Source organism: Flavobacterium sp. NLM (assembly GCF_002210235.1).
Lineage (GTDB): Bacteria > Bacteroidota > Bacteroidia > Flavobacteriales > Flavobacteriaceae > Flavobacterium > Flavobacterium panici.
The window spans coordinates 1-91,925 of record NZ_LIAC01000016.1 but is presented as its reverse complement, the minus strand read 5'-3'; the positions used below and the strand labels follow the sequence as shown (position 1 = coordinate 91,925).

Below are 91,925 nucleotides of genomic sequence, written 5' to 3'. Positions count from 1 at the left end.
CTGGATCGATGCCACAACAATTAAAGAAGTAAAATAAGGTTTCAAAAATTTCAAATAAAAAATCCCAAATTCCAATGTTATGTTGGAATTTGGGATTTTTACTTTTTTGGAATTTGATTTATCTATGTCGATAAACTTTGGGTAGACGCACTGCTGTGCGTCTCTACGATTTTGATTGTCAAAATATTCTTGGGCAAAAATTTATTTACAAACCTTTTCTCTACAATCTATATCCACCCCAGCATATTGTAGAGACGCACAGCAGTGCGTCTACGTCCAGCATATCGACAAACGTTACGCCAGACAAATTGTTTATTTTTGGAATCTAAAATAAAAATCTTTGTCGACAAACTTTGCGTAGACGCACTGCTGTGCGCCTCTACGGAATAAATTATGCAAAAAAATCAAATAAAAAAATCCCAAATTCCAAGACAATAATTGGAATTTGGGATTTTTACTTTTCTTGGAATTTAAAATTAATTCACTGCATCCACTAATCGTACAAATTCTGCTCTGTATCCTTCGTCATCATTTGCTAAACCAGATTTTGCTAGTTTTCTAATGTCTGAAGTTGACGAATTACTAATAAATTTAGAATCTCGCAATTTCAAACCAAACCAGGCAACAGCGGTTGTAAATTTAAAATCAGAAGAACTATTATCTAATGAAATTTTTCGATTCGGAATTGTGTTTACGATTTCGATACTTTTATCACCATCAGGCTTTTTATAACGGAATTTAATTGTAGCCAGTTCATCACTGTAATTTGACTCATCTGTTTTTACTTTAGTATATTTTAAGTCAGATGGAACATAATCACTTTCAACTCCCGTTGGAATAATTTCATAAAGAGCCGTTACCGTGTGTCCGCTTCCTAATTCTCCGGCATCGACAGCATCATTTTTAAAATCTTCGTCTTTTAATCTTCGGTTTTCATAGCCAATTAATCGGTATGCCTGAACATGTTTTGGATTAAACTCAATCTGTATTTTTACATCTTTTGCAATCGCAAACATCGAACCTTTAAATTCTTTTCCTAAAAAACGGTTTGCTTCCTGAATATTATCGATATAAGCATAATTTCCGTTTCCTTTATCGGCTAGAATTTCCATTTTACTGTCTTTATAATTCCCCATTCCGAAACCTAAAACCGTTAGAAAAACACCTGATTTTCTTTTCTCTTCAATCAGTTTTTCCATATCATCATCTGTCGATGCGCCAACATTAAAATCACCATCGGTTGCAATTACAACTCTGTTGTTTCCTTCTTTAATGAAATTTTCCTGAGCTAATTTGTAGGCTAATTCGATTCCTTCGCCGCCGGCTGTACTTCCGCCTGCGCTTAGTTTATCAAAAGCATCCATAATTTCATCTTTTTCATCACCAGAAGTCGGTGATAAAACAACTCCGGCAGAACCTGCATAAACCACAATCGAAACTTTATCCTGCGGGCGCAGTTCTTTTACCAAAATTTTCATTGATTCTTTTAAAAGAGGCAATTTATTGGCTTCATCCATAGAACCCGAAACATCAATTAAAAAAACAAGGTTTGAAGCAGGCAGATTTGTCATTGGAATATTTTTTCCCTGCAAACCTATTTTCAGTAACAGCGAATTTTTATTCCACGGACTTTCACTTACTTCGGTATTGATAGAAAACGGATTTTGTCCTTCTGGCTGCGGATATTTGTATTTAAAAAAGTTCATCATTTCTTCGATACGAACGGCATCTTTAGGAACAGGCTGGCCTTCGTTTATAAAACGGCGAATATTGGTGTAAGATGCATTATCAACATCTATGGAAAAAGTAGAAAGAGGAGCTTTTTGTGGAGACTCAAAAGGATTTTCTTCGAGTCCGGCGTAACTTTCAGTATTAGAATCTGAAATATTTTCTTCGGGAATTTCATCAGTCGTTGCGACAACAGTCGTGTCCATGTTCATTGTCTCTTCAGCTGCAGCGTCGTATTTTTTACAACTTAGTACAGTAAGTAAAAGGAATGCTAACAAATAAAATGGTTTATTTTTCATTTAAAATAAATTTTAGGAATTAATAATTTGATTTTTTCTTTCAAATAATAACTAGCATTCCGGATGTACTAAGAAAATTATCTGCAATTTCCCGCAATCCAAATTTGATGCCAAGATTCCTAAAAATTAAACATGAAGATATTTCACCATATAAGTGATATAAGGAAATTTAAGTTTGTTTGTAGTTAATTCGTATTTTTATTTATAACAAATATTATAGACACCGTATATCGTAGAGACGCACAGCAGTGCGTCTACGTCCAGTATATCGGCAAACGTTGCGCAAACTTATAAAAATTCTGTGTAGACAAACTTTGCGTAGACGCACTGCTGTGCGCCTCTACAATTTTGATTGTGAAAATATATGTTGGAAAGTTTATTGGAAATTGTAAACCTTCTCAGGCGTAACGCAATAATCTAATTTTATATCAGATTCAAAAACGTCATCGATTTGATTTACGGATTCGAAGAAAGAAAGACCAATTTTTATGGTTTCCGGTTTACAATTGGCTAAAAATTTATCGTAAAAACCTTTTCCGTATCCAATTCTATTTCCAAAAACATCAAAAGCCAAAAGCGGTACAAAAACAACCTCAATATTTTGAGTCGGAACAGGAAGTCCGTTTACGGGTTCGGGAATATTATATTCATTTTTTTTGATTTTGGTATTATCTGTCAATAAAAAATGAATCATTTCCCTGGTTTCAAAATCGCTTTTTGAGATCACGATTTCTTTGTCTTTTCCGGAAAGTAAATGCAGAATAAACTCGGTATCAATTTCTTTTTGCTCTGTAATGGGCAAAAAAACATGATAATACGTTTTATCCCAAATAGGCAATTGAATTAAATTATTGGCAATAGCCAGACTTTTTTCTTCGATATCACTTTCAGAAAGTTGTTTTCGGAGATTTTTATATTCAAGTCGTAATTCTTTTTTACTCGTCGTCATTTACAGGAGAATTTTTAGAAATGTGATAAATCGCATCGCCTTCATAAACAATTGGCGAGTGGTTTGCATTAATAACATATCCGTCGTGCGGAGCTTTTACTTTTTGCTCAAACTTTCCAAACGGATCTGTAATAATAGCCAGGATAGTTCCTTTGGTTACAAATTTACCAACCATATTATAATCATGAAGCAAACCGGAACATTTTGCCCGAAGCCAGACTGAATATTTTATATAAATAGAAGATTCTAAAGCAGGCTCAACAATGTGTTTTGGATCGAGCATACCTAAATAATTTAGTAAACGCATTACTCCTTTTATTCCTTCATTGGCAACAGCATCATTTATATCAAGCGATTTTCCGCCTTCAAAAAGAAGCATTTTAATATTGGCTTTTTCACAGGTATTTCTAAAAGAACCTCCAATATTTTTGGAATACAAAGTAAAAGGTGCATTAAAAATATCAGCCAGTAATTTCAATTCCATATTATTTTCAGTAATTCGAATCTGTGGAACATTAAAACGACTTGCTCCTCCGGCATGAAAATCGACTGCATAATCGATAATAGGCAAAATCTGCTCTACAATATGATACGCAAATCGGCTGGCCAGAGAACCTTTTTTACTTCCCGGAAAAACCCTGTTTAAATCTCTTCCGTCAGGAAACTCGCGGGATTTATTCACAAAACCATACATATTGATAATGGGAATACAAATTATTGTTCCTCTTTGCGGGCGGTTTATTTTTTTACTGATAATCTGCCGAACGACTTCTACTCCATTAATTTCGTCGCCGTGAATTCCTGCCGAAAATAAAACAACCGGGCCTTCAAGCTTGGAACGACGGACAATTACAGGAATATTGAGTTTTGTTGTAGTATGTAATCGCGCTATTTCGACATTTATGGTTTTATGTTCTCCCGGCAAAATCGATTCGCCAAAAATAACAAGGGGCTTACTATTTTTCATGTAGAATTATAAAATCTAAATATAGAAATTATTCTTTTGATTTCGTAAATTTGAAACTAAATCACTGTTAAGCTTTTTTCAGGAACCAGAATGGTTTTTGAAAACGCTTTTCAACTATCTTCAGAAATAAAACAGAATGTCAAAACCGTCCTTAGATCTACAAATTCTCACCTTGCCGGATAATCCCGGTGTGTATCAATATTACGATAAAGACGGGAAAATTTTATATGTAGGCAAAGCCAAAAATTTAAAAAAAAGGGTTTCCTCCTATTTTAATAAAATTCACGATACGGCTAAAACAAATGTTTTAGTTCGAAAAATCGTAACCATAAAACACATTGTGGTTCCCACAGAAACCGACGCGCTTTTATTAGAAAACAATTTAATCAAAACATTACAGCCAAGATATAATGTTTTGCTGCGCGATGATAAAAGTTATCCTTGGATTTGTATAAAAAAAGAACCTTTTTCGAGAATATTTTTAACGAGAAGAATGGTTAAAGACGGATCTGAATATTTTGGTCCGTACACTAATTTCAAAATGGTTTATACGATTCTGGATTTGATAAAAGAATTGTATCCGTTAAGAACCTGCAATTACGATTTAAGCAAATCCAATATTGAATCAGCCAAATTCAAAGTTTGTCTGGAATATCATATTGGCAATTGCAAAGGTCCGTGCGAAGGCATAGAATCTCTGGAAGATTATCAAAGACAAGTCGATGCGATTCGCGAAATCCTGAAAGGAAACTTTAAGGAAAGTATGAAAGATTTCAAACGTTTAATGGCACAATATGCACAGGATTTGCGTTTTGAAGAGGCTCAGAAAATCAAAGAAAAAATAGAAATCCTCGAAAATTATCAATCAAGATCAACAATTGTAAACCCAAAGATTACCAATATTGATGTTTTCTCGATTGTTTCTGATGAAAGTGCGGCTTATGTCAACTTTTTACAAATTTCTCACGGTTCGATTATTCGTTCGCATACTTTAGAAATCAAGAAAAAACTGGACGAAAGCGACGAAGAATTATTAGAACTGGCGATTATTGAACTTAGAGAGCGTTTTCAATTATTATCAAAAGAAATTATTGTTCCGTTTGAAATTGATTTGGGCGAAAAAATAAAAGTAACCGTTCCGCAGCTTGGCGATAAAAAACAGATTTTGGATTTATCAATTCGAAATGCCAAATTCTACCGAATTGAACAATTGAAACAATTGCAGATTGTTGATCCTGATCGTCACGTTAATAGAATTATGGCGCAGATGCAGAAAGATTTACGTCTTCCTGTTGAGCCTCGACATATAGAATGTTTTGATAACTCGAATATTCAGGGAACAAATCCTGTTGCGGCTTGTGTGGTTTTTAAAGATGGAAAAGCCAGCAAAAAAGATTACCGCCATTTTAATGTAAAAACGGTTGAAGGTCCTGACGATTTTGCTTCGATGACTGAAATTGTGTATCGTCGTTACAAAAGATTATTAGATGAAAATGAACCTTTACCGCAATTAATAATTATAGACGGTGGAAAAGGACAATTGTCTGCCGCTTTAAAAAGTATTGATGAATTAGGTTTGCGAGGAAAAATTGCGATTATAGGAATTGCGAAACGTCTCGAAGAACTTTTTTATCCCGGCGATTCGATTCCGTTATATCTCGATAAAAAATCAGAAACGCTGAAAGTAATTCAGCAGTTACGAAATGAAGCGCACCGATTTGGAATCACTTTTCACCGTGATAAACGAAGCAAAGCAGCACTTAATTCTTCGGTAGAAAGTATTCCGGGAATTGGAGAAAAAACAATGCTCACGTTAATACAACATTTTAAAAGTGTTAAGAGATTGAAATTAGCTTCTGAAAAAGACATATCAGCAGTTGTCGGTGTATCAAAAGCGAAAAAAATTGTCGAATTTTATCATCCAAAAGAAAATTAACTCATTTTGAAAAAGCTCTTTTTACCTATTTGTTTTCTGTTCATTTTTTCTATTTCCTATAGTCAAAATGAAGTTTCGGTTGTACAAAAAGACAAAAGTGAATTTAAAGTAAGTTTTGAAGATGATTTTGAAACATTGAAAATAAAAATTCTAAAACGGGGCAAATTCAAGTCATAAACAATGTTGAAGCTTCGATAACAGGGAAACAATCCAGGTTAGAAGTTAACGATTATAATTTTGACGGGTTTACAGATTTTGCTTCTTTTCATACGGATGATGGTATGGGAGTTTATACCATTTATGAGATTTTTATTTTTAACCCGAAGACAAAACAATTTGACAGTTTAAATTTTCCGTCAAACTTTAGCCCTAAATGCGATATGTTTTGTGATGTGAAAATTGATAAAATTAAAAAGACACTTACATCAAGCTGCAGAGGCGGTGCAAGAAATCATACCGATGTTTGGAAATACGATAAAAACAAAAAATTAATACTTTCAAAAACACAATCATATTAAGATAAATCTAGTATAAAGCCGAAAAAATTACCGACTTTTACAAAACCAATTACTTATTTTTTATGCGCCTCAACAAGCTGTTAATTTTAAAAACTCAGTCAACAGGATTTTCTCCCGTTCCGAAAAATATCGGAGCCATTTGGGGTGCGGCATTGTTGTTTTTTGTGTTTTTATTGCTGCCCGAAAATTCATTTTCGCAGGAAATAAAACAAGACAGTGTAAAAAAAAGACCTAAAATTGGTTTGGTTTTAAGCGGCGGCGGTGCCAAAGGTTTTGCGCATATTGGTGTTTTAAAAGTTTTGGAAGAAGCCGGAATCAAAATCGATTATATTGGAGGAACCAGTATGGGCTCTGTAATTGGCGGATTGTATGCTTCTGGTTATAACGCTTCACAGATTGATTCGATTTTTAAAAGAACCAATTTCGATGAATTAATAAACGATTACATTCCGCGTTCCTCAAAAAACTTTTACGGTAAAAAAAATGACGAATTATATGCGATTGTTTTACCGTTTAGTAATTTCAGAGTGGGTATTCCCGAAGCACTTTCAAAAGGAATGTATAATTACAATTTATTGAGCAGTTTAACGAGAAACGTTCGTCATGTTCGTGATTTCAATAAATTGCCAACTCCGTTTTTATGTATTGGAACCAATATTGAAACGGGTGAAGAAGTACTTTTAAACAAAGGAAATCTGGTTCAGGCCATGATGGCGAGTGCTGCTTTTCCTTCCCTGTTTACTCCGGTTGAAATCGACGGGAATTTATTGGTCGACGGCGGCGTTGTAAACAATTACCCAATTAAAGAAGTTCGTAATCTTGGTGCCGATATTATTATTGGTGTTGACGTTCAGGACGATTTAATGAAGCGAAAAAACTTAAAAAACGCTACCAGAATTTTGGTTCAGATTACTAATTTGCAATCTATAGATAAAATGAAAAGCAAAATAAAGGATACCGATGTTTACATAAAACCGGACATTCGTGACTTTGGTGTAATTTCATTTGACAGAGGCGAAGAAATTATCAGGAAAGGTGAAGAAGCTGCTTTTGCCGTTTACGAAAAAATTAAATCTTTAGTAAACGAAGACAACTTTTATAAAAAACCGAAACTAAAAATTGCTTCAGACACGCTTGAAATCCAAAAAATAAATACGGAACAATTAGATAATTATACGAAAGAATACATTCGCGGAAAACTTCGTTTTAAACCGGGAAGCACAATTACATATGATGATCTGAAAAGGGGAATAAATAATTTGAATGCCACTCAAAACTTTAGTACGATTTCGTATTGTTTACAGCCAGACGGTAATCAGGATGATTTAGATTTGGTATTGAAAGAAAATCCAACACAGACTTTTTTAAAACTTGGACTTCATTATGACGGACTTTACAAGAGTGCTGTTTTATTGAATCTTACTCATAAAAAGACATTTTTAAAAAATGATGTTACTTCGATGGACATTATTTTGGGAGATAATTTTAGATATGATTTCAACTATTATGTTGAAAATGGTTTTAATATCAGCTTTGGTTTCCGTTCCAGATTGAATCAGTTTAACCGAAATGTAACCACAAGTTTAAGCGGACTGGTTTCAGAAAATCCAAATTTAAAACTGATTAATGTTGACTTTTTAGATTTGACTAATCAGGCTTATTTTCAAACCATTTTTGTACAAAAGTTTTTAATGGGCGGCGGTTTAGAATATAAATACCTAAAAATAAACTCGCCTACACTTAGTAATGAAGAAAACATAATAGACAAAAGCAGTTATATCAGCGCGTTTGCTTATTTAAAATACGATTCGTTTGACGATAAACATTTTCCAAATTCGGGATTGTATTTTTCTACAGATTTACAGACTTATTTGGCTTCTTCTGATTATACCAATAAATTTAAACCATTCTCGATTGCAAAAGCAGAAGTTTCTTTCGTTAAAACTGTATTTAGAAAAGCAACCATTAAAATTGGAGCCGATGCCGGATTTAACATTGGCAGCGACAGCGTTCCTTTTTTCGATTTTATACTTGGAGGTTTTGGATACAACAAGATCAACAACTTCAATTATTTCTACGGATATGATTTTTTAAGTATTGCCGGAAATAGTTTTATAAAATCAGATATTACTTTAGATTATGAGATTCTAAAAAAGAATCACATCAATATTTCGGCAAATTTCGCCAACATTGGAGATGATATTTTTACGACAGTCGATTGGATTTCAATGCCTAAATATTCCGGTTATGCTTTAGGTTACGGATTAGAAACTATTATTGGTCCAATCGAAGTTAAACAATCCTGGTCGCCTGAAACTTCAAAAAGCTTTACATGGTTTAGTATCGGATTTGCCTTTTAAGCTGATTTTTTATAAATATTTTATGTTATAAATAATATAATATGTAATTTTGATCAATAAAAATTACGACATTTGTCATAATGAAAACAAATTGGACAGGTTTATTAGAGTATCTTCAATTTCTTATCAAGAGAAATCCAGAGTAATGTCTCTATCGAATTGAGATAATTAGTCAATTGAAAAAATTGGACTGGTTATCTATTCTTCAATTCAAATTTTCGAATTATCTAATTTACAAATTATCTAATTGAAAAAGCCATGCCACTATACCATAAACTTGGGGATTTCCCTCAAAAAAGACACACCCAATTCGAAAAACCAAACGGCGGATTTTATTACGAACAGTTATTTGGAACAGAAGGTTTTCACGGACATTCTTCCCTTTCTTACCATGTTCACAGACCAACGCAGGTTAAAGAAATTTTAAACTCTTATTCGGTTGAACCAAAAATTGCAATCGGAAAAAACATAAAGTCGCTTCTTTTTAAAGGTTTTGAATTAAAACCAGAAAATGATTTTTTGGATAGCCGTAAAGCCATGTTAGTCAACAAAGACTGTATTATTGGTTTGGCTGCGCCGAAAGAATCGCTTCGAAATTATTTCTATAAAAATGCCGATGCTGATGAAATGCTTTTCATCCATAAAGGAAAAGGAAAATTAAGAACCATGTTAGGAAATATTCCGTTTGAATATGGTGATTATTTAATTATTCCACGCGGGATTATTTACCAAATCGAATTCGAAACAACAGAAAACCGACTATTTTATGTAGAATCGTATTCTCCATTTTATACTCCAAAACGATATAAAAACCAATCAGGTCAGCATTTAGAACATTCTCCGTTTTGTGAGCGTGATTTTATTTTGCCTAACGAATTGGAAACACACGACGAAAAAGGTGATTTTTTAATTAAAATTAAAAAAGAAGGCATGATTCACGAAGTGGTTTATGCAACGCATCCTTTTGATGTTGTGGGTTGGGACGGTTATAATTTCCCGTACGGATTCTCGATTCACAATTTTGAACCTATAACGGGACGTGTTCACCAACCGCCTCCGGTACATCAAACTTTTGAAACGGCAGCTTTTGTCGTTTGTTCTTTCTGCCCTAGACTTTACGATTATCATCCGAAAGCAATTCCGGCGCCGTACAACCACAGCAATATAGATTCTGACGAAGTTCTGTATTATGTTGATGGTGATTTTATGAGTCGTAATAATATTGAGCAGGGACATATCACTTTACATCCAAAAGGAATTCCGCACGGACCAGCGCCAGGAGCAATGGAACGCAGTATTGGTCATAAAGAAACTCAGGAATTAGCCGTTATGGTTGATACGTTCAGACCACTTATGGTTACGGAAGAAGCTATGGGTCTTGATGATGGACAGTATTATAAATCTTGGACTGAATAGTTATTGTAATTAATCTAACGCAAAGTTCGCAAAGGATTTTTCGCAAAGTTTGCAAAGATTTTTAATGACGTTTTACTTAAATGAGTTCGCAAAGCTTTGCGTTCTTTGCAATTTTTAAAATCTTAATAATAAAAATCTTTGCGCTCTTTGCGGTAAAAAAAAACAATCTAAAAACAACATTTCGGAAAAATCAAATAAACGATTAACCGATTAAACAAATAAACATTATGTCAAAAGAAGTAAAATCAGTAGAATACGGATTAGAAAAAATCTTTGAAGGAGCACAAGATTTCCTTCCGCTATTAGGAACAGATTATGTAGAGTTTTATGTAGGGAATGCAAAACAATCTGCACATTATTATAAAACTGCTTTCGGATATCAGTCATTGGCTTACGCCGGATTAGAAACCGGAGTAAAAGACAGAGCATCGTATGTTTTGAAACAAGACAAAATCAGAATTGTTTTGACTACGCCTTTAACAGCAGATTCTCCAATCAATGAACATTTGAAAAAACACGGTGACGGAGTAAAAGTAGCGGCACTTTGGGTTGAAGATGCTACAAAATCTTACGAAGAAACAATGAAACGCGGTGCACGTTCTTTCATGGAACCAACTGTTGAAGAAGATGAATTTGGTCAAGTTATCCGTTCAGGAATTTACACTTACGGAGAAACAGTTCACATTTTTGTAGAAAGAAAAAACTACAACGGAGTTTTCTTGCCAGGTTATAAAGAATGGAAATCGGATTACAATCCAGAACCAACGGGATTAAAATATATTGATCACATGGTTGGAAATGTGGGTTGGAATGAAATGAATACCTGGGTAAAATTTTATGAAGACGTAATGGGATTTGTAAACTTTTTATCTTTTGACGATAAACAAATCACTACAGAATATTCTGCATTGATGAGTAAAGTAATGTCAAACGGAAACGGAAGAATTAAATTCCCAATCAACGAACCAGCTAAAGGAAAGAAAAAATCTCAAATTGAAGAATATTTAGATTTCTATGGCGGACCGGGAATTCAGCATATCGCTATTGCTACAGATGATATTATCAAAACAGTATCACAATTAAGAGCACGCGGTGTTGAATTTTTATCAGCTCCTCCTCATACCTATTATCAGGCAATTCCTGAAAGATTAGGCGTTCATATGGATATGATGAAAGAAGATATTAATGAAATTGAAAAGCTTGCGATCATGGTCGATGCCGATGAAGATGGCTACCTTTTACAAATATTTACTAAGCCGGTTCAGGACCGTCCTACCCTTTTCTTCGAAATTATTCAAAGAATGGGTGCAAAAGGATTTGGCGCAGGTAATTTTAAAGCTCTTTTTGAGTCAATTGAGAGAGAACAGGAATTGAGAGGAACTCTATAAAAATGCATTATTTTTGCATTATGCAGAAAAATTCTCTGTAAAACGTTGATTTTTATGCAAATGTTATGTTAAACTTGACTTTTGCTATTTATTTTTTGAACTTTCTATCTATCTTTGCACTCGCAAATCAAGAAGGGGTGGTTTCCTTCTGAATTGATATAAATTTCATAATTTATAGTTTTTTGGTTAGTTAATAGCATAAAAACTCAGTCATCCTTGACTGAGTTTTTTTGTTTTGGTACATTTGGAATAGAATTTGCATTTATTTACCTTTATAATGAAATGTAAAAATTGTACTATGAAAAAGTTCATTCTCGCTATATTAATTCTCTCTACTCTGGCATTCGACACTCAAAAAGAAAATGCTTTTGATACCGGGGAATATTTCAAATTTAGAATTCATTACGGAATCGTAAATGCCGGCTATGCAACTCTTGAAATTAAAGATGCCACAATAAACAATAAAAAAGTCCATCACGCTGTTGGTAAAGGATATACTACCGGAATGTCAAAATTTTTCTTCAAAGTTGAAGATTTATACGAAAGTTATTTTGACAAGGAAAATGGAGACCCTTACCGCTTTGTGAGAAAAATTGACGAAGGCGGCTACACTAAAAATCAGGAAGGTTTTTTTGACCAAAGCGGCAATAAAGTTTTAGTAAAAGATTACAAGCGAAAGACTGAAAAAACGATTGTAATTACTAATAATGTGCAAGATATTGTATCTGCTTTTTACTACTTAAGAAACCATCCGAATATTGATAAATTAAAATCGGGCGAATCGATTACGATTGATATGTTTTTTGATGATGAAATCACAAAATTTAAGTTAAAATATGTAGGCCGTCAAGATATTACAACTAAATTTGGGACGGTTTCTACGATGGTTTTTAAACCACTTGTACAAACAGGAAGAGTTTTTAAAGAAAAAGAAAGTTTAACGCTCTGGATTACAGATGATGACAACAAAGTTCCGATTAGAATTAAAGCGGATTTGGCTGTTGGATCTCTAAAAGCAGATCTCGATGAATATAAAGGATTGAAAAATCCGTTTAAAGTTAAAAAATAATGAACCCTACTGATCATTCAGAATCAATTTTAAAAGAAATTGACCTTAAATTTCAAGCAATAAACCAAAAAACTGATGTTCAGTTAGAAGGATTACTTTGGTCAAAACCAATTACATATTGGGATTACATTCAAACAGACGCTCTTTTAAATTTACAAATACAACGCACAACACTTCCTGATGAAATGGTATTTATCATGTACCATCAGGTTAATGAACTGATTTTTAAAATGATTTTGTGGGAAATCGATCAAATTGCAGACACGCAAAATATTCAGGTTGATTTTTTCAGCGAAAGACTTTCCAGAATTACACGTTATTTTGATATGCTGACAAATTCGTTCAGCATTATGGAAAACGGAATGGAAGTCGATCAATATATGAAATTTAGAAATACACTTACTCCTGCAAGTGGATTTCAAAGTGCTCAATACAGACTAATTGAATTTGCTTCGACAGATGTTATCAATTTGACAGACAGAAGATACAAAGCAAACTTTGACGAAAATACAGATTTAGAAACTACTTTTGAACACCTTTACTGGCAGGCAGCCGGAAAAGATTATCATACGGGCGAAAAATCATATTTACTTCAGGAATTCGAAAACAAATATAAAGTTCAGTTTTTGAGACAAATGTCTACGTTTAAGACTAAAAATATTTGGCAGAAATTCACGCAATTGCCTATCGAAGATCAGCAAAACCAAGAATTAATTCACGCAATGCGTCATTATGACAAAACGGTGAACATTACCTGGGTTATGCAGCATCTTAATACTGCAAGAAAATACATCTTAGAAAGTGGAAAAGGTAACGGCGAAGCAACCGGCGGAAGTGACTGGCAAAAATATATGCATCCAAAATACCAAAGACGCATCTTTTTTCCTAAATTGTGGACCGAAGAAGAATTGTCCAATTGGGGAAATGAAGACCTACTTTAATTTCCTGCAAAAAAAATTAAGAGTTTGAAAAAAGCATTCGTAATTATAATAGTATTATTTTCAATATTTTCGTGTACTAAAACAGAGGAAAAAGTTGAAATTAAAATTACAAAACCAAAAACCAAAAAAGTAGAGTTTGGTTTTAATTACGCTGATTTTAATGTTGTTAATGATACAATTTCCAAAGGAGATTCTTTTGGATCTATTTTACAGAGTCAAAATATTGGCGACAAAAAAGTATACGACATTGTTGAACAGGTTAAAGATACTTTTGATGTAAGAACTATTCGTTACAACAAACCTTTTACATTACTTCGTTCCAAAAACAAAACAAATAATCTTCAGGTTTTTATTTATCAGCCAGATGCTTTAACTTATTATGTAATCGATTTACGAGACAGCATTGCAAAAGCCTATAAAAAAATAAAACCGGTTACTTTAAAAAGAAAAATTATTGGCGGTGTTTTAAAAACATCATTATCTGAAACTTTAGGAGATGAAGATGTAGAAACTGCACTTGCCAGCAGAATTACAAAAGTGTTCTCCTGGTCAATTGACTTCTTCAAACTTAAAAAAGGGGATCGTTACGGTTTAATTTTTACAGAACGTTTCATTAATGGAAAAACTTACGACGGTGTTGAAGATCTTGAAGCTGCTTTTTTTGAGTATAAAGGAAAAATCGTTTATGCTTTCCCATTTGAAAAAGATACTCTTTCAGGAAAAATTGAATATTATGATGATGAAGGAAAAACGTTGAAAAACTTTTTCTTAAAAACTCCAATTAAATTCAGCCGAATCACTTCCAGATTTACTATGAACAGGTTTCATCCGGTTCAGCATACCTGGAAAGCACACAAAGGAACTGATTATGCAGCTCCAACCGGAACGCCAATTTCAACAACAGCATCTGGAGTGGTTGAAGCAACCGGATATACGGCAGGAAACGGAAACTTTGTAAAAGTAAAACACAACGGAACTTATTCTACTCAATATTTACATATGTCCAGAATTTTAGTGCGCCGCGGACAACGCGTTACGCAAGGACAAACAATTGGTTTAGTTGGAAGTACAGGTTTAGCTTCTGGCCCTCACGTTTGTTACCGTTTCTGGAAAAATGGTGTTCAGGTAGATGCGCTTCGATTGAATTTACCTACCGGAGAATCTTTAACCGGAAATGATAAAACCCGTTTCTTTAAACAAATCGAACCTTTGAAAAGAGAGTTGGATAGTATTGGGAATTTGTAAATATCTGAAATCAAAAGCCGAATGAAAAATTCACGTCTAAAATCAATTTACAATGATACTTTTTCAGGCTTAAAACTATATTACAGAGATACTGATTTACCTGAGAATTTAATTTCAAATTATAAAATTGGACAAATAATTCAGGAAAAAGGTTTTACCGATATGACTTCTATCGGCGGCGGACTTTCTGGCAATTTCAGGTACTTAATTGCAAGTGCTAATGCCAAAGATTTATCGAAATTCAATCCCGACTCAGCAAAAATTGGACATTTTCTTTTAGACACGATTGCTTATTTTAAAGTGTTGGATATTCAGAAAATTGGCAATAAAACGCAAGTTTTTCTTTTAAACATTCCAGACAATTCCATTTTGCTTTTAAAAAATTCATCTTCAAATTTGGAAGATGAGATTATAGAAAAAGCAAGAAGAAAATTTGAATCTAAAATTAATTTAGCTTTAATTCCTGAATTACAAACGGAAAGCTGGAAAGAAAGAACAAAATCTCCTCTCGGAATGAGTGATAACGGAGAATTGTTTTTTGACGATTCGAAGATTAAAGTTGAATCTCCAAAAAGAATTGAAATCAATATTGAGAAAAAAACTATTGAAATTAATAAAAAGCCTTGGTGGAAGATTTGGTAAAATAGCATATTTCTTAAAAGTCTACAGAAATATAAGAATTGAAATTAATATATTTTTTTGTATATTTGTAGCATAATTATTACTTTTTATTAAAACTTATAAAATGGCAACTACAATTAAAATTACTCCGGTAGTAAAAGGCAAGGAATCTGAAAGATTCAATGCTGCCATATCTACAAGTAAAACAAACAAGATTTCTGAAGAAAAAAAAGCTGAAATATTTTCTTTAGTCAGCAAGGTAATGGCAAAAAAGGCTTAATGAATGAATTTATTTGATTTTGCTTTTTCATCATTACACAATGACGACGTTTTAGATAATTTTGATTGTGAAGACAACCAAATAAATGAATTCTTACTTGAAGATTCTAAGAATTTTCAAAGCGAAAAAATCACAAACACTTATTTATTTAAAGAAAACAACGAGGTAGCTGCTTTCTTTTCTATTTCAAATGATTGCCTAAATGATTTAGGTTATGAAAACTCTATTTGGAATAAATTACACAGAAAAATCAAATTACCAAACGAAAAAAGAATCAGACAATATCCTGCTGTAAAAATAGCACGATTAGGAATTGATAAAAAATACAAAGGCAACGGGCTATCTCACCAACTTCTTGATTTTATTAAAGGCTGGACTTTTATCGAACACAAACCAGCTTGTAGATTATTAATATTAGATGCTTATAACAAACCTGTTCAGCTTTCTACTTATCAAAAAAACGACTTTACTTTTCTACTCGATTCTGATAAAGAAGAAAAACATAGATTTATGTATTTTGATTTAATGAGATTAGAATAATAATCTATAAAGATTAAAAGAAGATCATTTACAAAACTTCTTCCTGAACTCAGACGGATTCATTCCTTTATGTTTTCTAAAAACTTTATTTAAATGACTTTCGTCGGAAAAATTTAATTCGTCTGCAATTTCATTAATCCGCATATCGCTGTTTAAAAGTCTGGCTTCAATCAATCTTAATTTATAGTTTGCAATGTATTCCTGCAGCGTTTCGCCAGTTTGTTTTTTAAAATATTTCCCTAAATAATTAAGCGAAATATTAAAATGCTCACTTACTCTTTCTGCTTTTAATTGTTTTGGATTGTAAATGTTTTCCTGAATATAATGCAGTATTTCCAAAACCATTTCTCCCGTAGTTTCTTTAATATTCTTCGGAAGTTTTAAGGCAATATTTCTCGCAACAATTGTAATTATAGTATTTACAATTTGCTCAATAATTTTTTGATGATAAATCTGCTGATTATTTAGTTCCTGAATTATACTTTCAATCAGCGAAGCAATTAAAGGTTTATCAATTGTATTTTTTAGAATACAGCCGGGACGATGACTTGCATTTTGAAGAATATATTCCATTCGCAAAACCGTTTCCGATTGTCCGTTTTGAGAATTTGCTTTGATATAATATTCATTAAACCGAAGAAAAAAGAATTTTGTTGGCGTTGAAATTTCAAACGAATGAACATCTTGCGGTGTTACAAGAAACAGATTTCCTTTTCGATATTGAAATTTATTATCATTAATAACCTGAATTCCCGTTCCGTCAACCACATAAATCAATTCAAAGAAATTGTTTTTCCGAATTGTTTTCGGAAACTGTTCTAATTCTTTAAAATCAACTTCAAAAGGAAGATATAAATTCTTGTTTGTCATTAGGCTAAAATACAATTTTAGTACCAATTAGTACAATTTTCGGCGAAAGCTAACCTCTTAATTTTGTTTCAGATAATAAATTAAAATCTATAAAAAATGAGAATACTTTTAATTGGAGCAAATGGAGAAATTGGCAAAATATTAAATCCAGCTCTGGCAAAAAATCATGAAATTATTTCGGCAGGAAGAAACAGCGGTGATTTTAAAATCGATTTATCAAATTCAAAATCGATAGAAAAATTATTCGAAGAAGTCAAAAATATTGATTCCTGTATTTGTGTTGCGGGCGATTGTTATACAGGAGATTTACATTCGCTTGACGAAGAAAAATTAAATATTGGTATCAAAAACAAATTATTGGGTCAGGTAAATCTGGTTTTAATTGGACAAAAATATTTAAACGATAACGGATCATTTATATTGACTTCGGGAAAAATGGGCGATAAACCTGTGAAGAATAATATTAGTAAAGCAATTGTAAATGCTGGCATTAACAGTTTTGTGCTTTCGGCTTCACTAGAATTAGAAAGAGGAATTAGAATAAATGCAATTAGTCCAGCTAAAGTTTCAGACATTCCGGCGGAAGATTTAATAAATGCTTATACAAAAAGTATTGAAGAATCTGTAAATGGAAAAATTATTAAAGTAAACTATTAAAATTTTAAAGATGAAAAACACAACTTTGCTATTATTACTATTCGCTCTAAATTCGGCTATTGCGCAAAAAACGAAATCTGACTTTTTAGGTTCGTGGACTTTGGTTTCGGTTGAAAACAAAAATTCTGACGGAACAAAAACCCTTCCGTACGATATAAGTCCAAAGGGAACTTTATTTTTTGATGAAAAAGGAAATTATGCCATTCAGATATATAAAAACGAAAGACCAAAAATAATTTCAGGCGATAAAAACAAATGCACTCCCGAAGAAAATGCGGCAATTGTGCAAGGAAGTAATTCGCATTTTGGCGAATTTGAAATTGACGAAGCAGATAAGATTATTACTTTTAAAATAAAAACGGCTTCATTTCCAAACTGGGAAGGAACGATCCAAAAGCGATCTTATACTTTAATAAATAACGAACTTAAATATGTTGTTACCAATACAACGCAGGGAGGAAAATCTGTCACGGCAGAAGTTGTCTGGAAAAAATTGTGATGCAGATTCAAAAAACGTTTTCGCAACTAATTGTTATATAATCATGAAGCGTTACCCTTTTAAAAGTTATTTCAGTATTTTTGTGATTCTAAAAAAAACAATCTCAATAATAAAATAAAAATGGCTTTAAACACAACAAACCCAACCGGGACTGAAGCGTGGAAAAATCTGCAAAACCACTATAACGCAATTCACGGAACTACGATACAAGAATTATTTCAACAAGACAATGTGCGTGCTGAAAAATTCAACTTGCAATGGAATGATTTTTTAGTTGATTATTCTAAAAACAATATTACGCCAGAAACACTTTCCCTTTTATTAGAATTAGCAAATTCAATTGGATTAAAAGATGCAATTGCCCAATATTTTGGAGGAGAATTAATTAATCAAACTGAAAACAGAGCCGTTTTACATACCGCTTTGCGTGCACCGGAATCGGCAGTTATTAATGTTGATGGAGAAAACGTAATTCCTGAAGTTTATGAAGTAAAAAATAAAATCAAAAACTTTACTCACCAAGTTATTTCCGGAGAAAGAAAAGGTTTTACAGGAAAAGCTTTTACAGATATTGTAAATATTGGAATTGGAGGTTCTGACCTTGGTCCGGTTATGGCAGTTGAAGCTTTACAATTTTACAAAAATCACCTGAACACACATTTCGTTTCGAATGTTGATGGTGATCACGTAAACGAGATTATTAAAAAACTGAATCCTGAAACGACATTATTTTTAATTGTTTCTAAAACTTTTACAACTCAGGAAACTTTATCAAATTCTGAAACTATCAGAGAATGGTTTTTGAAATCGGCTTCTCAGGAAGATGTTGCAAAACATTTCGTGGCGGTTTCTACTAATATTCAAAAAGTAACAGAATTCGGAATTAATCCAGACAACGTTTTCCCAATGTGGGACTGGGTTGGCGGAAGATTCTCTTTATGGAGCGCCGTTGGTTTAAGCATAGCTTTGGCAATTGGTTTTGATAATTACAACCAATTATTAGTTGGAGCAAATGACACTGACGAACATTTTAAATCGGCTGAATTTGATCAAAACATTCCGGTAATTTTAGCTTTGTTAAGCGTTTGGTATAATAATTTTTTTGGTGCCGAAAGTGAAGCTTTGATTCCGTACACACAATATTTATCAAAATTAGCTCCGTATTTGCAGCAGGCAACTATGGAAAGTAACGGAAAAAGTGTTGGCCGCGACGGAAAACCTGTTAATTACCAAACAGGAACTATTATTTGGGGAGAACCTGGGACAAATTCACAGCACGCTTTTTTCCAATTAATTCATCAGGGAACAAAAATAATCCCAACAGATTTTATTGGATTTGTAAAACCACTTTACGGAAACGAAGATCATCATAACAAATTGATGTCAAACTTTTTTGCTCAGACTGAAGCTTTATTAAATGGAAAAACTGAAGCACAAGTTCAGGCAGAATTTGACAAACAAGGTTTATCTGCAGACAAAGCTTCTTATTTACGACCATTTAAAGTTTTCACCGGAAACAAACCAACCAATACAATCTTGATTCAAAAATTAACTCCTAAATCTTTAGGTTCATTAATTGCTTTATACGAACACAAGATTTTTGTTCAGGGCGTTATTTGGAACATTTTTAGTTTTGACCAATGGGGAGTTGAATTAGGAAAACAATTGGCAAATTCGATTTTAGATGAGATTAATTCTAAAACAGTAAAAAGTCACGATAGCTCAACTTCATTTTTGTTAAACCACTTTTTGAAGAATAAATAAGAATAATAAAGAACATTTTTCTTAACAATCTGAAACGCCTTGATTTATAAAAATTAAGGCGTTTTTTCGTATAAATTAGCTCTATATAATCTGTTTTTTACGAATAATTGCAAGTATAGCGCTACAGCACCACTTGAAATATTATTATTTTAACAAAATACAAGTATCTAAATTCAACAAAACGTTGTTTTATTTAAAGAAAAAAGAAAATTTCATTTTAATGTGCAGCACAAACCGCAAAACTTATTTTTCTTAACATTTTGATAACATTATCTGATTTAATTGTTATAATTTTGCCAAAAACAATAAACTCAAGAACAAATGAAGAAAATGAAAAATTGGTTACTTACTGGACTATTTTTTATGATAGTTTCAACCGTATTTTCTCAAGGAAAAGTTACTGGTACTATTACAGATGGTACTGGTTCATTACCAGGCGCTAACGTTGCGATCAAAGGATCTAGCGCAGCGACTTCAACAGATTTTGATGGTAAATTTACCCTCAATGCAACAACAAGCACAGGAGAAATTGTTATTTCTTACTTAGGTTACCAAAACCTAACTGTAAAATTTTCAGTTTCAAACGGTGCAACAACAAATTTAGGAACAATTGCTTTAGAAGCTAACTCAAATGAGTTAAGCGAGATCGTTGTTAAAAGTACAGTAGTGGATATTGCTAAAGACAGAAAAACTCCGGTTGCTGTTTCTACAATTAAAGCTGCTGAAATTCAACAAAAACTTGGTACTCAAGAATTTCCTGAAATTTTAAGAAACACTCCATCAGTTTACGTTACTAAATCAGGTGGTGGATTTGGAGATTCAAGAATTAACATTCGTGGTTTCAACCAAAACAACATTGCTGTTATGATTAACGGTATGCCGGTTAACGACATGGAAAATGGTTCTGTTTACTGGAGTAACTGGGCAGGTTTATCAGATGTAACATCTGCTATGCAGGTTCAAAGAGGTTTAGGATCTTCTAAATTGGCTACGCCATCTGTTGGGGGAACAATTAATATTGTTACTAAATCTTCTGACATGAAAGAAGGTGGATCTTTTTCTTCTGGATTCGGTAATGCAAGAAACTTCAAAATTCAAGGTTCATACAATACAGGAAAATTAGAAAACGGTCTTTCTGCTTCTGTATTATTATCTCAAACAATGGGAGATGGATATGTTAATGGTACTCCATTCGAAGGTTCTAACTATTTCATTGCTTTAGGATATTCTACTAAAAATGATAAACACGATTTTCAATTAACAGTAACAGGAGCGCCACAATGGCACAACCAAAGATCTACTGTTTCTACAATCGCTACATACCAAAAATATGGTTCTCTTGATGAGCCAAATATTAGATATAATGCTGATGCAGGATATTTAAACGGACAAGAATATAACATCAGAAAAAACTATTACCACAAGCCAATCGCTTCTGTTAACTGGGATTATAAAATTAACGAAACTACAAAACTTTCTACTGTTCTTTACGCATCTATGGGTCGTGGAGCTGGTGCTAGTGCTACTGGTGGTATTGGAGGAAATGTTTACAACGCTTCTGTTTTCTTATTACCAAACGGAATGGTTGATTATGATAAAATCCAAGCATGGAATAATGGTACTGGACAAGTTTTCTTCAATGGACAAAACAGAACTAGAACAATGATTGGTGGTGTTTACCAAAACAGTTCTTCAACTGGTAGAACTGGAGCTGGAACTGCAGCATCTCCATATGTTTACAATACAACATCTGGTATTACGCAAACATCTTCTATCAACTCTCATGACTGGTATGGTGCAGTAATTAATTTAAACAAAAAATTAACTAACACTTTAACTTTAGACTTTGGTCTTGATGCCAGAACTTATACAGGATACCACTTTACAGTAGTAAATGATTTATTAGGTGCTAGTGAATTTTATGACAATACAGTTGCTAGTTTAAAACCAGCAGGAAGACATATTACAGAAACTTACCAAACTGATGTTCAATGGAATGTTTTCGATAAGAAAAACTACGAAAAAATCTCATTTAACAGTACTGGAAAAGTTAGATGGTACGGTGCATTTACTCAATTAGAGTACTCTAAAGATAATTTAACTGCTTTTGTTCAGGGAGCAATTTCTCAACAAGGATTTAAAAGAGAAGATGACTTCGTATACTTACCAACAGATCCATTGGCTTCTACAGATTACGAAAACATCTTAGGAGGAAACGTAAAAGGAGGTGCTAACTACAACCTTAACGAAAAAAACAATGTTTACGTTAATGCAGGTTACTACTCAAGACAACCATTCTTTAACTCAGTTTATCCAAACAACAGATCTACAGTAAACCCTAACCTTACTAACGAGAAAATTATTGGATTTGAAGCTGGATATGGTTTCCGTTCTAGATTCTTTAATGCTACAGTAAACGTTTACAATACAACTTGGAATGACAGATACCTAAAAGGTAATGCGTTACCAAGTGACGCAACTACTTATACTGAATACTTAGGTCTTAACGAGGTTCACTCTGGATTTGAATTAGAAGCTAATTCTAACATTACAGAGAAATTAAAACTTAACGCTATGTTCTCTTACGGTATTTGGGAATATAAAGGAAACGCAACAGTTAACGCTTACTACCAAGCAGATAACACTCCAGTTGTAGGATATACTGCAACTCCTGTATACATGGACAAAGTAAAAGTTGGTGATGCTGCTCAAATGACAGCTTCTTTAGGTGCTTCTTACGAAGTTTTAACTAGAGTAATTGTTGATGCTAACTACAACTATAATGATAAATTATATGCTGGATTAAGCCCAATTAACTTCTCAGATCCTAACAACAAAGGAGCTTTAGAATTACCTTCTTACGGTTTAGTTGATGCAGGTTTCTCATACAAAATGTTAGTAGGTAAAGACAAAGACAAATCAGTTAACTTCAGATTGAACGTAAACAACTTATTTGACAAGATCTATATTGCTGAATCTAGAACAAACATTTTTGCTGATGACAACGTAAGCTCTTCAAATGCTGCTGCAGGAACTTACGCTTCAAACAACAGATTATATAAAGGTATAGCTGATGCTAACCAAGTGTTCTTCGGTTTCGGTAGAACTTGGAACTTTAGCTTACGTTACGATTTCTAATATTTAGAATCTAAATAAATACTATAAACGGCATTGACTTTTAAGTTTAATGCCGTTTTTTTTTGACCAATTTTGCTATATTTGTTTTTAACAAAAAAACACAGTTTATGTATCATTTTATTCAAAAGCTTCATTCGGGCTGGGCATATCTAGCTTTACTGCTTTTATTGTTTGCAGTAATTAACGCTGTTATCGGCTTGACTTCTAAAAAAGAATTTACAGCAAAAGACCGCAAAATTTCTTTATTTGCCTTAATTGGAACGCATACACAATTATTGATTGGATTAATCCTTTATTTTGTGTCTCCGTTAGGAAAAGATTCTTTTGGTCAAATGTCTAATGCCGCATTACGATTAACTTCATTAGAACATCCCCTTATTAACCTAATTGCTATAGTTTTAATTACTATTGGATGGTCAAAACATAAAAAACTAATTAATAGTGAGGCGAAACATAAAACCTTTGCTATTTATTACGGATTAGGATTAATACTTATTTTAAGTAGAATTCCGTGGAACCTTTGGTTCTAGAAAATACCAATTAAAGCCCTCCAAAAAAGGGCTTTTTTTATCTCGGCATATTATTTGTACAAACTCCCCAAGTCTGAAAAAAAATAAACCATGAGTAAAAAAAACTTTATACTTACCACATTTGCAATAACTTTTTTGAGTTGTTTTACCTACGTAATAAGTCAAACAAAGCCAGTAATTGATCCCAAAGTACCTCAAGACACTGTAAAAAATGCCAGACCAAACATTATTGCAATCCCAACTGATTCTGTATTTACAGACAACGGTTTAAAATTAAAACTATACAAAAAAACGGCACATGCTTCCTACTATGCAGATCGTTTTAATGGTAGAAAAACAGCTGACGGCAGCAGATTTAACAACAACAAATATACCGCCGCACACAAAAAACTTCCCTTTGGAACAAGAGTTAAAGTAACGAATGAAGCAAACGGAAAATTTGTAATTGTAAAAATAACTGATCGCGGCCCATTTGTAAAAACCCGTGAAATAGATCTTTCAAAAAGAGCTTTTATGGAAATCACAAAGCACAAAGGTGCAGGTGCTATGAAAGTAACGATCGAAAGAATAATTGAATAAAAAAATCCCGTTCTGAAATTTCAGAACGGGATTTTCATTTTTAGATAAATTTCTTAATACCCATTATGATTCCGGTATGAATTCCTTCGTGATAACTCACAAAATCTAATGCGTCCTGAACATTTTTAAGATCAAAACCCATACTGGTCGTGTATTGATTATAATTTTTAAAAACATTATCATTATAATCCTTTTCTGTTTGAAGTAGTGTTTGAGTAAGCAAATCTCTAATTTCATTCACTTCTTCCTGCGAAACATCTGCTTCCGGTTTTGTTCCTTTTGAATATTTGGCAATAAGTTCATCTGAAACCTGCAAAGGCAGACCTGATAATTTATAGACTAAAATTTGCTGCGAAGCGATACAATGTCCGATGTTCCAAATCAAATTATTTTTAAATCCGTCCGGGATTTTATTTAATTGTTCCAATGAATGATGGTCTAAAATTTTTACAAGGATTTCCCTGATAGTCTTTTGTGTTTCAAAAACTGAACTCATAATTTTATTTTTTTTCTAAAATTAGACAATTTTAAGTTTCAAATGAATTTTCTTTGTACTCTAACAAATTCGAAAAAACATGAACAAAATATATTATTTAGCATCTTGCGACACTTGCCGTAAAATCATCAAAAGTCTTCCGAAAAACAATTTGGTTTTTCACGATATCAAACAAGATCCAATTACTGAAGCTGAATTAGAAGAAATGTATAAACTTTCAGGAAGTTACGAAGCTTTGTTCAGCAGAAAAGCACAATTATACAAATCAATGGATTTAAAAAACAAATCGTTAACCGAAGCTGATTTTAAAAAATACATCTTAGAACATTATACTTTTCTAAGCCGTCCGGTTTTTATTATTGATGGTAAAATTTACATTGGCAACAGCCAGAAAAATGTAGCCGAAGTTATTCAGGCTTTGAGTTAGTTTTTTTTCTGCCGCTAATTTCACGAATTTCCACGAATTTTATTTAAGCTTAATAACTTCACAAACTGTGAAATTAATTAGTGTAAATTCGTGAAATTCGCGGCAAAAAAGCTTTAAATACCTCTATACCTTACAGAATAGTATTTTACATCATAACACTGCAAACTTTTATTTATCTTTGCGCCTTTATACTCAATTATATGATACAATCTATGACAGGGTTTGGCAAAGCTTCTTTGCAATTGCCTACAAAAAAAATCACGGTCGAAGTAAAATCCTTAAACAGTAAAGGTTTAGATTTAAACGTAAGAATGCCATCGGTTTACCGTGAAATGGAATTAGTTTTAAGAACTCAAATCTCAACCAGACTGGAAAGAGGGAAAATTGATTTTGCAATCTATGTAGAAAGTACTGCAGAACAAACTTCGACGAAAGTAAATGTGCCTGTTGTGAAAAATTATATAGCACAATTGAGAGAGGTTTATGCTGATGCTGATGAAACTGAATTAATGAAAATGGCGGTTCGTATGCCTGATACATTAAAAACAGAACGCGAAGAAATCGATGAAAACGATTGGGAGCAAATTCAGGTTATTATAGACGAAGCTTTACAAAACATTTTAAGTTTTAGAAAAGACGAAGGAGAATCTCTTGAAAAAGAATTTAATCTTCGAATTGGAAACATCCGTCAATATATGAATGATGCTTTAGCTCTTGATCCGGAACGCGTTCAGGCAATAAAAGATCGTTTACAGACAGCAATTTCAGAATTACAGGTTAATGTTGATGAAAACCGTTTTGAGCAGGAATTGATCTATTATCTTGAAAAATTAGACATTACAGAAGAAAAAGTTCGTTTAACGAATCATTTAGATTATTTCATCGAAACCTTAGGCGGAAGCGAAGCAAATGGCCGAAAATTAGGTTTTATCACTCAGGAAATGGGTCGTGAAATTAATACCATGGGTTCAAAATCAAATCATGCTCAAATGCAGAAGCTGGTTGTGATGATGAAAGATGAATTGGAGAAGATTAAGGAACAGGTTTTAAATGTGTTATAACTTTTAGAAGTTATTTTAAAATCAACTCATTTGTAGTATTCATTCCTTAAAGCTTATGAAAAAATTAATTCTATTCTTAATCATAATAATTTCCACTACTAGTTGCAAATTTCAAAAAAAAGAATTCACCTTAATAGGAAAATGGAAAGCAATAGAATCAAGTGGCAGTGATGGGGCCAAAATGTATCGTACAGATATTGAGGATGGAAATGAACTTGTTTTTGAAAAAGGGAATATCATAAGTGATAATCTTAAAAATAAAGGGAAATATGAAATTTCAGAAAATAGATTACATATCATTTTCCCTAACGAAGAAATCTACTATATCTATCATCAAGACGAAAGCGATTCTGAGAAAATGTATTTACAACCCGTATCAGCTGATTATACAATTCTATGTGACGAAGGATGCTCGACAACTTATGAAAAAATAGAATAAATAACTACGGGCTAAAAAGCTAAACAACATACAAATTAAAGCTTAAAGCATATTGCCTAAAGCCTAAAGCATACATAATGAACAAAGGAAAATTAATTGTTTTTTCGGCACCTTCTGGATCGGGGAAAACAACTATAGTAAAACACTTATTAGGGCAAGAAGATTTAAATCTTGAATTTTCGATCTCTGCAGCTTCACGTGACCCACGCGGAGAAGAAGTCCACGGAAAAGATTATTATTTTATTTCGCTGGAAGAATTCAAAAAACATATTAAAGCTGAAGATTTTCTGGAATGGGAAGAAGTTTACCGCGATAACTTTTACGGTACTTTAAAATCTGAAATTGAAAGAATCTGGGCTTTAGGGAAAAATGTAATTTTTGACATTGATGTTGCAGGTGGTTTACGTATTAAACATAAATTTCCGGAACAAACTTTAGCTGTTTTTGTAAAACCGCCAAGTGTGGACGAACTTAAACGCCGCTTAAAAGAGCGTTCTACAGAAAGCGACGATAAAATCAATATGCGTATTGCAAAAGCGTCTGTAGAATTAGCTACTGCGCCACAATTTGACGTGATTATCAAAAACTACGATTTACCAGTTGCTTTAGAAGAAGCACATCAATTGGTTAAGGATTTTGTAAATAAGTAATTTTATTCTGCAGAAATTCACAAAGAAAAAATCACAAAGATTCGCAGAGTTCTAATTAAACTTTGCGAATCTTTGTCTTATCTTAGCGAATCTCTGAGAAACTCTAAAAAATGAAAATAGGTCTTTATTTCGGAACATACAATCCTATTCATGTTGGTCATTTGATCATTGCTAATCATATGGCCGAGTTTGCAGATTTAGATCAGATTTGGATGGTAGTTACGCCTCATAATCCGTTAAAAAAGAAAGCTACTCTGCTTGATGATCATCATCGTTTGCAAATGGTTTATCTGGCAACTGAGGATTATCCGAAAATCAAACCTTCGGATATTGAGTTTAAGTTACCTCAGCCAAATTATACCGTAATTACTTTAGCACATTTACAAGAGAAATATCCCAACCATCAATTTTCTTTGATTATGGGTGAAGACAATCTGAAAACGCTTCATAAATGGAGAAACTATGAGGTGATTCTTGAAAATCATGATATTTATGTTTATCCGAGAATTTCTGATGAACCTGAAAATACAGAGCTAAAATCGCATCCAAAAATTCATGTAATTGATGCGCCAATTGTAGAGATTTCTTCCACTTTTATTCGAAACAGCATTAAAGAAGGCAAAAATATTCAGCCTTTGTTACCGCCGAAGGTTTGGGAATATATTGATCACAATAATTTTTATAAGAAGTAAAAAATTGAATTTAAAAAATAATAAATAGCCTCCAGCTTTAGCTGGAGGTTTTTTAATTTAACAACTTAGGGCTTTAGCCAAAATTGAATATTTGGCTAAAGCCCTATTCCAAATCTATTCTCTAACCTCCAGTTAAAACTGGAGGCAATTGATTTCTTTGGAAAAGAAAAAACCTTTGTCAAAGTTTAAAACTTTGACAAAGGTCTCGGATCATTAATAAGCCCAATAAGAAAGCCTGAATTTACATTCAGGCTTTCTTATTTATGCTTCAACGTTAACTTCGCTTTTTACTCGGGTTCTGATTTCACTTAGCGATTGATCTACTAAAAGTTTTCCATCTCTGAAAACTTCTTTCAATTCACCTTGTTTTTCTTCTTCCCAAGAAACATTATCAGTTAAATGATACTTCCCGTCGATTAAATCGATTTTCATCAATCCTTTAGCCGATTTTTTAGTTCCGTCATCTGTAATCGGATCTTTGAAGATGGCTCTTCCCTCACCTTTTACTTCTCCGTAAGTTGCTTTCATCGCAAATCCAAAAGTATCTCTGGTGTTATATTGATACGTAAAAGAACCAATTCCTAAAACTACATTTGTAGATGCAAATCCTTTTTCTTTTAATCTTTCGCAAATTTGAGTCGCTCTTGCTACGGTAATACTGTCGCCATAAATTGCTCCAATTTGCGGAACTAATTCTTTAAATCCTTTGTTATTTACAGAACCGCCAAAAACATCCCAAAGCAATTCAATTACACCTTTCTTTTCCTGTTCCGTTTTTCCGTTTGGATTTCCGCAGATAATATCAACCGGATCACCGCTGTCAGGACGAATTACTACTTTGCCTTCTCTAGCAACAATATCTTCTCTTAAGCGAGGTAAATAATCGGTTAAAACCTTCCATAAATCCCAGGTATCAGAAACAATAGAAACAATTCCTTTTGGATACACTTCTGTAATTAATCTTTTGAAGGTTTCATATTCACCTTCTGTTGTTCCCATACACATTACAGAATGCTCTGTAGCGGCAACTGAACCTGCAACTAATTCTGAATCTGAATTGGCTTTGTAATATTCTTCTAAAAAATCTATTGCCGGAATTGTATCAGAACCTGTAAAACTCAATAAATGTCCGGCTGCAGAAGTTACTGCCGCTTCGATTCCACCCATACCACGCATAGAAAAATCGTGCGCCTGCCAATCTACAAATTCAGGAACAGAAGAAGTTTCATCGGCATATTTATCTAATACTTTTCTATATTCTTTTGCAATTGTTGCAGAGTTACAAGGAAGCCAGATTACTGCTGAAAGCAATGTTTCAAAATAATTCGTCAACCAGAAAAACTCAGGAATTGTATTATACATCGTAAACATTGGAACTCGCAATGGAACGCTTGCTCCTTCTGGCAAAGCTTTAAAAACCATCGGAATATATCCTAAATCATGTAAATCTTCGATATGTTTTGTTCCAACTTGGTTTTCGCCTAAATAGTTATTAATTCTTCTAGAATATTTCTTAACTACTTCTTCTTTTGGCTGTTTGAAGAAATATTGTTCAAAATCTTGAATGATATATTTTTTAATAAAATACTGCAATCCAAAAAACACAACTTCATCAAGATCTTCAATTCTTGATTTACGAGGCGTCCAGTTAGAATAAACTAAAGTGGTATTATCTGGGTATTGTCTTCTGTGGTCAACTTTGTAACCGTCGGTTAATAGTAATGGGTTCATATATTTTTATTTAATAAATTTTGAATTAACTCTTCTAATGTTTTAAATTGTTCTACCGAATATCTTTCGCATACGATATCAATATTTCCTTTACGCCAAAAATTTTCTTCGACAACTACTTTCATTTTATGTGATTGTGCATAAAGTCCAAACTCCAGTAACGATATTGGTGACATTGTATCTCCTGCAAAATACATGATAATAATATCTGCTCTTTCAAGCGCCTGAAGTTCCCAGCTTACCTGTTCTTTAAAATGAATATTTTCTATAGTTTGCGACCAGCTGCTGTCCCACTCGTTTCTTCTTGGATTAAAAATAACGAATTGATCTTGCAGCAATTCTTCACATCTTTTCTGCCAGTTTATGGCTTTATCCATCTCTATAGAACCTGCTAAGAAAACGGTTTTTAAATCAATTTGCAAAGGAATTTCTTCTGGTGCTTTATAAATTTTCTTCATGGCTATTTATTTCTTCCTTTTTCAGCTGGATAAAACGTTTGTACTGCATCACTCTGCCAAAATTTCTTTGTTTCTACATCAATACAAGTTAATTTTCCGTAAAAACCAGCTCCGGTATCAATATTCCACACATTACAACCTTGCATTGGCACTTCAACATTATAATGAAGTGTTGGTGTATGGCCAATATAAATTTCATTATAAAGTAATAATCTTTTTGGGTACGAAAGGGAATCTTTTTTGATTCTCTTGTCCATTGTCAAAGCCATTTCCCAAAGTGTTCTGTCCCAAGAATAGTTTGTTTTGTAATGTTCTTTTTCTGGTCCATGCATGGATGAAAAACCAGCGTGAATAAACAAATTATTATTTTCATCTACAAAGTAATCTTTCATAGCGTTGAAAAAATGAAGATGTTTTTCTTTTTCCGAAGACTCAATATCGGTATAACTTTCTATCGTCGATTTTCCTCCATGCAGAAACCAAATATCATTTATGATATCTTTTTCTAACCATTCCTGACACCAGGCATCATGATTTCCTTTTATAAAAATACATTCTTGTTTTTGGGATAAATCTATAAGAAAATCAATTAATTGTTTTGATTCGCTCCAGCCATCGACATAATCCCCCAGAAAAATAAATCTGTCATTTTGGGAATAATCAATTCTTTCTAATAACTGAATTAATGCTTTTAATCCGCCGTGAATATCTCCAAAAACTAAAGTTCTTTTCATGATTTAAATTCGATATACTTTGCCGGAACTTCATCCGTAAGCCAAACGTTATTTTCAGACAAATAAAATTTGAATCCGTCTCTGTGCATTGCTCCGCTTCTAACTGTTAAAATTTGAGGAACTCCACGTCTGCTTCCTACTTTTATTGCCGTTTCTTTGTCTTTGGAAAGATGTACGTGCTGACGGCTCATTTTTTTCAAACCTTCTTTCTGGATGTTTTCCATAAACTTTCCAACGGTTCCGTGATATAAATATTCCGAAGGTTCTGTTTCCGATAAATTCAATTCAACCGAAATGGAATGTCCCTGACTTGCACGGATTTTGGTTTCATCTTCGTTATATGCAAAGCGTTTTTTATCATTGTTTTCTACCACATAATCTAAAAGAACTTTATCTAATTTGTTTCCTTTTTGAGAACATTTCAAAATTAATTCTTCTACATCTGCCCAGCCATTTTCGTCTAGTTTTAATCCGATTTTTTCCGGTGAATGTCTAAGTACTAAACTTAGAAATTTACTTACTGTTTTTGCTATATTTTCATTCATTATTAATATATTTTTTTCTAGAAGTCATAAACTACAACTTCTACATCATTATTCGAAAGCATTTTGAGAATAATTGGTTCAATCATTTCCCACTTTCCTCCAGCCAAACCACAACCAATTCTAGGCATGTGAGCAGAAGCATTATTTTTTTCTGCAAAATCAGAAACTGCTTCTAATCCTTCTTCGATGGCGTTGTATCGTATTGGAGCGCCTCCGTTTTCATCTTTATTTATTTTGTGCTGTCCAATTAAATTTGCTATCAATAAATCTTCTTCAACCTGAACAAACTGCACTTTTCCTAATTCAAAATTATCTTTTGATCTGAACCATTCTCTATATTGGTTTTCTGGTTCTTTCCATCTTTTTGAGATAGCCATTACAAATCCTTTTCCCCATCCTCAAACATCATTACAAACATGTACAATTATTTTGTTTCCTAATGTTTGTGGCGATGTTGCATCTCCTTTTATATATTGAATGTCTTTCATTTTTTATATATTTTAATCAAACGTTCCTACGGAACGTAAATACAATTGGGGATACTTTATTCTACCGATGAAATGTTCCCATGGAACATCTTTGATATTCCATAATCTCCCATTATTTTAATTCATCCCTAACTTCCATCAAAGCAAAACCTAAAAGATTCAATCCCTGCCATTTTTCAGGATTTGAAGCATTTGTATGATCACTTGCCATTCCAATTCCCCAAATGGGATCAACCGGACTTGCTTCAACTAAAACTCTATCTTTTGTGTTTAATAAAAATGTTTTTAAATCTCGATTCTGACTGAACTTATGATAATTGCCCTGTTTTACAATTTCGTATCGGTTTTCTAACCAAAGTTTGTCGTCATAATTTCTAACTTCTCGACCTAACTTTTTGGCTTCGGCTGGAGAATTTGCTGCTAGAATTTTTTCTATGATTTCTTCATCCTGAAACAATTCCGCTTTCTTTGCCATCATCCAGTGTTCAGCCGTTTTATAGGTTACTTTTTCAACTTTAAAAGAACTTAACCACCATTGACTGAAACAGGTTTTGGTAATTTTTCCGTCTTTGTTTGGTTGATGTCCCCAGAAAAATAAAAATTTACTTTCCGGAGCTATATTATCTATATTGTATTTCATTTTTTTAATTTTTAATTTGATATTCTCCGGAAAAGTTTTTTAACAATTTGAGATGTTTACATCTTATTTAATTATTTTCCAATTATTTCTAAGTTATATCTGAAACCTAGTTAATCCAAACTTAAATGGAATTTTTTCTGTCTGAAATATTTTAATATTTTTATTTTTAGCAAAATCAACAATCTCATTTTTATCTTTTTCCGAGATACTAATCCCAAGATTTATTTCCTCAATAAAATCTAATGGAATAACAATCGTTCTATCTTTTTCGGTTGGAACATTTGGATAGAAAAGTTTAGTTAATCGATATTCTTGTTCATATTCCCATTCTTTAGATTTAAAATGCGTTTGCATAAAAGATGTTATCATATTGTGTTCACTAAATGGATCTATTGCGGGAAAATTATCTGAATATGCAACTGGCCCACCTTTACCGAAAAAACCAGATTGTCGCATTTTTTCTTCATTATATCCAACATTAAATCCTTTATGAAAATAACCATAGTGTGACCACATTAAAATAGAATCCCATCTACTGGAAAGAGAAAGTATTCCATAATGTTTATCAGTAGCTTCTGATTCTATCCTTTCATGTTCTTGTTGATAAAGTTCAAGATTTTCAAGTCTTTTTAATTGAAACACTCTCTCATCCTTAATGTTTCTTCCGTCCTTTATTAGCCATTCTTTATGTTTCTCAAGACCTTCATCAACGTAACGTTCTATTTTTTCTTGGCTATCTAGTAGCATAAAATTTTTCGGTATTCTGAAGTCAAAGGGGTCATTGAAATTTTTTGGTGCTGACAAATATACTTCACCCTTAAGCAAAATGTTCTTATGATATTCCTCAGCCCAATTTCTGTATTTGTATATTATATCTGGATAATTTTCTGGTTTCATAATATTATATAATTAAGAATTCAAAACACAAGTCTATGCCTTAAATATTTAAAATTTACAATAATCGATCTAACCTTACTACTTCTACATTTTCATCCTCAAAATCTTTAAAAGAATTCGTTGTAAATATCTTATCGAAGCAGTTTAAAACTTCAAAACCTTTATTGAAAATTCCGTGGCTTACCGCTAAGTATAATTTTCCGGCATTTTTCTTTTTTAATTCTTCGGCAAGTCCAACGAAAGTTCCGCCGCCGTCGCAAATGTCATCTACAATTAAACAGTCAATTCCGTTTAGATCCTCTTCATAAACTTTAAAACCAGATAATTTTCCTGTTTTTACGTCTCGGCTTTTACTGCATTCTACCACATCAATTCCGCCTAAAAATTCAGAAACTTTATAGATTTTCTTTAAAGCTCCGCCATCCGGAGAAATTAATTTTACGTTTTCACCAATAACTTTTAAAATTTGCTGAATAAAAGTATGGTTCGGAATTACGGTACAATTGTTTACCAAAGCCGGAGTAACTTCAGAATGCGCATCAAAAACAAAAACTTTATTTAACTGAAGTCCGTTTATAATGTCAGCATACACTTTTACAGATAATGGTTCGCCGGGAATCATAACACGATCTTGTCTTGCAGCAGGGAAATACGGAATAAACAAATCGATGATTTTAACGTCCATTCTGCGTAAAGCATCAACCGTAATACACAACAAACCTAAATCGTTGAAAGAGTTTAATCTGTGTGTGATTGTTATTTTTTGATTGCTATCAAAATCGGGATTAATTTTTATGTGTGGTTCTCCTCCAGAGAATGTAAAACTTTGAAATTTTATTTCTTCCTGATTTTGGAAAGGAGCGAATTTTGGGTCGAGATTTAGTATCATGTCTTTTTAGTTTGCGTTAATTATACGCAAATGTAAAATTAAATTTTAAATAAACAATTTATTTTGTGTAAAAATTACGCAAACTTTATTTCGAAGTGAAAGCCTTTTTGAGTTAACTCGTTATATTTCTGCTTATTAAACTTAAAAAGTTTAGCTGGACGACCTGTTTTTATTGGTGAAAATTTTTCTGTTTCCTCTAAAATATCAAAGCTTAAGATTTTTTTTCTGAAGTTTCGTCGGTCAATTTCTTTTTCTAAAATAGTGCAGTAAAGATTTTCAAGATCTGAAAATAAGAATTCTTCTGGAAGTAAATCAAAACCAATTGGTTCGTAAGTAAGTTTAGATTTTAATCTCGAAATTGCTTTTTCAAGTATTAAATTATGATCAAAAGCCAAAGCCGGAATTTCATCTATTTTACACCATTGTACTCTTTCGGCATCGGTACTTGCTTTGATATCTAAGTTTGAAGCATCCACCAAAGCATAATAAGCAACTGAAATTACACGATTTCTGGAATCTCTGTAAATATCATCTCCAAAGGTGTATAATTGTTCCATAAAAGTCAGCTGAACGTTTGTTTCTTCGTGCAGTTCACGAATAACGGCATCGCTCAAAGATTCAGAATTTTGAACCAAACCGCCTGGTAAAGCCCAGTATTTTTCTGAAGTCCCAAATTGCTGTTCAATCAATAACACATATAAATCATTGTTTTTATATCCAAAAACAATCGCATCGACAGCAATTCTAATATTTTGTAAATTTTCCATAATCCTAAATCATATCAAACAAATATAACGAATGAGAGCCAATTTTATAATCTAATGCACAAGCATAACTTATAAAATTGACTCTCAATATTTTTTATCTTACTACTTTTCTTTAACCTTTTTTAATTCACGGTAATACTTTTCTTTGGACTGCTTGTACACGCAGAACTTCCTTCTTTTGTAGTAACATCTGCCTTTACCTCAAATATGCCGGCAGCCGCATAAGTATGTGAAACATTCATTCCTTCACCAGAAGTTCCATCTCCAAAAGTCCATTTTACAGAACTTACTGTTCTCGTTCCAGCATATTCTATCGAATAATTAATTTTCTTCGAATTAGCTCCATCAACAGAATGTTTTAATTGAATTAAAATTGATTCTCCAAAACAATCTACTATTTCCTCGTCATCATGCTTACTGCAGGAAAAACTCAAAAAAGCTATAATAACAACTGCAAAAATTCTTTTCATCTTTTTCATAAGTTATTGATTTTAGTTTCGTTAAATCAAATTTATGATTTTATAAAGAGAAGCTTAAATAAAAAAAAGAATTTTCATATATTTTATACCCGTTTCGGTTTTTAAAGAAAGCTTTTTGAACATTTATATTAATTCACCTGTACATTTTTCTTTTCGATTACATTACAATTCTCTTGATCTTTTCTAACTGTAATATCCGCTTGAACTTCATAAGTTCCTGCTGTTTCATAAGTGTGCGTTACTCTTAAACCTTCTACAGTTGGTTTTCCATCACCAAATGTCCATTTTATAGAACTTAAGGATCCTGATCCTTCATATTTAACCGAATACGTAATTTTCTTAGCATTAAGCGGATCTAAAGAATATTGTATCTCAACCTTAGAGGATTGTCCCCAACAATTTGTTATAGAATCTATTTGTTCTTCGGTGCAGGAATCACTAATAAAAATTACCATTAGTAGTAATAAAATTTTCGCCGCTATTTTCATTTAAGGTTTAAAGGGATTTGGTTAGTTAAAAATGTTCTTAGAATTAATTACAATCTGTTACCGTAAAACAATTTTAGCTCTTTTGAAATAATTTCAAAAAACGAATTCAAATTATTGTTTTTAGGAGTTAACAAATACACAAATTCTTCCGGAACATGAAAACTGTTCCAAACTAACTGCAGTTTATTTTGTTTGATGTAATCTCTTGCATTACAATTCCAGGTAACGGCTACCCCTTCATTTTTAGATAAAAGCCTAAGCATTTCAGATTCTGAAGGAATAATATAATTAGGAACCATGGACGGTCTCTTTTTATTAAAAGCATGCAGCCAGAACATTTTTATATGCGGAATTCTCGCATCATGACTGTACCATTTTTGTGCATTGAGCCATTGTTCTATTTCTGTGAAATTATCGGCTTTTAATCTTTGGCGAAATTCGGTTATGTCTAAACTTGTTGGCGCAACCATTATCAGTTTAATTTTTCCAACAATTTCATAAGTCGTATCAAACGTATCAAACCTTTTTGTAGTAATAGCAAAATCGAGTTTTTTTGAATTAACCAATTCAAAAAGTTCATCGTTTTCTGCAAAAGTAAAATCGATTAAATCAAACTTAGCAATTAAAAGATTACCAATACAATCGAAAAGATTTTTTGAAACCCCAACAGAAATTAATCGGTTGGCATCTTCTGCTTTTGCTCTGAAACCTGTTTCAACACTTTCGAGTCTGTCGAGTGCGTCTATAATTAAATTATTCAGTAACTTAGCGTATTCGGTTGGCTCAACTCCTTTTGATTTCCGATTAAACAATTTATTCCCCACATGAGCCTCGAGCATAGAAATCTGCTGACTTACTGCAGGCTGGCTCATAAATAATTCTTTTGCGGCAACTGAAAAATTGCCGTTTTTGTAAACTGCTTTAAAAGTTCTGTACCATTCTAAATTTACCATGATATAAATTTGTTTATAGCAAACATAGTTTATTTTATTTTTACTAATATCACTTTCCGCGTAAATTTGTTAAAAATTTTAATCACATGAAAAAAATAGCATTACTCGCAATAATTGCATTTGCCGCTGCAGGTGTTTCTGCTGTCGCACAAAAATCAAATAAAAAAGGGATGAAAAAAGTATTATTTGTTGTTACCAGCAACGATAAGCTGGGCAATACAGGAGAAAAGACAGGATTTTGGTCTGAAGAATTTGCTGCTCCTTATTATGAATTATTAGATCAGGGAATTGAAATTACAATTGCTTCTCCGCTTGGAGGACAGCCTCCAATTGATCCAAAAAGTGCAGATCCTTCATCGGCAACTGAAGACACAAAACGTTTTGACGCTGATAAAGCTTTACAGGAAAAATTAAAAAACACGCTGAAACTATCAACTGTTAACCAAAAAGATTACGACGCAGTTTTTTATCCTGGTGGACACGGCCCGCTTTGGGATTTAGTTGAAGATAAAAGTTCAATTGCTTTAATTGAAGATTTTTATACCCATAAAAAACCTGTAGTTTTTGTATGTCACGCTCCGGCAGTTTTAAAAAATGTAAAAGTAAAAGGTGAATATTTAGTAAAAGGCAAAAAAGTTACCGGATTTACAAATGACGAAGAAGAAGCGGTTGGATTAACTAAAGTTGTTCCGTTTTTATTAGAAGACGCTTTGGCATCAAACGGAGCATTTTTTTCTAAAGGCGCAAACTGGCAGCCATATGCTGTTGAAGATGGTCTTTTAATTACAGGCCAAAATCCGGCATCATCTAAATTGGTAGCTGGAAAATTATTAGATCAATTAAATAAATAAAGGTGCTAAGGTTCTGAGGCTCTAAGATGCTAAGATTAAATTCTTTTAAAAAAACTTAGAATCTTAGCATCTTAGAACCTTAGCAACTTAAAAATAAAAATCATGCTAAACTTTGAATTATACAATCCGACGAATTTAATTTTCGGAAAAGGACAAATTGAAAAACTTTCGACTTTAGTTCCAAAAGGTGCTAAAATCCTTTTGGCTTATGGCGGTGGAAGTATTTTTAAAAATGGTGTTTACGATCAGGTAATCGCAAACTTAAAAGGTTTTGAAATCGTAGAATTTGGAGGAATTGAGCCAAATCCGCATTTTGAAACTTTAATGAAAGCTGTTGAAGTTATCAAAGCAGAAAAAATCAATTTTATTCTTGCCGTAGGCGGAGGATCTGTAATTGACGGTGTGAAATTTATTTCGGCAGCCGTTAATTTCCAAGGAAACCCGATTGATATTTTACAAAAACGAATTCTGATTAAAGAAAATGCTGTACCATTCGGAACTGTTTTAACGCTTCCTGCAACAGGAAGTGAAATGAATTCAGGTTCTGTAGTTACAATCGAAGCTACTCAGGAAAAACTGGCTTTTGGCGGAAGCGCATTATTCCCAAAATTTTCTATCTGTGATCCAACTGTAATTGAATCTTTACCAAAAAGACAAATTCAAAATGGTGTTGTAGATGCTTTCACACACGTAATGGAACAATACTTAACGTATCCGCACGAAGGTTTTCTGCAAGACAGAATCGCCGAAGGAATTTTACAGACTTTAATTGAAGTTGGTCCAAAAGTGGTTGAAAATCCAAATGATTATGCTTTGGCTTCCAACTTTATGTGGAGCTGTACAATGGCTTTAAACGGATTAATTCAAAAAGGTGTTCCAAGTGATTGGGCAACGCATATGATTGGTCACGAATTAACAGCTCTTTACGGAATTGATCATGCGAGAACTTTGGCGATTATCGGCCCAAGTTTATACAACGTAATGTTCGAAACTAAAAAAGGAAAATTAGCACAATACGGAAGACGTATTTTCAACCTTTCTGATTCTGATGATGAAGTAGCAAAAGAAGCGATCAATAAAACAGTTGAATTTTTCCATACAATGGGAATGGACACGAAACTTTCTCAATATACAGATGATTATACCAAAACTGCAGATTTTATCGTAAATCGTTTCGACGAAAGAGGCTGGAAAGGTTTAGGCGAAAATCAACTGGTAACTTTAGATAAAGTAAAATCTATTGTTGAGCTTAGTTATTAAGTAAATTCCAAAATTTTTAAATTCCAAATTCCAATAGCACACTTAATTATTGGGATTTGGAATTTTTTATTTAAAATATAAATCTCATTATAATATCAACAACTTGGAATTTGGAATTTCTAAAATTGGAATTTGTATTTAACTAAAAAAGGCGTTCTTAATAAGTTTAGGAACGCCTTTTCAAAATACTAAAACAAAACTAACTAACTCAATTCTTGATAAATTCATTAAATTCTAATTTACAATTAGTTACAACGCACGTTTTTATTCTTTATTGCATACTTGTTAAAAATATTATTTATTTTATCCAAACATGCTGAAAACCATTGAAATTAAAGACGTTCATCAAATTTCTTAAATCAGATTTTGTATTATTACTACATTATTAAGTACTTTTGTTTTAAATTATTAAAATAATGAGCGGAAAATTAAAATTTGCAGTAATTGGAGGAGGAAGCTGGGCAACGGCAATTACAAAGATGTTATGTGTGAATCTTTCAGAAATTGCCTGGTATATGCGTAATGAATCTGCAATCGAACATATCCAAAAATACAAACACAATCCAAATTATTTAAGTTCTGTTGAGTTTGATACCAGCAAGCTTAGATTAACAAGCAATATAAACGAAGCAATCGAATTTGCAGATTATATCATTTTTGCGATTCCATCTGCTTTCTTGGATGCCGAATTAAAAAACATGACGGTTTCATTAGCTGATAAAATCATTTTTTCAGCCATTAAAGGAATTGTTCCAGAAACAAGTTTAATCGTTGGTGAACACTTTCACATTCAATACGATATTCCATATTATAATATTGGTGTTATTACTGGTCCTTGCCACGCTGAGGAAGTTGCTCTTGAAAGACTTTCGTACTTAACAATTGCATGCGGAGATCCTGAAAAAGCACGCACCGTTGCAAAATCTCTTTCAGGAAATTACATTAAAGCTAAAATTTCTGATGATATTATTGGTACCGAATATGCTGCAATGCTTAAAAACATTTATGCAATCGCTGCCGGAATCGCTCACGGTTTAGGTTATGGAGATAATTTCCAATCGGTTATGATGAGTAACGGAATTCGTGAAATGAAAAAATTCATTCGAAAAGTACATAAAATGAAACGTAACATTAATGATTCTGCTTATTTAGGAGATTTATTAGTTACAGGATATTCAGTTTTCTCAAGAAACAGAATGTTCGGAAACATGATTGGAAAAGGATATACAGTAAAAAGCGCCATGATGGAAATGAGCATGGTTGCCGAAGGTTATTACGCAACAAAAAGTGCTTATAAACTAAATCAGGGTTACGGAGCAAAAACACCTATTATAGACGCTGTTTATGCTGTTTTATATGAAGGAAAAGATGCGAAGTCTGTGTTTAAGAAATTAACGGAGTCTTTAGATTAGTTTTTTTTAAAGAATATAGAATAAAGAGTATAGAAAATAGACTTATACTTTTAGAATAAAAAAGAGTCAAGACTTATTTAATTTCGTCTTGACTCTTTTTCTTTTCCTACAAGGTTTTAAAAACCTTGCAGGAGAAATGCTACTTCACCATTATCCCTTCAACAAACAAAATAGGCACTTCTTCCGTATTATTTTCGTTAATTAAATTCGATTTGAATATGAACTTCTTATCGTACAAAGTATTGCCGATAAAGAATGTTACCATAAATTCATTATTCAAAACCAAAAGGCTTTTCTCTATCATTTCAATCTTAACCACAGAAACAGCCGGAACTTCAACAAAAGCGTGACGTAAAACCGATGTTTTTTTCATTTCGCCATCAATAGTTCCAAATGCTTTTGAAACCACCATAACGCTGTCTAAATTAAAGTCGCTGTCGTTTACAAGATAAGCGTACCACACTTTTTCCATAAAATCATCGCTCCATTCCTGCACTGCAGCAAGAAACACATTTTCAACTTCTGGAATTGTTATATCTTTTTTCATTTTTATTAAAAGCTTTAAAACCTTTGTCAAAGCCTAAACTTCAACAAAGGTTTATTATATTATTATAATAAATTAGACATTCGAATTAATCTAAAATCTACAGTCTAAAATCTAAATTGCAACTTATATATTTGCTTTAAATTGCTCTAAGAAACGAACATCATTTTCATAGAACATACGAATATCGCCAATTTGGTATAAAAGCATGGCAATACGCTCTACTCCCATTCCAAAAGCAAAACCGTTGTATTCGTCTGGGTTAATATCACAGTTTTTCAAAACGTTTGGATCAACCATTCCGCATCCTCCAATTTCTAACCAGCCTGTACCTTTAGTAATACGGTAATCTGTTTCGGTTTTTAATCCCCAATAAATATCAATTTCAGCACTTGGCTCTGTAAATGGGAAATAAGACGGACGAAGACGGATTTTAGATTTTCCGAACATTTCTTTTGTGAAATAAAGTAACGTTTGCTTTAAATCTGCAAAAGAAACATCTTTGTCAATATACAATCCTTCTACCTGATGAAAAATACAGTGCGAACGCGATGAAATGGCTTCATTACGGAAAACACGTCCCGGTGAAATAGTACGAATTGGTGGTTTATGATTTTCCATATAACGCACCTGAACAGATGATGTATGCGTACGCAGCAACACGTCAGGATTTGTCTGAATGAAAAAGGTATCCTGCATATCTCTTGCCGGATGATATTCCGGAAGGTTTAATGCAGTAAAGTTATGCCAGTCGTCTTCGATTTCCGGACCTTCAGAAACATTAAATCCAATATTGGCAAAAATATCTATAATTTGATTTTTTACGATAGAAATAGGATGACGAGAACCAATAATTACCGGTTCTGCAGCACGCGTTAAATCACCAAAAATTCCTTTTGTTTCTTCTTTGCTTTCAAGCTCTTCCTGAATAACTCTTACTTTTTCTTCAGCAACAGCTTTTAACGTATTTATTACTTGTCCAAAGTCTTTTTTCTGATCGTTTGGAATATTTTTAAATTCAGTAAAAAGTTCTTTCAATAAACCTTTACTTCCTAAATATTTAATACGGAATTGTTCTAACGATTCTTTATTTTTCTCATTAAAGGCTTTAGCTTCCTCTATATGTTGTTTGATCTTATCTATCATTTTCCTTCGATAATTGAGAGTACAAATTTAGTGTTTTTAGTTTAAAGTACGCAGTCGCAGTCGCAGTTTTCAGTTTTCAGTTCAATCGACTGTAAACTGAGACTGCGACTGTAAACTAAAAACTACTCAATAACGTTTCTTTCTAAAAAATAATTTACAATTGCTTCTTTCATTAAAACAGATTGTTCTCCGGCTTTTAGCGCAGGCAATTGCTCTTTTACTTTGTAATGCGGCCAGCCTTCAGCATCAAAAAAATCAAATTCATAAAACCCATAAGGCTCAAGCAATCTGCAGATTGCAATATGCATTAAATTTAGTTTTTCATCTTTTTTGAATTCACGGTGCACTTTTCCGAGTTCCTGAACTCCAATTAGGTAAATTATGGCATCTAAATCTAAGTCTTCGCCTTGCGAAAATTGATTTGAAAGTATATCGACGAGCTTTTCCCAGCGCTCTTTTAGTTGTGTATCTCTAGACATTTTTATTTATGATTTTTGATTGTAGAGTTTAGACTGCTGATTTAAAAAATCAATTCTGAAGGGGGCAGAATTGCAATCTGAACTCTAAATTTTGATTTGCAAAGATACACAGTTCAAATTCAAACACGTTAAAAAAATTAAACACATAGAAACATAGATTTTAAATATTAGATATATCAAGATTAAAAACGTCTGAACCTTTGCAGCTCTGAGCCTTTAAACCTTAAAAAAAACATATATTTGCGCCTTTATTAAACATACCAAAACATGAGTTTTTTTGATATTATCGTTGCCGCACTTTTAGTTTACAGTTTATACAAAGGAATTAAAAACGGGCTTTTTGTAGAAGTTGCTTCTTTTATTTCACTTTTATTGGGAATTTATCTTGCGATTAAATTTTCTTCTTTAGTAGCAGGCATGATTTCAAAACATGTTTCGTGGAATCCCACTAATATTCAAATTACGGCTTTTATCCTAACTTTTATTCTGGTCGTAATTGGCGTTTATTTCCTTGCTAAAATATTAACCGGAATTGCTGATTTTGCTATGCTTGGCTGGATGAATAAGTTAGGCGGAGGTTTTTTCAGAATCTTAAAAACAATTCTGATCTTAAGTATTTTTATTGCCTTGTTTGAGAAAATCAACTTCAATAATACTTTCGCTAAAAAAGAAACTTTAGATAAATCTATTTTCTATAATCCGGTGAAAAAAGTTGCGGCTTTTGTTTATCCTTCTATTGAAAAATGGTATGAGACTTTTAAAGAAAAACAGGCTGAAAAATCTGAAGAAGAAAAAGATACTTCTAAAAAAGAATAATATTCTTTGCGCAAAGTAAACCCGACAGGTTTTTAAAACCTGTCGGGTTTATTTGTTTAAATGGGCTTCGACTTAGCTCAGCCTGACATTCGTTTTCACAATAATATCTAGAATTTCACCTCTATACTTTCTCCTTTTTTCAGGATAATATCTTGTTTTTTATCTCCAAAAATTAAAGTTGTTTTTCCTCCTTTTTTCGAAGAAACAATTACTTTTTCAGGTTTCTTATTATTCCAGATTATTTCTAATTCAAATCCGCCTCTTGCGCAAATTCCTTTTACAGAACCTTGCTCCCAGGCATCTGGTAAAGCCGGAAGTAATCTAATTTCGTTTTCATTAGATTGTACTAACATTTCGGCAACCGCAGCGGCTCCTCCAAAATTGCCATCAATTTGAAATGGCGGATGCGCGTCGAATAAATTCGGATAAGTTCCTCCGCCTCTTCTTGGTTTTTCCGTTTTCTTTCCGTCCGGATCAACATAACGCAGTAATTCGCGGAACATTTTATAAGCGCGATTTCCGTCCCAAAGTCTTGCCCAAAGATTAATTCTCCATCCTTTTGACCAGCCCGTAGTTTCATCGCCTTTTATTTCGAGTGTTTTTCTTGAAGCCTCGGCTAAATCTGGAGTTTTTAAAGGCGTAATATGATCGCCCGGAAAAAGTCCGAATAACTGCGATTGATGACGATGTTTCGGATCATTATCTTCCCAGTCAAAATACCATTCCTGCAGATTTCCTTTTTTACCAATTTGATACGGATAAAGTTTTGCCAATGCTGTTTCTAATTTTTTTCTGAAATCAGCATCAATATTAAGAACCTTTGAAGCCTTAATTGTTTTATCAAAACATTCGCGAATCATAGCTAAATCGGCAGTTCCACCATATAATGTAGCGCCGACAAAACCGTCCGATAGCTTATATTGATTTTCCGGTGATGTTGATGGCGATGTAATTAAATTTCCATTTTTATCTGTTACCAGCCAGCCCAAACAAAATTCGGCTGCACCTTTCATCAAAGGATACCCTTCTTTCCTTAAATAAGCTTCATCCTGCGTAAAAATATAATGTTCCCAAATATGTGTACTCAGCCATGCGCCCGCTATTGGCCAGCACGCCCACATTGGTTCTTCTTTTCCAAATTGTCCAACGGGATTTGTCATTGCCCAAATATCAGAATTGTGCGCTGCCGCCCAGCCTTCGTTAACACCATAAAAAGTCTTTGCCGTCACTTTTCCGGTTACCGAAAGATTTTTTATAAAACTCAAAAGCGGCAAATGCATTTCTGAAAGATTGGTGTTTTCTGCCAGCCAGTAATTTTCTTCGAGATTAATATTCATCGTATAATTACTGCTCCAGGGCGGATTCAAATACGGATTCCAAATTCCCTGCAAATTCGCAGGAACGCCCAATGTTCTTGAAGAACTTATCAATAAATACCGCCCGTAATTAAAATAGAGAATTTCGAGGTTTTTATCTTCTTTCCCGTCAGCGTAGCGCAGTAAACGTTCGTCTGTTTGTAAATCTGGTGCTGTGGTTTTGCCTAAATCTAACGTTACACGATTGTAGAATTTTTGATAATCGGCAATATGATTTTCTTTTAATTTGTCGAAAGGTTTTGCAAACGCCTTGTTCAAATTTTGCAATGCAATGTTTACATCATCAGGACCCTCTGTTGCTGGATTTTTGTCAAAACCATTAAAACTTGTGGCTACAGAAACATAAATAATCGCTTCCGTCGCATCTTTTAAAGTTAGTGTTTCTCTCGAACTTGTAATTTGTCCATCCGTTTTTTTGATTTGGACTAAAGTGGTAAATTTTGTTCCTCTGTCTTTTATCTCCAGATATTTTGGTAAAACAGCATATCCGGCATTTTCATGAATGGGTGCAGAACCTGTCATTACCAAAATATTATTTCTTACTTCAACATTTGACTGTAAAAGGCTTTTTAAATTGATATCAAAGTTTAAAGCTCCTTTTTGATCGGCTGTTAATTTGATTGCCATAATTTGATCTGGAGCTGAAACAAAATATTCACGTGTATATTTTATTCCGGCCATTTCGTAACTTACTTTTGAAATTGCATTCGAAATATCCAGTTCCCGATGATAATTTACCGCTTTTCCTTTTTCAGCATTGTTGATTTCTAATGTTCCTAAAGGTGCATACGATTCGGAGTTTTTCCCTTGAATTTTCTTGTTTAATTCTTCGGCTAGTTTATAATTTTCGTTTTTTAATGCTTCGCGAATTTCGGGAATGTTTTTATACGCTTCCGGATTCATTTTTGTATTCACAGGTTCTCCCGACCAAAGTGTGGCATCATTCAAATAAATTTTATCTGAATTTGCACCTCCAAAAACCGTTGCACCCATTTTTCCGTTCCCTAAAACCAAACTTTCTTCAAAGAAATCAGCAGGCTTATCGTACCATAAAACATTTTTCGATTGTGCAGAAATGTTTGTGTAGTAAGAGGCGAAAAGTAAAATGAGAAATGTTTTTATGAGGCTTGGATTCATTTTGCTGCGTTTTAAATATTACCGATCAGATGTTCCTACGGAACATTATTGCAATGTTGTTTTTTTGATCAACGGATTTCATCCGTTGCTACCGACGAGTTGTTCCTAACGGAACATTTTTATTTATTTTCATTCAAACAAGTTTCAAAAAACCGTTCAAAAGACTTTTTACTTCTCACTAATTACTATTTACTAATCACTAAGAACTAAAAACTATTTACTCACTTTGTAAACTTCATTCGCCGTAATCATTTCCCAATTATCAGTTCTAAATGGCGATGCCGGGAATTTTTCTTTGTTGAAAAGATTGATTTCGGTATCGTCATCTGCCCAGCCATAATGAACTGCAACGGGATTTTGAACCTGATCGCTTGATACAATTACTTTGTTGTCTTTTATTATCGCTTTCGCGGAATGAAAAACTTTGTCTGCACCTGCAATTTCGAATCCTTTTAGGTTTTCTGAATTATCTGAAGCCGTTAATCCCGAACCAATATTATCGAAAGTCAAAATAATTTGATTTCCTTTTATTTCCTGCGATTTATAAGTTGGTCCGCTGTGAACTTGTTTTTTGCCATAAATATTATTTAAAGCAACTGCCGCCAAACGCAATCCAATATCTTGTTTGTTTGTTGGATGAATGTCTTTTGCATTTCCAATATCCGTCGTAACCGCCATTCCTGTATTTGGCAGTTTTAAAGTTTCAGACTGTGCTTCGCGAAGTTCTGCCCAACGGCTTCCTGTTTTACTGTTTCCGTTGAACTCATTGAAAGTTGATAATTGAACGAAATAAAAAGGAAAATCACCTTGTTTAAACTTTGTTCGCCAGTCTGTAATCATTAACGGAAATGCTTTTTTGTACTGCTTCGCTCTCCAAACATTGGCTTCGCCCTGATACCATAAAACGCCTTCAATAGCGTACGGAACCAGCGGATTTACCATGGCATTGTATAACAACGACGGATAACTGTTTGGTGATAATGCTGTTTTTACAGTAATAACTTTAAATTTCCATTTTCCGTCAAGCGGAATATTTTTACTGCCGAGACTTAGTTTTAAATCGGCTGCATCGCCGTAGATTCCACCGCCGCCGCCATTATCTACAATTCTAACCGAAATTACATTTTTTCCTTCTTTCAAAACATTTGATGGGATTTCGTAAACACGTTTTAAATCGTATTGTGAGTTTTTACCAACTTCAATTCCGTTTACGTATGTAATGTCTTCATCATCAATTTTTGAAAGATAAAGTGTTGCTTTGTTTTTTATATCTTCTGCAGAAAGTGTAATCGTTTTTCGCATCCAAACAATTCCGTCTAAATCACCTAAAGGTTGGTTTTCCCATAAACTCGGCGTATTTAATTCGCCCCAAGATGAATCGTTGAAATCAAATTCTTTAAAAGTATTTTCATTATCTGTACTTACCGGAGTTCCCTGAATTTTCTCGACTCTTTCTTTCATTTTTTTGGCGTACAATTTCGAAATAGAATCGACATTTAGCGAAGGAACTTCAGCAATCATAGATTTGAAATCATCACTTTTTTGAAATGCTTCGCGGCTTGTCCAGGTTTCTACATTCGTTCCGCCCCAAGAAGTATTAATGATTCCAATTGGGATTTTTAATTCGGCATATAATTTTCTGGCGAAGTAATATCCAACTGCTGTAAAATTACCAACAGTTTCTTTATTTGCTATTTCCCATTTTCCGGCTTTTAAATCGTCTTTTGGTTTTCCGCTTAAATCTTGTGCAACTCCAAAATGACGAATCATTGGATAATCAGAATTGGCAATTTCTTTTTCGGCATTTATCGTTTTTGAAACCTGAAATTCCATATTCGATTGTCCGCTGCAAATCCAGACTTCACCAACCAAAACATTTTTGATTGTGATTTTATTTTTTCCAATAATTATTAATTCAAAAGGTCCGCCGGCTTTTTCAGAATTCAGATTTAAAGTCCATTTTCCGTTTTTATCGGCAGTTGTTTTTTGTATTTGTTTGTTAAAATGAACTACAATTTTTTCATTAGCATCGGCAAAACCCCAAATCGGGATTTTTTTATCTCTTTGCAACACCATTCCGTCAGAAAACAGCAAAGGCATTTTGACATTAGCATTAGCTAAAACATTCATTATCAGAAAAATAAATACAATACATTTTTTCATTTCTTCTAAATTTAAATTGTTTAAACCATATAAGTGATATAAGATAATTTAAGCTCAATGCTGACAAAAAACTTAATTTTACTTATATCACTTATATGGTTTATAAAAACTTTTTTACTGTAATCCTTCTTTCAAAGCGGTTAAGGCCTGAGTATCGAAAACGGAATTATCGCTTCTTTTAAAAATTCCAAAACCATTATTTCCGATGCTTCCTTCGTCCCAATAAAAAGGTAATAATCCATTTGCTTTTGCTGTTTTTACCACCGTTTTTAAATAATACGCTCTCGAAGCTAAATGTAAAGTTAAGGCATCTCCGGTTAAAGTCGTTCTGCGAATTGCTCCAAATTCTCCTAACAAAACCGGAATTCCTTTATCTACAAACTGGGTTTTCATTAATTTGAAATTTTTCTCTAAATCTGCTTCTTCTCCATAAGTTGCATTTCGTTCTGTATCTGTTGCGGAATGATAATTTGCCCCCCAATAATAGAACATTTTTCCCCAGGTTTCATCTTTAGTTAAACCGGCAAAATTCCACGGAGCATAATAATGAACCTCAACCATCATTCTGTTTGCCGCAGAATCTGTTGGCAAAGTAGTCATTAATTTGTTTGTTTTTTCAATATCTGTCGTTGGCCCCTGAACAACTAAAGTACGATAAGCATTTTTTCCTCCGGTAGAACGAACTGCATTAATGAAAGTTTGATGATACGAAGTTAAAACTGCCATTTGTGCGGCATCTTCAACCGCTGGTTCATTGGCACTTGCAAAAAGCAAATGTTCGTCAAATCCGCGTAAATGTGTTGCGATTTGTTCCCAAAAAGCTTTTTGTTTCGCATTGTTTTCTACTTTTTTGGCTTCGGTAATATTATTTTCCAGCCAGCCGCCGTCCCAGTGAATATTTACGAGAACATACATATCATTATCCACACAATATTGAACAACTTCTTTTACTCTATCCAGCCATTCGGTTTTGATTTTTGCAGTTGCAGCATTTTCCAAATATTGGTTCCAAGAACACGGAATTCTTATCGCATTAAATCCGTTTGCTTTTACGGCATCAATCAAAGCTTTGGTAACTTTTGGATTTCCCCAAGCAGTTTCTCCTCCGGTTGCTTCTAATGTATTGCCAATATTCCAGCCTAATTTTATTTTTGCTGCTAATTGTACAGCAGTACTTGACATTCCGGATTGATCTGCCGTAATTGGGTTTGTATTGTAACTCGGATATAAACTCGTAACAACAGCTGCGCCTGCCTGAGTAACTGCAATTTGTACCGATGACGTTTCACCTGAATTAATTGTAATTGTTGCCGTTCTAGCTTCGGTACTTGTATTTTCCAGAGCTGTTATTTTAACGGTAATAGTTCCCGAAGTTCCTCCCGCCTGACTTAACTGAAGCCAGTTTGAATTTGGATTACTAATTGTCCATGCCGTAACATTTGTATTTATTTTTACGCTGGCTTCGCTTCCTTTGCTTACAAAATCAATTTTATTAGTGTCGACTGTAAGTGTTTTTGCCGCTGCTTTTTCTCCTTCTTTATCAGAACTGCAAGCCCAAAGACTCAAAAATGAAAAGCATAAAAGCGTACTTAAAAAATAAGTTTTAATTGTATTTTTCATCTTATTTGATTGTTACAGGAATTTCTTTTTTAATATCTCTTGAAGAATTCCCCACTTTTAAAGTGTATTTTCCTGGCTCAACTGTCCATTTTTTGGCAGTAACATCATAATAAGCTAATTCTTTTACCGGAACTTTAATTGTAACTGTTTGCGAAGATCCTGCTTTTACTAAAACTTTTGAGAATCCTTTTAATTCCTGAGCTGCACGGGTAATTTTAGAACCTGATTTTGAAGCGTATAATTGAACGACTTCTTTTCCATCCACTTTTCCTGTGTTTTTTACTTCAACAGAAACTGAGATTGTTTCATTTTGAGCATAATCCGTTTTATCTGCTTTAGCATTTTCAAAACCAAATGTTGTATATGATAATCCGTAACCAAAAGGATATAAAGGCGCAATATTTTTGGTATCAAACCAACGGTATCCTATTAAAATTCCTTCGGCATAATTTACTGTTTTTCCTCCGGGGAAACTGTTTGTGGCGTGTGCCGGAGAATCCATAATCGCTTTAGGCATTGTCCAAGGTAATTTTCCAGACGGATTTACTTTTCCTAATAATACATCTGCTAAAGCATTTCCTCCTTCAGAACCATTAAACCAAGACCAAACTACAGCTTGAGATTTTTTGCTGATATTTTCAATTTCAAAAGGCGCTCCGGCAACAAAAACTACAATTGTTTTTGGGTTTACAGCCAATACTTTCTGAATTAATTCTTCTTGTCCAAAAGGCAAATGCAAATCTCTACGATCAGAAGCTTCTGTTTCATAATCACGGTTTGAACCTGCAAAGATGATGGCAACATCCGATTTTTTAGCTGCTTCAACTGCTTCCTGAACTTTTGCCGGATCTAACTGATCGATTGTTACAGGACCATTTGAAGTAATATTTCCTAAATTTCCTTTATTTTTTTCGTCGTAACGTTCCAAATATCCTTCGGCATAATTGATTTTTATTGAAGATGGAAGTCTGTTTTTTAAACCTTCAAGAGGTGTAATTTCTCTTTTTGTTTTAACTCCCGCACCAAATCCGCCAAGAGCATTTTTCTTTATTGCGTTGTTTCCAATAACTGCGATAGATTTAATTCCATCTAATTTTAATGGTAATGCATTGTTTTCATTTTTCAATAAAACAACTGCTTCTGCAGCAATTTTGTAGGCATCCTGATAATGTGCTTCGGTTGCGATGCTTCCTTTTGCACGTTCGCCGCCGCCCATTGCTTTAACTTGGAATAAAACTCGTAAAATACGTTTTACATGAAGATCAATTTCTTTTTCTGAAACTTCTCCGGATTTAACTGCAGCGATTAATTTATCCGCAAGGAAAAATTCATTGAATGGTTTTGGTGTTCCCATTTCAATATCTAAACCATTTTTCAATGATTTTGCTGTAGAATGGACCGCAGCCCAATCTGAAACCACAATTCCTTTAAATCCCCATTCATCACGAAGGATTTTGTTTAGCATATAATCGTTCTCACATAAATATTCTCCTCTAAATTTATTGTAAGCGCCCATTATGCTGTATGCTTTTGCTTCTTTTACCGAAGCTTCAAACGCCGGAAGGTAAATTTCACGAAGTGTACGCTCGTCAATTTGTACATCAACATAATCACGATTGGTTTCCTGATTGTTTGCTGCAAAATGTTTTACACACGCCATTACATCTTTTTCCTGTAAACCTACAATTAAAGGCACGGCGATTTTTTTATTCAAAAACGGATCTTCACTCATGTATTCATAAGTTCTTCCTCCAAGCGGCGTTCTTACCATGTTGATGGCCGGCGAAAGCAGCATGTCTTTGTCTCTTGCACGTAATTCTTCTCCTAAACTAGTTCCGAAAGTATGCGCCATTTCTGCATTCCATGTTGCTGCCAGAGCGCCGCCTGCCGGATAATAAGTTGCAAAATCATTTGTCCACCCTGCCGGAGCCCAATTATCGCGTGAAATTTCTTCACGAACTCCAAGCGGTCCGTCGGCCATTTTTAATTCCGGAATTCCTAAACGTTTTACGCCTGCATTGGCGAACATACTGTTACCGTGCAGCATTCCAATTTTTTCCTCAAGTGTCATTTGAGAAATTAATTTATCTATTTCGGCATCATGTTCTGTACCGATTTCTTTTCCTATATATTCTTTTTGAGCTGATTCAGCATCTGAATTTTGTACTTCATTTTTGCACGAAACAAACAACATCACCGCCAGTGCCGCTGAGAAGTATATAAATTTGTTTTTCATTGATTGTGGTTTTTTAGTTTTTAGATTTTATAGTTAGTTTACTGTTTCACAAATCTAAACATATAAACGTCATTTTCGTTAATTGCAATTTCTCTATTGAATGTTCCTTTTGAATCGATTTTTATTTTTTCTGATGAAATCAAACAATCGTTATTTTTTTCTTTAAGCAATTTTACTTGTTCTTTACTCAATTGTTTTGGACTTTTCATTGCCAAGTAATCGGCATAAACATCGTGTGTTTTATAACCGACTTTGTAAATTTCTAAATCGTATTTTCCTTTTGCTAAATTGTCTAATTCGATTTTTAGAATTCCTTTTGATTTCGACGGTAAATCCTGAAGATAATAGGTTTGATTTAAAACTTTATCGCCCGGATGTGTATTGGTAAAATCCCAAAACAAAAGCTGTACATCGCCTTTTTCATTTTTAGTTATCCACGAATTTTTATCTGTATTTTGAAGTTCTGTTTCTCCTAATTTATTCATTAAATAATACGAGAAATAAGCAGGCTTTTTAATTCCCTGCGTGTTTAACAATCCGAAACCACCGTGAAAGGGAGTAAATCTTGGTCCTGCTTCTTCAAAAATATCGGTGAAAACCCAATACGACATGGAGTTTGCCGCATTGCCAACTTGTTTTATTTTCTGCAGAATATACGCTGCGGAATGGTAACTGTCGTGAATTGGATCTGCCGGAGTATATGAAGTGCTCCATTCTGTATAATGCAATTCCAGATTTGGTTTTGCCGAAGCTGCAATTTGTTTTCTTGAATTTAAAATATCTCCGCTTACGCTGAATTCATCCTGACTTAAAATAGTTCCCGAAGTTCCGAATTCGTCTAGATATCCATGTTTTACACCGTAAGTATGCGTCGAAATAAAATCGATTGGAACATTGTTCTTCGCACAAAAATCAATTGTTTCCGGAACCCATCCAGCACCCGCCGTTGCTGGGCCGCCGACTTTGTACTCTTTATTTACATTTTTTACTGCACGGGCTGCATATTCATATAATTTGAAATAATCCGCTTGAGTTCCTGTCCAGAAACCCGGTGATAAATTCGGTTCGTTCCAAACTTCAAAATACCATGTTTTTACTTCTTCTGCTCCGTAACGTTCTGTAAAATGCTGGGTTAAATTCTGAATTAAATCTTCCCATTTTTTATAATCTTTTGGTGGCGTTACATTTCCTTTCCACCAAAAAATAGTTTCTTTCCCGCTTGCCAATGCATTCGGCATAAAACCTAATTCTACGAATGGTTTCATTTTTAAGCTTACAATATAATCGAACAAAACATCAACATATTGGTAATTGTATTCGGGATTTCCTTTTTCATCTTCACGATAAACAGCCATATCATCTGTTAGTAAACCGTGCATTCGGATGTATTTAAAATCGCATTCTTTTTTAACTAATGCCAGTTGTTCCTGCCAGTCGGCGCGTAAACCTTCGTTTGCTCTTCCGGCTCCGATGCATTCTTTAAACATTGTGTTTAATTTTCCTGCTTCTTTGTTGTAATCGATTTTTATGATTCGGTTTTCAGCATTGTTATTTTGTCCAATAATTTGGATTGAATGAATTAAAACCAGTAGTATAAAAATTCTTTTCATATCTGTTCGGAATTACGTTGTGTTAGACGCACTGCTGTGCGTCTCTACGAATTGCGTTTCTACAAATTGTTCGTAATCGTTTTGTTGAGTAAACCCTACAGGTTTTAAAAACCTGTAGGGTTTGAATATGCGTAATTATAATTTCTTGAATCTAATTGCTGTTCCTCCTGCTCCGCCTAATTTTAATTTTAGCGAATCAGACGCTTTTACGGTTGTCTTCGAAATTGCTACTGCTTCGGGATTGTGCTTTTGATCTGTTCCTTCTGCATCAGCATAAATTTGTGCTTCGTAACTTGCATTTTTATCTAGGAAAGAAAGTGAAATTTCAAGTTCTCTTGGGTTTTCATTTGTTATACTTCCTAAAAACCAGTCGGCACTGTTTCTGTCTTTACGAGCCGTTGTGATGTATTGACCAATTTCTCCGTTTAATACTTTTGTATCTTCCCAATCTGTTGGCACATCTTTTAGGAATTGTAACGCTGGTTTTCCTTCGTAGTTTTCAGGAAGATCTGCAAGCATTTGAATTGGAGAATATGTTGTTACATAAATTGCCAATTGCTGCCCAACAGTTCCCTGAATTCTTTTTCCCGGATAACCTTGTTTTACCTCAACATCAAAAATTCCTGGTGTAAAATCCATTGGTCCGGAAAGCAATCTTGTAAATGGAATAATGCTTAAATGATTTGGCGGATTTCCTTCGCTCCATGCATTGTATTCTTGTCCGCGCGCTGCTTCTCTCGAAACCATGTTCGGGAAAGTTCTGCGTTCTCCGGTATCTTTTATCGATTCGTGGTATAAAACGGCTAAATCATATTGTGCCGCTTTTTCTAAAATGTATCTGAAATAATTTACTCCAAACTGCCCGAAATGCATTTGCTTCATATTCAATTTAGAACCTACGTGACCAATTTTTACGGTATGAATTCCTAGTTTTTTGTATAAGGCAAAACCTTCGTCAACTTGTTTTAAGTAATTAATCAGGTTTGAACCTGTTTCGTGATATCCAATTAATTCGATGTTCTTTTTCTTTCCGTATTCCACCACTTTTTCTAGGTCGAAATTGTCGGCATTTTGAGTAAAACTGAACATGTGCATACGGTTTTCATACCAGCCCGGCGTCCAGCCTTTGTTCCAGCCTTCGATCAATAAATGATGAAAACCTTCTTTTGCAGTAAAATCAATATATTCTTCGGCATGTTTTGTAGTTGCGCCTTGTTTGTCGCTTTCCCAAAAAGTATATTTTCCAATGTGCATTCCCCACCAAATTCCTAAATATTTGTATGGTTTGAAATAGCTGTTTGTGTTTTTTAATTTGTTTGGTTCATTCAGATTTAAAATCAAATAAGACATAATTAAATCTGCTGGTTTTTCACCAATTTGAATGGTTCTCCAAGATGAAGTGAAGGTATCTTTTACACGAACTTTAACGCCGTCTGCCCATGGCACTAAATCTGTTTTTAATTGTGTGCCTTCATTGTTTACCAAAGTTGTACTGGCGTAATCGATTAGATTTGCTTCATGAAAACTTAATGCTAATCCGCTTTTACTTTCTATAGTTAATGGAGTCAAAACGGTGTCCAGTTTACTAACCGGAGCCGCTTCAAATAAATATTCGTCACGATTTTCTCTGTTTGCCGGAATCCACCATGCTTTTCCATCTTCTTTTAAATTAAAAGTCGTTTTTTCATCCATAATGAAAATACTGTCTTTTACATTTTGTTTTGGATATACATATCGAAAGGCAACTCCGTCATCAAAAGCCCTAAACTGAATTTCCAGTTTACGTTTGTTTCCTGTTTTTTGCTGTAATTCTACAGATAACTGATTATAGTGATTTCGGATATTTTTCTTTTCTCCCCAAACTTGTTCCCAGGTTTCATCAAAAGTGGAGTTTTTGACATTTTTGATTTCGAAGTTGGTACTAAAATCTTCATTTCCTTTCAATAAAAATCCTAAATCTGATGGTGTAATAATCTCGGTTTTTCCGTGTGAAACGGCATATTTTGGAGCATTTTTTACAAGCTCAAATTTGATTTTATTTTGTCCGTTTGGCGATGCTAGTTCGTATGAACTTTTATTTTTCTGACTGTATCCAATCGAAATTGAAAGTAATAAAGCGGGAAGAATCAGGTGTTTTTTCATGATATTTTTCTTAATTCATTTTTAATAAATCGGGCGTTGCAAAGCTTTCGCCCGATTTAGAAACTCAACAAAAACTTATTTTTATCCTTAGTTGGGATTATTTTTTTAGGCCACAGATTTCACAGATTAAAATGATTTTTTTTAAAATTCTTTGTCTGTTTTTATTCTCGCAGATTTTGCAGATTGAGCCGATTTTAATCTTTTTAATTCTTTTAATTGATTTTAAAAATTAAAAAAATCTGCATGATCTGCTAAATCTGCGAGAGTAATAATCCTTTTAATCTGTGCAATCTGTGGCCTATCTCTTTATTTTATCCACTCTGTTTTAAAAGTGGTTTTTCCGTTTAATGGGTTTGCAGTTACGTCAAAATTGTTTCCGTTTTTGGTCACTTTTATTTCCTGAACGGCAGTGTCATTTGGTAAAAATACTTTGGCTGTCGCCGAAGTTGTTTTGTCACTAGCATATACTTTCAACGTTAATTTACTCCAATCCATGTCTTTTGTAGACTGTGCTAAACCAATGTGAGGCAATGCAGTTCCATCTTTTACCAAAACGACAATTGGCACCTCACCGGCTTTGATTTTATGCCAGCCCGATTGGTATACTTTTTTAGTTTGGTAATCGATCCAAGTTCCTTCCGGAAGATAAACATCTCTTTCTGTTACTTCTTCAAAAAGCGGTGCAACCAAAATACTTGATCCAAATAAATATTCATTATCCACTAACCAGGCTCCCGGATCATTTGGATATTCTACAAATAAAGCACGCATCATAGGTAAACCTTTTTGAGAACTTTCTTTTGCCTGAGCATAGATATATGGCATCAATTCGTAACGCATATTATCTGCTTTTCTAAATCCTTCAAGGAAATCTTTGCTGTATAACCAAGGTTCGCGCGGAGGTTCTCCGTGGCTTCTTACGTGTGAAGTGAACATTCCGAAAGGTGCCCATCTTCTGTATAAATTCTCTGGCGATTTTGTTGCAAATCCTCCAACATCATGACTCCAGAAACTGAATCCGCTTAGACCTAATGAAAGTCCGCCGCGTAATTCTGCCGACATTGCTCCATTTGAAGTTTCGGCATCTCCTCCCCAATGTAACGGATAACGCTGCGATCCTGCCCAAGTACTTCTTGCCCAAATTAAAGTATAACCTTTTTCTTTTTGGGTAATTTCGGCGACAGCTTTATTATATCGTAATGGACATAAATTGTGCTCATAAAAACCTGTTCTTCCTGAATGGTAAATTCCGTCTGGCGGAGCTGCTTCTCCAAAATCAACTTTAAAAACTGAAACACCTTCGTCAAATAATTTTTTCAATTTTCCCTGATACCAGGTTACTGTTTCGGGATTTGAGAAATCTAAAACAGCATCTTCATACGGAAGGTTTCCTTTTCTGTCTCTTACCGCAAGGTTTTTATCCATGATTTCAGGGAACAAAGTATTTTTTGGAGTGAAATAGGGTAATTGCCATAAACATACATGAAAACCATCTTCTTTTAAATCTGACATCATTTTTGTTGCATCTGGGAAACGCGCTTTTGCAAACTCATAATTGTTTCTCCAGTCAACATCAAACCAACCTGTATCAAAATGAATTACATCGGTTGGAATTTTGTATTTGCGTAAATCTTTTGCTACTTCTCTTCCTTCTTTTTCTGAGAAATACGTAATTCGGCTCATCCAAAATCCGAAAGACCAAAGCGGCGGCATAGCAGCTTTTCCGGTTAAATTGGTATATTGATCTAAAACATCTTTTGGCTCTCCAATAAAGAAAAACAAATCGGCTTCGTCGTCACCAATGTACATTTCGTTGGCACTTCCAAAATATTTTCCAAAGTCAACAGTTATTGGTGTTGAATGATGCATGAAAACTCCATAACCACGGCTGCTCATGTAAAACGGAATTGGTTTGTACATGGTTTCATTCTGAATTCCGTTTGCATCATCTGTCCATAAAACAACTTTTTGTCCGCGTTTGTTGAATTGTGTGAATGATTCTCCACAACCAAATATTTTTTCATCTGGCTCTAAGCTGAAAGCCGCCCCCATACTTCTTGAATAATCGCTGTTTCTACGCACATACGAGAATGGAAGTGTTGGCGTATAGGTATTTTTAAAATCGGTATCGTGAAGTGTACTGGTCAGCAATTTTCCGTTTTCATCGTAGATTTTTACGTGCCACGGTTTGGTCAAAATTTCAACTTTTCCATGTTTGCTTATATAACTGTGACCGCCTTCAATTTTAGAATATTTCCATAATTCAGGATGATTTGGCGCAACGCCGTCAACGAGCATTAGAGATTCTTTTTGCGGATGAAATTGCGGTCCCGAAGTGGTTTTTATTCTGATCGTTCTATCAGAAACAAACTGAATTTCGAATGGCAAAACAGGAGATTCTTCATATTCTGTTGTTGGAAATTCGTTTGCTTTTTCTACATCAGGTTTCATCATCATATTGTTGAAGGCCTGACGCGTTTTGTAATTGTATCTCAAATATTTTATAGTTCCTTTTCCGGTTGCCGGATCGAAAGAAGCTAGTTCATCGGCAAAATAAAACGTGTTCAGGTAATTCTGAAAATCTTTGCTGATGTCTATTGGAGCGTTTAACACATCTGCATTTTGGATTTGTGCCGATGCTTTTGGCGTAAGCAGCAATCCAAACATACAGATTGAAAACAAAGTGGTTAGTTGTGTGTTTTTCATTGGTAATATTCTAGATGTTAGTTCTCCTGCAAGGTTTTCAAAACCTTGTAGGTTTGTATTTTTTCTTCTATTTAAAATCTCATTTTATTCATCCTGCAAGGTTTTTCAAACCTTGTAGGTTTTGTGTAGACTTATCTAAAACTTAATTATACCTACAAGGTTTTGGAAACCTTGCAGGAATGTTGACGTTGTATTATTATTCTGTTGTGATTACTATTGTTGCGGGTTTTAATCCTTTTGCTTTTGCGGTTAATTCCACTCTTCCTGTTTTATCTCCAGATTGTACAATAACCAGACATTTTCCAGCCAAAGCAGTATGTTTATTTCCTTTATACGATTCGTGACTTACGGGATCTCCGCTGCAAACGCCTACAATTTTTCCATTTCCTGTTAATGAAAAATTGATTTCGTTATTGGCATTTGGAACCAAAGTTTCTTTCTCATCTAAAATATCTACAGTCACAAACGACAAATCATTTTTGTCGGCTTTAATGGTACTTCTGTCTGCGGTTAGTTTTAATTGCGAAGGATTTCCGGCTGTTTTGATTTCTTTTTCTAAAACTGTTTTTCCGTTTTTACGAGAAATGGCTTTTAGTGTTCCGGCCTGAAAAGGAATTCTCCACATTACGTGTAAATCGTCTCCTTTTTTGCTTCTTTTTCCAACTGATTTTCCGTTTACGAAAAGTTCGACTTCATCAGCATTATTATAGTATGCCCAAACGTCGACAGTTTGTCCGGCTTTCCAGTTCCAATGTGGAAAAACGTAAAGCACGGTTTTGTTTGTCCATTCGCTTTGGTACATATAATAAACGTCTTTTGGGAAACCGGCTAAATCTACAATTCCGAAATACGAACTTACTGATGGCCATTCGTATGGAGTTGGTTCTCCGATATAATCGAAACCTGTCCAGATATACATTCCCGAAAGGAAATCGTGTTTTTTAATGACTTTCCAGGTTGCTTCATGCGTTGAACCCCAAGGCGCCTGAACCTGATCGTAAGCTGAAACGGTGTTTCCGGGATTTCCTTCTGTAAATTTAAGATCCCATCTTACAGGCCATTTTTTTATAGTATCAGAAACAGCATCATAATAACCTCGAGTTTCTAAACCTGAAGTTGTTTCGGTTGCTATAAATGGTGTGTTTGGGAAATTCTTTTGATGATATTCATAGGTTTGATGCGCATAATTATATCCGATAAGATCTAAAATACCTGATTTTGCAATGGCATTAAACTGAACATTCTTCTTTTCAAATTGCAGTGTTACGGCGTCAATATTCATATTTACCGGCGGATTCATTGCTGCTGTAAGCGGGCGGGTTTTATCGTTTATACGAACGATTTCTGCCAATTCTTTGGCAATTTCAACACCTGTTTCATTCCATTGTTCCGGAATTTCGTTTCCAATACTCCATATAAAAATACTTGGGTGATTTCGGTCACGGCGTAATTGATCTGCTAAATCTTGTCTATGCCATTTGTCCCAATCATTTGCATAATCGTATTTGGTTTTGTTTTGTTTCCACATGTCGAAAGCTTCATCCATAACAATGAAACCCATTTTATCACATACATCTAAAAGTTCCGGGGCAGGTGGATTGTGAGAAGTTCTGATTCCGTTTACGCCCATTTCTTTCAGAATTTCTAACTGACGTTCGATTGCGCGCGTATTGATTGCAGAACCCAGAGGCCCTAAATCGTGATGCATGCAGACTCCCTTTATTTTTACTTGTTTTCCGTTTAAAATAAAACCTTTGTTCAAATCAAATTTAAAATCCCTGATTCCGAAATTCGTTTTGTATTGATCAACGATTTTATCATCAACCAAAATTTCGGTAACAGCGGTGTACAATTCCGGTTTTTCAACTGACCATAAAACTGGCGATTCTACTTCTGCTTTTACATTTAGCAATGTGCCGCTTTTTGGAGTAAGCGTTATATATGTAGTGGAGCCTGATGTAACTTTTTTATCTTCCTTATAAATGGTAGTTACTAATGTTAACTTTTTTGATTCTAAATGATCGTTCTGAATTCGAGTTTCAATATTTACCAAAGCTTTTTCAGCAGTAACTTTTGGAGTTGTGACATAAGTTCCCCAATGTTCTACATGAAGTTTATCTGTAGTTTCTAACCAGACATTTCTAAAAATTCCTGATCCTGAATACCAGCGTGAATTTGGCTGTTTTGAATTGTCAACCTTTACAATTATTTCGTTGGTCTTTTCTCCATAATTTAAGTATGGCGAAAGCTCATATTGAAAGCCAATATAGCCGTTTGGACGTTTTCCTAAATAATGTCCGTTTATCCAGACTTCGCTGTTTTTATAAACACCGTCGAAGGTTATTGATATTTTTTTATTTATATCTTCTTTTGATATTTTAAAAGTTTTTTTATACCAACCTAAGCCTCCATTTAGTGATCCACCCCCATATCCAGCTGGGCTTTTCTCATCAAATTTGCCTTCGATGCTCCAATCATGCGGAAGATCTAAGGTTCTCCATTTGGTTGAAGTTCCAATGGTATCTTTATTTGTTAAACTATCATTTAAATGAAAACTCCAGTCTGCATTAAAAGAGATTTTTCGGTTTGAAAAAGTATTTTCTTTACTGCAGGAACTTAATAAAAACATCGCAGAAAAAATCAAAACTGAAAGTCTGCTTAGATATTTAAATGTGGTTTTCATAGATAGTAGTTTTTGTGGTTTGTATAACAAATATAAACATACCGATAGGTGTCTGTATCGATCCCCTACCGGTAGTTTTCTTTTTTATAATTTATTATGGTTTAGGCTTGTAATGAAAAACGATTAAACAAACGCCTTCTCCGGTTCTGCTTTGGTTACGAATAACAGCGAGACGCAATGAATTATCTTTAAGTTCAACCACTTTTACACTGTACCAAATAGCGCAATCTGCATAATAATCTCCACCATACAGCATTTCTACACCTCCATTAAAGATTAATTTATTATTGGCGATTTCAAAACTATATGTTCCTTTTTTGGTTGTCTGCACATTACTGCTAATTGCTGTTTGTTTTACGGTAGTATTGTAACCTCCGTTCAAATCAAAATACATTTCTCCCCAGTCTTTGCTTGGCATGATCCATGAGTTACTTGCATAATCCGGAAACCAGTTCCAGTTGTCTCCAGATGCGGCAGGATAGTCTAAACCTGCCCAGCCAACCGGATCAATAAAATCTAATACCCAAGTTTTACCTGCTACGCCATTAGTCAGCATGGCCCATTTTGGATCGCTGAAATACGTTTCGTCATTTTCTTCAACATTTACTTCTACCGGGGCTGCATCTACAGAACCTCCTCTTGTATAAGCCGTAAAATAAACCGTATACTTTCCTGCAAAAGGAAATGTAATTTGATCTTCACCTTTATTAGAATGTCCTAATTCATTACCATTTCCGTCTACATATCTCCAATATGGAATTACTTCCGGATCTTGATTTTTTAAGATTACAATATTCTTATTTGCGGCATTCTGTGTTACCGAAAACTTAAGTGTTGACGATGTTAAAGTCACTGCTGGCAAACTCTCGCGATCTTCTACCGGCTCGCATGAAAACAGTAGTGAGCTTAGTGTTATGGCAGCTATTAAAATATATAATATACGTTTCATAATAGTTTGTTTTTAGTTAATTACCAACCTGGATTTTGTGAAATAGTACCGTTAGAAAGAACTATTTGAGATTGCGGTAATGGAAACCAGCCTTGCGTTTCTGTTCTAAATGTTACATTAAATTGAGAATCAACATTTGCATTATCAATTTCAGCTTTAGCTACAGCAACTCCTTGTCTGATTAAATCGAAATAACGTAATCCTTCCAGAGCTAATTCTAATTGGCGCTCTTTCATGATTGCAGCTTTATTAAAATTAGCCACTGTTAATCTGTGATTTGTATCTTTAAAAGCTCTGTCACGAACCCTGTTTATATCTGCCAATGCCAAAGCACTGTTAGTTTCTAAATTTAATTCGGCAGCCATTAACAATACATCCGAAAAACGAATAACAGCAAAATCCTGATAGTTGTCAATTTGGAAATTTCCTCCGTTTGCTTCTACAATACTTACTCCTGCATCATTGTTAATTGGGCAGTATTTTTTCCAGGAATATCCTGTGTATTGACGCTGCTCTCTTGCTACCGGATCAAAATTTAAAGGATTTCCTTTATAGCTTTCATTTTTATAATCAATGATTGTTGCATCTCTGCGGGTATCTCCCGGTTCGTAAGCATTATACAATTTAGGCGTAACAGTTGCGCCGCCCCATCCTGTTGCATAAGGACCAATTGCGCCGCCTCGAGGTGCGATATCAACCTGAAAACGATTTCCTTCATTCAAATTCCAGTCTCCTTTTCCTGAACCATTAAAGCGAACAGCCCAAACCATTTCTGTATTATCTTCTCCGGCAAATTTGTCGAAAGATGCTGCTAACCAAAGATTAGCAAAATCAGCAACTAATCCGTGTCCGCTGTTATTCACTACATCATTAATATAAGTAACGGCTTGTGCTTTAGTTATAACTCCTGCTAAATCCGTTTTTTTGTAATAATCAGTGTAGAATAAAAATGTTCTTGCCAAATAAGCTTCTGCAGCCCATTTTGTAATGCGTCCGTAATTAGCATTTCCTGCCTGAGAATAATTGTCATTGTTTAAATTATCTGAAGCGAATTTTAAATCATTTGCTATCAAAGCGTATGTTACCTCAGCCGGTTGTCTTGGCAATAAAAATTCGCTTGCCTTAATAGTATGGTCTAATGGCACAATATCTCCAAACATTTTAGCTGCCATAAAGTGGAAATGTGCTCTTAAAAAACGAGCTTCTGCTTCGTATCTTGTTTTTAAAGCAGTATCAGATCCCCAGTTTACTCTATCCAGATTTTCTAATAAAATGTTGGCTCTGTAAATTCCTAAATAAGCATATTTCCATACATCGGCATTCATTTCTTTATTCGAAACAAATAAAAATCTATCCCATTCGATATCTGTCTGCGCATCGGCAATACCATATCCTCCAAAACAATCATCAGAAGCCTGTTCACTAATCAATAAAGGCCCGCCGTAAGCTTCACGCTGCAATACATCATAAACAGCAATCAATCCTGAATAAGCATCGGCTGGTGTTCTATAAAAATTCTCTTCAACTTTGGTTGTAGAAGGCTCCGTATCTAGAAAATCATTTGAACAAGCTCCTAAAACGAACAAGCTTGAGACAGCTAATAATTTTATATATTTTTTCATCGTTTTCATAATTTAAAAGTTAACATTTAGACCCATCATGTACGTACGAGGCTGTGGGTAATATCCAACATCAATTCCTTTTGCCCACGGTTGTGTTAAGTTACCGTTGCTGTCTCTTGCAGTATTACCAAATCCAATTTCAGGATCCATTCCTTTATATTTTGTAAAAGTGAATAGGTTATTAGCCGCAACATACAATCTGAATTTGCTGAAGAAGTTCAACTTGTTTGTCAATTTTGTTAAATCACAACCAAAAGTTGCATTCTTAATTCTGAAGAAATCAGCATTTTGAACATATAAATCAGAAAACTTCGTGTAATTCCCATTTGAATCTGTTCCGTAAGTAACTCTTGGAACTCTGTTAGAACTTCCTTCTGTAGTCCATCTGTTTAAAACATCTGTAGTATAGTTTGTGTAACCGCGTGTTGGATCATGAATGCCGAAAACATTTTGGTTTCCTGCAACTCCATAAGTATTAACCGTTAAGTCAAATGCTTTGTATGATAAGTCAAAATTTAAACCGTAAGTAAAATCAGGGTTTGGATCTCCAACTTTGGTTTTATCATTAGCATCAATTTTTCCATCTCCATTTAAATCTACAAAACGAACATCTCCAGGCGCTGCACCCGGTTGTGCGCTTGCTGCAACTTCTGCCGCATTCTGAAAAATTCCTGCTGTTTTTAATCCGTAGAAATAACCTATTGGCTGTCCAACCTCAACACGGTTCAACTCATCTGTTCCTTGGAATAATAAATTTGGATCTCCATGAATAATACCTTCGCTGTTTGCAACTCTAAGTACTTTGTTTTCATTGTGCGAAAGATTTGCGTTTACAGCAAAATTCCAATTTTCATTAAATTGAGTATGATAGGCTAAAGCAATTTCAAATCCTTTATTTTGAATATCTCCTCCATTAATATAAGGAGCTGTAGCACCTGCATAAACTGGAATTGATGCTAAAACCAGCCAGTCTTTTGTTTTTTTATCGTAGTAATCAAATGTTAATGAGAAGTTTTTAAACAAAACAGCATCAAATCCAAGATCTAATTGCTCAGATGTTTCCCATTTTAAGTCAGGATTTGAAAGCTGATCCGGGCTTGCACCTGTTTGCAGCGTTTCTGTTCCTGTCCCAAAATGATAGTTTTTATTGTACGAACTAATCGTTGACATATAAGAAAAAGCAGGAATTTGATCGTTACCATTTTGTCCCCAGCTTGCTCTGATTTTTAATGAATTTAAAACTTTATTTTCTTGAAAGAAAGCTTCTTTATCAACATTCCAACCTGCAGAAACTGATGGGAAATATCCATATCTGTTTGAAGCGGCAAAGTTTGATGAACCGTCTCTTCTTAAAGTTGCTGTAAATAAATATCTGTTGTTGAAATCATACAATAAACGTCCGAAATAAGACTGAATTCCATAATCTCCACGATTTCCTTTTACTGTATTTGATGTCTGATCTGTAGCATTACTTAAATAAGCATGAGCAAAATCATCAAAAGTTAAGTTTTTACCCGTTGCTTCCATGAAATCTGACGTGTTTTTTTTGGCAGAAGTACCAACTAATACATCAAAATTGTGAACTCCGTTTAAAGTTCCTTTGTACTGAACCGTGTTTTCAAAAATCCATCCTAAAGATTTAGTTGCATTTTGAGTCACGCTCGAAACCGTATTATTATCATTTGAAGAAAGAGAATAAACCGGTTTGAAAGAACGGTAATTACTATCTGTCATATCAACACCAAAACTTGTTCTGTAAGTGAAATTTTTAAAGAATTTTAATTCTGCAAAAATGTTTCCTACGTAACGGTTTGATTTTGTTTCATTGAAGTTATTATAATACAATGATCCAAGCGGATTGCTGATATCTGCTGAAATAGAAGAATGGGCAAAACCTCCATTGGCATCATAAGCCGCATCAATTGGCGCTGCATTCAAAAAGCTTCTGATGGCATTACTGTAAATTCCCTGATCTGCAACTCCTGAACTTTTAATATTGGCGAAAGAGAAGTTTTCTCCAATTTTCAAATAATTTTCAATTACTTCTGAAGTTGAATTTACATTGAATGTAATACGATCATATTGCGATTGATTTGTCGAACCGCCAATCATACCTTCTTGCCCGTAATAGGATAATCCGGTTGCAATTGTAGATTTTTTATCACCACCGCTAATAGTAAGCGAATGATTTTGTTTTATTGCTCCTTCATTAAACAAATCATCCTGCCAGTCATGATTTGGAAACGCAGCGATTTGTGCCTGCGTATATAATGGCGTTAAACCAGAATTTACACGCGCTTCATTCATAATAGTTGTATATTCCTGTGTATTCAATAAATCCAGTTTTTTAGCTACTTGCTGAAAACCTGTATAAGAATTAAAAGACACGTTCATTTTACCATCTTTTCCTTTTTTTGTTGTTACCAAAATAACTCCATTTGCTGCTCTGGCTCCATAGATAGATCCTGCAGAAGCATCTTTTAAAACGTCAACTCTTTCTATAGAAGAAGGATCAAGATATCCAATTCCGTTATCTACAACAACTCCATCCACTACATAAAGAGGCGTATTATTTCCTGCTGTTCCAACTCCACGAATGTTTACGGCCATTCCCGCTCCCGGCTGCCCAGAAGTTGAAGTAACATTTACACCCGCAGCCTGACCTTGCAAAGCATTTGTAACATCTAAAGTCGCTACCTGCTGAATGTCTTTTCCTGAAACTAATGAAGTTGCGGCAGTATTTACCTTTTTCTTTTGTGTTCCGTATCCGATAACTACAATTTCCTTCAATTCTGCAGTTTCTTCCTGCATGGTAACATTGATAGTTTTTTGAGTTCCCACTGTTACTTTCTGTGTTTTAAATCCAATAAAAGTAAAAACAAGAACGTCTCCTGCTTTTGCCTCTATTTTATAATTTCCATCAAAATCGGTTGCGGCACCAATTTTAGTTCCTTCTACAGAGACAGATGCTCCGGGAACGCCCATTCCGTCAACAGCCGATGTTACAATTCCATTCACAGATCGGGATTGTGCCTGAGCAAAAGCCGACTGCATCATAAATAAGCTAAACAACAGCGTCGTGCAAAACGAGAGCATTGTTGTTTTAATACAATATTTGCTTTTCATAGTAAATAAGAGTTGGTTTAAATTAAGTTAGTTACGTTTATTGTGATCAAAGTGTAAGTTCTTTTTCTCTATAATTTACCTTCTCATTCTAATTCAAAAGTTAGTTTTTTAAAACTTATAGTCATTTTGAATTTATCTTATGGTAAATTTGACTACAAGTGTAAAACTTTTTTTCTATTTTAGCAAAATATTGAGGTTATTTTTTTTCTATTCTGATTTATGGGGATTCGTTTTTGTCAATTCGATAAGATTAAAGATTAAAACGAAATAAAAAATATCAAAAAAATAACGCTATAGCGTTTTGACAATCAATCGTTTAAAAGATTTTTATTTAAAATTTAATTTTTCATCGTAATTTCAATCAGCTGATTATCAATTTTTTGATCTGTTAAAAAAATATTAAGTAATCAAAAAAGACAGTTATGCATTTTATTTGTTTAATTTGTCAAAATTTATTTCGCATATGGATAAAAAAGTAGATGCCGACTCTGTTGCAAAAAGCGAACAAAATGCAATGAATGCAATCACGATTGACTGCGTTGTTTTTGGTTTTGATGAAGGAAGTCTGGAAGTACTTTTAGTCCAGCACGCAGAAGGTATCAGTAAAGGAAAATGGGGTTTACCCGGCGGATGGATTTATAAAAAAGAAAGTACTGATGATGCTGCACATCGTTTATTAAACGAACTTACGGGTTTAGATAACATTTATCTGGAGCAGTTAAAAGCTTTTGGAGATCCGGATCGTTTCCCGCTTCGACGTGTTATCACTATTGGATATTATGCGCTTGTAAAAAGAGAAGATTATAATATTAAAGCGGGTTTTACAGCTTCTGACGCCAAATGGTACAAAATCAACAGTATACCTGATTTAATTTACGATCACAACGAAATTTTATCTTATAGTATACAAAATCTTCGCAACCGCGTTCGTCAGGCACCTATTGGATTTAATCTTTTACCGGAAAAATTTACTTTGCTGCAGTTAATGCATCTTTATGAAGAAATTCTGGGAATTGAAATGGATAAATCTAATTTCCGCCGAAAAATTCTGCATATGAAATTATTGGTTGCTTTAGACGAAAAACAGCAGGATGTTTCACACAGGGCGGCAAAATTATATAAGTTCGATCCTGATATTTACAAAAAACTGACTGAAAAAGGTTTCAATTTTGAATTTTAAAAAACAAGCATAAAGGCTAAAATGGCAACAGTATCTTCTACAAAAACTTCTAAAACCGAAAGCAAATCTGCTTTAAATAATGCGACAGCAATTGACGGAATTTCAATTGACTGTGTCATTTTTGGTTTTAAAAAAGAAAGTCTTGAAGTGCTATTGGTTCAGCATGCCGGCGGAGAAAGTGAAGGAAGCTGGGGCGTATTAGGAGGATGGCTGAAAAGAGAAGAAAGTGCCGATGATGCTGCGCAGCGTATTTTGTATGAACTTACAAGTCTGGATAATATATATCTGGAGCAGTTAAAGGCTTTTACAAACCCGGGTCGTGTTCACGATCGCCGCATTGTAACTATTGGATATTATACACTAGTAAATCAGGAAGATTATAATGTTAGAGCTAGTATAGCGGTTCGTGAAGCAAAATGGTGTAAAATAAATGAGGTTCCGAATTTAATTTTTGACCATAACGAGATTTTAAATTTCAGCTTACTGCAGCTTCGAAACCGCGTTCGTCAGGCGCCAATTGGTTTTAATCTTTTACCTGAAAAATTTACTTTACTGCAATTAATGCATCTTTATGAAGAAATACTGGGAATTGAATTGGATAAGTCTAATTTCCGCCGAAAAATTCTGCATATGAAGCTGCTTTTGGCACTCGATGAAAAGCAGCAGGATGTTTCGCACAGAGCTGCAAAACTCTATAAATTTGATGCCGAAATCTACAAGAAACTGACTGAAAAAGGATTCAATTTTGAGTTTTAATTAAAAAATTGAATTCTACGATTTAACTATCCATCGTACATCATTCCAGAATCCAAAACTTTGCGCTATCTTTGCCCCTTAATAAGAGGCGTTAAAACAATTGTTATAGCGCAATTTGCATCCAAAAAAACACTTAAAATCGATTAGAGAACTGATATATTAAAATGAAGAAGATACGTAACTTTTGCATTATTGCACACATTGACCACGGTAAAAGTACACTGGCAGACCGATTATTGGGCGCTACTCAAACTGTTACAGCTCGTGAGGAAAAAGCACAATTGCTTGACAACATGGACTTGGAGCGCGAGCGCGGTATTACCATTAAAAGTCACGCCATACAAATGGAATATACTTATAAAGGTGAAGAATATATCTTAAACTTAATCGATACTCCGGGGCACGTTGACTTTTCATACGAAGTTTCTAGATCGATTGCTGCCTGCGAAGGTGCACTTTTGATTGTTGATGCGGCACAAAGTATTCAGGCGCAGACTATTTCTAACTTATATTTGGCTTTAGAGAATGACTTGGAAATTATTCCGGTTTTAAATAAAGTTGATTTACCCAGTGCTAATCCAGAGGAAGTAAGCGACGATATTATTGATTTATTAGGATGTAAATTAGAAGATATTATTCATGCTTCTGGAAAAACTGGTTTTGGTGTTGAAAATATTTTAGCAGCTATTATCGAAAAAATTCCTGCTCCAAAAGGAAATCCTGATGAACCGTTACAGGCTTTGATTTTTGACTCGGTTTACAATCCGTTTCGTGGAATCGAAGTTATTTTTAGAGTTGTAAATGGTGAAATTAAAAAAGGTCAGAAAATTAAATTCATGGCTACGGACAATGAATATTTTGCTGATGAAATTGGAACTTTAAAATTAAATCAAGTTCCTAAAAGCGTAGTTTCTGCCGGAGATGTTGGTTATTTGATTTCTGGAATTAAGGAAGCGCGCGAAGTAAAAGTTGGTGATACGATTACGGATGCAAAAGTTCCAACTACGAATATGATTACTGGTTTTGAGGACGTAAAACCAATGGTATTTGCCGGAATTTATCCTGTTGATACTGAAGATTACGAAGATTTACGTTCTTCGATGGAGAAATTACAATTGAATGATGCTTCGTTAGTATTTACTCCTGAGAGTTCTGCAGCGTTAGGGTTTGGTTTCCGTTGCGGATTCTTAGGAATGCTTCACATGGAAATTATCCAGGAACGTTTAGAGCGTGAGTTCGATATGACTGTAATTACTACAGTTCCTAACGTTTCGTATTTGGCTTATACTAAAAAAGAGCCTGAAAAAGCATTAATTGTAAACAATCCTTCTGATTTGCCGGAACCTTCAAAACTGGACAGAGTTGAAGAACCATATATTAAAGCTACAATTATTACAAAATCTGATTTTGTTGGAAACGTAATGAGTTTATGTATCGAAAAACGTGGTTTAATTACAAACCAAACGTATTTAACAACTGAAAGAGTTGAATTGAATTTTGATATGCCTTTGGCCGAAATTGTATTCGATTTTTACGATCGTTTAAAAACTGTTTCTAAAGGTTATGCTTCTTTTGATTATTCTCCTATCGGAATGAGAACTTCGAAATTAGTTAAACTTGACGTTCTTTTAAATGCTCAAACTGTTGATGCGCTTTCTGCATTGATTCACGAAGATAACGCGTATAACATCGGTAAAAAAATGACCGAAAAATTACGTGAATTAATTCCGAGACAGCAATTCGATATTCCAATTCAGGCTGCAATTGGGGCTAAAATTATCGCTCGTGAAACTATTAAAGCACTTCGTAAAGACGTTACTGCAAAATGTTACGGTGGAGATATTTCGCGTAAGCGTAAACTTCTTGAAAAACAGAAAAAAGGTAAAAAACGTATGCGTCAGGTAGGAAACGTTGAGATTCCGCAAGAAGCGTTTATGGCTGTTTTGAAATTGAATGATTAATTTTTTTAGAAGAAAGAATCAAGATAATAGAATATAGATTTAAACCCGATGACTTACGTTATCGGGTTTTTTATTTTCTTTTGCGTTATGGATTTTCCCCACACAGATTGGGGAGAGACACACTGCAGTGCATCTACGTAAAGTATGTCGACAACAGCAAAACCAAACGGAATAAAATATGGATTTACTGGACGTAGACGCACTGCTGTGCGCCTCTACGGATATACTTTGTGAAAATATATTTCTACTATGTCTATTTCCCCACACAAAATTGGGTAGAGACGCACAGCAGTGCGTCTACGCAAAGTATGTCGACAACAGCAGAAACCAAAACGGAATAAAATATGGATTTACGAGACGTAGACGCACTGCTGTGCGTCTCTACAGATATACATTATGAAATATTTCTAACCTGCCTATTTACGACACAGAATTGTAGAGACGCACAGCAGTGCGTCTACGCAAAGTATGTCGACAACAGCAAAAACCAAAGGGAATAAAATATGGATTTACTGGGCGTAGACGCACAGCTGTGCGTCTCTACAGATGTAAATTATGGATAATTTAACCAATGAATCTGTCCTAATTTGGGACAGGTTTTTTATTTCTTTAAACTCTGAACCTTTGTATCTTTGAACTTTGTAACTTTTCAAAAAACCTCTAAACCTTCAAAAGAAAAAAATGCTCGACGAAAGCCCAAAACGATTTGACCGAATTGTTGCCATCCTGATTCAATTACAATCTAAAAAAATTGTAAAAGCACAGGAATTGGCCGATCGTTTTGATTGCAGTCTGAGAACAATTTACAGAGATATTCGAACTCTTGAAGCTTCGGGAGTTCCTATTTACAGCGAAGCCGGAGTTGGTTATGCTTTGATGGAAGGTTACCGACTTCCGCCAGTAATGTTTACACGCGAAGAAGTAAGCAGTTTTATCGCTGCTGAAAAACTGATGCAGAAATTTACCGATCCATCTTTAGGAAATCATTATGCATCGGCGATGTATAAATTGAAATCCGTTTTGCGAAGTACTGATAAAGATTGGGTTTCAAACATAGAATCACGAGTTGTAATGAGCACAGCGGAGCCAATGTTCAATGATAATTCACCTAATACTTTATCGCTGCTTTTTGAAGGTATTGCAGAGAAAAAGCAGATTTTACTTTTGTACAAAACTTTTGACGCCGATGAAACTACACAAAGAAACATAGAGCCTGTGGGCGTTTTTCACGATAATAACAATTGGTATTTTTTAGGATATTGCCATTTGCGACAAGATTATCGTCAGTTTAGAACAGATAGAATTCAGGGTATTAAAAAAACAGATTGTGATTTTACAATCGAACACGATGCTTTAGAAACTTATTTAAATAAAACAGAAACTTGCCCAACGACAAAAGTCCGTATTTTAATTGAGAAGAAAATTGCAAGATATTTGTCCACCGAAAAAAAATATCACGGCTTTATTTCTGAAAAAGAAATCGACGACAAAATAGAAATGACGTTTATGTGCCGCGATATTGACAGCGGTTTTCCGCGTTGGTTTTTAATGTTTGGAGATCATGCTGAAATTCTTGAACCGCAAATTTTAAAAACGCGAACTTTAGAATTACTGGAAATCAACAGACAAAGACTTTTATAAAAAAAACTCCCGAGAGATTATCTTTCGGGAGTTTTTTATTTTATTTCTGTTTTACAACATTATAAAAATTATAATCTGTATTTGAGGCGTCGGTAATTCCGATGTTTCGGCCCATTGTTACAATCTGGCCTCGGTGATACGTTCCGTGATTAATAACCTGGATTAAATAATCGGCAATTGGCTGTTCGCATTCAAACCACGGATTAACGATTTTAACTTCTTTAACTAAATCTTCTTCTGACAATGAATTGATAAGATGTTTCAATTTTGTCGATGAATTTAATAAGCCTGCAAAGATTTCTTCTTTAGATAATTCGGTTTCCGGTTTCTTTTCTGACATATCTTTTTCAGCAATAACAGAAAACCAATATTCTTCAGTAGACCAAATATGGTCGAGTGTTTTTACAATTGTTGAAAAACTCGAAGGTACTTCTGCATAGAGCAATTCATCAGATTTCGGCGAAAGCCAATTTATAAATTGCTGATTTACCCATAAATTATAATCTGCATAATTGGTCATTATCTTTTTTAAACTCATAGCCATTAATTTTAGATTTATTCAATAAAGTTACAATTTTATCAGATTATCTTTCCCAAAAAAATGGTGGTTCGATATTTAAAGCTCTTAAATATACATAAGCCTGTCCACGGTGATGAACTTCATTATCAATAAAATATAAAATATTCTGAATAACAGGAAACTCATATTGTCCAAAAAGATTAAAAGTTTCGCTGAAATCTTCAATAGACAATTGTTCCCAATATTTATTGATTTCTGCTGTAGCTTCATCCCATTTTTCAAGATACTGCGCTTTAAAAATCAATTTTTCTGCTCCTTCTGAGAACGGTGCGGTTTCTTTAGTTACAATTCCTTTCAAACCTGGAACCGCAATTGCTAAAAGTTCATCAACTAATTTTGCAAAAGGACGCATTCCGCCAATTGAAAATTCGAAGAAATCTTTCTCTGGAAAAATTTCAATTAAACGACGTGTAAGGGCGCGGTGACCTTGCCAGTGTTTCAATAAATCTTCTGATGTAATTACTTGTGCTTCTAATGTTTTCATGATTTTAAAGTTTTTAAATTTCTATACTTCAAAAGTAAAATGGGCTGGTGACAACAGTTTGTCAGCAGGAAAAAATTATTTTAAAATATTTTTTTCCTGTTGCAGAAACACACCGTAGAGACGCATTGTATAATTGTAGAGATGTATGGTAGAGACGCACAGCAGTGCGTCTCCCGCAACGTAACCCCAATTTATTTTATAGAAAAAAAGAGCAATGAATAGTATTGGGAGCAAATTGTGGTTACTGGATCTTAGACGCACTGCTGTGCGTCTCTACAATACATTTGTACCAAATAAACATGCTATAAAAAAACTTAACACCTTAGAATTTCAGTCCCTATAGCTATCGGGATAGCATCTTTAAAAAAAACCTTTGTACCTTTGCCCCTCACAAACTTTGGAACTCAAAAAAAATGATCGAAGATAAAAATCCGCAGCGTACCAGTTTAGCACAATTAGGCGAGTTTGGCTTAATTGACCACTTAACCCGAAATTTTGATGTTACTCAGGAATCTACTTTAAAAAGCATTGGCGATGATGCCGCAGTTCTTGATTTTGCGGCTAAAAAAGCCGTTATTTCTACAGATTTATTGATAGAAGGCGTACATTTTGATTTGGCTTATATGCCGTTGAAACATCTGGGTTATAAATCAGTTGTAGTAAACCTATCTGATATTTGCGCCATGAATGCGAAACCAACTCAAATTACGGTTTCTGTTGCTGTTTCTAACCGTTTTCCGTTAGAAGCATTAGAAGAATTATTTGAAGGGATTACACACGCTGCAAAAGAATATAAAGTTGATGTTATTGGAGGAGATACAACCTCATCTCAAAAAGGATTAATTATCAGCATTACGGCAATTGGTGAAGCAGATGAAAATGAAATCGTTTACAGAAACGGTGCAAAACAAACTGATTTATTAGTTGTAACCGGAGACATTGGTGCTGCCTATATGGGATTGCAGGTTTTAGAGCGTGAAAAACAGGTTTTTCAGGTAAATCCAAACAGTCAGCCAGATTTAGATCCTTATACGTATTTGGTCGAAAGACAATTAAAACCAGAAGCAAGAACTGATGTTCGCACACTTTTGCATGCTCTTGAAATTAAACCAACTTCGATGATCGATATTTCTGACGGATTATCTTCAGAGATTATTCATTTGTGTAAACAGTCAAAAGTGGGTTGTAATTTATATGAAGATAAACTGCCATTAGATCCGCAGTTTATTTCGACTTGCGAAGAATTTAATATCGACAGTACAACGGTTGCTATCAATGGCGGAGAAGATTATGAACTTCTTTTTACTATTGATATTAAGGATTTTGATAAGATTAAAGGAAACCCAAACTTTTCAATAATTGGACATATGGCCGATGAAAGTGAAGGCGTTCATTTAGTAACTCGTGCCAATACTAAAATTGCTTTAAAAGCTCGCGGCTGGGATGCTTTGAGTGAATAAATGATTCTTTAAATTTTCAATAAAAAAATTCCAAATTCCAACATGATTATCAGTTTTGGAATTTGGAATTTTTTATTTGGAATTTCATTCTAAAAAAGCCCTTTGCCTTTTGCTTCTTTTACTAAATCATCATCAGAACCGGATCGTATTTTAAGCAGTTCTTTAAGGCTTGTTCTGCGTTTCTCGATTTCGGTTATCGAAATAGGAATGTATTGCGGCATTTCCTCAACTTCGGTTCCTTTTGATAAGTGAAATAAAATTTGTTTATCAAACTCATCAATTTCTATTGAATTGTGCGGTGATTGATTGAGCATTTTTACGACAGACTGACTGTAATATTTTTCGCTTTTCATTACTTTATCAAATGCAAAAAGCAATTCATCAAAAGTCAGATCGTTTTTAATAATTAATCCGTTTGGGTTAATTGTTCTTATGATTGTTTTGATTTTGAGCAGTTCTGTGTACATTGTCAATAAAACAATTTTGCAGTACGGCATCTTCTTTAAAATCAATTTTGCCAGGTCTTCACCAGAAAAAAGGTTTTTTTCTTCATAAGCCGGCATACTGATATCTAAAAAAGCGATTTCAAACTGCGGCGTATTTTCGTCTTCTAATAATTCATAAGCCGATCTACAGTCGTGCGCCTGCGCAATTATAAAATCATATTCTTTTGGGTTATACCGTGTTATTGCATTTTTATACCCTTCGATGATAAAAGGGTGATCATCAACAATTAAAATGTTAGGCTGAATTAATTCCGAATTTGGGTCTTTGAAATTAAGTGTCATTTGTCTGTAGGTTTATTTTTTGATCAATTGGAACTTTGACAACTAAGAGTGTTCCTTCTCCTTTAGCAGATTTTATGGCAACGGTGCCTTTACATTCTGCCGCTCGATATTCAATATTATGCAATCCAATTCCATTTTTGGTGCGTTTGGTATTAAATCCAACTCCGTTATCCATAATTGACAAAACCAAATGATCAATTTCGCTTTTAAATTCCACCTTAATCGTATCTGCCTTTGCGTATTTATTACAATTTTGAAGTGCTTCCTGAACAATTCGGTATAAATTGATTTTAACCATATTGTTTACAAGCTCCCATTTTATATGGGAATCAAAAGATGTTACCAGTTTTGATGGATATGTATTCTTTTGATTTTCAAATAGCTTTTTTAATATTACGACAAAGTTATTTATTAATTCAGATTTTTCTCTATTTAGGTCATGCGAAATTTCCCTAATATCTTCTTCAATATGTTTTAGCTCTGCCAGATATTTTTTTCGTTTTGCGGCGGCTTGTTCTTCATCCATTTTATCTAAACTATCCAAGCTTATTCGAATACCAAACATTCGTCCTAAAACGCCGTCGTGTAATTCCTGTGCTACTTTTTTCTTTTCTCTTATTCGGGTCGATTCAATTTCATTTTGCTGCGAAATCATTAGATTATAAACATCTTCATTTGCAATTTGCTGCTGTTGTTTAAAAAGTAATTCCCGGTTTTTTGCCTGCTGTGTTTTGTAAACATAAAAAAACAAACCTATTAAAGTACAAATACTAAAAACATAAACCAGCGTTTTATTCTTCTCCTGCAAACTTGAGTTCTGATCTTTTATTTCATTCGTTTCGTATTCTATACGAGAGAATTTTTCTCCCATCTTGCGTTCTGCTTTCAGCATTTTATCATTAAGCTGAATATATTCTTTAGAATATTTAGAGGCATTTTTAGGATCAACAATAGCTGTTTGTTTAAGCGCTTCTAAAGTGTTTATTAATTTACTGTTTGTTCGTGATAATGTTAAGGCTTGTTTTGATAATTGCAATGCTTTAAAAGTATCTTTTTTAAAAGCAAAATACTCTGACAAATGTATTTTACTCGAAACTACTCCGGATGTTAGTCCAAGACTGTCCCGGATTTTTAAAGATTCATAAAACAAATCAGGTAATTTATTTGATTCTTTTAGTTTGAATTTAGCATAACCCAGATTATCAAGCAAAATTGCATATAAACTTGCTCTGTCTTCAAATAGTTTATCTTCTTTTAAACCTCTTTCAAAAAAAACTTTTGCCTGTTTGTAGTTCCCCATTTTCAGATATATAAAACCTACATTATTTAATGAAGCGGCTTTATACTGAAATATTGAGGATATTGATTTGTCTTCTAAAGTTTTTAAGGCTTTATTTTGAAACTCTAAGGCTTTTGAATATTCTTCTCTTTCATTGTATAATATGCCCAGCAAATTATAGCTTTCATAATAAAGGTCATTTGCTTTCTGCAGTTTCTTTAAGCTGCCCAAAGCTTTAAAAACGGCAATTTCGCTTTCGAAAAAATCACCTTCGTTATATTGCAGGCTTGCTTTATTTAAAAATGTTTTTGCCAGATTATACTGGTCATTCAATTTTAGATAAAGTTTTTCTGCTTTAAAATAATGCATAAAAGCACTGTCTGAAACAGATTGTGATGCATAATAATCTCCCAGATAAGTATAGGCTTTTGCCATATGCAATGAATCTTTAGACTTTTGTGTTCGGTCTAAAATCAGTTTGGTGATCTTTAAATAATCTTTCCAATCGCTCATATTGTAGTAACGATTAGCAACTTTAAACAGATTTACTTTATTAAGCGAATCATCTTTTTGATTTAAAATTATATGTAACGCTCTTTGATTGTAATTCTGTTTAATATCTAAAGGAAGATTATTTTCATTTGCTAATGAAAGATAGGTAGAAAGGCTATCTACTAAAGAAATTGTATTTTTATCTAATTCTTTTTTCTGGTTACAGGCCATAAAAACAAAGAATAGAAGTAATAGTATTTTACAATTTTTTTTCAATTGCGATTTTGTGTTTTCATCAAAAATACTAAAACTATTCACACAAAAAAAAAGCTGCCAAAAAATTGGCAGCTTCAATGCTTATTTAAAATGTAGTTAGTCTACTTTTTTATCTGTTCCGATAGATTGATTAACACTCGAAAAACCTAGTTGTTTGTTTACTGCATGAAAATCTTGTTTCTTTTGACCTCCTGTTGCTCCTCCGTCAATTGTTGGTATTCTTAATTTTTCATTTGAAACGATATTTGGGTTTGCAAATGAAGTTGCTACTGCTACTAAAGAAAATAATCCGAATGTTAAAGCTGTCTTTTTCATAACTCTTAATGTGTTTAATTTGATTTTTGTATTTGGGGTTTTTGATTGCTTTTGTGAGCGAATCATGGTGTAAAACTAACACCATAACCCAAAAAAATCTATATGAAAAAATAGCTTCGTGGTAGAACGTACCCAATTGATAGTCAATGGATACCAAATTTATGTAACCAGCTAATTACTAGATCTCTAGATAATTACCTTTTGAGAAATCAGCAATAATTAAATCGACGTTTGCCTTGTAGGTTTTTGAAAAAGGAATCTTTTTTGTGGAGTTTTTTATATAACAAACTGAGTTTCCGTTATGAATTCTTGCAATGTAGTTGCGATTAATAATATAACTGTTGTGAATTCGAATAAACGGATAGGTTAACACCTGTTCAAAATGTTTCAGCGTTTTGAAAGCAGTTACCATATCACCCGAATTTAAATAGATATCGGTTGAATTATTATCGGCTTGAAAATAACAAATATCGTCTGCGTTAATATAACGATGATCACCGTACGATTTAATGCAGATTACAAGTGGTTTATAAAACTCTTGATTTGTGTTTTGATCTGGAATTACGATAGGGGTGTTTTCTGTTCTTAAAACAGGTATTTCATTATCAACACTTATCTCAGGTCTGGTTTCTATAGATCGCGTTTCTTTGGGCTCTAAAAACATCTTTTCGAACTTTAAAAGCGTTTTTAGTAAATCTATATGGGTTAAAGGTTTTATGATGTAATCAAAAACGTTGTATTGAATGGCTTCAAAAGCCAAATCTTTTTTAGTTGTGGTTACAATGATTTTTGGGATAATTGATAAATACCGGTATAATTCGCCAATAAATGAAAGTGATAAATGACTTAGTGAATCTTGGGGATCAATTTCTAAAAACACAAAGGAAGGACGGTGTTCTAAAACCAAATTAAGTCCCTGACGGTAATTCGTAGCTGAAGCAATAAAAGTTAATTCTGAAAAACCTTCTGCAACGATTCTGGTTTTCAAAACACTTTCAGCGTCATTGTCAACAATAATATACGAATACTTCTTCAACTTTAACTTTTATTGATTTTTCATAACTTCCTGACAGCGTTTCTTCAATGCTTTAAAAAAATATTTGTAGGCATAGAAAATGCCCAATTAAATTTAAGCATTTCAATTATCCAAACATTCTATTGTTGATAGATTAATCGATTATGTTAATACATAAAGATGAAATGCTAAAAAACTCGTCGAAACGCAGGATTTAAAATTAAAAAAATCCCAAACTCCACAGAGGAATTTGGGATATTAATATCATGTTAATTTTAAAATTACATTTTCATCAACCAGTTTTTCATCGAAACTTCGTTTTCAATAATACCTCTTAATTCAGATATCTTAACGCGATCTTGTTTCATTGTATCTCTATGACGAATTGTTACTGTTTCGTCTTCAAGAGTTTGATGATCTACTGTAATACAAAATGGTGTTCCTAATGCATCTTGTCTTCTGTAACGACGGCCTACTGCATCTTTTTCATCATACGCCACATTGAAATCCCATTTTAAATCTTCGATGATTTTTTTAGAAACTTCCGGTAAACCATCTCTTTTAATTAATGGTAAAACCGCAGCCTTTGTAGGCGCTAAAACTGCTGGTAATTTTAGTACTGTTCTTGTTGAACCATCCTCTAAAGTTTCTTCTTGCAACGATGTTGCAAAAACTGCTAAAAACATACGATCAAGACCTACAGACGTTTCTACTACGTATGGCACGTAGTTTTCGTTTAGTTCAGGATCAAAATATTGCAGTTTTCTTCCTGAATATTGTTCGTGCGCTTTTAAGTCAAAATCGGTACGAGAGTGAATACCTTCAAGTTCTTTGAAACCAAAAGGGAAATTAAACTCAATATCTGCAGCTGCATTTGCGTAATGCGCTAATTTTTCGTGATTGTGAAAACGGTAATTCTCTTTCCCTAATCCTAAAGATAAATGCCAGTTTAAACGAGTTTGTTTCCAATGCTCATACCATTGCATTTCTTCTCCCGGACGTACAAAAAACTGCATTTCCATTTGTTCGAATTCACGCATACGGAAAATGAATTGTCTTGCAACGATTTCATTTCTAAACGCTTTACCTGTTTGAGCAATTCCAAAAGGAACTTTCATACGGCCTGATTTCTGAACATTTAAAAAGTTCACAAAAATACCCTGCGCTGTTTCCGGACGTAAATATAAATCCATTGCAGACTCTGCAGAAGCTCCAAGTTTAGTTCCGAACATTAAGTTGAATTGCTTAACGTCTGTCCAGTTTCTTGAACCAGTTTCAGGATCAGCAATTTCAAGCTCTTCGATTAAAGCTTTTACATCTTCAAGATCTCCATTTCCTAAAGAACGTCCTAAACGCTCTCTAATTTCTTTTTCTTTTGCTAAATATTCAACTACTCTGGCATTTGTAGTTACAAATTCCTGTTCGTTGAATGCATCACCAAAACGAGCTTTTGCTTTGTCAATTTCTTTTTGCGCTTTTTGGTGAATTTTTTCAGCAAAATCTTCCACTAAAACGTCAGCTCTATATCTTTTTTTAGAATCTTTATTATCAATTAACGGATCATTGAAGGCATCAACGTGGCCTGAAGCTTTCCAGGTTGTTGGATGCATTAATATTGCAGCATCAAGGCCCACAATATTTTCATTCATCTGAACCATTGATTTCCACCAATATTCACGGATATTCTTTTTTAATTCGACTCCATTTTGTGCATAATCATATACTGCACTCAATCCATCGTAAACTTCGCTTGACGGAAAAATAAATCCGTACTCTTTTGCGTGCGAAACCACATTCTTAAATAAATCTTCTTGTTTTGCCATAGTAATGCAAAAATATAAAAAGTACTTATAAAAAAAAGAAAAATAAAAAAGATTGAAGTTTAAATTTGGTTAGTTTTGTAACTAAATTCTTTCTATTTGTGTTTAATTTTATAATTGATCTCTTTTTCCCTAAAGTTTGCTCTGGCTGTCGTGCCGTTTTAATGACAAACGAAACCGTTTTATGCACGAATTGTCGTCATGAACTGCCTCTAACTCAATATTATTTAGATTCAAATAATGAAGCCGTCAAAAAGTTTTATGGTAAAATAGAAACCGAACACGTTTCTGCCTTTATTTATTTCATTAAAAAAGGAATTGTTCAGGAACTCATTCACAACCTGAAATATAAAGGCCACGAAGAAATTGGAACCGTTTTAGGAAATTGGTATGTAGAGGATTTAAAAGAACTGAAACTTGATACGCCATTTGATGCAGTAATTCCCGTTCCCTTGCATCCGCGAAAATTTAAGGAGCGCGGTTACAATCAGGTTACCACTTTTGGAAAGGCTTTAGCCGAAGGTTTGAAAATTCCGTATAACGGCTCGATTTTATATCGAAAGAAATATTCTAAAACACAATCAAAAAAGAATCTCTTGGGAAGATCTGAAAACATCGAAAATATCTTTGATGCAATTTCAACCGAAGAAAATCATAATAAACATTTTTTAATTGTTGATGATGTACTTACAACCGGAGCAACACTCGAAGCTTGTTCAAGGGCATTATTAAAAATTCCGGGAACAAAAATCAGTATTGTTTGTATGGCGATGGCGAACTCTTAAAAAAGGAAATTCCAAATAAATAATAAAATTCCAATAAAAAAGAAATTCCAAATTCCAATTAAAACTTGGAATTTGGAATTTAAAATATTGAGATTCAATAATTTTAGTTGACTATTATTTTCTTAACTGTTCTTCTGTTTCCATCAATAACAGTAACTAAATAAATTCCTGCCGAAACATTTGGAAGCTGAATGTTTTGATTAAAATCTCCAGATGCTGCGAAGGTTTGGGTGTAAACACTTTTTCCTAAAATATCGTGTACAAAAACCTGAACATTATTTGATTCACTTGCAAATTGGACTGTAAAACTTCCTTTATTTGGATTTGGATAAAGTGCAAAATCAAGAGTTTCAAAATCGTCTGTTCCTAAAGTAAATGTTTTGGTACAGATGTTGACTGATGCTGAATTTATTGTTCCAAACATTCCCGAAACAGCGTCACGAACTCTAAATGTCCATGTTCCCTGTTGTGTCTGCCCATTAAAAGCACTCAATTCATTAACCGGAATAACAATTTGTTCTGTTATTTTGCTGCAATCTAAAGCATTTCCTGAATCATCAAAATTAAGAATCAATGTCGAATTTAAACTTGGACATGATTTATTAAACAAACGAACTGTTGTTCCCTGCGGACTCACGATTTGGATTTCAAGATCAGATAATCGTTCGTGCGTAACATTTACCAAAACATTTACATCTGAAATTGTTCCTGTTGCACTTGGAACACTAACTGATTTTGTTGTATAACTTGTTGAAGCTATAATATTAAAAGGACTTTCAAAACTATAGGTATTACAGCTTGTTGTTGTTGTATACCCAATAGCAAAAGGTTTGCTGTTTAAAGTATAATAGATATTTGCCGTTGGTTCAATAAGAAGTCTGCAATTTGTAGACGAAGGAATACTGGCAGGCAGAGCAATAACTTCTGAACCATCATTTGGTGTATTAGCCGCTAAAGTGGTTGGAAAAGTTAAACCGCCATCTGTAGAAAGTTTGATATTTACTAATGAAGATCCCTGCAGATTATTCGTATTGTTAACGCTCCAGGTAATAGTTTGACTTGAGCCTTGCTGCCAGCTTACATTATCGCCATTATGCGATGTTACTGCAAAAGGTCCGGCTGTTGAAACCACATTAACAAACATTGCACTTGTATTGGTCTGCGCTGTACCTAAAGCTGCATTGTCCCTTCCTGTTAAAGTAAAATTTAATGTTCTGGCAATAGACGAAACAGACTCCCAAGTTGTCGTCAATTTATTTTGTAATACGGAATCATAACTTGGAAAATAACGAACAGGAGAAGTTGTTGGAGCAAATGATCTGAACAAAGGCCCGTCTGGTTTTGTTGGATATGCAATACTGTTTGCTTCAGATGTCGTAGTAGCATTATCATATTCTTCCCAAGTGTACGTGATAATATCCCCTTCTGGATCTGAACCGGTTCCTTTTAAAACAAATGGTGTACCAATTGGGATCGTATAATTACTTCCTGCACTAATTACAGGCGGATTATTGGTTAAATTGGTGCTAACCGGACAGCTTTTTCCAGCAAGCGTATTCTGAATCTGTAAAATACTTGCATATGCAAAATAGTCGTCAGAATTATTTTGAATATCATAATCACCCGTAACTCCGGCATATCCCATTATTGTAGAACCGCTTCCCGGCTCAACATTTACTGATGTTCTTTCACCTGAATCGTATGAAAAAGTATGATTCGCACCCAGTTGATGTCCAAATTCATGTATCACAAAATCAATATCAAAAGTATCGCCTTCAGGTTTTCCGTCTGAAGGAGACGTGAAAGCACTTCCTTTTGCTAAAGGATCACCTGTTGTTGGATTTGAACAAATACAACCTATGCAGCCGGCATTTCCTCCTCCGCCAGAAGCTCCGAATAAATGTCCAATATCATAATTACTATTTCCTATAACATTTGTCAACGTTGTTTGAACTTCCTGATTCCATGCGCCATCTGCACCATCTGAAGCTTTAGAATAAGGCTGAGTTGCAACATTGGTATAAATTACAGCATCATTATTGGCAATTAAAACCAGTTTTAATGCTAAATCTTTGTTTAAAATGCCGTTGACTCTTGTTAGTGTTGCGTTCATTCCTGCTAAAGCTCCTGCTTTTGTTCCACCAAAATACGCTGTATATTCTGCTGTACAGGACAATGCTAAACGAAGTGTTTTAAAAACTTTATTATTAGATGTTGTTTTTGCAGTTTTTCCTTCTTTGTTATTTATAACGGCATCTATAGTTTTACATACTAATTTTACTTTTGAAGCTGCATCTTTTGAAGAAAACAAAATATATTCTGCCTTGTTATCTGGGTTTTGCTCTATAAACTCAGTCGCTTTATCAGCTCTAAAAAGCATTGTTTGAAGTCCTCTTGGCGAAAGACTAAAATGTATTTTTGCCGATTTATCGTCTAAACCACTTCCTTCATAAGCTCTAATTTCTGGATATTTTGCCTGTAGTTCAGGATCAAAATTTGAAGATTCCCAAACCTGAAATCTTTCTAAAACTCCTTTTGCATTTGGAATCGTAATTTCGGCATTTGAAATTAACGAAGATTTTTGAGTTGTTTTGGCCAATTTTGCCGTTAAGGATTCTGTATTTAATTTATAATACAGTTTATCAGAATCAGTTACTGAAGCTTTTTTTCCAGAGACTGAAACCGAATTAACCTTTTGCCACAGGTCGTCATTTTGGGCATGAAGTTGTACAAATGAAAAGATAATCAGAAAATAAAGTAATTGTTTCTTCATGCTTAGTGATATTTTTATGAAATCAAATTTAGTCGAATTAAATCAAATTCTTACATCTAAACGACATTTAACGTTTTTTAGTCGACGAATCAGTAAATTTTTCGACAAAAGAAGGATAATATTCCTAAAAAATCAATTGCCCTTAGTACAAAATTTAAAATAGATAGTATAAATTTGCAGCATCTTAAATAATTTGTTTTGAAGCTCTTTCATTCTATAAACGATTTCCATTCGACCAAGAAAACAATTTTAACTCTTGGTACTTTTGATGGCGTACATATTGGTCATAAAAAAATTCTGGAAAGAATTACTCAAAACACGGAAAATGGAAAATACGAAAGTTTAGTACTTACATTTTTTCCGCATCCGAGAATGGTTTTACAAGAAAAATCAGAAATAAAATTGCTGAATACTATTGCTGAAAAAACAAAACTTTTAGAAGCAACCGGAATTGAAAATTTAGTTATTCATCCGTTTAACGAAAGTTTCTCAAGATTAACTGCCGAAGAATTTGTGAGCACTATTTTAGTTGATCAGTTTCATATTCAAAAAATAATTATTGGCCACGATCATCGTTTTGGAAGAAACAGAACGGCCAATATTGATAATTTAATTGCTTTTGGTGCCGAATATGGTTTTGAAGTGGAACAAATTTCTGCAGAAGAAATACAAGATGTTTCTGTTAGTTCTACCAAGATCAGAAAAGCTTTAGACGAAGGAAATATGGAATTAGCCAATGAATATTTAGGCTATGACTATTTTTTGAGCGGTGAAGTTGTAAAAGGAAAACAATTAGGAAGAACAATAGGTTTTCCAACAGCAAATATTCAAATTGAAGAGGAATACAAATTAATCCCTAAAAATGGAGTTTATGTTGTGAAGGCTTTGATTGATAATTTGGAAGTTTTCGGAATGATGAACATCGGCTTCAATCCAACAGTAAATGGCCAGAAACAAACTATCGAAGTAAACCTTTTTGATTTTGATGCTGATATTTACGGTAAAAAAATTGAGGTTTCATTATTGCAATATCTTCGCGGAGAACAAAAGTTTGGCTCACTTGATTTGCTGAAAGCTCAATTAAATCAGGACAAACAAGATTCTTTAGATTTTGTGAGTAAGCTTCAATAATTATATTTCAATTGATATAATTACAATATGTATAGTCCCTACTGGACAAAATGGAATGGTTTATAATGTATTTCTACCGATATTAAATCTCTACGAGATAAACTCCGTTAGGAGTTAATATCGGTAGCAAAAAAATACCACACCTGTATTAATGTCCTGTAAGGACTTCACTCGAGATTCTTTGAGTAACTTCAACAAATAAAATATATAGTCCCTACGGGACAAAATAAATACTTGAAAATTATATTCTACCGATATTAAATCTCTACGAGATAGATTTGTTAGGAATTAAAAATCAACTGCAAATATTACGCATCTGATTTCCATCATTATAATCTCTCTAGAAATACTCCGCTAGGAGTCAAATATCGGTAGCAAAAAAATACCACACCAGCATTAATATCCTGTAAGGACTTCACACGTTTCAACAAAAACATTCTTCTAAAACGTTATTTCTTGATCTATAAGATTTTACCAATTTTAGATCATCGTAGTTATTTTTTTAGTAAATTTGATATAGGACTCTGTTTCCCAAACATTTACTATTAACTTCTTTAAAAATAACCACTATGAAATTACCTAAAGAAATAACAAACGGTTTTTTAATATTCCTCGGAATTGGCATTTATTTTTTATTGATGAATTTATTAGGTCTGGCAGATTTGTTTTACCTGCGTACTCTCAATGTTTTTTTTATATTTTATGGTGTAAACAGAACCATGCAAATGAATCTTCATGAGGGAGAAACTGGTTTTGTATCAAATGCTGTGTCAGCTATGACAACTTCTGTTGTTGGTGTATCACTAAGTGTTTTAGGATTATTAATTTACAGCTATGCACGAGGCGGAGATGCTTATGTAGGAACATTATCTGAAGCTTTTATGTTTGGAGGAAATCCTTCTGTGCCAACTTATTGTATTTGTCTGCTTTTTGAAGGGCTCGCTTCATCGGTAATTGTTACTTTAATGATGATGTTATACTGGAACAATAAATATGCTGCCGATTAATTATTCAAAATAAAAACAACCATTTAAGCGCTCAAAAATCATAAAATTATAGGTTTTTATGATTTTTGAGCGCTTCTTTTTTAAAAGACTTGCCAAATATTCAATTACAACAATCAGTGTTGTTGGTTACTACAATTTAATTACTTTTAAAACTTCAAAAAAAATTGTATCCATGAGCATAACAAAACACAATTGGACAAAAGACGAAATAATAGCAATCTATAATAAACCACTAATGGATTTGCTTTATGAAGCTGCAACGATTCACAGACAAAAACATGATCCAAACGTCGTTCAGGTTTCTACTTTATTATCAATAAAAACAGGCGGATGTCCTGAAGATTGTGGTTATTGCCCACAAGCTGCAAGGTATAATACCGGAGTTGAAGGAAATGACTTAATGACGGTGAGCCATGTAAAAGCTCAGGCTTTAAGAGCTAAATCCAGCGGATCTTCCCGCGTTTGTATGGGAGCTGCCTGGAGAAATGTAAAAGATGGTGAAGAATTTGATCAGGTTTTAGAAATGGTTCGTACGATCAATAAACTTGATATGGAAGTTTGCTGCACTTTAGGTATGCTTACAGAAAATCAGGCGCAGCGTTTAGCCGAAGCTGGTTTATATGCTTACAATCATAATTTAGATACTTCTGAAGAATATTATAAAGATGTAATTTCTACGCGCGGTTTTGAAGACCGTTTACAAACTATCGAAAATGTTCGTAAAACAAACGTTACGGTTTGCAGCGGTGGAATTATTGGAATGGGAGAAAGTATTGAAGACAGAGCCGGAATGCTTGTTGCGCTTTCAACTTTAAATCCGCAGCCGGAATCTGTTCCTATTAACGCTTTAGTTGCTGTTGAAGGAACTCCGATGGAAGAAGAAAAACCGGTTGAAATCTGGGAAATGATTCGTATGGTTGCTACAACCAGAATTGTAATGCCGGAAACTCAAGTTCGTTTATCTGCCGGAAGAACTAACATGACTCGTGAAGGTCAGGCAATGTGCTTTTTTGCAGGAGCAAATTCGATTTTTGCCGGAGATAAATTATTAACTACTCCAAATCCTGATGTTAGCGAAGATATGAAGATGTTTGAAATGTTAGGATTGGTTCCGCAAAAGCCTTTTATAAAAGTTTCACAGCCAAAAACAGTAGAAGCTGCTGATTCTCAATTTAATTCTTTAGGAGAAAAACCGAGATGGTCAAGACCCGGACATACAATTGAAAGAAACGTTGAAGCTTCGATCAAATCAAAAATTTAGGCAAAAGAGTTAAAAAACTTCAATAAAATTTTTTAAATTGCTTATGACACAGAGTTATAAGCAATTTTTTTATTTATAAAAATGAAGTTAAAACAGATAGAAAGGGTCAAAAAAATCTCTAAGGAAGATTTTATTTCCCAATATGTAAAAAAACAAATCCCGGTTGTTGTTGAAGAACTAACGGAAGACTGGCCCGCTTATCAAAAATGGAAATTATCTTATATTAATGATATTGCCGGTGATATTACGGTTCCTTTATACGATGATCGGCCTGTAAACCATGAAGAAGGTTTTAATGAAGCTCATATGACAATGAAAATGAGCGATTACATTAACCTTTTGGAATCAAAACCTACCAATTATCGCATTTTTCTTTACAACTTAATGAAAGAAGTGCCACGGTTAAAAAATGATTTTTTATGGCCGGATATTGGACTAAAGCTTGTTAAGCAATTACCAATGTTGTTTTTTGGAGGCGAAAATGCCAGAGTATTTATGCATTACGATATTGATTACTCGAACATTTTGCATTTCCATTTTCATGGAGAAAAACAATGTATGATTTTTGCGCCAGACCAGTCAAAGTATATGTACAAGGTTCCGCATGCTTTGATTTCGAGGGAAGACATTGATTTTGATAATCCTGATTATGAAAAATTTCCTGCGCTTAAAAATGCTGAGGGATATATCACTAATCTTAAACATGGAGAAATGCTGTATATGCCCGAAGGTTACTGGCATTATATGAAATATTTGACTCCCGGATTTTCAATGAGTCTGCGGGCTTTTCCTAAAAACATCGTGAATTTATCTACAGCTGCATACAATGTTTTGATTATGCGCCATTTTGATATTATGATGCGGAAATTTAAAGGACAGAAATGGATTGACTATAAAAATAAAAAAGCAATTCAAAACACGCATGAAAACCTTCGGAAGAGTGCTTAATAAAAATAAAAGCCGGCTGCAGAATTAATTTTACAGCCGGCTTTTTATTTCAGTTTATAAATTAATGAAACGTAATTTTTCTGGTGGTTGTTTTTCCGTTTTCCAAAGTCACTTTTACAATCAAAACCTGATCTCCTGACTGCAGATTTGGAATCTGTAATTCGGTATTTTCAATCTTTTTATTGTTGTAAATCAATTTTCCTGAAATATCAAAAATGGAAACTTCTTTTATATAATCATGCGTTGAATTTACTTTAATGTTTTTATTCTTAACCGAAACAAAAAGATTATTTTCCTGATTTTCAAAATCATCAACTCCTAAATTTACTGCAGCATATTTCAAAACAAAGCGGTCCAGAAAAGTTCCTATTGATGTATTAAAAGTGTATTTTCCTGTTTGCAGATTATGTGTCGTATTGTTCCATTTATCTTCTAAATAAATAGCATGATTTGCTAAATCACCATCTGCATGGTCTATTGCTATTGAAAATTCGCCTTCAATTCCAGATCTGTACCCTAAAGGAACAACATCAGTATCTTGAAAAGGTACGGCGCGGCCCTGAACCGTTAATTTTCTTCCTTCGTTAATACTGTAAAAATCTACATATATATTTCCGTTTATGGTAACTCCATCATAATTATTGTCCCAGGTATCAGTTGCTCCTTCTATATATCCTACTAACAACTGTTTAAAAAGCCCCTGAGTATTTGTCATATTAAGCCAGACTCTGTGTTTTTCAATTGTTTCTTTATTGCTTTCTGCTGTTTTAAAAAACTGGCTGTTGTTTCCGGGAATTCTCATTGAATTTGTAAAAACAGCGTTTCCAGTAGTTTTTGCTTTTACGAAAAAAGCCTGACCAGCTGCTATATATCCTAATGGAGGAGTTTGATTTCCGGGTGTTCCTGCTCCTTGTCCACTCAGGCTGCCTACACTTGTACTTCCGGTTAAATTATAAATAGCATAATCATCGCTATTATAATTAAATTGAGCATCACCGGGAACAGAGCTGCTTGGTGCGGAGTTATGAGTCCAAAAATATAATGTTCCATACAAATTGGCCGCATTATCAAAAATAAATTGATCTGCATATATCGCCGAAGGATATGGATTGCCAAGCAAATGAGATTTCTCTGCAGCTACTAAAGGAACGGTAATTGTACCATTATTAGGAACTCCTTCTAAAAATGAATTATAAACTGAAGGAGCGGTGATATCGAAATTTTGAGGTGCTCTGACAATATAACCATACCCAGGCCTCATTTCCATCGTTCCATTATAATTTATTATCCATCCACTAATAGCATTATGGCTATAATACTTATCTGATAATGTGTTTGGTGACAAATCGTGTAATGTAAAAGCCGGTGTACGCACAATTGGCGAAGACCAATACGTAAAATCATATCTTCGAACTGGTGTGGTGTTTCGTTTATATATAATGTTACCTGTATTTACGACATTATTAACCTGCATTAAACTGGCATTATTTTCAAAAGTCAATAAACCTCCGTTGTTGCTCACTGAATTGGTAATCGTTAAAGTATGATTAGAATTTACGGTAACATTTGCACCTGCATCAACAACACAAGAACAACCACTCAAATCACCAGTTGTAGAATAATTACCTGAAAACCGAACTGCATCTGTAACTATGGGCGGACTTCCTTTTGACCAGCTTGTACCGTTCCAAATATTTGTAACCGGAGCTTTTATCTCCAGATTAATAGTTGGTAAAGAAGGACAAATATTTATATCATGTATCGTAAAAGTATAATTTCCCGGAGCTAAATTTGTTATTGTATAACTAGTTCCTGATGAAGTATAGGTTTGAGAAACTGTTCCGTTTTGCGTAATTGTCCAATTTGGGGATGCTAGTAAGCCGGTCAGATGTACACTTCCGTTTGGATTAACACAAGTTGGCTGCGTAATAATTGCTAATATTGGTGTAGAAGGTTTTGGTTCCACATCAATTCTTGTTTCTATTGCAAATTCTTCAGGGCAAGTTCCGTTTTTTACCACAGCTCTATAGCTGGTACTTGTTGTTAATACTCCCGGCTGATACATATTAGATGTATTTGCAAAAGGCTGCCAAACATATGGAATCGCTTCTGCATATTCCCATCTTACAATTGTTCCCGTATAATCTGTCAAAGTTAATAACGGACTTGGATCTCCTGCACAAATATGATTTCCTCCATGCACTGCACCACGTTCCGTTTTTGTTACCGTTGTAGTATTGCTTGCACTTGTATTTGAGGCACATCCTATTGAAGAATAACCAACAGTTACTGTTTTACTTCCAGCGTTAAGCCATTGTAATGTTACGGTATTACTTGATGCAGATAAATCTCCTGAGGTAATAATATAATCTGTATTCAAAACTCCCGGAACATTCCAGACATAATTTGATTGTCCGGTTTGAGTCGTATACGTAACATCTGTATTTACACAAACAGAAGCTGCGGGCTGCGTTGTAAATGTTGGCGTTGGAATTGGATTAATTGTTATTGCTGCTGAACCTCCGGTAAAACCAGAATTTCTAGCACAGGTATTTGCACCCGTTACTGAAACTAAAGTATAAGTTGTCGTTGTGATAACTGGGGTTGTAAAAGTGGCGAATGGAGTTCCGCTTACAACTCCTGAAGCCGTGCGATCTGCTCCACCATTTTCTTTATAAACAACTGTGTATAGGCCAGTTCCTGAAGTAGCAGTAAATGTCAATTGTCCCGCCCCAGTTGCACAAAACGGACCGTTAGCCGTTAAACTTCCCTGTGGTAATGGATTTACTGTTATTGTAGTTGAACCTGCTGTAAAACCAGAACTTCTAACACAGGAATTTGCTCCTGTTACTGAAACTAAAGTATAAGTTGTTGTTGCGGTAACTGGCGTTGTAAAAGTGGCGAATGGTGTTCCGCTTACAACTCCCGTTGCTGTGCGGTCAGCTCCTCCGTTTTCTTTATAAACAA

75 protein-coding genes and 1 pseudogene are annotated in these 91,925 nt (G+C 34.0%); 36 read left to right on the top strand and 40 right to left on the bottom strand.

Annotation, left to right across the window (positions count from 1 at the left end; all coding sequences use genetic code 11):
• Positions 1–476: 476 nt before the first annotated feature.
• The 3 genes from APR43_RS20075 to APR43_RS20065 all read right to left on the bottom strand — a co-directional run bounded on the left by APR43_RS20075 (position 477) and on the right by APR43_RS20065 (position 3,943).
• On the bottom strand, positions 477–2,027 hold the full coding sequence (locus APR43_RS20075) for a vWA domain-containing protein (protein ID WP_053473376.1): 1,551 nt from the start codon (positions 2,025–2,027) through the stop codon (positions 477–479).
• A gap of 376 nt (positions 2,028–2,403) precedes the next feature.
• Entirely contained in the window at positions 2,404–2,976 is a 573-nt protein-coding gene (locus APR43_RS20070) for a 5-formyltetrahydrofolate cyclo-ligase (RefSeq protein WP_053473377.1), read from the bottom strand.
• A complete protein-coding gene (locus tag APR43_RS20065) occupies positions 2,963–3,943 on the bottom strand; it encodes a succinylglutamate desuccinylase/aspartoacylase family protein (RefSeq protein ID WP_053473378.1) in 981 nt (326 codons plus the stop codon). The genes APR43_RS20070 and APR43_RS20065 overlap by 14 nt, the downstream gene beginning before the upstream one ends.
• Before the next feature lie 136 nt (positions 3,944–4,079).
• Between APR43_RS20065 and uvrC the strand changes: the two genes are divergently transcribed.
• The 11 genes from uvrC (at position 4,080) to APR43_RS20015 (ending at position 16,257) form a co-directional block, all read left to right on the top strand.
• A complete protein-coding gene (gene uvrC / locus APR43_RS20060; protein ID WP_053473379.1) occupies positions 4,080–5,879 on the top strand; it encodes an excinuclease ABC subunit UvrC in 1,800 nt (599 codons plus the stop codon).
• A gap of 134 nt (positions 5,880–6,013) precedes the next feature.
• The gene (locus APR43_RS24795) at positions 6,014–6,397 is read left to right on the top strand and encodes an XAC2610-related protein (protein WP_410503596.1); all 384 of its coding nucleotides are present in this window, start codon (positions 6,014–6,016) and stop codon (positions 6,395–6,397) included.
• Between the two features lie 62 nt (positions 6,398–6,459).
• The gene (locus tag APR43_RS20050; protein WP_082356460.1) at positions 6,460–8,757 is read left to right on the top strand and encodes a patatin-like phospholipase family protein; all 2,298 of its coding nucleotides are present in this window, start codon (positions 6,460–6,462) and stop codon (positions 8,755–8,757) included.
• 258 nt (positions 8,758–9,015) lie between these two features.
• Positions 9,016–10,173, top strand: a complete 1,158-nt coding sequence (locus tag APR43_RS20045; RefSeq protein WP_053473381.1) for a homogentisate 1,2-dioxygenase — start codon at positions 9,016–9,018, stop codon at positions 10,171–10,173.
• Between the two features lie 227 nt (positions 10,174–10,400).
• Entirely contained in the window at positions 10,401–11,561 is a 1,161-nt protein-coding gene (gene hppD / locus APR43_RS20040) for a 4-hydroxyphenylpyruvate dioxygenase (RefSeq protein WP_053473382.1), read from the top strand.
• Positions 11,562–11,859: 298 nt separating this feature from the next.
• The gene (locus tag APR43_RS20035; RefSeq protein WP_053473383.1) at positions 11,860–12,630 is read left to right on the top strand and encodes a DUF3108 domain-containing protein; all 771 of its coding nucleotides are present in this window, start codon (positions 11,860–11,862) and stop codon (positions 12,628–12,630) included.
• Complete coding sequence (locus tag APR43_RS20030; protein ID WP_053473384.1) at positions 12,630–13,571, top strand: tryptophan 2,3-dioxygenase family protein; 942 nt, start codon at positions 12,630–12,632, stop codon at positions 13,569–13,571. Before APR43_RS20035 ends, APR43_RS20030 begins: the two co-directional genes overlap by 1 nt.
• 24 nt (positions 13,572–13,595) lie before the next feature.
• On the top strand, positions 13,596–14,816 hold the full coding sequence (locus APR43_RS20025) for a M23 family metallopeptidase (RefSeq protein ID WP_053473385.1): 1,221 nt from the start codon (positions 13,596–13,598) through the stop codon (positions 14,814–14,816).
• A gap of 21 nt (positions 14,817–14,837) precedes the next feature.
• Positions 14,838–15,458 (top strand): hypothetical protein, encoded by a 621-nt coding sequence (locus APR43_RS20020; protein WP_053473386.1) that lies wholly within the window; start codon positions 14,838–14,840, stop codon positions 15,456–15,458.
• Positions 15,459–15,561: 103 nt separating this feature from the next.
• Positions 15,562–15,717: a hypothetical protein gene (locus APR43_RS24530; protein WP_165590704.1), complete on the top strand. Its 156-nt coding sequence runs from the start codon at positions 15,562–15,564 to the stop codon at positions 15,715–15,717.
• Positions 15,718–15,720: 3 nt separating this feature from the next.
• A complete protein-coding gene (locus tag APR43_RS20015; protein ID WP_053473387.1) occupies positions 15,721–16,257 on the top strand; it encodes a GNAT family N-acetyltransferase in 537 nt (178 codons plus the stop codon).
• 24 nt (positions 16,258–16,281) lie between these two features.
• On the opposite strand, the gene APR43_RS20010 is transcribed toward APR43_RS20015, so the two are convergent.
• Positions 16,282–17,127, bottom strand: coding sequence for an AraC family transcriptional regulator (locus APR43_RS20010; RefSeq protein WP_053473388.1), 846 nt, complete (start codon positions 17,125–17,127; stop codon positions 16,282–16,284).
• A 96-nt stretch (positions 17,128–17,223) separates the two neighbouring features.
• Here APR43_RS20010 and APR43_RS20005 point away from each other — a divergent pair, with 96 nt between their 5' ends.
• The 6 genes from APR43_RS20005 (at position 17,224) to APR43_RS19980 (ending at position 24,294) form a co-directional block, all read left to right on the top strand.
• A complete protein-coding gene (locus APR43_RS20005; protein WP_053473389.1) occupies positions 17,224–17,784 on the top strand; it encodes a short chain dehydrogenase in 561 nt (186 codons plus the stop codon).
• Positions 17,785–17,794: 10 nt separating this feature from the next.
• Positions 17,795–18,283, top strand: coding sequence for a lipocalin-like domain-containing protein (locus tag APR43_RS20000; protein WP_053473390.1), 489 nt, complete (start codon positions 17,795–17,797; stop codon positions 18,281–18,283).
• A gap of 120 nt (positions 18,284–18,403) precedes the next feature.
• Positions 18,404–20,047, top strand: a complete 1,644-nt coding sequence (gene pgi, locus APR43_RS19995) for a glucose-6-phosphate isomerase (RefSeq protein ID WP_053473391.1) — start codon at positions 18,404–18,406, stop codon at positions 20,045–20,047.
• Positions 20,048–20,368: 321 nt separating this feature from the next.
• Entirely contained in the window at positions 20,369–23,185 is a 2,817-nt protein-coding gene (locus APR43_RS19990) for a TonB-dependent receptor (protein WP_053473392.1), read from the top strand.
• A gap of 107 nt (positions 23,186–23,292) precedes the next feature.
• Positions 23,293–23,715: a hypothetical protein gene (locus tag APR43_RS19985; protein WP_053473393.1), complete on the top strand. Its 423-nt coding sequence runs from the start codon at positions 23,293–23,295 to the stop codon at positions 23,713–23,715.
• Between the two features lie 90 nt (positions 23,716–23,805).
• Positions 23,806–24,294 carry a septal ring lytic transglycosylase RlpA family protein gene (locus APR43_RS19980; RefSeq protein WP_053473394.1) on the top strand — a complete coding sequence of 163 codons (489 nt, stop codon included), beginning with the start codon at positions 23,806–23,808 and terminating at the stop codon, positions 24,292–24,294.
• A gap of 40 nt (positions 24,295–24,334) precedes the next feature.
• Here the strand turns inward: APR43_RS19980 and APR43_RS19975 are convergent, their stop codons facing one another.
• Positions 24,335–24,790, bottom strand: coding sequence for a DinB family protein (locus APR43_RS19975; protein WP_053473395.1), 456 nt, complete (start codon positions 24,788–24,790; stop codon positions 24,335–24,337).
• A 79-nt stretch (positions 24,791–24,869) separates the two neighbouring features.
• On the opposite strand from APR43_RS19975, the gene APR43_RS19970 reads away from it, so the two are divergent.
• From APR43_RS19970 to nadD, 5 genes are all read left to right on the top strand, one after another.
• A complete protein-coding gene (locus tag APR43_RS19970; protein WP_053473396.1) occupies positions 24,870–25,217 on the top strand; it encodes an arsenate reductase family protein in 348 nt (115 codons plus the stop codon).
• Positions 25,218–25,417: 200 nt separating this feature from the next.
• A complete protein-coding gene (locus tag APR43_RS19965) occupies positions 25,418–26,278 on the top strand; it encodes a YicC/YloC family endoribonuclease (protein ID WP_053473397.1) in 861 nt (286 codons plus the stop codon).
• Positions 26,279–26,333: 55 nt separating this feature from the next.
• On the top strand, positions 26,334–26,717 hold the full coding sequence (locus APR43_RS19960; RefSeq protein WP_053473398.1) for a hypothetical protein: 384 nt from the start codon (positions 26,334–26,336) through the stop codon (positions 26,715–26,717).
• A 77-nt stretch (positions 26,718–26,794) separates the two neighbouring features.
• Positions 26,795–27,367, top strand: a complete 573-nt coding sequence (gmk, locus tag APR43_RS19955) for a guanylate kinase (RefSeq protein WP_053473399.1) — start codon at positions 26,795–26,797, stop codon at positions 27,365–27,367.
• 110 nt (positions 27,368–27,477) lie between these two features.
• On the top strand, positions 27,478–28,059 hold the full coding sequence (gene nadD / locus APR43_RS19950; RefSeq protein ID WP_053473400.1) for a nicotinate (nicotinamide) nucleotide adenylyltransferase: 582 nt from the start codon (positions 27,478–27,480) through the stop codon (positions 28,057–28,059).
• Positions 28,060–28,320: 261 nt separating this feature from the next.
• Here the strand turns inward: nadD and APR43_RS19945 are convergent, their stop codons facing one another.
• From APR43_RS19945 to APR43_RS19890, 12 genes and pseudogenes are all read right to left on the bottom strand, one after another.
• Positions 28,321–29,790 carry a nicotinate phosphoribosyltransferase gene (locus tag APR43_RS19945; protein WP_053473401.1) on the bottom strand — a complete coding sequence of 490 codons (1,470 nt, stop codon included), beginning with the start codon at positions 29,788–29,790 and terminating at the stop codon, positions 28,321–28,323.
• Entirely contained in the window at positions 29,787–30,248 is a 462-nt protein-coding gene (locus APR43_RS19940; protein WP_053473402.1) for a nucleoside 2-deoxyribosyltransferase domain-containing protein, read from the bottom strand. The genes APR43_RS19945 and APR43_RS19940 overlap by 4 nt, the downstream gene beginning before the upstream one ends.
• 2 nt (positions 30,249–30,250) lie before the next feature.
• Positions 30,251–30,982 (bottom strand): metallophosphoesterase family protein, encoded by a 732-nt coding sequence (locus APR43_RS19935; protein ID WP_053473403.1) that lies wholly within the window; start codon positions 30,980–30,982, stop codon positions 30,251–30,253.
• Positions 30,979–31,527: an RNA 2'-phosphotransferase gene (locus tag APR43_RS19930; protein WP_053473404.1), complete on the bottom strand. Its 549-nt coding sequence runs from the start codon at positions 31,525–31,527 to the stop codon at positions 30,979–30,981. The genes APR43_RS19935 and APR43_RS19930 overlap by 4 nt, the downstream gene beginning before the upstream one ends.
• A 17-nt stretch (positions 31,528–31,544) precedes the next feature.
• Positions 31,545–32,015, bottom strand: a pseudogene (locus APR43_RS19925) (macro domain-containing protein).
• Positions 32,016–32,127: 112 nt separating this feature from the next.
• The gene (locus APR43_RS19920; protein WP_053473405.1) at positions 32,128–32,655 is read right to left on the bottom strand and encodes an NADAR family protein; all 528 of its coding nucleotides are present in this window, start codon (positions 32,653–32,655) and stop codon (positions 32,128–32,130) included.
• 93 nt (positions 32,656–32,748) lie between these two features.
• On the bottom strand, positions 32,749–33,552 hold the full coding sequence (locus APR43_RS19915) for a DUF2971 domain-containing protein (RefSeq protein WP_053473406.1): 804 nt from the start codon (positions 33,550–33,552) through the stop codon (positions 32,749–32,751).
• 55 nt (positions 33,553–33,607) lie between these two features.
• On the bottom strand, positions 33,608–34,441 hold the full coding sequence (prs, locus tag APR43_RS19910) for a ribose-phosphate diphosphokinase (RefSeq protein WP_053473407.1): 834 nt from the start codon (positions 34,439–34,441) through the stop codon (positions 33,608–33,610).
• A gap of 74 nt (positions 34,442–34,515) precedes the next feature.
• A complete protein-coding gene (locus APR43_RS19905; RefSeq protein WP_053473408.1) occupies positions 34,516–35,208 on the bottom strand; it encodes an NUDIX hydrolase in 693 nt (230 codons plus the stop codon).
• Positions 35,209–35,330: 122 nt separating this feature from the next.
• The gene (locus tag APR43_RS19900) at positions 35,331–35,687 is read right to left on the bottom strand and encodes a PKD domain-containing protein (RefSeq protein ID WP_053473409.1); all 357 of its coding nucleotides are present in this window, start codon (positions 35,685–35,687) and stop codon (positions 35,331–35,333) included.
• A gap of 128 nt (positions 35,688–35,815) precedes the next feature.
• Positions 35,816–36,142, bottom strand: a complete 327-nt coding sequence (locus tag APR43_RS19895; protein ID WP_205720340.1) for a PKD domain-containing protein — start codon at positions 36,140–36,142, stop codon at positions 35,816–35,818.
• Positions 36,143–36,222: 80 nt separating this feature from the next.
• A complete protein-coding gene (locus APR43_RS19890) occupies positions 36,223–37,128 on the bottom strand; it encodes a LysR family transcriptional regulator (protein WP_053473411.1) in 906 nt (301 codons plus the stop codon).
• An 86-nt stretch (positions 37,129–37,214) separates the two neighbouring features.
• Here APR43_RS19890 and APR43_RS19885 point away from each other — a divergent pair, with 86 nt between their 5' ends.
• The 3 genes from APR43_RS19885 to APR43_RS19875 all read left to right on the top strand — a co-directional run bounded on the left by APR43_RS19885 (position 37,215) and on the right by APR43_RS19875 (position 40,651).
• A complete protein-coding gene (locus tag APR43_RS19885) occupies positions 37,215–37,979 on the top strand; it encodes a type 1 glutamine amidotransferase domain-containing protein (RefSeq protein WP_205720339.1) in 765 nt (254 codons plus the stop codon).
• A 102-nt stretch (positions 37,980–38,081) separates the two neighbouring features.
• Positions 38,082–39,239, top strand: coding sequence for an iron-containing alcohol dehydrogenase (locus APR43_RS19880; RefSeq protein ID WP_053473412.1), 1,158 nt, complete (start codon positions 38,082–38,084; stop codon positions 39,237–39,239).
• A gap of 416 nt (positions 39,240–39,655) precedes the next feature.
• Positions 39,656–40,651, top strand: coding sequence for an NAD(P)H-dependent glycerol-3-phosphate dehydrogenase (locus APR43_RS19875; protein WP_053473413.1), 996 nt, complete (start codon positions 39,656–39,658; stop codon positions 40,649–40,651).
• Between the two features lie 139 nt (positions 40,652–40,790).
• Here the strand turns inward: APR43_RS19875 and APR43_RS19870 are convergent, their stop codons facing one another.
• From APR43_RS19870 to APR43_RS19860, 3 genes are all read right to left on the bottom strand, one after another.
• Positions 40,791–41,198, bottom strand: coding sequence for a hypothetical protein (locus APR43_RS19870; protein WP_053473414.1), 408 nt, complete (start codon positions 41,196–41,198; stop codon positions 40,791–40,793).
• 123 nt (positions 41,199–41,321) lie between these two features.
• The gene (gene pheS / locus APR43_RS19865) at positions 41,322–42,341 is read right to left on the bottom strand and encodes a phenylalanine--tRNA ligase subunit alpha (protein ID WP_053473415.1); all 1,020 of its coding nucleotides are present in this window, start codon (positions 42,339–42,341) and stop codon (positions 41,322–41,324) included.
• A gap of 122 nt (positions 42,342–42,463) precedes the next feature.
• Complete coding sequence (locus tag APR43_RS19860) at positions 42,464–42,820, bottom strand: hypothetical protein (RefSeq protein ID WP_053473416.1); 357 nt, start codon at positions 42,818–42,820, stop codon at positions 42,464–42,466.
• Between the two features lie 267 nt (positions 42,821–43,087).
• On the opposite strand from APR43_RS19860, the gene APR43_RS19855 reads away from it, so the two are divergent.
• Positions 43,088–43,636: a CvpA family protein gene (locus tag APR43_RS19855; protein ID WP_053473417.1), complete on the top strand. Its 549-nt coding sequence runs from the start codon at positions 43,088–43,090 to the stop codon at positions 43,634–43,636.
• Between the two features lie 107 nt (positions 43,637–43,743).
• Here APR43_RS19855 and APR43_RS19850 read toward each other — a convergent pair whose 3' ends face one another.
• From APR43_RS19850 to APR43_RS19800, 11 genes are all read right to left on the bottom strand, one after another.
• The gene (locus tag APR43_RS19850; RefSeq protein ID WP_053473418.1) at positions 43,744–46,149 is read right to left on the bottom strand and encodes a glycosyl hydrolase family 95 catalytic domain-containing protein; all 2,406 of its coding nucleotides are present in this window, start codon (positions 46,147–46,149) and stop codon (positions 43,744–43,746) included.
• A 213-nt stretch (positions 46,150–46,362) separates the two neighbouring features.
• A complete protein-coding gene (locus APR43_RS19845) occupies positions 46,363–48,312 on the bottom strand; it encodes a sialate O-acetylesterase (RefSeq protein ID WP_053473419.1) in 1,950 nt (649 codons plus the stop codon).
• Between the two features lie 114 nt (positions 48,313–48,426).
• Positions 48,427–49,932 carry a cellulase family glycosylhydrolase gene (locus APR43_RS19840; RefSeq protein ID WP_082356461.1) on the bottom strand — a complete coding sequence of 502 codons (1,506 nt, stop codon included), beginning with the start codon at positions 49,930–49,932 and terminating at the stop codon, positions 48,427–48,429.
• Position 49,933: 1 nt separating this feature from the next.
• Positions 49,934–52,168, bottom strand: a complete 2,235-nt coding sequence (locus tag APR43_RS19835; RefSeq protein ID WP_082356462.1) for a glycoside hydrolase family 3 C-terminal domain-containing protein — start codon at positions 52,166–52,168, stop codon at positions 49,934–49,936.
• 38 nt (positions 52,169–52,206) lie between these two features.
• Positions 52,207–53,778, bottom strand: a complete 1,572-nt coding sequence (locus tag APR43_RS19830) for a GH39 family glycosyl hydrolase (protein WP_053473421.1) — start codon at positions 53,776–53,778, stop codon at positions 52,207–52,209.
• 135 nt (positions 53,779–53,913) lie between these two features.
• A complete protein-coding gene (locus APR43_RS19825) occupies positions 53,914–55,920 on the bottom strand; it encodes a glycoside hydrolase family 97 protein (protein ID WP_053473422.1) in 2,007 nt (668 codons plus the stop codon).
• A 306-nt stretch (positions 55,921–56,226) separates the two neighbouring features.
• On the bottom strand, positions 56,227–58,626 hold the full coding sequence (locus tag APR43_RS19820; RefSeq protein ID WP_053473423.1) for an alpha-xylosidase: 2,400 nt from the start codon (positions 58,624–58,626) through the stop codon (positions 56,227–56,229).
• Positions 58,627–58,822: 196 nt separating this feature from the next.
• Positions 58,823–61,309, bottom strand: a complete 2,487-nt coding sequence (locus tag APR43_RS19815) for a glycoside hydrolase family 2 TIM barrel-domain containing protein (RefSeq protein ID WP_053473424.1) — start codon at positions 61,307–61,309, stop codon at positions 58,823–58,825.
• A gap of 94 nt (positions 61,310–61,403) precedes the next feature.
• A complete protein-coding gene (locus APR43_RS19810) occupies positions 61,404–62,258 on the bottom strand; it encodes a hypothetical protein (RefSeq protein ID WP_053473425.1) in 855 nt (284 codons plus the stop codon).
• Between the two features lie 20 nt (positions 62,259–62,278).
• On the bottom strand, positions 62,279–63,880 hold the full coding sequence (locus APR43_RS19805; RefSeq protein WP_053473454.1) for a RagB/SusD family nutrient uptake outer membrane protein: 1,602 nt from the start codon (positions 63,878–63,880) through the stop codon (positions 62,279–62,281).
• 12 nt (positions 63,881–63,892) lie between these two features.
• The gene (locus APR43_RS19800; RefSeq protein WP_053473426.1) at positions 63,893–67,006 is read right to left on the bottom strand and encodes a SusC/RagA family TonB-linked outer membrane protein; all 3,114 of its coding nucleotides are present in this window, start codon (positions 67,004–67,006) and stop codon (positions 63,893–63,895) included.
• A 463-nt stretch (positions 67,007–67,469) separates the two neighbouring features.
• Between APR43_RS19800 and APR43_RS19795 the strand changes: the two genes are divergently transcribed.
• From APR43_RS19795 to APR43_RS19780, 4 genes are all read left to right on the top strand, one after another.
• The gene (locus APR43_RS19795; protein WP_053473427.1) at positions 67,470–68,186 is read left to right on the top strand and encodes an NUDIX hydrolase; all 717 of its coding nucleotides are present in this window, start codon (positions 67,470–67,472) and stop codon (positions 68,184–68,186) included.
• A gap of 21 nt (positions 68,187–68,207) precedes the next feature.
• Positions 68,208–68,942, top strand: a complete 735-nt coding sequence (locus APR43_RS19790) for an NUDIX hydrolase (protein ID WP_053473428.1) — start codon at positions 68,208–68,210, stop codon at positions 68,940–68,942.
• A gap of 164 nt (positions 68,943–69,106) precedes the next feature.
• The gene (lepA, locus tag APR43_RS19785; RefSeq protein ID WP_053473429.1) at positions 69,107–70,903 is read left to right on the top strand and encodes a translation elongation factor 4; all 1,797 of its coding nucleotides are present in this window, start codon (positions 69,107–69,109) and stop codon (positions 70,901–70,903) included.
• Positions 70,904–71,584: 681 nt separating this feature from the next.
• A complete protein-coding gene (locus APR43_RS19780; RefSeq protein WP_053473430.1) occupies positions 71,585–72,544 on the top strand; it encodes a helix-turn-helix transcriptional regulator in 960 nt (319 codons plus the stop codon).
• A 40-nt stretch (positions 72,545–72,584) separates the two neighbouring features.
• Here the strand turns inward: APR43_RS19780 and APR43_RS19775 are convergent, their stop codons facing one another.
• A complete protein-coding gene (locus APR43_RS19775; protein WP_053473455.1) occupies positions 72,585–73,082 on the bottom strand; it encodes a DinB family protein in 498 nt (165 codons plus the stop codon).
• A gap of 46 nt (positions 73,083–73,128) precedes the next feature.
• Positions 73,129–73,608: a DinB family protein gene (locus tag APR43_RS19770; RefSeq protein ID WP_053473431.1), complete on the bottom strand. Its 480-nt coding sequence runs from the start codon at positions 73,606–73,608 to the stop codon at positions 73,129–73,131.
• A gap of 413 nt (positions 73,609–74,021) precedes the next feature.
• Between APR43_RS19770 and thiL the strand changes: the two genes are divergently transcribed.
• Positions 74,022–75,068: a thiamine-phosphate kinase gene (gene thiL / locus APR43_RS19765; protein ID WP_053473432.1), complete on the top strand. Its 1,047-nt coding sequence runs from the start codon at positions 74,022–74,024 to the stop codon at positions 75,066–75,068.
• 89 nt (positions 75,069–75,157) lie between these two features.
• Here thiL and APR43_RS19760 read toward each other — a convergent pair whose 3' ends face one another.
• The 5 genes from APR43_RS19760 to APR43_RS19740 all read right to left on the bottom strand — a co-directional run bounded on the left by APR43_RS19760 (position 75,158) and on the right by APR43_RS19740 (position 81,056).
• Positions 75,158–75,856, bottom strand: a complete 699-nt coding sequence (locus APR43_RS19760; protein ID WP_053473433.1) for a response regulator transcription factor — start codon at positions 75,854–75,856, stop codon at positions 75,158–75,160.
• Positions 75,846–77,858 carry a tetratricopeptide repeat-containing sensor histidine kinase gene (locus APR43_RS19755; RefSeq protein ID WP_053473434.1) on the bottom strand — a complete coding sequence of 671 codons (2,013 nt, stop codon included), beginning with the start codon at positions 77,856–77,858 and terminating at the stop codon, positions 75,846–75,848. Before APR43_RS19755 ends, APR43_RS19760 begins: the two co-directional genes overlap by 11 nt.
• 141 nt (positions 77,859–77,999) lie before the next feature.
• Positions 78,000–78,218, bottom strand: coding sequence for a hypothetical protein (locus APR43_RS19750; protein WP_123924579.1), 219 nt, complete (start codon positions 78,216–78,218; stop codon positions 78,000–78,002).
• Between the two features lie 178 nt (positions 78,219–78,396).
• Positions 78,397–79,254: a LytR/AlgR family response regulator transcription factor gene (locus APR43_RS19745; protein WP_053473436.1), complete on the bottom strand. Its 858-nt coding sequence runs from the start codon at positions 79,252–79,254 to the stop codon at positions 78,397–78,399.
• 260 nt (positions 79,255–79,514) lie between these two features.
• Positions 79,515–81,056: a glycine--tRNA ligase gene (locus APR43_RS19740; RefSeq protein WP_053473437.1), complete on the bottom strand. Its 1,542-nt coding sequence runs from the start codon at positions 81,054–81,056 to the stop codon at positions 79,515–79,517.
• Positions 81,057–81,217: 161 nt separating this feature from the next.
• On the opposite strand from APR43_RS19740, the gene APR43_RS19735 reads away from it, so the two are divergent.
• Positions 81,218–81,838: a ComF family protein gene (locus APR43_RS19735; protein WP_053473438.1), complete on the top strand. Its 621-nt coding sequence runs from the start codon at positions 81,218–81,220 to the stop codon at positions 81,836–81,838.
• A 103-nt stretch (positions 81,839–81,941) separates the two neighbouring features.
• On the opposite strand, the gene APR43_RS19730 is transcribed toward APR43_RS19735, so the two are convergent.
• A complete protein-coding gene (locus tag APR43_RS19730) occupies positions 81,942–84,611 on the bottom strand; it encodes a reprolysin-like metallopeptidase (protein ID WP_053473439.1) in 2,670 nt (889 codons plus the stop codon).
• Positions 84,612–84,809: 198 nt separating this feature from the next.
• Between APR43_RS19730 and APR43_RS19725 the strand changes: the two genes are divergently transcribed.
• From APR43_RS19725 to APR43_RS19710, 4 genes are all read left to right on the top strand, one after another.
• Complete coding sequence (locus APR43_RS19725; RefSeq protein ID WP_053473440.1) at positions 84,810–85,742, top strand: bifunctional riboflavin kinase/FAD synthetase; 933 nt, start codon at positions 84,810–84,812, stop codon at positions 85,740–85,742.
• A 569-nt stretch (positions 85,743–86,311) separates the two neighbouring features.
• Entirely contained in the window at positions 86,312–86,749 is a 438-nt protein-coding gene (locus APR43_RS19720; protein WP_053473441.1) for a hypothetical protein, read from the top strand.
• Between the two features lie 172 nt (positions 86,750–86,921).
• Positions 86,922–88,010 (top strand): biotin synthase BioB, encoded by a 1,089-nt coding sequence (gene bioB / locus APR43_RS19715; protein ID WP_053473456.1) that lies wholly within the window; start codon positions 86,922–86,924, stop codon positions 88,008–88,010.
• An 81-nt stretch (positions 88,011–88,091) separates the two neighbouring features.
• Positions 88,092–88,958, top strand: coding sequence for a cupin-like domain-containing protein (locus APR43_RS19710; RefSeq protein WP_053473442.1), 867 nt, complete (start codon positions 88,092–88,094; stop codon positions 88,956–88,958).
• Between the two features lie 61 nt (positions 88,959–89,019).
• Here the strand turns inward: APR43_RS19710 and APR43_RS19705 are convergent.
• Positions 89,020–91,925, bottom strand: a 2,906-nt coding sequence (locus APR43_RS19705; protein WP_088636431.1) for a T9SS sorting signal type C domain-containing protein, incomplete at its 5' end; no start/stop codon positions are given.

Excerpts from the sequence above, each read along its gene's own strand:
- APR43_RS20075 (WP_053473376.1), bottom strand. The coding sequence starts at position 2,027 with ATGAAAAATAAACCATTTTATTTGTTAGCATTCCTTTTACTTACTGTA.
- APR43_RS20070 (WP_053473377.1), bottom strand. The coding sequence starts at position 2,976 with ATGACGACGAGTAAAAAAGAATTACGACTTGAATATAAAAATCTCCGA.
- APR43_RS20065 (WP_053473378.1), bottom strand. The coding sequence starts at position 3,943 with ATGAAAAATAGTAAGCCCCTTGTTATTTTTGGCGAATCGATTTTGCCG.
- uvrC (WP_053473379.1), top strand. The coding sequence starts at position 4,080 with ATGTCAAAACCGTCCTTAGATCTACAAATTCTCACCTTGCCGGATAAT.
- APR43_RS20050 (WP_082356460.1), top strand. The coding sequence starts at position 6,460 with ATGCGCCTCAACAAGCTGTTAATTTTAAAAACTCAGTCAACAGGATTT.
- APR43_RS20045 (WP_053473381.1), top strand. The coding sequence starts at position 9,016 with ATGCCACTATACCATAAACTTGGGGATTTCCCTCAAAAAAGACACACC.
- hppD (WP_053473382.1), top strand. The coding sequence starts at position 10,401 with ATGTCAAAAGAAGTAAAATCAGTAGAATACGGATTAGAAAAAATCTTT.
- APR43_RS20035 (WP_053473383.1), top strand. The coding sequence starts at position 11,860 with ATGAAAAAGTTCATTCTCGCTATATTAATTCTCTCTACTCTGGCATTC.
- APR43_RS20030 (WP_053473384.1), top strand. The coding sequence starts at position 12,630 with ATGAACCCTACTGATCATTCAGAATCAATTTTAAAAGAAATTGACCTT.
- APR43_RS20020 (WP_053473386.1), top strand. The coding sequence starts at position 14,838 with ATGAAAAATTCACGTCTAAAATCAATTTACAATGATACTTTTTCAGGC.
- APR43_RS24530 (WP_165590704.1), top strand. The coding sequence starts at position 15,562 with ATGGCAACTACAATTAAAATTACTCCGGTAGTAAAAGGCAAGGAATCT.
- APR43_RS20015 (WP_053473387.1), top strand. The coding sequence starts at position 15,721 with ATGAATTTATTTGATTTTGCTTTTTCATCATTACACAATGACGACGTT.
- APR43_RS20010 (WP_053473388.1), bottom strand. The coding sequence starts at position 17,127 with ATGACAAACAAGAATTTATATCTTCCTTTTGAAGTTGATTTTAAAGAA.
- APR43_RS20005 (WP_053473389.1), top strand. The coding sequence starts at position 17,224 with ATGAGAATACTTTTAATTGGAGCAAATGGAGAAATTGGCAAAATATTA.
- APR43_RS20000 (WP_053473390.1), top strand. The coding sequence starts at position 17,795 with ATGAAAAACACAACTTTGCTATTATTACTATTCGCTCTAAATTCGGCT.
- pgi (WP_053473391.1), top strand. The coding sequence starts at position 18,404 with ATGGCTTTAAACACAACAAACCCAACCGGGACTGAAGCGTGGAAAAAT.
- APR43_RS19990 (WP_053473392.1), top strand. The coding sequence starts at position 20,369 with ATGAAGAAAATGAAAAATTGGTTACTTACTGGACTATTTTTTATGATA.
- APR43_RS19985 (WP_053473393.1), top strand. The coding sequence starts at position 23,293 with ATGTATCATTTTATTCAAAAGCTTCATTCGGGCTGGGCATATCTAGCT.
- APR43_RS19980 (WP_053473394.1), top strand. The coding sequence starts at position 23,806 with ATGAGTAAAAAAAACTTTATACTTACCACATTTGCAATAACTTTTTTG.
- APR43_RS19975 (WP_053473395.1), bottom strand. The coding sequence starts at position 24,790 with ATGAGTTCAGTTTTTGAAACACAAAAGACTATCAGGGAAATCCTTGTA.
- APR43_RS19970 (WP_053473396.1), top strand. The coding sequence starts at position 24,870 with ATGAACAAAATATATTATTTAGCATCTTGCGACACTTGCCGTAAAATC.
- APR43_RS19965 (WP_053473397.1), top strand. The coding sequence starts at position 25,418 with ATGATACAATCTATGACAGGGTTTGGCAAAGCTTCTTTGCAATTGCCT.
- APR43_RS19960 (WP_053473398.1), top strand. The coding sequence starts at position 26,334 with ATGAAAAAATTAATTCTATTCTTAATCATAATAATTTCCACTACTAGT.
- gmk (WP_053473399.1), top strand. The coding sequence starts at position 26,795 with ATGAACAAAGGAAAATTAATTGTTTTTTCGGCACCTTCTGGATCGGGG.
- nadD (WP_053473400.1), top strand. The coding sequence starts at position 27,478 with ATGAAAATAGGTCTTTATTTCGGAACATACAATCCTATTCATGTTGGT.
- APR43_RS19945 (WP_053473401.1), bottom strand. The coding sequence starts at position 29,790 with ATGAACCCATTACTATTAACCGACGGTTACAAAGTTGACCACAGAAGA.
- APR43_RS19940 (WP_053473402.1), bottom strand. The coding sequence starts at position 30,248 with ATGAAGAAAATTTATAAAGCACCAGAAGAAATTCCTTTGCAAATTGAT.
- APR43_RS19935 (WP_053473403.1), bottom strand. The coding sequence starts at position 30,982 with ATGAAAAGAACTTTAGTTTTTGGAGATATTCACGGCGGATTAAAAGCA.
- APR43_RS19930 (WP_053473404.1), bottom strand. The coding sequence starts at position 31,527 with ATGAATGAAAATATAGCAAAAACAGTAAGTAAATTTCTAAGTTTAGTA.
- APR43_RS19920 (WP_053473405.1), bottom strand. The coding sequence starts at position 32,655 with ATGAAATACAATATAGATAATATAGCTCCGGAAAGTAAATTTTTATTT.
- APR43_RS19915 (WP_053473406.1), bottom strand. The coding sequence starts at position 33,552 with ATGAAACCAGAAAATTATCCAGATATAATATACAAATACAGAAATTGG.
- prs (WP_053473407.1), bottom strand. The coding sequence starts at position 34,441 with ATGATACTAAATCTCGACCCAAAATTCGCTCCTTTCCAAAATCAGGAA.
- APR43_RS19905 (WP_053473408.1), bottom strand. The coding sequence starts at position 35,208 with ATGGAAAATTTACAAAATATTAGAATTGCTGTCGATGCGATTGTTTTT.
- APR43_RS19900 (WP_053473409.1), bottom strand. The coding sequence starts at position 35,687 with ATGAAAAAGATGAAAAGAATTTTTGCAGTTGTTATTATAGCTTTTTTG.
- APR43_RS19895 (WP_205720340.1), bottom strand. The coding sequence starts at position 36,142 with ATGGTAATTTTTATTAGTGATTCCTGCACCGAAGAACAAATAGATTCT.
- APR43_RS19890 (WP_053473411.1), bottom strand. The coding sequence starts at position 37,128 with ATGGTAAATTTAGAATGGTACAGAACTTTTAAAGCAGTTTACAAAAAC.
- APR43_RS19885 (WP_205720339.1), top strand. The coding sequence starts at position 37,215 with ATGAAAAAAATAGCATTACTCGCAATAATTGCATTTGCCGCTGCAGGT.
- APR43_RS19880 (WP_053473412.1), top strand. The coding sequence starts at position 38,082 with ATGCTAAACTTTGAATTATACAATCCGACGAATTTAATTTTCGGAAAA.
- APR43_RS19875 (WP_053473413.1), top strand. The coding sequence starts at position 39,656 with ATGAGCGGAAAATTAAAATTTGCAGTAATTGGAGGAGGAAGCTGGGCA.
- APR43_RS19870 (WP_053473414.1), bottom strand. The coding sequence starts at position 41,198 with ATGAAAAAAGATATAACAATTCCAGAAGTTGAAAATGTGTTTCTTGCT.
- pheS (WP_053473415.1), bottom strand. The coding sequence starts at position 42,341 with ATGATAGATAAGATCAAACAACATATAGAGGAAGCTAAAGCCTTTAAT.
- APR43_RS19860 (WP_053473416.1), bottom strand. The coding sequence starts at position 42,820 with ATGTCTAGAGATACACAACTAAAAGAGCGCTGGGAAAAGCTCGTCGAT.
- APR43_RS19855 (WP_053473417.1), top strand. The coding sequence starts at position 43,088 with ATGAGTTTTTTTGATATTATCGTTGCCGCACTTTTAGTTTACAGTTTA.
- APR43_RS19850 (WP_053473418.1), bottom strand. The coding sequence starts at position 46,149 with ATGAATCCAAGCCTCATAAAAACATTTCTCATTTTACTTTTCGCCTCT.
- APR43_RS19845 (WP_053473419.1), bottom strand. The coding sequence starts at position 48,312 with ATGAAAAAATGTATTGTATTTATTTTTCTGATAATGAATGTTTTAGCT.
- APR43_RS19840 (WP_082356461.1), bottom strand. The coding sequence starts at position 49,932 with ATGAAAAATACAATTAAAACTTATTTTTTAAGTACGCTTTTATGCTTT.
- APR43_RS19835 (WP_082356462.1), bottom strand. The coding sequence starts at position 52,168 with ATGAAAAACAAATTTATATACTTCTCAGCGGCACTGGCGGTGATGTTG.
- APR43_RS19830 (WP_053473421.1), bottom strand. The coding sequence starts at position 53,778 with ATGAAAAGAATTTTTATACTACTGGTTTTAATTCATTCAATCCAAATT.
- APR43_RS19825 (WP_053473422.1), bottom strand. The coding sequence starts at position 55,920 with ATGAAAAAACACCTGATTCTTCCCGCTTTATTACTTTCAATTTCGATT.
- APR43_RS19820 (WP_053473423.1), bottom strand. The coding sequence starts at position 58,626 with ATGAAAAACACACAACTAACCACTTTGTTTTCAATCTGTATGTTTGGA.
- APR43_RS19815 (WP_053473424.1), bottom strand. The coding sequence starts at position 61,309 with ATGAAAACCACATTTAAATATCTAAGCAGACTTTCAGTTTTGATTTTT.
- APR43_RS19810 (WP_053473425.1), bottom strand. The coding sequence starts at position 62,258 with ATGAAACGTATATTATATATTTTAATAGCTGCCATAACACTAAGCTCA.
- APR43_RS19805 (WP_053473454.1), bottom strand. The coding sequence starts at position 63,880 with ATGAAAAAATATATAAAATTATTAGCTGTCTCAAGCTTGTTCGTTTTA.
- APR43_RS19800 (WP_053473426.1), bottom strand. The coding sequence starts at position 67,006 with ATGAAAAGCAAATATTGTATTAAAACAACAATGCTCTCGTTTTGCACG.
- APR43_RS19795 (WP_053473427.1), top strand. The coding sequence starts at position 67,470 with ATGGATAAAAAAGTAGATGCCGACTCTGTTGCAAAAAGCGAACAAAAT.
- APR43_RS19790 (WP_053473428.1), top strand. The coding sequence starts at position 68,208 with ATGGCAACAGTATCTTCTACAAAAACTTCTAAAACCGAAAGCAAATCT.
- lepA (WP_053473429.1), top strand. The coding sequence starts at position 69,107 with ATGAAGAAGATACGTAACTTTTGCATTATTGCACACATTGACCACGGT.
- APR43_RS19780 (WP_053473430.1), top strand. The coding sequence starts at position 71,585 with ATGCTCGACGAAAGCCCAAAACGATTTGACCGAATTGTTGCCATCCTG.
- APR43_RS19775 (WP_053473455.1), bottom strand. The coding sequence starts at position 73,082 with ATGAGTTTAAAAAAGATAATGACCAATTATGCAGATTATAATTTATGG.
- APR43_RS19770 (WP_053473431.1), bottom strand. The coding sequence starts at position 73,608 with ATGAAAACATTAGAAGCACAAGTAATTACATCAGAAGATTTATTGAAA.
- thiL (WP_053473432.1), top strand. The coding sequence starts at position 74,022 with ATGATCGAAGATAAAAATCCGCAGCGTACCAGTTTAGCACAATTAGGC.
- APR43_RS19760 (WP_053473433.1), bottom strand. The coding sequence starts at position 75,856 with ATGACACTTAATTTCAAAGACCCAAATTCGGAATTAATTCAGCCTAAC.
- APR43_RS19755 (WP_053473434.1), bottom strand. The coding sequence starts at position 77,858 with ATGGCCTGTAACCAGAAAAAAGAATTAGATAAAAATACAATTTCTTTA.
- APR43_RS19750 (WP_123924579.1), bottom strand. The coding sequence starts at position 78,218 with ATGAAAAAGACAGCTTTAACATTCGGATTATTTTCTTTAGTAGCAGTA.
- APR43_RS19740 (WP_053473437.1), bottom strand. The coding sequence starts at position 81,056 with ATGGCAAAACAAGAAGATTTATTTAAGAATGTGGTTTCGCACGCAAAA.
- APR43_RS19735 (WP_053473438.1), top strand. The coding sequence starts at position 81,218 with ATGACAAACGAAACCGTTTTATGCACGAATTGTCGTCATGAACTGCCT.
- APR43_RS19730 (WP_053473439.1), bottom strand. The coding sequence starts at position 84,611 with ATGAAGAAACAATTACTTTATTTTCTGATTATCTTTTCATTTGTACAA.
- APR43_RS19720 (WP_053473441.1), top strand. The coding sequence starts at position 86,312 with ATGAAATTACCTAAAGAAATAACAAACGGTTTTTTAATATTCCTCGGA.
- bioB (WP_053473456.1), top strand. The coding sequence starts at position 86,922 with ATGAGCATAACAAAACACAATTGGACAAAAGACGAAATAATAGCAATC.
- APR43_RS19710 (WP_053473442.1), top strand. The coding sequence starts at position 88,092 with ATGAAGTTAAAACAGATAGAAAGGGTCAAAAAAATCTCTAAGGAAGAT.